Source organism: Clostridium sp. AF27-2AA, from assembly GCF_003478505.1.
Taxonomy (GTDB): domain Bacteria; phylum Bacillota; class Clostridia; order Lachnospirales; family Lachnospiraceae; genus Brotaphodocola.
The window spans coordinates 1-115343 of sequence record NZ_QUFI01000008.1 but is presented as its reverse complement, the minus strand read 5'-3'; the positions used below and the strand labels follow the sequence as shown (position 1 = coordinate 115343).

Sequence of the window (115343 nt, the reverse complement as noted above, 5' to 3'; positions counted from 1 at the left end):
GAAATGCTGTAGAAAATAGCAATATATTTACTGCGCAAATACCGCTCTGTGACTTCGCTCCAGTGCCAGCAGCAAAATGTTACCCAGCACGCCAATGGCCAGAATCTCTCCGATTCCTACAGTCACCATGGCATACGGGATCAGATCTGTAGAGCCGTACGCGTAGCGCAGTACCCACGGAATGATGATGGTGTTGGCAAGAATCGGCGGAACACATACCAGCCATTTGCTCTTCTTTCCAAGATAGTAAGATCCGACTGCTCCGATCAGAGTTGCCAGACTGCCGAATACTACGTCAAGAGGTGCTGCTCCGCAGAGCAAATTGGCGAGGAAACATCCGATGGTCACGCCTGGTACCGCGCTCGGCAAAAAGTACGGAAGCACACAAAGTGCCTCAGAAATCCGGAACTGGACCGGGCCGAATGCGATCGGTGCTACGATCATGGTCAGCGCCACATAGACAGCCGCAATGGCTGCTCCCTGGGTAATACGGCCAGTTGTTGATTGGTTACGCTGTTTGTTCATATTCAGTTCTCCTTTAGTTTTGTTTTACGAGTGGAAGGTCACGAACACTCGATTCATTTTCGCGCAGCAACGAGCCAGGCGAACATGCTTGCATGTACATCTGGCGACTGCCGCGGAAGGTATATATCGAAGATATATAGCCTTACGCCGGAAATCGGCGAGCCCTTTAAGACCTTGTTTTTGCGGGCTTTGCAACGGGTAAGAGTATAACATAGAGAAGCCAGGAACGCAAGATAGCATTTCTGGCTTCTCTGCATTTTAATCCTTTTTTCTTCCTACAGTTTCCGGTAATCCCCGATGAATCCCTCTCCATAGGTTTCTTTCGTCGGTGACACGATCACAAAGGCCCTCGGGTCATGCCGGTCAATGATCTCTTTGACCACATGAAACTGTTTGCGGTCCACCGCACAGGTCAGAGTCAGCCCCTCTTTTCCGCTGTATCCGCCAATGCTCTTATAAAACGTAGTACCGCGGTCCATGGTCTCCATGATTTCCCTTGCAATCTCCTCATTCTTTTCTGAGTGAATGGTGATCAGGCTTCCCTTATTCATACCATAGAGCAGTGTATCCACTGCCTGTGTCGTGCAGACAATGGAAATGATACCATACAGTGCCGCCTCAATCTCACCAAACACCAGAACCGAAGCTCCCACGATCACAAAGTCTACCAGCATAATGGCATAACCGGTCTGCATATAGGGGCAGAGCTTCTGCAAAAGCTTTGCCAGGATATCCCCGCCTCCTGTGGTAGAGTTTCGCATAAAGATCAGCGCCATGCCGACTCCCACGAAAATCCCGCCAAACCCGCAGGAGATCAGCCGGTCGCCCTCATACTGCCAGATTCCGGCCATAGATACCAGGTCCTGGATCACACTCATCCAGATAACGGTTCGGACGGTTTTAAGGGTCATGGAGCGGTCTAACAGGCACCAGGCGGCAATCATCAGCGGAATGTTGATCACCAGGCTCACCGCACCGATGGGCAGCGCAAACAGGTGATTTAACATCAATGCAATACCGGATACCCCGCCCGGCGCGATGCGGCTCGGCTCAATAAAACACCAGACGCCCACTGCCTGCAAAAACGCGCCCGCAAAATCAAACAGGGCATCGATTCCCAGTTCCTTCCATTTTTTCTTCGTCTTGTTTGTATCCATGGTTCTGTTCCTTTCCGCGCTGCACCATTCCAGATAAATCCCCGGTGCCGGAACGCTCCTGAATTTCCCAGATTCCGGCTGATTTTATAGAACAGCAAAAGAGGACCGACATCCGCGTCAGCCCTCTTCCTTTTGCATCAGCTGCGCGAATATAGTCTCTTTCACTATAATCCATGCAGCTGCATTTCTTTTCTTTGATTGATTGTTTTGTTACTGGTTTTTCTTTTTGTTTTCGGCAAACTCTGCTTTTACCTGATCTAGCAGGCCCTCTTTGGTAAGCAGGTCGTAGCAGGCTCCACCGATGGCCTTTGCGCCGTAGATCACGCAGTTGTGAGCGCTCTCGCTCTTACCTGCATCTACAAACTCCTGGGAGTGGGATGCCGTTCCCTCCGGAACGAATGCCACACGGATGCAGGAGCCCGGAATCTCGTACATTACGTTGCCGAAATCTGTGGAGCCGGTCTTCTCCCGGGGCGGTGCCAGCTGCGGTGCTCCCGCAAGCTCAGCATTGTCCATCAGAAGCTTGTTTAATGCCAGAACCGGAATCTTGTTGTAGAAGAAGGTTCCCTCCTCGATATCATAGGTTACACCTGCGATCAGGGCTGCACCCTTGATGATATCCTGGAAGCGCTCACTGACCTCTTCCAGCTCTTTTCTGGAGAAGGAACGAAGGGAGAACTCACCCTTTGCGGTAGCCGGAACCACGTTGGCCGGGCCTGGAAGCTCGGTCATGCAGTAATGCATACGCACATCATCCGGCACATGCTCACGCAGAAACTCAATGCCCTGGAATGCTGCAAGCATCGCATCAAAGGCGCTGCGGCCCTTCTCCGGTGCCAGTGCCGCATGGGCCCGGTGTCCGTGGAAGGTTACCTTGTAGCTCTTCTGAGCCAGGCACTTGATATCGGTGCAGGTGTTCGGACCGCCATGCATCATGAAAGCCACATCCAGCTCCTTAAAGCAGCCGTTCTGAATCATCTGAACCTTGCTGCCAAAGGTCTCCTCGGCCGGGGTTCCATATACTACAAGCTGGAACGGCTTATCCGTGTCCAGATTCTTTAATGCTACTGCGGCACCCAGACATCCCGGGCCCTGCATATGATGGCCGCAGCCGTGTCCCAGGTTGCGGAGCGCATCGTACTCACAGAGAATACCAAGAACCGGTCCGCCCTCGCCATGACTGTAGGTAGCGCGGAACGCGGTCTTAAAACCGCCCACACCCATCTCTACCTCAAACCCGTTTTTCTTCAGGTAATCGGTCAGAAGGCCGCTGGCAAATACCTCTTCGCCCTCGTACTCCGGATTATCAAAAATCTGGTCTGCCATGGAGCACAGCTCAGCGCGCTGCGCGTCAATGGCTTCAAACAGAGACTTTTTATCACTCATTTTCTTTACTCCTTATCAACATCTCTTACATCGGTCCGTAATTGATCAGCTGTGCAATGACAAGCATTACGGTTCCAACAACCAGCCAGATGGCAAACATCTTCCACATAAAACGCATCCAGCGGTCATACGGGATGTTGCAGGCACTGATGATACCCATCAGAGCGGTAGAGGTCGGCAGAATGTAGTTACAGAAGCCGTCACCAAAGTTGAATGCCAGAACCGCAGTCTGTCTGGTCACACCGATCAGGTCAGAAAGCGGAACCAGGATTGGCATAACGGCTGCTGCCTGTCCGGAACCAGAGGTCAGGAACACGTTGATGATGGTGTTCGCGATCAGCATAGCCGGTGCCTGAAGCAGGGTCGGTACGCTGCCAAGTCCGCCAGCCAGGCCATGCACAACGGTATCAATGATCTTACCGTCAGACATGATGGAGCTGATGGACTGTGCCAGACCGATGATGATCATAGCTGACATCATCTTCTTGCAGCCTTCCAGGAAGTTCTTGCAAATGGTATCCGAATCAAATCCGGAAATGATACCAACCACGATAGCCAGCCAGATGAACATCGCTGCCATCTCCGGCATATCCCAGCCAAACTTGATGCTTCCGTAAATAACTGCACCCAGAGAAACAACCAGGGCAATGATGCTTAATACCTTGCGGGCATCGATGGTGCCGAAATCTTCCAGACCACCGCCTGCGCGAAGCTCACTGTTCTGATCCAGATCATACATCGGGCTCTTGGTCGGGTCCTTTTTGATCTTTAACGCATAGCGAACCAGGAAGATATTGGTGATGACATAGTAAACCGCGAAACATACCCAGCGATATCCAATACCGGAATACAGCGGAAGCTCTGCGATTTTCTGCGCAACAACCGTGGTATTCGGATTTAAGGTACCGGTGGAGAATCCAATCGCGCCGCCAAGCAGGATGATGGCAGCACCGGTAATGGAGTCAAGTCCGATGGCCAATGCCAGCATTACCATAACCGGAGCAAAGGCGATGAACATGTTTACACCCTGGGTGGTGCAGATCAGACCAAACATCAGGGTCAGGATCGGAATGAACACATACAGGTTGTTGGAAAATTTCTTTGCCAGCTTTGCGATCACTGCCTGCAGTGCGCCGGACTGGGTCAGCATGTGGAACGCGCCGCCAGAGAATAAAATAACCAGCATGATATCCACACGTTTGATAAATGCTTTTACAATGTACATTGGGATCAGCAGCGGATTCACCGGAGTTCTCGCAATGTAGTTAAACTGGGGCGGATCAATGACCTTGATGCCATCCGCATTTTCCACGCGGACATACTCGCCGGCCGGAATGATCCAGGTTAAGAGCACAGCAGCGATGATAATAGAAAATACGATCACAAAGCTGTGCGGTACTCGAAACTTTTTCTTGGTACTCATACCAAAAGCCACCTCCTATTAAACTTTATTGTTTTAAAGTATAATAGTGATGGTGGCTTTTTACCATTTGGTTTTTCTTAAAACCGTTTTAAATTTTTTGAATTGTTTGTCATATTTGTGCAATTATTGTCCGTTTTCTATATCGGTTGTATCTTTGTATTTCCCCACCGCTTCCATGCCATACCGGCTTTGAATGGTCTTAACCAGAATATCCAGAAAATCCCGTTCACAGTTAGAAATCACATGGCCTTTCCGACGAATCAGCTCCAGGCTTGAGCGGTAAGCTTCATGATCCACAAAGAAATAACGCACATGCTCAAACTTCTGCATATCATGGATATATCCAAGGCGGTTAAATCCAATCCCAAGTCCAATATTCACCATGCTCATAATCACGTCAAAATGACCAATCTCGATCAGACGCCCGGGGCGGATACGAGCCTGCTGAAAGATGCGGTTCGCTGTCATACGCATACTCTGTCCTGTCACTGGAATAATAAATGTTTCCCGGTCCAGGTATCGCACATCCAAGTGCGGATATGGCTCATTCCCCACCTGATATGCATGCGCAATGGCCGGATGATGCTCCGGAAGAGCCAGAAGAACCCGTTCTCTGGCAATTTCCGTGCGAACCACATCCGTAATCTCCTCCGAACACACGGAAATCATGTAATCTACGGAGCCTTCCTGGAACATCTTCATCAGTTCTGCCTGATTTCCGTCCCGAAAGATCACTTCCACATCCGGATACTTTTCCATGAAACGCTGCAATACCTCTGGCACAATAGAAATAGCCCGGCGCTGCTGGATTCCAACGCGAATAGCCGGATGGCTCCTGTGCAGTTCATTCTCCACCAGTCCCTCGAATTCCGCCTTCAGTTCCAGCATTTTCTCTGCCCGCACCACATATTCTTCCCCAATGGATGTCAGCACAAAAGCCTTGCCTCTTCCCGTGCGCTCAAACAGACGAACGCCAAGATATTTTTCCAGATTGCTGATATAGACACTCAGCGCCGATGGAGAAATGAACAATTCCTCCGCTGCCCGGGAAAGGCTCTGGCAGCGCGCCAGGGTACATACATACTGCTGCTCCTTTAAGTTCATCTTGCTATCTCACCTTCTGTATTTTCTTCTGCTTCGCTGTGAGCAGAAGCTTCCTCCAGCTGCAGGCACATCTGTACTCCATTGTTTTCTCCCTTGTCCGGGTCTGTCTCGATCAGGCCGAACCGGTCAAACAGCGGATAGATATAAGATACCCCGCGGATGTCTCCCAGTGCTTTTGGCCGCTTCACATAGGGCTTTTCACCTTCCGAAAGGCTTTCCTTCATCTTCAGCACATTCTGGAACGCCATCCGGACTGAGCTCCAGGTGATGGACTTGCTGTTCTCCCGCCGGTCCACCCAGAGTTCCTTTGTAAGGCCGCCATGTTTTCCTTCCTTTAATGTGTAGGAATACGGAAGCCCGGACATGGTCCGAAGCGGCTCTCCCTGAAACGCCACGATGCACGCCCAGAGGTGTTCCTCTGAAAAATCTTCCAGAAGTTCTGCCACCGCCGTCTGTTTCTCATCCTGTTCCATGACTCCAAGCCCCTTTCCCAATCCGTTTTTTGTTACTGTTCACACACAATGTCAGTACCGTTTTTCTTATTCATGCGCTGCATGAACATCATTTTTACATATGAGTATAACACAGGATCCGACGAAAAAAAAGAAGCCTGTACGGCTTCAAACCTATGATATTGACTTCCCGGTGGAAAAAGCATACAGTTAAGGGCAGACGTTACAGTTCCTGCAATACACAAACCACAGCGGGTTTTCTGAGCGAAAGTTCCCGCAGAAAGAAGGTTTTCATGAATCCAAATATGACTCCGCTTCCATCAGGCTACACCCACGTCCAGCACACCTTTGAGCCGGTCTTCGATGAACACTCCCGCATTCTGATCCTCGGAAGCTTCCCTTCCGTAAAATCCCGGGAGAACCAGTTCTACTACGGTCATCCGCAGAACCGTTTCTGGAAGCTCATGGCTCAGCTTCTGGAGGTTCCAGTTCCCCAGTCCATAGACGAAAAAAAGACCATGCTTCTCACACATGGTCTTGCTCTCTGGGATGTCATCGCATCCTGTGATATCAAAGGATCCAGTGACAGCAGTATTAAAAATGCGGTTCCCGCAGACATCAGCCGGATTTTAAAAGCAGCCAATATCCAGACGATTATTGCCAACGGCGGCACCGCATTCCGGCTTTACAGACGCTACTGCGAACCGGTTACCGGGCGCCCGGCTGCGCTCTGTCCTTCCACCAGTCCCGCAAACGCGGCTTTTTCCCTGGAACGGCTGTCCGAATGCTGGAGTAAATTTATTATCTAGCCAGCTCGCCGTTCTCCATCCGCTGTTCCATGATCTTACGGAGTTCGTCTACACAGGCGCCCAGTGCCTTTCCGGTCTCGTCAATGGTCACGTCCGCATACTTTTCATAAAGCGGCACGCGCTCATTGTAGAGATCTAACAGGGTCATGCCGTCCTTTAAGACTACTCCGCGGTCTTTTAAGTCGCCAAGGCGCTGCTTTACATCCTCATAGCTCAGCTTTAAGTACACGACTGTGCTGATTTCATGCAGGTGTTCCATGGCCTTCGGGCCGTAGATCACGCTGCCGCCCGGAGCGATCACGGAACGCTCTGTCTCCAGCTCAGCGTTAATATCTTCCTCAACCTTTAAAAAGCCATCGGTACCGCGCTCCGCGATGATTTCTTTTAAGAGCTGACCCGTCTTTTCCTGAATCACGATATCCACATCTACAAATGAATAGCCAAGACGTTTTGCCAGCAGAACGCCGATGGTACTCTTACCGGATGCCGGCATGCCTACCAATGTAATGTTTGATTTCATTTTGCTTTCCTCCGTGTGTGCTTCGCTGTATCGGAACGTTTGCTTTTATTTTTGCTGTCTTTCCGTACCGAATATCCAAAGGTTCCGATCTTCTCTCCCAGTTCAAAATACGTTCCATGGGAGTAGCTGATCAGCTTTGCGTCATTTAAATGGAAGGTCCCCTTCTCATCCATGTAACGGTCATCCACCGTTACGCCCAGAATCTCCGCAATGAACATGTCATGGCTTCCAAGCTCCACCACCTGCTTCACTTTACACTCCAGGTTTAACGGACTCTCCGCAATGCCCGGTGCGCTGATATGTTGAGATGGAAGCGGTGTCAGCTTCATCTCCTGGAACTTATCTGTATCACGGCCGGATTTTACGCCGCAGTAGTCGGTGGCAAACACCAGATCCTTTGTCACCAGATTGACCACGAATTCGCCGGTCTCTTTGATGATGTCGTAAGAATAGCGCTCTTTCCGCACGGAAATAGAAAGCATAGCCGGGGCAGAGCAGACGGTTCCGGCCCAGGCTACCGTTATGATATTTGGCTTTTCACCGGGCCGTGCGCAGCTTACCATCACGGCCGGTACCGGGTACAGCATGTTGCCGCCCCGCCAGCTCTGTTTTCCCATATTTTTCTCCTCTTAGTTCTCGCAGGCAATCATGATGGACGGGATCAGCTGTTTCTTTCTGGATACCACACCCGGAAGTTCTACCACATTGGCCTCATCGTTCTCACCGGCCGCCTCCATATGAAATGCAGTACGAATCAGATCCTCAGCGCCTTCACCCTCGCAGAGCAGGGAGGTGGACTCGGTCAGGATATTAGTCAGCATAAAGAAGATCATATCCACGCCGTGCTCCTCATGTGGCTTCTTTAAGAACGGAAGCAGACGCTCTTTTAACTCTACCAGCTCATCTGCGTTCAGGGAGCTGATCTGGCCTACGCCGTAGCTGGCCTTGCCGGAGTTGAACAGCTTGAAATCCTGATAGAAAATCTCGTCATTGCTCTTACCGCGCAGGTTGCTGCCTGCAGAGAACATATCTGCCGCGTAACGGTCCATGTCAATCTCAGCGATCTTTGCCAGCTCGGTAGCTGCCATTTTATCAATCGGGGTGCAGGTCGGAGAGCGGAATAACAGGGTATCGGAGATGATCGCGCTGCACAGCATGCCTGCGGTAGCCTTATCAATCTCTACATTATTCTCATGGTACATCTGATATACGATGGTTGCAGTACATCCAACCGGCTGGTTGCGGAAAAATACCGGAGAAATGGTCTCAACCGTACCCAGCTTATGATGGTCAATGATTTCCTGAATGTCTGCGTTCTCAAGACCGTCTACCGCCTGGTTCTTCTCATTATGGTCTACCAGGATGATCTGCTTTCCCTTTGCGCCCAGTAAGTTTCTGCGGGAGATCATGCCCAGGTATTTGCCGTCCTTATCCAGAACCGGGAAATCACGGTGACGCTTGCTTGCCATAACCTCTTTCACATCATCGATGCAGTCGCTGTCCTCAAAGGTGATAAGGTCTTCGGTCTTCATGAAGTGACCAATCGGCATACTCTGGTTGATGAGACGTGCTGCAGTGTAAGCATCGTACGGAGTAGTCATAACGGTGCAGCCGTGCTCCTGAGCCAGCTTGCGGATGGTCATGGAAACTGCGGCGCCCTCACAGACAATGATGCAGTCTGCCTCCATCTCGATGGCACACAGCTGGGACTCGTAGCGGTTGCCCAGGATAACCAGATCATGCTCGGAAATGTAGTACTCCATCATGTCCGGGTTTGCTGCCGCAATCAGAACTTTACCCTGATCGAAGTAATCGTTCTCATCGCCCACAACCATAGCGCCCTCCAGAGTCTCCAGAATGTTCTTGTACTGGGTGTGCGCTTTGGACAGGATACTGCTGTCTAACACGTTCATGTAGGATTTGGTGATATCACCAACCGTGATCAGACCTTCCAGTACGCCTTTCTCACTGACTGCCGGCAGGGTTACAACATGAGCGTCCTGCATCAGGTTCCATGCCTTCTTTAAGGAAATGTTGCGTTCTACGCCCTTAGTCGCGCGAATCTCAATATCCTTAACCTGGGTTTTTACGCTCTCTACCAGCTGCGGAGCCTCTACGTTAAAGTAGTTCAGCACATACTGTGTCTCCTCGTTGACATGACCGGCACGGCCTGCCACATACTCTTTTCCGGTGATTTTGGATTTTAATGCTGCGTAGCAGATTGCGGAACAGATGGAATCGGTATCCGGATTCTTATGACCGATTACGATCGTCCGTCTTCTTCTCTCTTCTGACATAATGTCCTCCTCTTATTGGTGTTTATCGGAATCTCTTTTTTGCTATTTTCACAAAGAATTGCTTCCTGACGAAATGTAATTATAGATTTTGCACTATGTTTTACAGTTTGTTCATTCGTTGTTCATACTTTATTCACAACTTTTTCCTATACTAAAAACATCTTAAGAAACGGTTGTAACTTGATGAAACAGTCAAATTGCACATAGATTTTTCATAATTGCCCCGGTTGGACGAAAGTCCACCGGGGTCTCCTCATTTTATATGATTTTACGCGGTTTTGCAATAGTTTACCCGGAGCAATCACGCTCCGGGTATTTCTTTTTTCAATACATTTGCCTTTTAACCAAGTACGAGGCGGGCCGCACCATAGATTCCCGCGTCATTTCCCAGCTTCGCAAGTCCAATGATACCTTTATTCTGGGAAATCGGAGAATAATGCTGATAATACTTATCAATGATATCAATCAGGAACTGGCCTGCCTTTGATACACCACCGCCGATGACAAACATCTCCGGATCTACCGTCATGGCAATGCCGGCCAGGGCTGCACCCAGATAGCGTCCCACTGTCTCTACAACAGAAAGAGCCAGCTCATCTCCGGCCTTCGCTGCATCCAGAACATCCTTTGCGGTCACGGCGTCACCGTACTGGCGGAGCACAGACGGCGTCTCCTCTCCGGCCATGCGGCGTCTCGCCTCTCTGGCAATACCGGTCGCGCTTGCAATCTGCTCCACGCAGCCTACGCCGCCGCAATTGCAGTGTTCCCATTCCTCATCGCGAATATGAATATGGCCAATCTCACCGCCAAGGCCATGTTTTCCGGCAATGATCTTTTCATCAATGATGATGCCGCCGCCCACGCCGGTTCCCAGGGTTACCATGACAATATCGGTAAAGCCCATACCGCCGCCACGCCACATCTCGCCAAGAGCTGCCACGTTGGCATCATTTCCGCTCTTAACCGGAATATTGTCCAGCATGGCACTCAGTTCTTTCTGCGGGTTCACATCCCGCCATCCCAGGTTCACGCAGACCTCTACATAGCCGTCCGGCATGACCGGCCCCGGAATGCCAAGTCCTGCACCCAGAATATCCGAAAAATGAATCTCCTTTTCCGTGAGAACTTCCCGGATAGACGCTGCCACATCCTCTAAAATGTAGCGGCCGCCCTCTTCCTTTCTGGTGGGAACCTCCCACTTAAATAACAGAGTGCCATCTGTCTCAAATAAGCCGATCTTGACGGTGGTTCCCCCTACATCTATTCCAATGCATTTCTTTTTGCTTTCGTGCATGCCTTGCTCCTTCCCAAAACCCACATCGCCCGGCAGTTTTCTGCCGGGCGGTACGGACTATATTTTCACTTAAAACAATCTTACAGGCTGCGTGCTACCTCAGCAACGTGCTCTGCGGTAAATCCAAAGTGCTCAAAGAGCTGTGCAGCCGGACCGCTTGCGCCAAAACCGGTCATGGTCACGCATGCGCCGTCCAGGCCAACATACCTGCCCCAGCCGAAGTCGCTCAGCGCCTCTACAGCGACACGCTTGCGGACTGCCTTCGGAAGTACAGACTCCTTATACTCTGCGGACTGCTCCTCGAACAGATCCATACACGGCATGGATACAACACGTACCTTCTTGCCTTCTGCTGCCAGAATTGCTTTTGCCTTCACAGACAGCTCTACCTCAGAACCAGAAGCGATGAGGATCAGGTCCGGGGTTCCCTCGCAGTCATCGATGACATAGCCGCCCTTTAACGCGTCCTTGCAGCTGCCCGGCATCGGAGCCAGGTTCTGTCTGGAGAGTACCAGTGCGGTCGGAGTGGTCTTGGAAGTTACAGCGCTGTACCATGCAGCTGCAGTCTCGGTAGCGTCACACGGACGGAACACATGGAAATTCGGCATTGCGCGGAACATAGCCAGCTGCTCGATCGGCTCGTGGGTCGGTCCATCCTCGCCTACACCAATGCTGTCGTGAGTGAATACGAAGGTTAACGGCAGTTTCATCAGTGCGGACAGACGTGCCATTGGCTTGGTGTAATCACTGAATACGAAAAAGGTGGATACATAGGTACGCAGGCCGCCGTGCAGCATCATACCGTTTCCGATTGCGGTCATAGCCAGCTCACGAACACCGAAGTGCATGTTTCTGCCAGCGTAATCTGCTTTGGAAAAATCTCCTGCATCACTCATGTTGGTCTTGTTGGACGGAGCCAGGTCAGCAGAGCCTCCGATCAGATTCGGCATGCGGTCTTTTAACTTGTTGATGACCTTACCGGACAGGTTACGGGTTGCCTCAGCCTTCTCGCTGTTTGCCCAGAAGGAATCGTCCTCCATAAGTGCCTTTGCAAGCTCGTCCGTGTCTCCGTAATACTGGTTCCAGAGTGTTTCCATCTCTGGGTACTCCTGGCAGTATGCAGCGAACATCACATTCCATGCTGCCTCAACCTCTGCTTTCTCCTCTGCAGCTTTTGCGTAGTGGTCATAAACCTCCTGTGGTACGTAGAACGGCTCTTTGGACGGCCAGCCCAGGAAGTCCTTCATAGCCTCGATGTTCTCCTCACCCAAAGGCTCGCCATGAGCGCTTGCCTTACCCTGTTTTGCCGGGCAGCCATAACCGATCTGGGTATGAATGGTGATGAAGGACGGGCGGGTGGTATCTGCCTTTGCTTCCTCGATGGCTTTGCCGATCTCATCTAAGTTGTTGCCATCTGCAACGTCCAGAGTCTGGAAACCAAATGCAGCCATGCGCTCCTGTACATTCTCAGTGAAAGCGATGTCCGTGCTTCCCTCGATGGAGATGCGGTTGGAATCATATAATACGATGAGTTTGGAGAGGCCCAGGGTTCCTGCAAGGGAGAATGCCTCGGAAGAAATGCCCTCCATCATGCAGCCGTCACCGCCCAGCACATAGGTGTAATGGTCAACGACCGGATAGTTCTCTTTGTTGAAGATAGCTGCCAGATGTGCTTCGGCTGCTGCCATGCCAACTGCCATACCCATGCCGGCGCCTAACGGTCCGGTGGTAGCCTCAACACCAACCGTGTGGCCGTACTCCGGATGACCTGCGGTCTTGGAGCCTAACTGACGGAAGTTCATCAGGTCCTCTTTTGACAGATCGCCGTATCCGAATAAGTGAAGCAGGGAATATAATAGCATGGAGCCATGACCGCCGGATAAGATGAAACGGTCACGGTTTGCCCACTGCGGATCTGCCGGGTTGTGGTTCATGTGGTTCATCCAGAGCTCATATGCTGCCGGAGCACTGCCTAATGGGAGACCCGGATGACCGGATTTAGCTTTCTGGATCGCGTCTGCGGATAATACACGGATCGCGTTCACAGACATAGTATCGATAGTGTTCATTGGTGAGACCTCCTGGTATTATATAAATTTTTTGTATTGCCTACCACTTTAGTGCAGCTTCAGCTCACGCATCTGCTGCGGACCGGTTACCACCAGCGTACCGGGAAACCGTCCTTTTCTGATCCTCGAAACAGGGAAGTCAAAGGTTGCGTCAAACTTTTCTGTTCCGCTCATATTATAAATCCTGCAGGAATCTTCATTATACAGGATGATCAGATCTCCATCAAAATCCGCATGGGTATATTCAAAATTGAATTCCTTGCTGAGCACATGGGTTCCGTCTTTTTTGTAGACCTCCAGGCGGCTTCCGTACTCTCCATTGGTGTTGCGGACAATCGCTGCCGCGTATTCATCGGAATAAAATACGCTGTCGATACGTTCCTCAATGGTTCTCTGCTCCAGAAGCTCCGGTGATGCCAGGTTCCTGGATGAGAAAAAGGTCAGGGCCTTGCCGGAAAACGCGCAGGAATACGGATCACCCATGTAGGTTACACGGGGCACCATATCTCCCTGAAATTCATCATCAAAGCCGCCTACCAGACGGTTCGGAACATTCTTTCCGATCTCCGAAAAATCGTAGAATACCACTCGGTTTTTCAGCTCGCTTCCCTGCAGATATACGAAGGAACACATCAGCTGGGTTCCATCAGCTGACAGAGCAATATCAAGAGGATAGCCATCACCTGACATATTGGTCTTTACGGTAATATCCAGGGATGTACCGTCTTTCTTGAAAAATGTAATGTAGCTGGATGCGGAATCCTCCAGTACAGCCGCCGTAACTCCGGTACCGGACACTGCCACCTTACTGATGGGCAGTACCGTTGTAGCCTGCCCCTGTGTGCCGTCTGTGTTGCATATGTAAATGCTGTTCCCCTGCATATCCGCAATGGCGGCGTAATCCCCCTTTACAGAAATTACCGGAGAATTCATTTCGTAACTTTCCGTCCAGACCGTGCGTCCGCGGTTGTCCAGATAGGAAGCACCATCCTTGGTATATTTTAAAACATTCGTTCCAAAACTCTCATAGCCCACGAGACTTCCCTCGTTTAAGTCCACCTGCCATACCGTATCATAACCGGAATAGCGGTAATTGCGCTGGTAAAAGATCCAGGCTGCCACGCCGCCTCCTATCAGAAGCAGCACCAGGATCACTAGGGCCCACCGGTGACGTAAAACCCGGTTGTGGGACTTGCGCACCACAGCTTCACTGTCTTCTTCCGGATCAGCGTTCCATGCGGGCTGCTGCGGCCGGACGATCTGTCTGCGCAGCTTATCTTTCTTGCTTTCTCTGCTCATGGAGCCGAAATCATTCATCTCTTTTGTCTCCTAGCCTTTCCGTTACCTCTCGCAGTGAAGGATATATATTCAAGTATACATCATTTCGCAGGAAGATACAACTCCTGCCCCACGGAAATGTGATTCTCATCTGCCAGTCCGTTCCATGCGCAGATCTGCGGAATCTGGGCCATACTGTGGTAGCGTTCTATGCAGATTCCGTACAGAGTTTCCCCCTCCTGAACCACATATTTTACAGCATCAGACGGGATCTGTACCACGGCCGCCGCTGGAGCCGCATCCGCCGAAGCGCCTGCATTTCCGCCATGGGGTGTGCTGGTTTCAGAAGCATTCTGTGCCCCGGAAGCAGATGTTCCGGCATTTGTGTTTCCTGCTACATCCGCTCCAGCTTCCATTCCTGCGGCGTCATTTCCAGCCGCGTTCACATCAGTCCCAGTCCCCTGATCGATCACAATGTCCGCCAGAGTCGGATAAACCTCCCCCGGCACAGACTCCACTTCCAGATCCCCGTCTTCATCCTGTCCGGCAAAGGATCTCAGGCCCCCGGTCTTAACATCAGACGGCATCACCGAAGCGATCACCGCCTCCATATCCTTCATTTTCCGGTAATTTCCAAACATGACCAGGCCTCCTGCCAGAACAAGAACTGCCAGGACACTGCAGGTTCCGCCCAGAAGTCCAATGGCAGAGCGGGCATGTCCCACACTCTGCTTCCGCTCCTCCATCCGGTCACGGAAATCCTGGATCACCATATCCCTGGTCCCGCTTTCCACGCGCCTTGCGTCCTTTCTGGACACCATGTAATCCTGCATCATCTGGTTTCTTTCATAATAAATGCTGTAGCCCCTGAGTTTATAAAATCCGTCCTCCGAGGCCGTATAAATGGCCTCTTCCCCTTCCAGTCCGGAATTTAAGTACATCAGCTGGTTTTTTCCGGAAAAATACTGCCCGTGCTGCTTCCAGTAATCCAGCGGGCTTAAAGCGCACCCCGGTGCGCCGCACAAAAACCACCCCTGTACACTGCGGTGGGGAAACATCTGCTCCATCACCTGATACGCCTTTTTCCAGGCCTCCTCGGTAAATTCCACCTTTTCCCCTTCCCGGGTCACCTGCTCCATCTCCAGTGCTCCGTCAATGAACAGAAACGGAATTCCTTCTTCCGTGCGGATTTCCCCCAGAAGAAGGCCGACCCGCAGATCCTGTCCTCCGGCCGGATACAGTCTTTTCAGATATGTATTGACATAATCCTCGATATAAAGCTTTACCACCTGATCCCGCTCCCCGACCTGCCGGATATTTTTCGGCAGTTTCGGATACGGATTATAAAGTTCACCCATAATCTCACCCCACAGCATGATGTTTATAACCACAGACAAAGCGCAGCATCATTTTGTACCTGTCCGTGGCCCGTTTGCTGCATCATACCACGAAGTGCCCGTATAATTTGTCAGTTTGCGTCATGGAATCTATAAAACTCTTCGACAAAAATTGTGTGGTTCCGGAACCAGTGCCTGCCGCACGCTGTCGCAGATATAATCTGCCATCCGCATGACCACAGAGAGACGTACGCTCTGCAGCATCAGCGGATCACAGCTTCCGCAGCCTCCCACAATTCCGGTGATAAAGATATCTCCCACTGCCTGCAGCTCCTTGCAGACTCCAAGGCCCGGCCGAAGCGCGCCTTTTCCCAGAGTGACGCAGCCCACATGCTCACTCCTTCCCACCGACGCGTCCACCGCCACGATCACATGGTCCGGATAACAGCGGCGTACCATAAAAATGGCCTGTTCCAGGTTCATGGCATGAACCGGGCAGTCCAGGGTTCCCACTACCTGAACCCGCTCATTTTTCTGTCCCAGGTCCCGCAGTTTATGGCCGATCAGCGGACCCAGGCTGTCTCCGGTGGAACGGTCCGTTCCAATACAAAAGAGCAGGACCCCCCTTCGATTCTCCCTGCGCATGATCTCACCGATCATCTGCCGGAGCATGCCGGCGCAAAGCCCGGTGTCTTCCTGCTCTCCGGAGTCAAAATAGTAAATGTCCTGCTCTCTGATTCGTTTTTTCATGATCTCATCCCGCCTGCGCCATTTTGTTACTCCTATTATAGGCAGGCCGGACAACTTTTATTCGTATCAGTGTTTCCGCTCATCTTCCTGGTAAACACCGATGGCTTCACTAATATTGGAAGCCCGTCCCTGCTGCAGGATATTACTTAAATCCTGCAGCTTGAACGGATCCAGAAATTCTTTGCCCAGATGACTTCCATACTGGTCCGTGAGTGTAAGGCGGCGTGCCTTCACCTCCGCCGTAGTAAGCTGAAGCTGACGTTTTACGTCCTCATATTCATGCTCCAGTTCCGCGATCTTTTCCCGGTGTCCATGCTCGATTTCATCCTGTAAAATGTTCTTTGTGACGGTCTCAAATGTATTTAATGCCTCTTTTTTCTTTGCCGCCACCTCATTGAGTTCCTGTGTCAGCCGCGCAATCTCATCGTCATATTTCTCCAGATCATAAAGCGACTCGTTGCGGTCCTTGCGGATGGTGCCGGTGATGACTTTGATTTTTTTGTCATTGGCATGCATCTGGTCCAGGATGCGGCGGCCTTCCTTTAAGCATTCCGCGTACTGGAGCTTTGTGTGGTTGCCGATCCACATGTAGATTCCGCCCACGATCACGATATCCGCCACATAAATAAGTGCCAGATACAGGGTCTTATGCTGGGGCAGTGCTGCGTAAATCCCAAATGGCAGTACCAGGAAAAATAACGCGATAAAGATCAGAAGCCCCAGAAATTCCTTGGCCCACCGCGGCATATAAAGACTGTAGTAAAGACGGCTCCGGCACCAGGACGGTGCATGATGCTCCCGGAACTTTGCTTTCATATTGCCAAGCAGTTCTTTATTATACTCATGAAGCTCGGAGGTCTCCTCCGCAATACGCTCCTTCACGCCCTGGTTTCTGGCTTTTTCCCGCCTTGCACGGGCTTTCTTTAACAGATCCTGCGCTTTGCTGATCTCCGTGTCATAACTGGAATTCAGCTCCTCTCTCCTTTTTTTTACCGTAGTGCCTACAGCATCCGACATCTGCTTTTTTTCGGTATCCAGAGCCTTTTTCAGTCGATTCTCATCCTGCTTTAATTGTTCTTCCCGGTCTGCGGCCAACGACAGTTCCTCTACAGATTCCCTTGCTGCTGCCAGATAGTCCAGGCATTCCTGAATAGTCTGCGCCATATCTGTTTCCTCCTTCGCAAGCTTTTCCTTTGCAAAACAAAGCCCCATGTCCGGAATTTTGTTTTCTGCGAAAGCTTTCTCTTCGAAATATACTGTTTACAGTTTACTACATTCTGATTCGAACTACAAGCGAATGTAACAGGATCCGACAATCTAACGGATGCCGCTTTACAGAAAAGCCAAAATCCCTTATACTCGTAACTATTCAGAAACTTAACAAAAAGAAAACCCGGAATCATCAGGCTTATTTGCCCAGACCTCCGGATGCAGTCCGAAAGGAGAAATATATGTTCCGTATGTGGGGAAAGATCTGGAAGGATAACCACCTGGTCAAAGATACCGTAATCTGCCAGACTGATTACAGTATGTCCCGCACCAGTATGGTATTCCAGTCTCTGGATGATATCTGTTATGAATTTGATCTTGGGAAGCCAATCTGGCTCTCCTCCAACATCAATGACTTTAAACGCCACGCCAAAACAAGATTCACCAAAGACAGCTTTATTGAACAGATCGATTTTGATTATCTGGAGATTGAAGTAATCGAAGAATAAAAAGGAAAAAAGGGAGACGCTTCCGTCAAATGGAAACGCCTCTCCTTTTTTGTCAGATGGATGGATTGCCGCCGTCCGCATATTGCGCAAATGACAGCGTCTCAATCAGACTCCGGGCCATTTTCAGGCCAGATACTGCTTCAAAATATCTCCGATCAGCTCTACCTCCTCCGGTTTTAAATCCCTGATCCAGTTTTCATCACTTCCCCGGTTCTTCTCCCGGCTGGCCGCCATCTGCTCCAGTCCCCGCTTAATAAAGTCCGCATCCCGGATGCTCTCCTTGGCCGGAGTCTCCGGTGCGGGAGCCGCGGTTTTCACGGCAGCAGAAACGCGATTGCCATTTCTGCGGTTCTCCCTGCGGCCTCCGCTTGCAGCCTGGGCCGTCCGCGCAGTCTGCTGTTCTTCATCATCCTCCGGCTCTACCCGGCCCATGCGTCCGGCCCGGTCTACCAGACGGCTCACATTGCGCAGCGCGCCCCGGTCTCCCATGCCCTCCGTACGTCCGTTTTCCATGGAAAGATTCCGTGCCATTTTCGGTCCTACCACGTTGTCAATCTGATCCTGCAGGCTGATCAGCAGCTGCTCCTTTAAATCTCCTGCAATTCCGCCGTCAAACAGCATGGTCAGCATAGCCATGAGTACCGCTCCTCCGCCATATAAAACTACATAATAGGTATCCAGACGATACCAGTAAGAGAAAAAGGCTGCCGCGCCGCCAAGCAGCAAACAAAGCCACGTCCACCGCACGCTCATGCCGCTCCAGGCAGAAAGCCTGATTCCCATGGTTCTGAATTCATACAGCTGATGCTCCAGCCAGGCGCCACTGTCTACCAGTCCCTGATTCACACGATATGTATTCTCCGCTCTCTGCCGGAGTTCCTTTAAACTTTTGTTCTTGGTCAGTGAAAGGTCTTTGCTTTCCTTCAGCAATCTTTTGTAGGCGTGACGGGTGATCATCCGTGTCAAAATCCCCAGTACGCAAAGTGCTGCCAGCGCGTAGAGCGCACGGCCTGTTTCCAGTAATTGCAGCATAAAAACAGCTCCCCTTTCTTTTCCTTTTTCCAACTGCCACACGCGGCGTTTCAGGATCCGTCCCGCAGCGTGTGTGACAGTTGCCATGGTGTCTCGACAGGTATCATTATAACTGCCCAGTCACCGTTTGAAAAGTTCAGGGAGCTCAGAATCGTTCGTCAAGTTCTGCTAAAAAACGCGTGTTACCTTCAGGTATGACCGTAGCCTGGCATCTGCTCCGGCGTCCATAGGCCGCTTAGTATGCCAGAATCAGTGCGCGGGTCAGGTTCGTGCTGTGAATGATGGCCTGGCGCTCAAATTCCGGATAATCCATGGAGGCGCTGTCATCGGCCTTGTCGGAGATGGCACGCACGATCAGGAACGGGATCTTGTTTAAGTAAGCCGCCTGGGCAATGGCCGCGCCCTCCATCTCGGTGCAGGAGCCGTTAAAGGTCTCACTCAGCCACTCTTTCTTTTTCTTATCACAGATAAACTGATCTCCGGTCAGGACTCTGCCCTCATAAATGCTGATATCTGGATTTACCTCCTCACAGCACTTCTTTGCCAGACCGCGCAGGCGCTCATCTGCCTCAAAAGTCAGGGTTCCCAGCTGTGGAATCTCTCCTAACGGGTAACCAAAGTTGGTTGCGTCCACATCATGTTGGATCGCATCCGTGGAAAGCACCAGATCTCCAATGTTGATCTCTGCTTTCAGGGAACCTGCAATACCAGTATTGACCACACCATCCACTCCAAAACGGTCTGCCAGGATCTGTACGCACAGCGCTGCGCTGACCTTGCCGATTCCGGACTGAACCACAACCACCTCTTTTTCTCCGATAGTTCCCTTATAAAACTCCATGCCAGCCACGGTTACAATCTCCGGCTGCTTCATTTCCTGCTTCAACTGCTCCACTTCCGCCTTCATGGCACCGATAATTCCTAACATATATGATTTCCTCTGCTTTCTGTGATCTGTTGTCAATTTTCTCCTTACCAGTCTAACAAACCTTTTGCGGAAAGGCAACGGATTTTTCAGGGTTGACATTTTGCCCCCGGCGGGTACTATAGTAGTACAGATGTTTTTATGATTCAGACTTCTATCCAACCGGAGGTATATTATATGAAGAAAATCGTTCTGACCGGCGGCGGTACTGCCGGACACGTTACACCGAACCTGGCTCTGCTGCCATCTTTGCAGGAGCGCGGCTATGAGATTCATTACATCGGTTCCTACAACGGCATCGAGAAAAAACTGATTGAGGGTGCCGGCATTCCTTACGATGGCATCTCATCCGGCAAGCTGCGCCGTTACTTCGACATCAAAAACTTTTCCGATCCGTTCCGTGTCATCAAAGGCTATGCCGAGGCACGCGCGCTTTTAAAGAAATACCGCCCGGATGTAGTCTTCTCCAAAGGCGGATTTGTGTCCGTTCCGGTGGTTCTGGCCGCAAAACACTTTAAGATTCCGACCATCATCCATGAGTCCGACATGACTCCGGGACTGGCCAACAAGATCTGCATCCCGTCCGCTGCCAAGGTCTGCTGCAACTTCCCGGAGACCTTACAGTATCTGCCGGAAGACAAAGCTGTCCTCACCGGATCCCCCATCCGCCGGGAGCTGCTCCAGGGGGACCGCCTGACCGGTCTCAATTTCACCGGTCTTTCCGCTGCCAAACCGATTATTATGGTCATTGGCGGAAGCCTGGGTGCTGTTGCCGTCAACAACGCCGTCCGCGCACTGCTGCCAAAGCTTCTGCAGAAATATCAGGTGATACATATCTGCGGAAAAGGCCATCTGGACGACAGTCTCATCGGCCGTCCAGGATATGTACAGTATGAATATGTAGATGCTCCGCTGCGCCATCTGTTTGCCGCTGCCGACATCGTTCTGTCCCGCGCGGGCGCAAACTCCATCTGCGAGATCCTGGCACTTAGAAAACCGAACATCCTGATTCCGCTCTCCGCAGCAGCAAGCCGCGGCGACCAGATCTTAAACGCCCGGTCCTTTGAGAAACAGGGCTTCTCCACTGTTCTGGAGGAAGAAAATGTTACCAGTGACACCCTGTATGACGCTATTGAAAGCACCTACGAAAACCGCAGAAAGTTTGTGGATGCTATGGAAAAGAGCGAGCTGTCCGATGCAGTGAGCATCGTGATGGGACTGATCGCGTCCTATGCAGAGAAGGAAGAGGCTGATAAATAGTATTTGCAAAAATGGCTGTGAAAAATGAAACATTTTTCACAGCCCATTTTATGTTATATGTTCTTTACAGTCCTGCTTTTAAAGTCTCGGCAGTCTGTGCCAGCTCTTCCTGCTCCGGCTTGCCCGGTGCCCAGTTTACCATGTCCGGGCCGCCCTCGTAGCGCGGGATTACATGAACATGCAGATGGAACACGGTCTGACCTGCGCTGGTTCCGTTGTTCTGAACCACATTGAAGCCGCTTGCGCCAAGCTGGCTCTTCATGGATGTTCCAAGCTTTGCGGCTAACGGCAGAATCTTTGCCATAACTGCCTCATCTGCCTCGCAGAGATCTTTATAATGATTCTTCGGCAGGATCAGGGTGTGGCCATTTGAGGCTGGGCCTAAATCCAGAATTGCGCGGAAATCATCATCCTCATATACGGTTGCAGACGGGATTTCGCCGTTTGCGATTTTACAGAAAATACAGTTGTCATCTCTCATTATCGTTTCCTCCATTCGCTTTCACGCAGTGCTTGTTCAAAAACAAATAAAAAGCACTGCTCATTGCTATCACACATTATACCCCCCAAATATCTGCTCTGCAAGTGCGCTTTGGTTTGCGGTACAGAATGGCGGCCAGGATGATTCCGATCACCAGACCGGCCACATGGGCGGTGTTGTCCACGCCAGTGCTGGTAAAGCCCAGATACAGAGAAAATGCCGCCATGATCACCAGCTGCCGCGTGCTTAAATCCTCCAGCCGTCCCTTGTTCACGGCCACCACATAGATCAGTCCGCCAACTACGCCGAAAATCGCGCCGGACGCCCCGGCTCCTACCGACCAGTCCCCCACCAGAATTTCAAACAGTAGGGAAACTGCATTGGCTCCGACTCCGCAGATCAGATAAAAGATCAGATACTTCACCTTGCCCAGCGCCCGTTCCAGATTATCCCCAAGGACAAACAAAACCAGCATGTTATTCACAATATGGTTGATTCCAAAGTGCATAAACATAGAGGTCAGCAGCCGGTAATATTCATGCCCCCGCAGGACAAACGGACCATACATGGCCCCATGCTCCAGCATGAAATAGGCATCTTCTGTGGAACCGGTCAGCTCCAGATACAAAAAATACAGGATATTCAGGACGATCAGGGTGCCATTCACCCATGCCCGCGGCCGCCGCTGCGGCACCATATAATAAGGATTCTGATACTGGTTCATGTAAACTCCGTTCTTTTTACAATACTTTCTATGCTACAGTTCATCCATTATCTTACCGTATCCGCCCGGAAAAATCCATGTACAAAATCCATTGATTGTACAGTCTGCGCGTACTATAATCTTCTTAATCTTTTTGATGAGGAGGTCTTTCCATGTCTATCATTACCAATGTCCGTACCATCCGCCTGGAGCAGTTTCCGAACAGCATCTGGGTTGAAATTGAAACTGACGAAAATCTCACCGGCCTGGGGGAAGCCTGGCGCGGTACTGCTGCCATTGAAACCATCATCCACCATGATATCTGCCCGTGGCTGATCGGGCAGGATTCCAGAAATATTGAACTGATTTCCCGCACACTCTTAACTCCTTATGTAGGTTTCCACAGTGCCAGCGCGGAAATCCGGGCAGCCAGCGCCATTGATATTGCCCTCTGGGATCTGGCCGGAAAACGCCACGGCATCCCGGTTTATGAGGCCCTGGGCGGAGCATCCCGCTCTTCCATTCAGGTTTATAACACCTGCTCCGGCTACTCCTTCAATGCCAGCAGTAGTGCCTACAATTCCGGAACCAGCCGTCGCATGATCACCGACAAGGATGAGATGCGCGGGCCTTACGATGATCAGGTTGCGTTTACGCGCGATGCCGGTGCCCTGGCAAAGAGCCTCTTAAGCGAAGGCTATAAGATTATGAAGATCTGGCCATTTGACCCCTTTGCCGCAAAAACCCAGGGAAACTGGATCTCCGCAGAAGATCTGGAAGCGGGCCTGAAGCCGTTTCAGCTGATCCGCGATGCCGTCGGCAATAAAACGGAAATCATGTGCGAACTGCACAGCCTCTGGAGCACGCCTGCTGCCCTGCGCATCTGCAAAGCCCTGGAGCCCTACGATATCTTCTGGGCAGAGGATCCGCTCTGCAAGATGGATGACATCCAGCAGATCAAAGAACTCCGTTCCAAGACCCGAACGCCTATCTGCGGCAGCGAAACTCTGGCCGGAGCTGTCACCTTCCGCCAGATGTTCGCGGCCGGCGCCTTTGATTACGCCATGCTGGATCTTGGCTGGTGCGGCGGCCTGACCGAAGGCCGCAAGATTGCGGCTCTTGCGGAAAGCTACAACATTCCAATCGCGCCCCATGACTGCACCGGTCCGGTTCTTCTCTGGTCCGGCCTGCACCTTGCCTTAAACTCCCCGGCAGGCCTCTTCCAGGAAGTGGTCCGCGCCAACCTCGCAACCTGGTATCAGGATATTGTGGAAGCTCTTCCGGTTATTGAAAACGGGCATGCCAAACTTCCGAACGCCCCTGGAATCGGCGCTGTGCTCCGTCCAGAGGTGAAGAAACGGAAAGACGCTGTCATCCGGGAAACGGGAAGTCAGAATAAATAGAATAAAACAACAAAATCCCCATGGCATTTCTGTAAATCTGGAATTTCCAGACAGACTTCATGCCGTGGGGGTTTTTACGTGCTCTTATAATTCAATTTTCAAACTTATACTGCTCTATCCAGCCATTCTTTCACGACCTCTTCACTAATTTTCACAGCCTCGGCAATCTTATCTACCGACAAGCCCATTCCAACAAGAGAAATCGCGGTTTCCCTGGCTTTTTCCAGTGCTCCCAGCTCTATTCCTCTCTTTTCTCCAATTTCAATACCCTCACTGTAAATCTGCTCCATCTCCCTGCACATTCGTTCCACTCCCTTCTGCGTATGCTTTAATTCCCTCACCCGGTCTGCTAAAATACTGTTATACATTTTTCAGCATCTGCACAATGAAGATCATGCATCAGCCGTCCAAGTTCCGTATCATCCTGCCGCTTTGAATTTCATTTTAGCATCCACCCCTCCATTTCTCAAGCAGGGATTCTCCCATTATTCTGTCTGCCATGCGTTACACTTTCCACACATTCTTATTCAAATCTGTATCTCGCTCCCGCAATGCTGATCTCCACGCCATCCCATATTTCCATGATTTCGTTATTTTCCAACATATGGCCGCCGGCCATGGTGCCGTTTGTGGAATTTAAGTCCTGCACATAGTAGCGGTCTTCCTTCCGATCGATGCGAAGATGCAGGCGGCTGACAGTTTCCCGGCGAAGAACATAGTCTACCAGGTTTTCCTGTTTTCCAATGATAAACGGATAATAGGCAATGACGATGTCTTCTGTGCCTGGTTCCAGCGCGGTCAGGCGCTTCACCTGGGCAGCGGCTCCGTTCGTTTCTCCATTCAGCAGGATTGTGTCGCTGCTTTGAGCTGCCGCTGCGGCTTCCAACGGCTGCTGTCGGCCTGCCCGGCTGCCCGGGTCATACGCTGTTCCACCATTTCCCATTTCATACCTTACTCCGCTATTTTCTGTTCCACGCTCCTCTTTGTATTCTGCTCTGCCATATCCTTCCGGAGTTCCCCATTCTTCCGGAGAAGCGCCATCAAATGCGATGGTATCCCAGGGCATCTGCACAGCCCGCTCCAGCTCTCTCTGTTTCTCTTCTTTTCGTTCCTTTCTCCTCTGTTTCCACCTGCCAAGCAAACCAGCTGGTTCTTCCTGTGCGTCTGTCTGGATCTGCCTCCCGCGCACTGTTCCCAGCTGCCAGCCATTTTCCTGTCTGATTCTTTGCACATGATCTCCTTCTTCCAGTGATTTTTCCCCGTCAATGTTCCCGCCTGCTGACTGTAAAACTTGCAAATCGTCAGATCTTTGCCATTGGCTCGTTGTCCCGCTTTTATGATTCGGCCCGCTCACACTGCTTTTCTGCTGTGCCAGCCGCAGAATATCCGCCATTCCGTAATTTTCTTTTCTGGTTTCCTGATACAGGCCATAGGCCAGCACCACCGACTCTTTATCACGGTGATCCACTTTACCAAGCAGATACTCCAGAAACCGGCTGTAATCCTCCGGGAAATCACATTCCATTCCCGGCACCAGGCACAGCCAGACCTTCAGGCTTTCCGGATCCACATACAGATATTCCGGGTCCAGAAGCACGCTTTTTTCACTGAGCAGATACTGTTCCATATGATCCAGTGACCGGGCAATCCCAAACACCAGGGCCCGGATCTGCTCTGCCTGAATCGTCTGCCCTTCCAGAAGGCGGGACAACGGCTGTTTAGAAGTAATCTCGTAAAAGAAGCGAACCTCCTCATCCTTCTGCCGCACCTGAAACCGCAAAATCCCGTCAATCTGATTCTGCTCCAGCATCTTCTGCTCAAATGGCGGCTCTCCCTGCCCCTCTGAAGTTTCTGTCTCCACAATAAGATAATTCCGCTTCAGTTCTCTCTGATAACTGGTCTTCATGTCATATCCTCCGCCAGGCTCCACATCCTGAGCATTTTTTCCGGGCGAAAGACCGGCGCCGTAATCTCCAGCTCCCAGTTGTTTCCTTTCGCCTGCTCTTTTATCTGTTCCTCCTCCGCATGTTCTATCCGGTGCCGCTCCCGCTCCACAGTCTCATGCAGCGCAAAATTTCCCGCTGCTCTGGCGCTCCAGTTCATGGCCTGCCCCATCAGAATCATAAGCGTTGTCAGCACCACCACCATGACACCTGCCGCTTCTACAGTCATACTTGCCTGTAATTTCATCTTCCCTCCTGCTGAATGCACATTCGTGCCGACTCACAGGGCATGTGTTCTTGCAGTCCCCGACATCACCGCGTCCAGACACTCTCTGCATTCTACACTCCAAATGCCCGAAACTCCGTCATATACAACACCGCCGTCCAAATCCCCGGTATCACACCAAAGGGCAGCAGCGGAAGTTCTGTTTTTCCTCCCGCATCATTTCCTTTCAACCGGCTCCAGACATAATATCCAAGACCAAACAAACCGCAGCATAACACCGTTCCGCACAAAAACAGCAGGTTATGCCGCAGTCCAAGAAGCAGCCCGCTCACCAGGAAAAAGAAGCCGTCTCCGGCACCGATTCCACAGCCCAGCCAGGAAAGGGCCAGAAGCGCTGCTCCGGGTAATACTCCCGCCAGGTAAGGTCCCCAGGCATTCAGAAAAAACCAAAGTACCGTTTCTTCTGCCCCCGCTTCCTTTATAAATGCCAGACACAGCACGGACAGGGACTGACAGACCAGGGCCGCTGTTCCGGATAACCACAGAATTTCCGATGAAATCTGTTTTGTTCCAAAATCCTGCCAGGCTGCCGCCAGTAAAAACACAAGAAACACTCCCATACGCGCCATTTCTATTTTCATAATACTTCCCTCATCATATCATTCACTGCTCCGGCTCATCCTCCACAGTAAGAGCAGGCACCGAGATATTTAACTTCCTTCAGCTTTACCGCCCGCACATAGGCCATGATTGCCTTGCAGTCCTGCAATGTATGATACTTGCCTCCGCTTGACATAATGTAGACGGTACTCCCTTTTCCTGCCCCTTTCGCGCAGGCAGAGCAGGGATAATATTTGCTGCCGTCCGTGTTCCGCTTATCTGAAACACGCTCCCAGGATACGGCCGTCAGCTTATTGGAAAGATAATGACAATTCCGGTCTGGATGGTAGCGTGTACTGTTTTTCCCTACATAGACGATCCGCTCATCCTCATCCGCGTTTTCCGTGCCTTCCCCATACCGGCCTTCCCGTCCGATCCAGCAGCGCCTCCGGCTTCGCACGGTGCGATGAAGGGAGGAAAGTCCCAGTACTGGAAATGGAAAAGAAATATCATAATCCATCACCAGATCCAGTGTCTCTCCATCCTCCTTCACCGAGGAACCAAGCATACTGACATGGGATACGTTTGCGGTATCACAGTAAGCCAGCGCCCGGCTTCTGGCATAAAGCGGCGCGGCAATGGCTTCCGCGTTTTTGCTGAAGGCCTTCGCGGCCTCCCCCGCACCGGGAATCCCGTCCAGCTTTCCCTGTTCCACACTATCCAGGAGATAGGCATACTGGCTTAACTCTTCCCCCGCCGCCTCAAGCCCTGCCTGCAGCTTCCGCTCCGTTATCATGAGCTTTGCCGGAAGCATCAGGCAGACCGAAGCAAAGATCACAAGCGGCAGTACCAGTGCGGCCTCCAGAGTCAGGGATGCCCGAAGCAGCTTCGATACTCCGGCTTTGCCCCGATGCTTCCCATGCCTTTTTCTGCACCAGTGGCCTGGAAAGGAGATGAAAGGGAATGCCCTGCTGCCTGAAGGCGCTTTCTTTTGTTCCTGAGCTGAAAATCTGTTTCTTTCATAAAAGGGGCTTCGTACTTGGAGAGGTACATTTGTTTTATTTTTTTCATCTGCTCGTCTTTCCTCATAAACGCCATTGTTTTTCATCCAGCAGGACATTCCTTTTCACCTCCTTCCCACCTATAGTTCAGAAAATTTCAATATCTCCGCTCCGTCTTTACCGTCATCATCATCCCCTGCTCATGATTTCCCGTGAGATTTTCCACAAACGCAGGAGAAAAGAACAGGTGCTTTCCACAAACAGACCCAGAGATATACACCTGATACACACCGTTCCGCATCCGGAACCCGCTGTTTTCCTGTCCCAGATTTAACTCGATCACATCCATGATCCGATACTCCTGACAGACCAGGGGTTCCACAAACAGCAGGATTTTCAGCCAGGAAAGATAGGAAAGTCCCCGCTCTCCGCCTCCCGTATCCGGCTTTCCATCCCGGCCCAGTGCCAGAAGCTTCTCCACGCTGAGGGTCCAGTCTTCCGCCGCCTTAAACAGCATTACCTTCCGTCCGGCTAGCAATCCTTTGACGTCCATCAGCGCCTCCCCCAGCGCCCAGACGGACATCACAAAAAAGGTTGTCACCAGAATCAGCGGTGTAATGGAGCCTGCTCCGGTAATCACCGCCGCCAGTTCTCTGGCCTGTGCCCGCTTTGCGTTGTCCGACAGGATATGAATGAGATTCAGGCCAGACCGCACTGCCAGAAGATGGTGCACCGCATCACTTAAATTTTCCCGGTCACTTCCATTTCCATAAAGAAGATATTCCACCTCATAATCCAGGGTATGCTCCGCTATCTGTGCGTAATCTTCGGCTTTCTGCTGCCCCACTGCTGCCTGTACAGCATTTTCAGTCTCGACAATGCCCGTTTTCTGTTTTTGCACCTCACCCACAGTATCTGTCTGCATTGAGCAGAACTGAGAGAAAAACATCCCGCAGTATTCATTCACCAGAATATGGTCCGGCATGCTTCCGCTTCCGGCTCCCTCATCATATGTTTCCGCTTGAGAAGGCAGTGCAGCCAGCGCTGCTGTCTTTTCTGATACCTGACGCCCTTCCGGCACCAGAAGTCCCAGCATTCCCTCCTGATAAAGCTGCTCCACCTGTTTTAGCCAGCCTTCCTTTTCCTTATCCTGAATGCCGTGAACAAATGACAGCGGCAGGATCTGAATATTTTCCAGACCGATTCGCACCGGTCTCCAGAGACTTTCGTAATCCGGCTCGCTGTCTCCATCTTCATCGTCATCATCTTCCCACTCTTCAATTTCACGTTCTACTTCATAGGAAAGCTCAATCAATTCCTCCAGACGCTGGATCTGCTCCACCGACCGTGGCTCCAGAGCCCGGATTTCCTGCCTGCGTTTTCCATTCTCCGCAACATACGCTTCATATTCCTGAATTTCCTGTTCCAGGGCCGCAGTCATTTCCGTGCCAAGCCGGTCCACGCGGTTTTCCTGTTCCTGTCGGTCTTTCTGCAATGTTTCCGCCAGCTTGTCCGCCTCTTTTTCATACTGTTTCACAAGTCCCGGCATCTTCTTTAATTCCCCTATCATCTGTTCTGCTGCCCGTCGAAATCCTGCACCGTCATAGGATGAAAGAGCATTCAGCCCCTGCTGACGGTCATTTCTCTGATGGTCCAGATTCTCACTGATGGATTCTAAAACCCGCTCCAGCTTCCAGACATCCCGGGTTCTGGTACGATAGGTCTGTGCCATCTCGGTCACCGCCTCCGCCTCCCTCTCCTGTTTCCAGAGGCCTTCCACCGCATCTCCATCAAAATCCAGGTTCCAGATTCCGTACTTCATATAATCCAGGATTTCCTTCTCCAGATACGCACCGTGTCCATCCACAGCACGCACAATTTCCTCTGCCGAAACTTCTTCCAATGCCATCGGATACCAGTTATCCGTTTCCAGATACGGAAGCAGGAAACCGGCAAAATCCGCTTCGATCTCCTCCCCGGTCTCATACTCCGCAAACAGCAGCCGGTAGCGGTCCCAGAGTTCCCGGTGATACTGGCTGAATACAGAATCCATAGCAGAAGATGCCGCCATCTGCAGATACCATCTTGCGCCCGCCGTGCGGGCCGACTCCATCAGCACACACAGAAACGCGAAAAGCAGCATCAGGATTATACTGACAAACACGGTGATCTGACCGCCCGGATTTTGTTTTTTTCCACCTGCTTTTTCCATGTTTCAGAATTAATATACTTCCTTAGACTGGCTCTCAATCTCTTTAAAGATATTCTCCAGAAGCTTCGTAATCTGCGTTTTGAAGATGATCACCAGGCCAATCAGGACCACCAGAATCAAAACTACCTCGATGACTCCCACGCCCTCCTCCTGGCGCCAAAACGCATTCCACTCTGAAACCAGTTTATTTTCTTTCCACTTTTTCAGCATACTCATTGTCTCCCTGTCATTCATTCGATTCATCCTTATTTCCGGCACCTGTCTCTTTTTCGCAACCGGCGGCCTGCCAGACATCCCACACTATCCCATCGTTATCATTGCCGGAACCATGATAAAGATCATGACTACAAACAACAGCAGAAACAGCGGCACTAAAAGCTTTGTTCCCGCTTCCTCTCCCATTTTCCGGGCCAGGTTTTTGCGCAGTTCAAAGGCATCCTCCACTTCGGTGCGCAAAAGCTCCCGCAGATTCTTTGTTCCGGTTTTCCGGTTCTGTTCCAGAATGCTGCTCAGCTTCAGATAAGGCTGCAGGCGGCATCTTTGACCAAATTCCCGGTAAGCCGCTCCCTCTGCCGTTCCGTTTTCCATCTGGTAATAGGTCTGTCGCATTTCTTCGTAAGCCGGTCTTACCTGTTTTCCCGCCGCAGCCTCATAATCCTGCACCATGCGCCCCCAGGCATTGCGCACTGTCATTCCGGCTCCCACCAGCACCTGCAGCTTTGACACCAGCTCCGCATAGTCCAGAAGAAGCTGCTGCTCCCGCTTTTTCGCCTGTTCCCGCTGTTTTGACTCCTCCTGCATCAGCAAAAGCGCCGCCATCAAAACGCCCAGAAACGGGATGAGCACATAATTTGGTTTTTCCGCATTCCGGTAAGATAACGTTTTCCCCTGATACTCTGCCGGAAGTTCCAGATATTCCGCGTATTTCTGCTGCCTGTCCAGCCGGACCAGCTCCTCTGAAAACTGCTTCCTCTTCTGTTCTTCCGGTGTCAGGGACTCCGGTACCAGTGTCACCGGAAGTTCAAAATCTGCCCGGTATTCTCCTGCGGAAAGCTCTGCCTGCAGCACCACCTCCTGTGCTCTTTTGATTTCCGTATCCACCGTTCCGGCGGAAGATAAGAATTCCGGCTCCGAGGAATGCCAGCGTACCCGCACACCGTATTCACTTAAGTATGATGGCAGCTTCAGATCCTGGGATACTGCCTGAAGGCTCTCATTTTTTCCGCGTATCCGCTCTTCCATGCCTTCCATGACTTCGTAAAATACTGCGTCAGCTTCTTCTCTGGTATAAACCCTCGGACTGACTGTTACGGTAATCGTCTGCTCATCTTTCTCCAGACCGCTCACAATCAGTTTCTGCTCTTTTGTACTCCCGCCGTATGCCTCCCTCTTTACCTGCCCCCGGGCCAGATACGGCTCCGGATCTGGCTGAAACCAGGACAGATACGCCCAGAGCAAAACCCCGAACATCACACAGACCGCAGCCGCAGCCCGATTGTTTTTACCTGCTCTTTTTTTGCGCCTTTTTCCAAAGCTTCCTGCATCACACTGCTTATCCCGAGACATCTGTTCCCCCATTCATGCTACACCTCAATCTCCAGAATCCGCTCTGACAGCCAGAATGCGGTCAGATATAATCCCAGGCAAAGTGTCATAAACCCTCGGCCCATTCCGGTCCGATACATCTGGTCAAAGAAGCCCGGCGAAGTCCCTTCTACATAAAAGACAATGAAAAACGGAATCAGGTTCATGATCTTCTGCTCAAACTGGCGGGATGCCGTAAGCGTCATGATTTCTTCCTTCACCTGCATCTTGTCCCGGATTACTTCTGCTGTATGCCGCATGATGCTTCCCAGGTCTCCGCCCGTCCGCTTCCCGATGCCCAGCACCTCTGCCAGATTCTGCACATCCTCCAGTCCGCTTCGCCCTGCAAATTCCAGCAGAACCTGCTCTACATTTCGATTGGTCCGTATCTGCTGCACCATCCCGGAAAACTCCTGAACGATCAGCCCATCAGCCCCGTAAAGCAGCTTCAGTTCCTCCAGGCTCACCGCCATAGCATTCTCCATGGCATATCCTGCACTCAGCGATGCCGCCAGAATCTCCATAGCTTCCTTAAACTGCTGTGCCAGAAGAAGCTTTCTCTTTTTCAGGCGCTGCCTGCGCTCTCTCAGAACCAGAAACACACCGCTCACCGGAAGCATCAACTCAAACGCCGCCATACTCCGGTAAAACACATAGGAAAACAGTCCGCTTACCGCCATGCTTTTCCCAAGAACCAGAAGCATTTCTCTTATAGACAGCCGGTATTTGTCATAAGAAAGAATCCGGCCTGCCGAATTTCCGCGCCGGGATGCGTCTGCGTTCACTTTATATGGAGTAACCGGCCGCTTTGACCTTCTCTCTGTGCCGAAGGGAACCAACCTGGACGAGACTGCCGCAGACAGTTCCCTCTGCATACCCTTCCCATCTGCGGGTTTTTTCCTGTTCCTGATCCCTGCTGTCTGTTTCCGATGCTCCACATTCATCCGCATTCCCCCTCTCTTCAAACCGATACAATGGGTTTAATCGGATTTCTCCATCAGCGTACCCCAGTACTTCCGTGATTTCCAGCACCCGCCGGCTCCGGTCCCGCAGTCTTCCCAGATGCACCAGTATATCAATAGCCGAAGCAATCTGTCCCCGCACGGCGGCCAGCGGAATGTCTGCAGCCATAAGTGCCATGGTCTCCAGGCGCGAAAGCATATCTCCCGCACTGTTTCCATGACCGGTAGAAAGCCCGAAGTGTCCGGTATTGAGTGCCTGCAGCATATCCAGGCACTCTTTTCCACGCACCTCGCCGACGATCAGATAATTGGGCCGCATACGGAGTGATGCCCGGATCAGGTCGCTGATCTCCACCGCGCCTTCCCCTTCCACATTGGCTCCGCGGGTCTCCAGACGCACCAGATTCGGCACCTGGGTGATCTGCAGCTCTGCGGAATCTTCAATCGTAATAACCCGCTCCGTCTCGGGAATGTACGATGACAGGGCATTTAAAAATGTGGTCTTACCAGATCCGGTTCCGCCGCTGATAAAAATGTTGTAGCCGGACTTCACCAGCTTTCCCAGAAAGTCTGCCGCTTCCCTGGTCAGGGATCCATACTGGATCAGGCGCTCTATGGTGATGGGCTCCGGAAATTTCCGGATTGTCACCACCGGCCCGTCAAGGGCGATGGGCGGTAGCACAATGTGTACACGGGAACCATCTTCCACCAGCCTTGCGTCCGCAATCGGCCTGCTCACATTGACCACACGGTTGATCTTGCTGACGATCTGCTGAATCATGTCTTCCAGCTGCTCCACCCGCTCAAAGCTATGGTTCCATCGCTCCAGCCGCCCGCCCCGCTCAATGAAAATGTCATCCTTTCCATTCACCATGATTTCCGTAACTTCCGGATCATCCACCAGTTCCTGCAAAATATCCAGGCGGCGAAAGCTGTCAAACAGCCTGTTTTTCAATTCGATCCGCTGCCCCAGCGGCAGATACTGCCGTCCGGCCTGTCCCACAATGGCCTGGTCAATACAGTCGTACAGCTCTTCATCTCCGATCTGCTCAAAGCCGGAAAGTGTCTCCCGTACCTCTCCGCGAAGCTGCTCCAGAAGACTCTGTGCGCAAATACGTTCCCCACTCATCTCAGTTCCCTCACAAAATCTCCCAGATCACTCCACAAAAGCTGCTCCAGATAATTTTCCCGGGTCAGGGAATGAACTGGTTCCGGGAGATGCAAAAATCTCAGTTTTTCCCATATCGCGCTCCGCCCAGACCGCTTCAGATAATCTTTCCATTCCTCCAGCTTTGCGGTAGACACTGCATCATCTTTTACCGGTACATACACCACATCGCAGATGCCAAGAAGTTCCTCCGTGCCGCCACAAAACATACCGACATCCAGAATCAGTTCCTCATATGCTCCATCGGACGCAATCTTCTGGATCAGACCGGCAAATACTTCCTGATGGATTCCAGTCTTATCTTCCGCATAAGTGACCGGCGGAATATAATCCAGGCCTCCCCAGTTGTAGGTCACGCTGCCCAGCCGCACCGGACTGTACTCCCGCTGAATGTAATAGTAGAGCAGATCAGAAAGGCCTCCTGTATACACAGTTCCAGTCAGGGCTGAAAGACCAGAAAACTCCTCCAGGGTAATGTAAAGCACCTTTTCTTCCCGGGCCAGCACCTGACCCAGGGTAAAGGCAAAGCTGCTCTTTCCACACCGCCCAATTGGCGAATAGACGCCAATCATCCAGCTCCGCCTGCCGGTCACTGTCATAAGTGTCGGAATTTCCTGGGGCTGATACCAGGACATCACTTCCCGCAGGAGACTGTCCGAGGCCTGGTACTTGTACACCACCGCCTCGCCTTCTTTTGCTATGCCAGTCTCGCTAAGCCGCACCGTCTGCAATGCCTGAATTCCTTCTAGTTCTTTCTCCGCCACACTGTCACCGACCAATAGAAGGTCAATCTGTTCCCGTTTTGAAAATTCCCTCAGTTTTTCCAGGCTGGTAAACGCCACCACTTTAAATGGTACCTGCTCACGCTGGTTCGCAAACTCCGCAAACCGGTCAGCATACCGGGAGTCTACATCGTAGACTGCCATAATCTTTTTCATTTCATTCCCCCTTTTTCCCCCACTATAATGCTTTCATCCACCGCACCACGCCATAAATACAGACCCCCACCGCCAGACAGACCGCAAACGGAATATGATGCGGCGCATCCGCATGCTCCAGCGAATCATATGGCTGCAAACACCTTCCCTGCATCACTGCCCGGACATACTCCTGCAGATAGCAGAAGCGTTCCGCCGCCAGGCCAGGCTGTCTGAGCCTCCACAGACTCCAGACAGCGCCCGCCAGAAACCCAAGGGCCACCGCATAAAACCCGCTCTGAATTCCCAGATATCCGCCAATCACTGCCATCAGCTTGCCGTCCCCGGCCCCCATAACCCGAAAGCGGAACAGTAACATACCAAACAGCAGAAATGGCAGCGCCCCGGTAATAAATCCCATGCCCCACTCCATCACGCCCACAAATGCCAGCAGCATTAGGGCTTCATTGGACACGCGGCTCCATTTCTGGTCTGTCCACGCGCAAAAGCAAAGACCAGCAGTCAGAAACAAATATATACTTTCCTCTGTTATGCAATCTCACCTTCTTTTCCATCTGCCATAACCACAAATATTCCTCTGTTATGGCTGCTCCCAAAAAACTCATAAAAATGAAAACTCTGCCGAAACGGCGGATATCCAAAAGCCCCAGGCTTTTTGAAACAATAACTTTAGAAATCCAACGGCATGGTACGGAATGAAAAGCTCCTGCCTGATGAATTCCGCATCGGAATGATGCGTTGATTGTGGTCTTATCTTACCCATAATTTTCTCTGCCGTCAACGTCTGGCATCGGCATAAAGCGACAAGAATCGACAACGAGGAAACGGTTGGACATTGACAGGGCAAAATGCTATACTAAATACACTTGAAAGAAGAAAAGGAGTACCAGCACCATGAACGAATTATACGAAGCCATTGAAGCAAAGATCAAAGCATCCGGCTATCCGCGGGAAATCTCCGGCGAAGCTGTCTACAATGACATCTGTGACCAGATCGAAGGAAAAGAAAACGGAGATTACGTTCTCCTCTCTAAATTCGAGGAGGATGTGGTATTTGAATATCACATTACCATTTCAGATGACGAATTCAACTTAGGCATCCTCACCATGCGCACCCCGGAAGGTGTCTTTGAAACGGATTTCGATAAATAAAGGCTTGTCAGAAAGGGCTGCCGCAAAATTGTACCAGGAACGTGTCTGCTACAATTTTGCGGCAACTCTTTTTTTGCGCATTCTATAGGACATTTTGACGAAAAATGTTATTTTCGTCCCTTTGTTTTTGGTTGACGTGAACAATCAATCGTGATAGAATGAACTTAGTTCAATTTTTTAAACCAAAGGAGGTTTTTATGGCGGACTCCAAAGAACTACAGGAACTGTTTCACAGCTGCATGCCGCTGTTTATCGCCCTCGGAGATGAGGTCCGCTTAAACATCATCGAAGCATTGTGCATTGCCTCCCAGAACGGCCACACGGAAGGGCTGAACGTCAACGAGATCACCCGGCAGACCAATCTGTCCAGACCGGCCATCTCCCATCATTTGAAGATTATGAAAAGCTGCGGACTGGTAGAAGTCACCCAGTCCGGTACTTCCAATTACTACCGGCTTACCTTTCTGGACTGCACGAAGCAGCTGATGAAACTGGGGTACCTGGTTGAAGAGATCTTCAGCCAGGAATAAGAAGAAATACGTATAATTTTCCACCCATTCCAGATACTACACTCCAAAAGGAGTGCAAATTTATGAAAAACAACGGACTTTTCTTCACGCGAAACGACTGCAGACAGGCGGCCGCCCGTGAAAACATGAAACTGAAGGCAGAGATCCATCAGACGCAGCATAAGATGGAGTCCTTATTAAACCAGTTCGACCAGGTGACGGACCCGCCTCTGATCGACTGCTGTATTTACGAACTAAACGCGGTCTGGCTCCGCTATCAGTTTCTGCTCCGGCGTTTCAAGCTTCTGGAACAGCTGGATTTTTAGCCAAACGAAACTATGCAATCAGGAGGACTTGATATCTATGGCATCATGGTATGAAAAAGCAGTATTTTATCACATCTACCCGCTGGGTATGCTGGGGGCGCCATTCGCCAATACCGAAGACGCCGCGGCTGACCGCTTTCCGGAACTGGACAAATGGGTTGCCCACATGGAAGCCTTAGGCTGCACCGCACTTTACATCGGACCGCTCTTTGAGTCCTCCTCCCATGGCTACGATACCAGAGATTATAAGCTTGTGGACCGCAGGCTTGGCACCAATGAGGACTTCCGGCACTTCACAAAGCTCTGCCATGAAGCCGGAATCAAGGTGGTCGTAGACGGAGTATTCAACCACACCGGACGTGAATTTTTCGCATTTCGGGACATTCAGCAAAACCGTGAAGGTTCCCGCTACTGCGGCTGGTACAAAGGTGTGAACTTTGGCTGGAACAGCCCTTACAATGATGGCTTCGGCTACGAGGCATGGCAGGGACATTTCGAACTGCCCTGCCTGAATTTACAAAATCCGGAAGTAAAGCAGTATTTGTTCGATGTCATCCGCTTCTGGATCTCTGAATTTGATATTGATGGCATACGCTTAGACTGTGCCAACGTCATGGATTTCGGCTTCATGCAGGAGATGCGCACCCAGACCGCTTCCATGAAGCCGGATTTCTGGCTCATGGGCGAAGTCATCCACGGCGAATATGGCCGCTGGATGAACGATGGCATGCTCCATTCCGTCACCAACTACGAATTACATAAGAGCCTCTATTCCGGGCTCAATGACCATAATTTCTTTGAGATTGCCCACAATGTACGGAGACTGGAAGCCATTGGCACAAAGCTCTACACGTTCCTGGACAACCACGATGAAAACCGTATTGCCAGCAAACTAAACAAGAAGGCACATCTGCCGCTGGCATGGGCTCTGCTCTTTACCCTTCCGGGCATTCCTTCTATTTATTATGGCGGGGAATGGGGCCTGGAAGGCACAAGGACCCGTGAAAGTGATGCCGCCCTGCGGCCCTGCATCAGCCTGGAAGAAGGCGAGGCAAAACATGATGAACTCACCGGCCTGATCACGAAGCTGGCCGGAATTCATACAGAGCAGCCGGAATTCCACGGCGGGCGTTATCAGGAGCTGCTGCTCACCAACCGGCAGTATGCTTTCGCCAGACACGCCCAGGGCAGCATCTGCGTGACCGCGGCCAACAGTGATGACCAGGAAAGCTTTCTTTCCATTCCGGTTCCGCTGCGCGCATCCAAGGCAGAAAATCTGATAGATGGTTCCATCATTCCGATTGAGAACGGAAAAATAAACCTTACATTACCAGACAACAGCAGTGTTGTCTTAAAGATCAGGGAGGATTGACCTTATGGCAGTCAGAGATAAGAAAAAGCAGACCGAGACCGGCTTTATCACCGCCGGGGACCGTTACCTGTTCGGAGAAGGCACCCACTATGAGATTTACAATAAACTTGGTGCCCACCCAAAAATGTTCAATGGCAAAACCGGCTATTATTTCGCTGTATGGGCTCCCCATGCCGCATCCGTCAGTGTAGTTGGTGACTTTAATAACTGGGATCCGGATGCCTGCCCCATGCAGGTGCTTGAGACTTCCGGCATTTACGAACGTTTCATCCCGGACATCAAGCCAGGCGAACTCTACAAATTTGCCATTACCACCCAGACTGGCAAGGTGATTTTCAAGGCAGACCCCTTTGCCCAGTACGCGGAGTACCGGCCGGGAACCGCCTCCATCACCGCATTCAGTGATAACTTCCACTGGAATGACGCGGCCTGGGTTCAGAAACGCGAGAGCATCAACCCGTGCGAGGCAGCCATGAGTATCTACGAGGTGCACTTAGGTTCCTGGAAAAAGAAAAACCGACCGGAAAAAGACGGTTATTATACCTATAAGGAAGCTGCCGCCGAGCTGGCTGCCTATGTAAAGGAGATGGGTTACACCCATATCGAGCTGATGGGAATTGCGGAACATCCCTATGATGGTTCCTGGGGCTATCAGGTAACCGGCTACTATGCTCCCACCTCCCGCTATGGCACTCCAGAGGAATTCAAATATTTTGTGAACTATATGCACAAAAAGGGCATCGGCGTTATTCTGGACTGGGTTCCGGCCCATTTCCCGCGGGATGCCCACGGTCTGGCAGATTTTGACGGACAGCCGCTCTTCGAGTACGCAGATCCGCGTAAAGGCGAGCATCCAGACTGGGGTACCAAGGTCTTTGACTATGAAAAGCATGAGGTTTCCAATTTTCTGATTGCCAACGCCCTCTACTGGATCGAGCAGTTCCACATAGACGGTCTGCGCGTGGATGCCGTAGCTTCCATGCTTTATCTGGACTATGGACGCAAGGACGGTGAGTGGGTACCGAACCGCTATGGCGGCAACCAGAATCTGGAAGCCATCGAATTTTTCCGCCACTTAAACAGCATCGTGGCCCAGCGCGGGCATGGTGCCATGGTCATTGCCGAAGAATCAACCGCATGGCCACTTGTCACCCACGATCCAAAAGAGGGCGGCCTGGGCTTCACCTTCAAGTGGAACATGGGCTGGATGCATGATTTCCTGGAGTACATGAAGCTGGACCCGTACTTCCGCAAATTCAACCACCACAAGATGACCTTCGGCCTCACTTACTTTAACAGTGAAAACTTTATTCTGGTACTCTCCCACGATGAAGTTGTCCACTTAAAGTGCTCCATGATCAACAAGATGCCAGGCCTCTTCGGAGATAAATTCGCAAACCTGAAGGCCGGTTATACCTTCATGCTGGGACATCCGGGCAAAAAGCTTTTATTCATGGGCCAGGATTTCGGCCAGCTTCATGAGTGGGATGAAAAAGTCAGCCTGGACTGGCATCTGACAGAGGAAGACCTGCACAAGGATCTCCAGAACTATGTGCGCGACCTGTTACATATTTATCAGAAACACCCTGCGCTCTACGAGTCCGATGATGACTGGGATGGCTTTTCCTGGATTAATGCCAACGATGGTGACCGCAGCATTTACAGCTTTGTGCGCTACGCGAAGAATCACAAAAAGAGCCTGCTGTTTGTGTGCAACTTCACTCCGGTGGCACGGCCGGATTACCGGGTCGGTGTACCGAAACGCGGCAATTACACACTGATCCTGGACAATGAGCACGGTGCTTACAAAACTGGCGAGAAGGCTCCAGTCTTTAAAGCAGTCAAATCCGAGTGCGACGGGCAGCCATATTCCGTAGCGCTGCCGCTGTCGGCATACGGAACCGCAATCCTCCGGTTCTCATAATACGCAGGAACACACCCGTTTGAAAATAACAAAAACAGATTATGTATTTCGTTAAAAAATTATCAAAAAGTAGATGACATTCTTTCCATTTCGTAGTAAAATAGGAAACGACCTACCTGATGATCCGGTTATTAAAACTGACGGTAAGCATCAGCAACATAATATAAGGAAGGAGAGTTTCGTATGGCAAGAGAGTTAATTTCCAAAAACGCGACCAAAAGTGTCTATCGCGATGGCGATAAAGCGGTAAAAGTTTTCTGCAAGGGCTTCCCGAAGGCAGAGGTTTTAAATGAAGCTTTGATCAGCGCACGAGTTGAGGCCATTGGCGGCATCAACATTCCGTCTATCCAGGCAGTTTCTGTCGAAGAGGACGGCTGTTGGTCCATCACCCGGGACTACATCGAAGGTAAGACACTCACAGAGCTTATGAAGGAAAATCCGGATAAGCGCGACGAATATCTGAATCAGATGGTTGAACTGCAGCTGATGATTCATTCCAAGACCTGTCCATTACTGAACAAGTTAAAAGACAAAATGGCGCGGCAGATCTCTGAGATGGAAGAATTAGATTCTGTCAACCGTTACGATCTTCTTACCCGCCTTGACAGCACTCCAAAACACTCCAAGCTGTGTCACGGAGATTTTCAGCCGGACAATATCATTGTGAAGGAAGACGGCACCATGTATGTCGTTGACTGGGTTCACGCAACCCAGGGCAACGCCAGCGCAGACGTAGCCAGAACATATCTTCTGTTCTGCCTGACCGATCAGGCAGCGGCAGAAAAATACATGGATCTGTTCTGCGAAAAGACCAGTACCGCCAAACGCTATGTACAGCAGTGGCTGCCTCTGGTAGCTGCAGCACAGCTCACAAAGAAACGTCCGGAAGAAAAGGAACTGCTTCAGAGCTGGCTGAATGTATGTGATTATCAGTAGGTCAAACGGTTCCTGTTTGCACTATATATGAACAGGAACCAAAAAGAAGAGGGTCTTGCCGATTGCGGTAAGGCCCTTTTTGATATATACTAAAAGACGTACCGCTTCTGTGATAAACGCCGGAAGCAGCACACAGCCACTATACCATAGCATACCTGCCAAAGGAGGACAACCATGCAGACTATTTTAGTGTGTGACGACGACAAAGAGATCGTCGATGCGATAGATATTTACCTAACCGGAGAGGGCTTTCACATCTTAAAAGCCTATGACGGTTACGATGCCTTAAAAATTCTGGAAACGGAACATGCGGACCTCATGATCATCGATGTCATGATGCCGGGGCTTGACGGCATCCGCACCACCTTAAAGGTGCGCGAGACCAGCAGCATCCCGATCATCATCCTCTCCGCTAAATCTGAAGATTCCGACAAGATCCTGGGTTTAAACATCGGTGCGGATGATTACCTGTCCAAGCCGTTTAACCCGCTGGAGCTGGTGGCCCGGGTCAAATCCCAGCTGCGCCGCTACACCCAGCTTGGCAACTTAAGCCAGGGCAGCAACGAAAATGTGTACAAATGCGGCGGCCTTACCATCAACGATGACACCAAAGAAGTGTTTGTCGATGACGAGCCCATCAAGCTGACTCCCATTGAGTACAACATCCTGCTGCTGCTTACCAAAAACGCCGGCAAGGTTTTCTCCATCGATGAGATCTACAAACAGATCTGGAATGAGGAAGCCATCGGTGCCGACAACACCGTTGCCGTACATATCCGCCACATCCGGGAGAAAATCGAGATCAACCCGCGAGAGCCGCGCTACTTAAAGGTGGTCTGGGGTGTTGGCTATAAGATTGAGAAACAGTAGGAGCCGCCCATGAGACTGAAAGATTATTCCATGCGGATCAAAAAGAACATTGCCGTGTTCCTGCACATTTTGTTTTTGTTTATGGCGGTGCTTTCCATCAGCGTCATGTACTTAAATACCAATGTCGGCTCCGGCCTCTCCTGGATCCTGGACCGCCAATACGATGACTCCGCTGCCTTCCGCCAACAGTTCCAGGAAGATCTGGACCATGTATTCAAATACGTTGCCTACCGGGATGTCTTCGAGACGGACGGCAATCTGGATCTTTCCAAAGAAATGTTTGCCGTCAGCCGCGACAACGGCCCGGAGATCACCTACACGCTGGAGGAAGTCCTGCGCTACGCCAAGAGCCAGGGGTTCTATTTAAACGACCAGTTTGAGGTAGTCAATGACCTCTTTATCTATGACGATGCTTCCACAGCAAAGGACCAGCTGGTATACTGGCGCGCTTACGATCCGAATGCCACCTTAAAGGAACCGGGCGATGCGTTCTCCTCCCTGCTGGATCTGTCCCGGGAGGTATTAAACTGCTTAAGTGAATATTATATTGTAAACTATCGTCTGCTGTCGAATCCATCCAACTTCCGATTCCGGATCGATTATCTGGATGATGAGACTGTAGTCTCAGAGTATTCCAACGCAGGAGATTTGACCGATGCCCAGTTAAAGTCCCTGGGCCGTTACTGCTCTGTGGACAGCAGTTCCATTCTCATTGACAGCAATCTGGATGAACTGCCCAAAAATGTCATGGCCCAGCTTGAGCAGCTGAACGCAAATGATGCAGACCGGTATCACATGACAGTTGCTGTAAATACCCAATACGATGCAGACGATGTATACGCCCGGCAGGCCGCCGATTACCGCCATCTGCGCAGCCGCTTCGTCGAGGCCATGTTCAGCCTGACTATCGGCATCATTGGCTGCCTGGTGACACTGTACTACCTGATCCTGGTATCCGGTTACCGCACAGAAGACCGTACTAGTCCGTACCTGCATGGCTTTGACATGATCACCACCGAAAGCGGGATCCTGCTGACAGCAGTCAGCACCATGTTCATGCTATTTCTGGGAGAGAAGATTGGTTATCCGCTGATCCATCTTGTTGCCCGGACTGAAGACTGGGGCTTTGCCGAGCGGATGATGCGGGCCATGATCATCTACGGCTGCTGTATGACCGGCGCATTCAGCATGCTGCGGCGCTACAAGAGCCGCCAGCTGGGGACAAACAGTATGCTTCACCATTTCCTCAAAAATCTGAACCTGTATTTTGCAGACCATACCTACTCCCGGCGGCTCTTCTGCCTGTTTACTGCCTTTCTTGCAGCACAGGCCATCGGCATCAGCCTGATCGCTGTATGTGTCTGCTTACGGTCCCATATGTCCGCAAAGATTATCGGCATCATCACGCTCCTCCTGTTGGTCGGTCTGGATTACAAGACCTTTCACCGACTGTTCCTGCAGTCCCAGCAGGAAGACCAGATTGCAGATGCCATCACAAAAATTGCGGGCGGTGACACCAGCTATCAGATGAATCTGGCCGGTCTGGAGGGAAAGGAACTGAGAGTCGGCAACATGATCAACAGCATCGGAACCGGACTGGAGCGTGCCCTGCAGGAGCAGGTCAAGAGCGAGCGCTTAAAAGCTGACCTGATCACCAACGTATCCCACGATATCAAGACCCCGCTCACTTCTATTATTAACTATGTAGACCTGCTGAAGAGGGAACAGATTCCGGGGGAACGCGCCCAAGAATACTTAAAAGTCCTGGATCAGAAATCCCAGCGCTTAAAGAATCTGACCGAAGACCTGGTGGAAGCCTCCAAGGCAAGCTCCGGAAACGTCAAGCTGGAGATGACCACTCTGGACATTGTAGAAATGATCTGGCAGACCAACGGCGAATTTGAAGAAAAATTTGCTACCCGAAGTCTGGAGCTGGTGTCCACACTGCCGGAAAGCAGCATTCTCATCGAGGCAGATGGCCGCCACCTCTGGCGTGTCCTCGAAAATGTCTACAACAACGCGTTCAAATACGCCATGGAACACACCCGGGTCTACACCGACCTGGAACTGAAAGACGACAAAGTTTACTTTACGATTAAAAACATATCCGCAAACCCGTTAAACGTACAGGGCGAGGAGCTTACTGAGCGATTCGTCCGCGGAGACGTCTCCCGCACCACCGAAGGAAGCGGCCTCGGCCTCTCCATTGCCCAGAGCCTCACAAAGCTCCAGGGCGGAACCTTCGAGATCTTAATTGATGGAGATCTGTTCAAGGTGCGCGTGGGCTTTGGGGTGAAAAAAACAGACCAGACGGCATGAGCTATCTGAGTTCAAAAAAGACGCAGGTCACATATTTTGTGACTTGCGTCTTTCTTGTATTTACGCTTCTATATACTCTTACGCATTCTTTACCTGCGCGTTCTTCACACCCTTCTTCTGAAACAGTTCCTTCCCGGATGTGTACACAATGATGATACCCAGTACCATTAACAGGATCGCAATGATCAGCTGTAAGCCTTCTACCATGAAGACTGCGGTACCTGCACCGAAAGCATGTACCAGGGCGATGGTTCTCTCAACCAGTGCGGTAAAGGTAACGCACAGCATGATGATGAGCGGTGGGAACAGGGTTTTGTTCTCTCTTCCGGTTACCTTTAAGAATACACACAGGGTGATGAGTACCAGAGCACTTAACAGCTGGTTTGCACTGCCGAACAGCGGCCAGATGTTGGAATAACCAATCTTGGTTAAGATAAAGCCACAGGCCAGGGTTACCACAGTGGAAAAGTACTTATTGCAAAGAAGCTTTCTCCAGCCCTCTGCATGCTCCATATCATCAGCAGAGAACAGTTCCTGGAAGGACATACGTCCGATACGTGCCACGGAATCCAGGCTGGTTAAAGCCAGGGCAGATACACACATGGTCATAAAGCACTGTGCTACATAAACCGGGATACCAAACATCTCCAGGAAACCTGCAACACCTGCAGAGAAGATCTGGAACGGAGTTCCGGTTGCTGCGGTACCATCTGCTGCAGCTGCCGCACCGGCTACACATAATGCCAGAACAGCCAGCAGGCTCTCTAATACCATGGCGCCATAACCAACCTTCAGCATATCCTTCTCATTGGAAACCGTCTTGGAAGAGGTTCCGGAAGATACCAGGCTGTGGAATCCGGAAACCGCGCCGCACGCTACGGTTACAAACAGGATCGGGAACATATCGCCCATCTTGGCATTCTTAAATCCGGTGTAAGCCGGAAGGTTCATGGTCGGATGCGCAACCACCAGGCCAACAACTGCGCCGATGATCATGCCTGCAAACATGAAGGTGGTCATGAAATCACGCGGCTGCATTAAGAGCCACATCGGCATAACCGCTGCCAGGAAGATGTAAGCAAAGGTCAGATAAGACCAGGTGTCTTTACCAGCTACAACCGGGAATGCCATACCGATTGCAAAAGCAGCAACGGTACATGCCAGTCCGGCTAAAGTTTCTTTCCAACCGGTCAGATGAAGATGCTTCTGCAGCACACCAAATACCATGGCGAATACAATGAACATCAGGGAGATGGAACCTGCCGCACCGTTGGTCTGTGCCGCCGGGGAAAGGGAGGCTACGCCATCCGTTACGGTGTAAGCATTAAAGGTACCTGCAACCATATCGGCAAATGCTGCGATAACGATCAGGGTAAATAACCAGCAGAACAGAAGGAACAGCTTCCGTCCGGTCTTGCCGATGTATTTCTCGATCAGAAGTCCCATGGACTTACCTTCATTCTTGACACTGGCATACAGTGCGCCGAAGTCGGTTACTGCACCGAAGAAGATGCCGCCAAGGATAACCCACAGAAGCACCGGAACCCATCCGAATGCAGCTGCCTGAATGGCACCGGTGACAGGGCCTGCGCCTGCGATGGAGGAAAACTGATGTGCGAAAACGGTCCAGCCATCGGTCGGCACGTAATCCTGTCCATCCTCTAAAGCAACCGCCGGAGTCTTTGCCTTCGGGTCGATCCCCCATTTATTGGCAAGCCAGCGGCCGTAAAACGTGTATCCGCAGAACAGACACACAGCTGCGATTAATACTATAACAAGTGTATTCATAATGATCTCTCCTCTCAAAACTATAACGCGGAAAAAAGAAAAACCTCCGTCCTCCCGCAGAATTTTCCGCAGGAAGACGAAGGCATATATGCTAATCATAAAATACGCGCTCCGCGTTACCACTTCCCTTGCTGACATTCCATCAGCCTCTCTGACCATATCCTCCGTCTCTCAGTCCGGATGAATACGAGCCCTGTTAACGGTGGGTTTCCGTACTGTCTTACTGTCTGCTTTCACCTGGTATCACCAGCGTTACTTTTCGCATTTCAGACAATCTGCTTGCAGGGGATAACTCTGTTGCCGCGCTGCTTCCTCACACCAGCCGGAAGCTCTCTGAAAACGCATCTGACAAAAAAGCCTTGTCCTGTTCAACGCATTTGGATGTGAATCTTTGAATATCTGCCATTATAGTACCATTATTTCATTTGTCAATTATTTTTTCGAAAAGTTTTTGATTTGGTACAATTTGAAAGTTTTCACTCCCAATTTTCATCCAACAGAAAATCACGGATGTTTCGATGCTTAATTCCATTACGGCTCATATCAAATTCATCCATGGAAACCACATATTTGGGGAAATTGTCCCGTATCGTATCATATACCCCAAACTCCCGCTGTATCGTTTCTTCCGATGCAAGCAAATAAGTCACCTGAATGTAGAGTTTCTCCCCTCGCTTATCACAGACAAAATCTATTTCCTTATCCTGATTTTTGCCGACCGTAACATGATATCCGCGGCGGAGCAGTTCCAGATATACAATGTTTTCAAGCGTCAGATTAATATCCTTTGCATTTCCTCCAAACACCGCTTCCCGGATTCCATGATCCGCAATATAATACTTTTCATTGGAAGCAAGAATCTGCTTGCCTTGCACTTCCTCACGCTTCACTTGATAAAACAGATAAGCATCACAGCAATACCGGATATAATTCAGAATCGTCTCCGGCGCAACCGTCCGCTGTTCACTCTTAAGAAACTTTGCAAGAGACGATGCCGAAAATGTATTTCCGACATTGGCCATTACATAGGCCATGATCCGCTCCAGTAAATCCACATCCCGGATTTTATTCCGCTTTACAATATCCTTCAGCTGCACAGAGTTAAACAAATCCTGCAAGTATTGTCTGGACGGCTCATCCGCATAACGAATGTTGGCCAGATATGGCATTCCTCCGTACAAAATATATTGCTGAAAGCTTTTCTGAACCGTTTCCTCCGGAAAAACAGAATGATAAAGTTCCAGAAATTCAGCAAATGAAAATGGATAAACAATAAATTCCACATAACGCCCAGCTAGATAAGTAGCCAGTTCTCCAGAAAGGAGTTTTGCGTTAGAACCTGTAATATAAATATCGCAATCCAACGCAACACGGAACGAATTGATACACTTTTCCCAGTCCTTTACTTCCTGAATCTCATCAAAAAACAGATAAATTTTTCTATCTATCCCGGCTGAACGGCTGCTGATCTCATCGTACAATGCTTTCGCAGTCTGCAGATGCGTATATCTCATATCCTCAAAATTAATAGAAATAAACTGAGATGAACTCACCCCGGAATCTATCAGCTCCTGTTTAATCAGTTCCAGCATTACCGACTTTCCGGAACGGCGGATACCTGTCATGACTTTAATTAGGTCCGTTCCGATAAACGGTCGTATGCGTTTCATATACATTTCGCGTTTCACCATAAATATTATGCCTCCTTTCCTGTCCCTGATAATAGTATAGCACATTTATAATTGATAAATTCATATAAAAATATGATTTTATAAGTTATAACTGATAAAATATCAAATTTCATTTATTTCATCAGTTATATCTTTCAAATGGTTGTATGCACAAAAAGCCGGAAAACCATCTCTGATTTTCCGGCTCAACTCCATTGCCTCAAATGATTCTGTTTTAGAAAATTCTCCATCCGCAGATAAAATTGTTTGCCCACCAGGAGCTTAAGGAACGATGAACGACTTTACCGTTACCGGAGGACGCATCAATAACCGTTCCGCCGCCTGCCACGATTCCTACATGGCCGCTTACAACGATGATATCACCAGCACGCAGATTAGAGAAGCTGCTGATCCTGGTGTATCTTCCCGCGTTTCTCCAGCCGGAGGATGTCATGTAGCTCTGACGCACGCCGACCTGGTTTAAGCACCAGTACACGAAACCGGAACAGTCAAAGGAGTTCGGTCCCTTGGAGCCCCATACATACGGACAGCCAAGCTTGGAGCTTGCCACCGCCAGAAGCGCACTCGCGCCGCCGCTGGCACCACCGGTATTCGGAACAGCAGTGCTGCCGGAGCTTCCCTTCTTGCCGCCGTTACCGGAATTATTTTTACTGTTATTTTTGCTGTTGTTTTTACTGGTATTCGTCTTCGGCTGGGCCGGTGCTTTCTTCGCATCTCCGCCGGTCAGCTTTGCCATGGTCATGACACCGACTGTACCATCCGCACTCAGTCCATTCGTGCGCTGGAACAGCTTGACCGCATCCTCGGTCACCTCACCATAGTAGCCGGTCACATTGGCAGATTTCAGATAACCCAGCTTACTGAGCAGGTTCTGCACCCGCTGGATGTTATCACCGCTGTCGCCAAGGGCCAGACCGTTCGGAACCGCGTCAGAACTGTTTAACGCCACACGGGTAGCCGGTCCCAGATAACCATCTACAATCTGGTCATTGCGGGACTGGAACTGTTTGACTGCAATGATCGTATCATTTCCATAGCTGCCATCCGGCTCGGTGGTCATATAGCCCAGCTCCTTCAAACGCTTCTGGGCTGCCAGAACCAGATCACTCTTCTCACCGTAAGCCAGCATATTTGCCTTCACATCCTCACTGTAGAGAAGGTTCATGGTTTTTCTTCCGACCTTGCCATCCTGCTCCAGGCCGTTCACGCTCTGCATCTTCATAACCGCCGTTTCGGTATCATCTCCAAAGCTGCCTGTCACCTCGCTGTCGCTGGCCAGATAGCCAAGCTCATACAGACGGCTCTGGATACGGGTAATATCGGTACCCTCATCACCCTTCTGGGCTGCGTAATACTTGGCATCCGGGGAAAGAATCGCCTCCAGGGTATCCGGACCGATGATACCGTCCTGTGCCAGTTTGTTCTGGCGCTGATAGATCTTGACCGCACTCTGGGTCACTTCCCCGTAATAATCCGTCGGTTCATCGTTATCCATAAAGCCTAAGTCCATCAGTCGCTGCTGTAGCTTTAAGACGATCGGATGCTTCTCACCGATACGCAGATAATCCGGGATCGGCTCACTGTACTCTGCGTCCACGCCCTCAACAGACGGAAGCAGCGGACCATCCGGAGAAAGGACCATGACCGTCTCATCCGCAGCGGTCTGCGGCAGGGTCTCCTCCATCAGGACCAGATTCTCCTCGGTGCTCTCACTCTCTGCCTGGTTTGCGGTCTGGGATGTACCGCAGCCTGCCAGCATGCTCATAGCCAGAAGTGCCGCGCCAAAGCACTGCACTCTTCTTTTCCAGCTTCTATGTGTATTTATGGTTGTCAAAATTCTGACCTCACTTCCTGTGTTAAATGTCAAAGGGGTTCCCATTCCGAACCCCCAGTTGACCTATATTTTATCACAGTTCACAATTTCTGTGAAGCCTTAACCTGTTTTTGAGCGTTTAATTACCTTCAGCCTCGTAAACTCTTCCCTGTCCTTCTCCTCCAGCGCATTCCCAATCGTTGTTACCAGGTTCTGGTATGTCGGGATCGTGATATTCTTGAGCGCGTTCGCTCTCTTCTGGGTCTTTCTGATGCTGGAGGCCAGGCGGTAGGCCGAGTTTTCCACCATGGAAAGCTTTGTGGTCAGCTCCTTCACCTTCTCAAAGTGCATCCGGGCCTCGTCCAGCGCCGGACTGGTGCTTAAGAACGCATAGCCCGGTGTCAGAGGCACCGGCTCATGCTGCACCAGCGGGATCTCCGTTCCCATGATGCTGCGGGTCTTGATGCGGATCGTATCGTCCACCGGAATCGTCCCGGCAATATCCTGGATAAAGCCGATTCCCAGCTCGATATTGGCCTTCTGCAGGGCTTTGTAAGCTTCTGTAAAGGTCGTGTCGATCTCTGCCTGGATGTCCTTCGCCTGGTCGATGAGTCCCATCAGTTCCCGCAGGAGGATGTTCCGCTTCTTGTCCATCAGTTCATAGCCCTGACTGGCCAGCGCAAGGGAGTTCTTCGCTAAAATAAGGTTTCCCTTTGTCGGGAAAGTATTCAGATTCATACGGATCCCTCCTTACTCTGCATCCACCAGATCCCCGTTCTCATCCAGCTTTGTTGCCTTATAATACTGCGCAAGAATCTTCGTATCGATCCGGTCCAGCTCCTCCTTCGGAAGCAGGCCCAGAAGCTGCCAGCCAATATTCAGCGTGGTGATGATGTTCCGGTTGTCATGCGGATCCTGTCCCACAAAACGATGCTCAAACTCCCGGCCGAATACCAGATATTTTTTATCCAGCGGTGACAGCTCATCCTCACCTATAACCGATGCCAGCGCTCTTGCGTCTCCTACTTTCGCGTAACAGGAGAACAGCTGGTTTGCCACTGCCTGGTGATCTGCCCGGGTGTAGCCCTCACCGATACCATCCTTCATCAGACGGGACAGGCTCGGCAGCACGTTAATCGGCGGGTAAACCGACTGGCCATTTAATTCCCGGTCCAGAACAATCTGCCCCTCGGTAATGTAACCGGTCAGGTCCGGGATCGGATGGGTGATGTCATCGTTTGGCATGGTCAGAATCGGGATTTGGGTCACGGAACCATTCACGCCCCTGACAATGCCTGCGCGCTCATAAAGCGCCGCCAGCTCACTGTACAGATATCCCGGGAAACCCTTTCGGGACGGGATCTCACCCTTGGAGGAGGATACCTCACGCATAGCCTCCGCAAAGGATGTCATATCCGTTAAAATGACCAGAATGTGCATGTTCTTCTCAAAGGCCAGATACTCAGCCAGCGTCAGCGCGCACTTTGGCGTGATCAGACGCTCCACCACCGGGTCATTGGCCAGATTCATGAACATGGCCACATGAGAGGAAACGCCGCTCTCCTCAAAGGTACGGCGGAAAAACTCTGCTACATCGTGCTTCACGCCCATGGCCGCAAAGACAATCGCAAACTGTTCATCCGAATCATCTCCCAGGGATGCCTGCCGCACGATCTGTGCTGCCAGCTGATCGTGGGGAAGTCCGTTGCCAGAAAAGATCGGCAGCTTCTGTCCCCGGATCAGGGTCATCAGTCCATCAATGGCTGAAATACCGGTACGGATATAGTTTCGCGGATACTCACGGGTCACCGGGTTTAACGGCTTGCCGTTTACATCCAGCATCTTTTCCGGCAGGATCTCACCCAGTCCGTCAATCGGCACACCAATGCCGTTCATGGTACGCCCCAGCATCTCCGTAGATACGCCAAGCTCCATCGGATGGCCCGTCAGGCGGGTGTGTACATTTTTTAAGCCCATGCCCTCGGTACCCTCAAATACCTGGATCACAGCCTTGTCCTCATACACCTCAATAATGCGGCCCAGTTTGCGTTTCTTTCCGTCCACGGTCATTTCCACAATCTCATCGTAGGCTGCGCCGGAAATGCCCTCCAGCACCACCATAGGGCCGTTGATCGCACTTAAACCCAAATATTCAATTGCCATTTCACAGCCCTCCTATGCGTTCCGTTCCATGACGCCCTCATAAAAGGCATCAATCTTCTTTTTATAATCATCCAGCAATGCCAGGTTATCGTTTGGCACATCATACTTGATGGCAATGACCTGGTCAAAAATCGGATCCTCCTTCAGTACCGACATCGGCATGCCCATAGAAATCAGAGACCGGGACTTCCGGTACAGGTACAGGATAATCTCCATCATCTTAAACTGCTTCTCCATGGGAACGCAGGTATCGTCCTTGTGGAAAGCATTCTGCTGCAGAAATCCAACACGGATTACCTTTGCAATCTCCAGGATCAGCTTCTGGTCGTCCGGCAGCACATCGCCGCCGATCAGCTTGACGATCTCCATCAGGCTGCTCTCCTGGGACAGCAGGTAGACAATCTGATTGCGGTAATCCACAAACTTTTTGTCCACGTTTTCCGTATACCAGGAACCCAAGTCATTTAAGTATTCTGAGTAGCTGGTCAGCCAGGAAATAGCCGGGAAATGTCTCGCGTAGGCCAGGTTCTTGTCCAGTCCCCAGAAGCAGCGAACAAAACGCTTCGTATTCTGTGTCACCGGTTCGGAGAAGTCGCCGCCCTGGGGCGATACCGCGCCGATGATAGTCACACTGCCCTCGGTACCATTTAAATTCTGCATCATGCCGGCCCGCTCATAAAAGGCTGACAGCTTGGAGGCCAGATAAGCCGGGAAACCTTCCTCTGCTGGCATCTCCTCCAGACGTCCGGACAGCTCCCGCAGCGCCTCCGCCCAACGGGAGGTGGAATCCGCCATGATGGCAACATGGTAACCCATGTCCCGATAATACTCTGCCAGCGTCAGGCCGGAATACAGGCTTGCCTCACGGGCCGCCACCGGCATGTTGGAGGTGTTGGCAATCAGCGTGGTGCGGTCCATCAGCGGATTGCCCGTCTTCGGATCGATCAGTTCAGAAAATTCCTCCAGAACCTGGGTCATCTCATTTCCACGCTCGCCGCAGCCGATGTAAATGATGATGTTCGCGTCAGACCATTTTGCGATCTGGTGCTGGGTCATGGTCTTTCCGGTACCGAAACCTCCCGGGATTGCCGCCGTGCCGCCCTTTGCCAGCGGAAACAGGGTATCCAGAATACGCTGACCGGTTACCAGCGGCTTTGTGGCCGGGAACCGCTTTGCCGTCGGTCTCGCCACACGAATGGGCCATTTCTGGGTCATGGTCAGTGTTTCTTCGCTTCCATCCAAATGCTGGATCGTTACCAGCGGATCGCTGATGGTATACTCGCCATCCTCCGCGACATCCAGCACATACCCCTCCTTGTCCGGCGGAACCATCACCTTATGCAGGATAGCCGGAGTCTCCGGCACCTCCGCAATGATCGTGCCCCCATAAACCCGGTCGCCCTTCTTCACGGTCATGTGGGTCTGCCATTTCTTTTCCGTATCCAGGGCACTGACATTCACACCGCGGCTGATGTAGGCACCTCCGGTCTTCGCGATCTCACTCAACGGCCGCTCGATACCATCAAAAATATTGGTCAGAATGCCAGGGGCCAGGGTAACGGATACCGGTGCTCCGGTTCCCGTCACAAGCTCGCCTGGCCGGATTCCGGCCGTCTCCTCATATACCTGGATGATGGTGTCCCCAGCCTTTAAGCCAATGACCTCCCCCACCAGATTGTCATGGCCTACATAGACCATCTCATTCATGGTAAAGCCCGGATCGCCCTTGACATGGACGATCGGGCCGTTGATTCCGCTGATCACACCCGTCTTAGACATGGTCCCTTCCTCCTTCTGTCAGGCTCAGATCGAAGTGGAACTTCTCTCTGGCTTCCTCCAGCTTGGTCTGGAATGAATTATCAATGAGGATGTGCCGCGCTGGAATGACCGCGCGGGTTCCCCCGGTAAAGGAATACTCACTGATGCGAAGCTCTGCGTTGCCGTTGTGGAGAGCAAGACGGTTTAACTTGTCCTCATCCACCGGATCCAGGTAAATGATCATCTGGTCATTTCCGGCAAACTCCACAGCCTGTTTTACCTGCCGCTCCAGTAATTTCTGATAATCCTGAGTCTCCAGATAATTTGCCAGCATATCGCGAAGCTCTACAAACAGCTTATCCTTTAACTCTTCCTGCTTCATGCCCAGGGTCCGGCGGATCTCAATCTGGCCCACTGCCAGCTGCTTGTTGATCTCGCGCTCAATCTTCTCTGTTTCCTGCGAAAGCTGCAGCTTCTCCCGTCTCCGGGTATCTGCCTTATGTTCCTCAAATGTCTTTTCCAGCGCCGTCATATATTCATCCAGCATCCGCCCGCTGCGGACTCTGGCATCCTCCATGCAGGTGTCCAGAAAATGCTGTAATTTTTCCTCGGTGGTCAAGTTGGTCACCTTCCTTTACAATTTCAATCCGATTGCTTCATTTACATAGGCCGTGATAAAGTCCGGCTTGCGGCCGGTTCCATGACGGTCCGGAATCTCCACAAACAGCGGCTGTCGGTGATTTAACTTCACATCATTTACCAGATCCGGGAATTCCCGCCCGAATTTTTCCGTCAGCAGTACGATTCCGATGGTTTTGTCGGCCAGGACCTTATCAAGCTCCGCCTTCAGTTCCTCTTTTTCGTGCACCACCGCACCCTCCACACCGGCCAGACGCATGCCGGTCCAGGTGTCAATGTTGTCACTGATGAGATACATCTTCATACCTTACAGGGAACCAAGGATCATGAAGGAAATGATCAGTCCGTACAGGCAGACACCTTCGGCAAGACCTACGAAGATGAGGGATTTACCAAGAATGGAGCCGTCCTCGCTGATGGCTCCCAGCGCTGCGGATGCTGCCGCGGATACGGCAATGCCGCCGCCCAGACAGCTCATGCCGGTGGAAAGTGCTGCGGCCAGATAGCCCCAGCCAGCCGCGCTGTTCACGGCCTTGGCGGTCTCCTCTGCCGCGAAAGCATGACCGGTAAACATGAGACCTGCTGCCACGCCAATAGTGGCTATAAACAGGAAGACGTTCACGCCGATGGCGGTTTTATAACGTCCCTTTGTCTTCTCGCCTGCCGCAAACGCGCCAAACGGAACTGCAATGCTTAAAAGCAGGGCTGCTGCCAGTGTGATTTTTGCTAATACTGTCATGATTGGATTCTCCTTTTTTGTTCTACAATCTTTCTTTTGCTTTCTGCCCGGACATTTCACGTTTTCCAGGCGTTTTCGTTCTATCAGTTCTGTTTTCCATACGGTTTGAACTCTCGTCCGGTTCCCCGGTAGAAGCGGCTGAACAGCTCATAATACTCCAGACGGAGTACCTGAATGCCCACGATCAGTCCCTCCATGCCGCACACAAACAGGTTGCCAAGCACAACCACCAGCCAGTTGGGCGTTCCCGCCTCGGCACCGGCCAGCATCAGAACCACTTCCATCATGGCCGCGTGGCTCACCGCGAAGGCACCCACTCGAACGAAGGAAAGAGTGTTGGAAAAGTAGCTCAAACATACTTCAAACAGTTCAAACACACCCTGCACAAAGAACATGCCCTTTTCCTCCGGCATGATCTTCGCGTGCTTCTCTGCCAGTGCCGTAAGCGGCTCCTTAAAGAAGATCACCAGAAGCGGGATTACAAACATCACGACTAAAACTGCGGTGGCCGGAAGCACATGACCGCTCATATACAGGATAATGGTCACAGCCAGGGCACCGTAAAATACGATGCCTGCAATGCCGTTGGTATCAAAAAATGCTTTTTCTGTGTCATGGCTTCTCAGACTGTTAATGACATTGAGTACCATAGTCATCAGAACGATTCCCATGCCCATGGCGATCGCCACGATAAATACCGTATTCAGGTTTCCTACAAAAGGAAGATTTGTCATTGCCGTCTTCGGACGCAGCCACAGCGGCTTGATGATATTCTCAAAGCCAAATACGCTGCCGAAGAGGAAACCAAATATGGTGGAGAAGAAACCACAGCAGGAAATGATGGCTGCCAGATTCATCTTCTTTGCCCGGTATAACAGGTAACCGCCAAGCATCAGGCACAGGCCCTGCCCAGCATCACCGAACATAAAGCCAAACAAAAATGCGTACGTCAGGCCCAGAATGATAGTTGGGTCAATTTCCTCATAAGAGGGAAGTCCGTACATGCGGATAAACATTTCAAATGGCCTGAACAGGCCCGGATTCTTTAATTTGGTCGGAGGTCTGCTGATGATGTTGTCATGATCCTCTTCCACAAAGCAGAACGTCTTGTCATCCTGTTCCAGTTCCTTTCGAAAGGCCTTTGCATCCGTCTCACTCATCCAGCCACAAAGAATATAAAAGGTGTGATCCTTGTCCTTCGTGCAGGCCGCAAGCTTACGCACATCGAAGTTCTTCGAGTAAGTCTCCAGTTTCTGGTACGCCGCCCGCAGATCCTCTGTATGCGCTTCCAGTGCGCCGCGGATTTCTTCATCTACATGCCGCATCTTTTCATCCAGGTCCGCAAGCTGATGCTCCAGCTCATGGGTAGCATCCACCGGCGTTCCCTCGTATTCGTCCGGAAGGAAAAACCGCTCAAAATGCAGGGACGCGTAAATCGCATCGGTCTTATCGCAGAGCGGCTCCGGCACAAAATACACCAGCCACACATAATCTGCGTCTTCCTGACATTTATGAACCACAGTATCGATGGTATCGTACACATAATCCATGAACTTATTGTAGTATTCGTGGGTCATGCGCCCGAACCGGAATTTGATGTACTGAAAATGCATGATGTCTTTCAGGTCATAGTTCAGGTCCGCAAACGGGATTACCCGGTCCATAGACTCCTCTATGCTATGCACCTGCGTTTCCAGTGCGTCTTTTTCTGTCCGAAGAATTTTAATCTGTTCATCCAGACTGTGGATAGTGTTCACGGCATCCTCCACAGAAAGCCCGGTCTGGTTGGCCTGCCGTATCGACATTTCCTGGCTTTCAGCCCGCTTCGAAGCTCCGGCGGCTTTGCCCTCCTGTACATCATGAACATCCACAACTCCCTGAATCTCCTCCATCAGCGCTGCTGCCGTCTGCAGCTCCGCTTTATAAGGATTGATTTCCAGATACGGCCGCAGATTCACTACCGTTTTCAGCTCCGACAGGGCGTTTTCCAGCTGGATCTCATACTTCGAGAGATACCGTTCCACCACCCGGTCAATATCATCCTTCGGACCTGTGATACTTAAAAACTTCATTTTCTCTATCACAAGTAACTCCTCCTGTCTGCAATGGCTTAACGCTCACTGTGTCAAACCACTGCTTCATTTCTACTGTTTTGCCAGCAGCCCCATGATTTCCGATGCCGGAAGTCCATACCGGATTCCCTCAAGCGCCGTAACGATCTTTCGCATCTCCAGTTCTTTCCGGTACAGATAGGAATCCAGTACCGCCGGAGAATGCGGATAGCGGTGCCCGGTTCTGCCATAAATCCGGTTTAACATTTGATTCGACAAAAGCTGAATATCCGGCATTTGTCCGGTCTGAAGCTCTTCCTGCTTTCCATAGGGCGTCTCCCTTAACACCGCAAAAAATTTCGCGTCATCCTCCGCCTCCACCAGCAGCTTTACCTTATCTGCCCGCAGCCGGTAATGAACCGGGATTAGCAGCGCATAAATTTCAGCCTGGGACAAACGGTAAAAACTTCGCGCCCGGCAGATCCACTGGATATTTAACAGATCCAGACGGCTTCCAAAACAATCATCCAGGATTTTCCGCTCCGTCTTGCTTAAGAGTTTATTCCGCAGCTTCCACAGCAACTGGAAGTAGAAGAGATCCAGTTTCAGTTCGCAGTCAAACAATCCCGTCTGCCCCTTTTCCTGCATCTGACTTAACAGTTTTCCATAAACTGTTCCTTCCAGTGCCTCCGTAAACTCTGAAAAATTCTTTGCCCTGCAAAGTGTTTCCAGATCCAGCTCTGAATGCTTTTCAAAAAATCCCTGAAACATGGACAGATCCGTCTGGCCCTCCCGTCCTCCAAGCATGTGCCGCAAAAGCTTTTTGATTACTTCTACTTCATAATGCTTAAAATAAAGGTCCAGAAATTTTCGCTGTTTCATACTGGAGAAGCGGTATAATCTGGTAAAATCCTGGTATTCCGACTGGGTAAGAATCTGCTCAATATATCCGCGATGCAGCTTTGTATCATCCAGGCCATCAAAAACTTCCGCGTAAGCCGGCTGTTCTTTCAGGTAATCTGCCGCGCTCCGCACATCTTCCTGCTCTGCCAGTTCCCGAAACTGCTCCGGTTTCAGCAGGCGACTCTCCATAGCCCGCACTTTTGTCGTTATCCCGCTGTAGGCCAAAAGCCCCATACGATCACTCCTTTACCAGTTCCTGAAACAGCTTCTTCACATAAGATTCGTGATGAAGCTCATAATTCTTTTCCATCTGCGCAAGCTGTCGTTCCGCTTCCGCCTTCTGTTCAGACAATTCAGCGTTCATCCGTTTTTCCATCTCCTGGCGAAGACTCTGCACCTTTTTTTCAGTCTCTTCATCTGCGGTCTGATCAAACTGCCTCGTTTTTTCTTCCATTTCGGCAGCAAAGGCTTTCTTGCGCGCGGCAGCATCATCCATGACCGTCACCGCCGCTTTCTCAATCTCCGATATCCGTTTGATTACGGTATCCATTGTTGTCCTCCTTGTCCATCTGGTAAGCGTATGCCTTAACCATTCCACCATAAGCATGAAATTATACAGCATATAGCTTTCAGCTAACATCATACTCCCGTTGACCACTAAAAGTCATGGTCAAAAATGAAAGAATAATAATTTTTTAACGATCTTTTTTTGTCACAATGACGAAATGCACTTACACACATATAGAAAATTTAAGAATATTCACGAAAGGTCCGAAGCAGGAAATCATGGCTTTTATCAGTACCGTTCTGGCTGATTTTATTTCTCTCGTAGCGGAGCCAATACAGCAGAAGCCGGTTATCCCGGCATTCCGCGGAGCATAAATATGGGTATACGTGTCCGGCTATGCAGCGACTGGTGTTTGAGGTAGTCGGACATCTTGTCCGACTATCCGCAAACATCTGTCAGCTGCATCGTCCGAACACAATACCCATATTTTGCGCAGCGGTATGCCGGAATTACCGGCTTCGGACTTATATTGGTATTGTTTTTTAATTATTATTCGGTTGTCAGATACTGACTGGCCACATAGGCCTCCTGGCCATTGTAGAGAATCACGGCCCAGTCATCATCGTGGGCACGTACATATTCGACGGTTACGCCCGCGTTCAGCTGGCCAATGCGCTCAGAAGAGGTACTCGGCTCTGGCCGCACATTCAGTACATCTGTGGTGCGGTATACCGGACCACTGCTTTCTGTTTCTTCCTGTGCCGCTTCTGTAGACTCCATGGTCTCCACCGCAGTCGGACCTTCAGTCTCTTTTGTCCCGCTTTCCGGTTTCGCAAGCTTGACCACCAGGATCAGCAGTACAATACAGAGCACCGGGACCAGAAGTTTTAACAGAGTATATAACGAAAAGGAGGAACTCTGGCTGCCGGCGCGTTTCCGGCTCCTGGCTGCCGCAGAACTGCTGCCACGATTTCCACCGTAGCTGCCGCCCGCGCGGTTTCCACTGTAATTACTGCCTGTGCGGTTCCCCTGGGATGCTCCTGCGCCATTCTCCCGGTTTCCACCGGCGCGGTTCTGGCTGCTGCCCTGTACCGCCGGTCTCGTCAGCGGCTTCCTTCCCTTTTTGACATTGCGGTAATCATCCGCAAAGGTATAAACCTCCTGAGAGAGCATATGATATGCCTGATTTGCGCTGTATGCGTTCGCATCTCCCTCATGAGCCGCTTTGTTGCCAATCATGCGGATCTTATGGTAGTGCTCACAGGTGGCTTTGGATATCCACCGGTTTTCATAGAGCATATCAATCATACCCTTTAAATCGCTTTCATCCATGATACCGGCCTGATCTGCCAGGTTCTTCACCATAAATTCCAGAGTCTGCCGCGCCTTGATCATAGACGCATTGTATTCTCTCTGAACGATCAGCCGCTCGGTATCCTTTACTCCCTGCTGGATCTTATCCCAGCTGCTGTTTCCACCCAATGCCATAAAGATCCTCCTTTGTATCACTTTTTTGTTATCGTTCCTGTGCCGTGCAGACAGCAACCATTTTTCTTCTACAATTATACTATAATCTTCCAAATTGCGCACGCAAAAAAGCATGTTTTTTCGTATTGTAAGGGAACTGTAAGGTGACTTTTCTCGACCCTAGGCAAACTGCGCTCCATATGCTATAATATTTCCATTATGAAGAACTACATTGTATTTGATCTAGAATGGAATCAGAGTGCCAATGGAAAAGAGCGCTCCGTTCCGCATTTTCCCTTTGAAATTATTGAGATCGGCGCGGTAAAGCTGAATGAAAACTTTCAGATGACCGGTGAGTTTCACCGCCTCGTCCGTCCGCAGGTGTACACCCAGATGCACCATGCCATCTCCGAGGTGACCCATATGAATATGAAGGAACTGCGAAACAGCGGGGAACTTTTCCCGAATGCCGCAACCGAATTTCTTGCCTGGTGCGGCGAGGATGCCGTGTTTTGCACCTGGGGCAACATGGATCTCTTAGAACTGCAGCGGAACATGGATTACTACCACATGGAGAATCCTTTTTCCAAACCGCTTCTCTACTACGATGTGCAGAAGCTCTACGGCCTTTTCTGCCGTGAGAACGCAAGAATCTCCCTTGACTCTGCCGTAGAAGAACAAAATCTCATGGAAGAACGTCCTTTCCACCGCGCCTTAGATGACGCTTACTACACCGGAAAACTCCTCACTATGCTGGGACAAACCCCTGGACCGGATGCTATCCTGCCGTTCTGGTCGGTGGACTATTACCGGCTTCCATCCGACAAAAAAGAAGAAATCCGCATGACCTTCCCCGGATATTCCAAGTATGTCTCCCGCATCTTTGACTCCAAGGAAGATGCCATGGCAGATAAGGGCGTTACTGAGATGATGTGCTACCGCTGCGGCCGTATGCTCCGCAAAAAGATCCGCTGGTTCACACCGAACCAGAAAACCTACTTCGCCCTGGCCTGCTGCCCGGATCACGGCTACTTAAAGGGAAAGATCCGCATGAAAAAAGTAGAGGATGAATCTGTATTTGTAGTCAAGACCCTGAAGCTGACCGATGAAGAAGGTGCCCAGTCCATCATCCAGCGAAAAGAGGATGTCCGCAAAAAACGTGCGGAACGCAACCGCATGAAACGTAAACAAAAACAGGCTGGCAAAAAAGCCGCCAGTGCTTCTTCCAGCGCAGCACCTTCAGGCACGGGGTATTCCGCTTCCGGCCGCCGCAGACGAAAATCAAATTCTTCCGGAATATAAAAAGACGTGTGAAAGATGAACCATCATGTTTCACACGTCTTTTTTATTCTAAATCATGCAGCCTGATTTTCTAACTTCTACTTGATGACAATACGCCCCTGGCCTGCCGGGTTCGCATACTCTGCGCCTACATTTCCGCCCAGATGCGTATTGATGTAGTCAGACAACACATCCACATCGGTCATTACCTCATCCTTCAGAATCTTTGCATCTTTAAACATGGTCATGCCGTCGCCCGCAGACTTGAGCATATAGTTGTGGGAAGCTAGCGTATAGGTCCGGTTCAGATCAAGTGGTTGTCCATTTACCTGGATGTCTGTTACACGATACGCACCGGATACCCCAAGGAAATTCCCCTTGTCATCCAGTTTTACACTGGACAAAACGGTGCTGTCAATCGTGTATGTCACGCCAGATACCTGTAAAAAGCCGCCGCTCTCCTGCGGATAATTCTTTGATGCCATCTCTAAGGCATCTTTCAGCTGCTGCCCGGTAACTTCAATCAGACAGGCCATATTTCCGTACGGGAACACTGCAAGTGTATTTTCATACGTGATATTTCCGGCTGCTATAAAGCTGCGGATTCCGCCGCCGTTACTCAGGCCAATCTCTGCTCCAAGCTCATAACGATAAGCATCCGCAGTCAGATCTCCAAGGTTTGTCTCTGCATTACGGACTGCACGCTCTCCGGTCTCCAGATTCTTATCCGTCAGATCCACATCGGTATGGCCAAGCACAGTCTTCAGGCTTTCCTGGTAAATAGCCTGAATGGACTTAATATAGGAATCCGTCTGTGCATCTACTGCTTTTCCATCTTCCGTTACACGCACGCTTCCCGGAATCGTCAGCTTCATGCCTGCATAAAGCAGATTCTTGTTGCGGATCTTATCGCGGTTTGCATCGTAGATTTCTTTCCAGCGGGATGCTGAGCCAAGCTGGCTTTTCGCAATCCTGCTCAGGCTGTCACCTGTTTTTACAGAATACGAAGATGTGGTGTCCTTTGCGGGAACCTTGTCCACAAGCTCTGTTGTGATCGTGCCGTCCGCCTTAATTGTCAGCTTTCCGATATTTTTGAGCTTTGTTCCGGTCTGGGTCAGGGGAATCTGCTTTCCATCCTTATTCGCAATGGTCTTGTTCGGAACCGTCTCATGAGAATGACCATCAATGACTGCGTCAATTCCGTTTGTGTGCGCGATCACCGCATCGGATGACCAGCGCTCTGTTGTTCCATTTTCACCAAGATGGCCCACAAGAATCACGTAAGCTGCCCCGTCATTTCTCGCTGCGTCAACGGAAGACTGAATCTTTGCGTACAGGCTCTCGCCGCTCTCATCCTCGCAGAATCCATACACATAGGTTCCATTTTCATTCTGGAAATAGGATGGTGTCGATTTCGTGAAGCTCTCCGGCGTGCTTGCTCCCACAAGCGCAACCTTCACATCACCGAATGTGAACATTTTATAAGGAGCAAATACGGTATTTCCTGTTCTCAGATCCACAAAGTTACTGGAATAATATCCGCAGTCCAGCTTGCCCGCAAGCTCCAGAAAACGGTTCATTCCGTAATCAAACTCGTGGTTGCCCGGAATCGCGAAATCATAGCCGACCTGGTTCATGATATCGACCAGATAGCCGCCCTCTGACAACGTGCCGATCGGCGCTCCCTGAATTGCGTCGCCGGCATCTGCCAGAATCACATACGGGGTCTGCTGCTGCATCTGCTTCTTGTAGAGCGCAAGACCTGCATAGCCAATGTTGTCGTCTACGCCACAGTGAACATCATTTGTGTAAAGCACAATAATGTCGTTGTCCTGCGCGAACGCCGTGATCGACATTCCGGCAGCCAGACTCAGCACCATGGCCAGAGTGAGCAGCCAGCTAAGCAGTTTTGAGCTTCTTTTCTTTGTCATGCTCTTTTCTTCCTCCTTTTTCACACATGTTTTAAATTGTCATGCTACTGCATTTATTATAGCAATTTATCCTGAAAGTGGAAAGTTGTTTTCGAAAAACACAAAAAACTTCCGTGCCCATCACTCGTGGTCACGGAAGTTCTTATTGTCTAAAAATGATTTGTGTTTTTTGGGCCGCTTATGCGGTTTGGTCTGTTTCAGGGCGGAATCAGAACGCTTCTGCTGAAGCATCATATCAAACTCGGATGTAGTCATGCCAATATCCTGCAGGCGCTGTCTGCGCCGCTCATATCGCTCGGAACGTTCTTCCTCTTCCCGCTTTTCAATGCGGTATTTCGCCGTAAGAAGCCCAGAACCGATGATAGCCGCTACCGCCGCGACACCTATAATGATCCAGAACGCCGGCGGGATGTTTAAATGAATCCCGGGCCTGCGGGCACTGGAAAGTGTTTTCTTTTCCGCGCTTTCCGAAGATGTCAGCGGATCCGTCTGAGCCAGGGCCAAAGGATCCTGATTGAAAGAAGATTCTCCATCCAACGCGCCGGACTGAGCTGCATCTGAGCCATACTCCGCACCGGAATCCTGTGCAGAACCGCCAGATTCTATGGAAGCAGTCTGGACTTTCGCGCCTGACATTTCATCAGAAGCAGCTGCCACTTCCACATTTTCTGCCTGTGCACTCACCGCAGCATCCGAATCCTCACCTGCCACCTTGTGCAATAGATAGCTGGCACCAATCTGCCGGTCATTATACTGGTAGGTGATGCGTGCCACCGCCGCCGGCGGCGCGGATTCCGGCAGTTCATAACTGATGGCAGACTGGGCATCGGAAATGTCCGCTGTCTTCGGCAGTGTCACATAACAGTCCTTTTGCATATGCAGTACCGAAAGATCCGCAGCCGGGAGTCCGGCAATGGTCATGTCGTTGGAAACCGAGGAATATGTGCCATCCGCCTCCGCAATATTCACCGACTGGAAATTGGAAAATCCAAAATCCAGAAGCGCCTTCGTATCACTGTAGTGAGTCTGATGTCCGTTTAAGATGACCGTGATCAGCTTCATGCCGTTTTTCTCCGCACAGGTCACCAGCGTGTTGCCTGCCAGCATGGTATAACCGGTCTTGCCGCCAATAACTCCGGGATAATACTGCGGCGCATTCTTTTTTAACATCCGGTGGCCTGGATACACCCGGAAACCGTCCGGATTATGTCTGGTCGGTGGAAGATCATAGTACAAACTGGAATCAATGGTTACAAAGGTCTCATTCTGAAAGGCTGCCTGCGCGATCAGGGCCATATCGTAAGCCGAGGTATAGTGCTGTGGGTCATTTAAACCGCTGGGATTGTTGAAATGGCTCTCCTGACAGCCCAGTTCCTTCGCCTTCGCATTCATCAGCACCGCAAAGTTCTGCACAGAGCCAGCCGTATGCTCCGCCAGGGCATTCGCCACCTCATTGGCTGACTTTAACAACATGGCATACAGGCAGTCCCGCACGGTCATCTTATCTCCCACATCTAACCCTGCGCTGCTGCTTCCCTGCTCCACGTTGTAGATGGCATCGTGAGAAAAGGTAACAATATCATCCAGGTTGCAGTGCTCAATGACAATGAGCGCCGTCAGGATCTTGGTAATGCTGGCCGGATAGTAAACGGAATGCAGATTTTTTCCATAGATCACAGCGCCGGAGCGGGCGTCCATCAGGACAGCCCCCTCTGCTTCCACCGAGACATTGGACGGCCATTCCGGGGCCGCATATGCCAGGGTGGCCTGTGTGCCTGTGATCAGTACAATACACAAAAGCAGGGTCAGAATTCGTTTCATTTCTATATCTCCTGAAAAAGCCGGGCCGGGGCTTTGTGAGCTCCCGGATCCGGCATCAATTTATTTTTTTTCTCGTGACTGCGTCACTCGATCTCCTCGCCGTTCGCCACAACCGTGCAAGCACGTTTTTGGCTCTCTTGCGCTCGTCTTATAATACAGGATAATGAGACAAATTGCAAATACTGCGAGAACCGATACGCCGTAAGTTGCGGCAATGCGCGCGGCTGTATCCATAAAGAATGGTTCCGGAACAATGTTGATCAGAAGATCTGTGTCCGGATTCAACATCCATAAGTCATTGTTGAAGAAGATATGATGGAAAATGATAAAATATTTATTGAAGTCTGTGGCTATGATGCCCGCCAGTACTGCCAGCACCGCAAAAAACAGCGCCGCCCCCGCGCAGATCATCTTCGGCAGCACCCGGCGGATATCTGCTTTCAGAACCAGCAGCAACGCCACACAAATCACGATCAGCCCAATACTGATGCGTCGCAGGGCAAGTCCTCCCAGAAACAATCCCCTTACATCCTCCATATGGGCAATTTCCCGGTCATTGAAGAACTCTCTTGGCTGCCCATTCACAATGGTCGGAACATGAAGATCTTCCCGGTTGCCACGCAGATAAGCCATCATCTCGTCCGTTACATCAAGCAGATCACTCATTTCCATGTGAACATCGTTTAAAACACCGTATTTCGCATATTCTTTTTCGTAATAGCCCGGAGTCCAGTAGGTGACAGCTTCAATCGAAGTGATAAGCAGAATGATCATCAGCGCAAAGCCGCACAGGATTCCCAGCAGGTTGTGAAGGATTTTCATCGTAATGGGGTCCTTTCTGAAATTCGTTTCGTATAAAATAAATCTATATAACAAAAAACACCGACCCCGCAGCTCTCTGTCTGCAAAATCAGTGCCTTTACAGTGCGCCTTCAGGGACTCGAACCCTGGACAAATAGATTAAGAGTCTACTGCTCTACCAACTGAGCTAAAGGCGCTTATTTAATTTTTTCTGTCCCGCTTGTGTGTTGCTGTATCAGCGGCACGGTCATTATTCTATCGCATGTCCCATCAAAAGTCAACACTTTTTTTTAATTTTTTTCAAGTTTTTTTTCAGCTGACTTTTGATGGGGAGAAAATCCTTATTTTATGCGGGTTTTGCGCAAATTGAAATTACTTGATCAGGGCTTCCAGCTCTGCTTTACTCTGAACACCAATGCGTTTTTCCACTGCTTCTCCGTTCTTAAACAGGATCAGAGTTGGAATAGACATAACCTTATATGCACGGGCAAGCTCCGGAGCAAAATCTACGTTCAGTTTACCAACAATCACATCATCCTGCTCGTTTGCCAGCTCCTCAACAGCCGGAGCCATCATCTTGCACGGTCCGCACCAGTCTGCGTAGAAATCTACCAGTACCGGCTTTTCAGATTTTAATACCTCAGCTTCAAAGTTCTCAGATGTAAATTTCTTTTCCATAAGTTACAATTCTCCTTTTCTTCCAGCCTGCCCCGGCCTTCTGCGTACGGGAATCTTTCCGCCAGACCACCGCTTCAGAATCGCGCTGTCAGCATTTTTTACAGCGGTTCAGTTCCTTTTCCACTTCTTTAAAGCATTTGCACCACTTTAAAAGGCGGCGGTTTAAGGATTCCTTGTCGCAGGTAGCACAGCGCAGGCATCGGACAATTTTTTGTTTCAGTGTCATATACATCACCAGATCCGTTTTCTTACCGGTAGTATATGCAGATGAACCGTTTTCACGCACCTAACGGCTTGCGATGAGTTTGCAGATGGGATTTCCCATGGCGGAAAATTTGGTTTCATACTCGGTCATGACGTTGCCCTCAGCCATATCGCTGTGGTGCAGATCACGGGTAAACGCTTCAATGTTCCAGCCTGCCTCCGGAATTGCCTCCAGAGAGTAAGTAAACAGATCCTGATTATCCGTCTTAAATTCCACGCGTCCGTCCTTCGCCAGTACCTGGTCATACACCTTCATGAAATCCGGTGAAGTCAGGCGGCGCTTTGCATGGCGGTCTTTTGGCCACGGATCAGAGAAGTTTAAGTAAATCTTCTCCACCTCGCCCGGCGCAAAGATCTCGCCCAGCTCTTTCGCGTCCACACACATGAAATATATATTGGAAATCTCAAGCTCTTCCCGCTTCTGAAGCGCCCGCAGCAGCACGCTGGAGTAACGCTCAATGCCGATGAAATTCGTCTCCGGATATTTCTGGGCCAGCTCCATAATAAACTTTCCCTTTCCCATTCCGACCTCGATCTGAATCGGGTTTGTATTGCCAAACAGCTCGCAGAAATGACCGCGGTGTTCTTTCGGCTTCTGAATGACGAAAGGACTGGTCTCAATGGCTTCCTCTGCGCCCCGGATGTGGCGTAATCTCATAGTTTTTTCCTCCGTTTGTCTGTTACTGATCCTATGACTGAACCGTTACACTACTTCCAGATTGTACGGGCAGTCATTTGCGGGTACCGTCCTGCGGCACCTGCCTTCATTCTATCATCGTGCCAGACAGTTTGCAAGGAGAAGCCGCCGGGATGACTAACCAAAAGCTTTCATTAGAACGCCTGATTCAGAATCTTTCCGTCAATGGAAATAGTCACAACCTGCCACGGAATGAATTTACCGCTGTTCTGAATCGCAGTCATAGCTGCATGCTGCAGTCCGCCACAGCACGGAACCTCCATGCGGACAATGGTCACGCTCTGAATATCGTTCTCCTTAATGATCTCAGCGAGTTTTTCGCTGTAGTCCACATCATCTAACTTCGGGCAGCCGATCAGGGCCACTTTGCCTTTCAGGAATTCCTGATGAAAGTTTGCGTAGGCGTAAGCAGTGCAGTCTGCGGCAATGAGCAGGCGTGCCTTGTTAAAGTACGGTGTGCGGACCGGAGCCAGCTTGATCTGTACGGGCCAGTTAGTCAGCTGGGACTGTAAATGGAACAAAGCGGCCGGTGCTTCATTCTGCGCTGCGTCAGTTTCCTCATGGCTGATCTGCTGGGAGCGGCTTCCCGGGCAGCCGGTAAAAACTGGTGTCTCTTCATGGACGATCTGGCGGGCACGGCTTCCCGAACAGCCAGTAAATACCGGAGTTTCCTTCACTGCACTGCTATGCTGATCTGCACTGTGACCGGCAGTCTGACCAGCCTCCTGCTTTCTGCGCTCCATGTGTGCCTTTACCGCCGCCTCATCATAAGCCGCTGCCTCACGCTCCACAAAGGTGATAGCCCCGGTCGGACAGGTTGGCAAACAGTCGCCCAGGCCGTCGCAGTAATCATCCCGCAGAAGCTGCGCTTTTCCGTCTACGATGCCGATGGCTCCCTCATGGCAGGCATTGGCACAGATGCCGCAGCCGTTGCATTTTTCCTGATCAATGTGAATCACTCTTCGAATCATAAAACTCGTCCTCCTGATAAAAATGAATATGTGAATGTTCTTTTTCGTGGTTCCTTGATTGTACAGGCAGATTATACTATAATGAATCTGATAAATATGTTGTTTTAACAACGTTTTAAGAAAGGCAGAATTATGGATTATCAGTTTCTCTCCCGGACGGCACTGTTTCAGGGCAGCGAACCGGATAAGGTAAAAGAAATGATGAAATGCTTTTACGCAAGAGAAAAACATTACCGCAAAGGCGAGATCGTCTTATATATGGGAGATCTGGTGAAGGATCTGGGTCTTGTACTGTCAGGCAGTGTGACCATTGAGCGGGATGACCTGTTGGGAAACCGCAGCATTTTTGGCCATGCCGGAGCAGGACAGATCTTTGCGGAAACCTATGCCTGCGTCCCCGAAGAACCGCTCATGGTGAATGTGGTAGCTGACGAGGACACCAGCATCCTGTTTCTGGACATTGGCCGGGTGCTGACCACCTGCCGGACCACCTGCACCCACCACAGCATGCTGATCCAGAACCTGCTTCTGGCATCCGCCCGCAAGAATCTTGGCCTTTCCGAGCGGATCATGCATACATCACCCAAGTCCATCCGAGGACGGCTGCTTTCCTACTTTTCAGCCCAGGCCGCCAGACAGGGCAGCGTAAATTTTTCCATTCCATTTAACCGGCAGCAGCTGGCGGATTATCTGGAGGTGGACCGGAGCGCACTGTCGGCGGAACTTGGCAAAATGAAAAAAGAGGGACTTCTGGATTTCTGGAAAAACCAGTTTGTGTTAAAAACGGAGGAGAACAAATGACGAAAAAATTATATTATGCAGACAGCCATCAGGACAGCTGTCACGCAACGGTACTGTCCTGTACATGGAATGAGAAAAAACAGTGCTATGAAGTAGTTCTCGACCAGACCGTATTCTTCCCGGAGGGCGGCGGCCAGTATGCCGACACCGGCGTTCTGGGCGGCATGAAGGTGCTGGATGTCCAGGAAAAAGGTGACCTGATCATCCACTACACCGATGGAGAACTTCAGCCCGACACAGAAGTGGATGGCGCGATCAACTATGAAGAGCGTTTCTCCAAAATGCAACAGCACACCGGCGAGCATATCGTTTCCGGCATCGTGCACCGCACCTTCGGATATGATAATGTCGGCTTCCATCTGGGCCAGGAACTGGTAACCATGGATTTCAACGGCACATTTACACCAGAGCAGCTTCAGCAGGTGGAATATGAGGCCAATGAAGCAGTTGTGAAGAACCTTCCGATCGTGGTAACCTATCCATCCAAAGAAGAACTGGACCAGCTGGATTACCGCAGCAAAAAAGAACTGACCGGTCAGGTTCGCATTGTGGAAATTCCGGGATACGATGTCTGCGCCTGCTGCGCTCCCCATGTAAAACTGACCGGTGAAGTGGGTATCATCCGCCTGATCGATGCCGTGAAATACAAGGGCGGCACCCGTGTGACCATGGTATGCGGCTTCCGCGCCCTGAAAGATTACCGGATGAAGGAAGATAATGTCCGGGAAATCTCCCGCCTGCTCTCCGCTAAGCCAGAAGAAAGTGCTCTGGCCGTACACCGTCTTCAGGACGAGGCTCGCATGTGGAAAGAAAAACTTGTCCGCGTCCAGAGCCACACAATGGAACGAATTCTGGACAACCTGTCCGGGGATGTGGAAAACTATTTTCTTTTCGAAGAAGATGTGGATAAGAATGTAGCCCGCCGCTTCGTTGACGAAGGAAAGGGCAAATGCCACGGCATCTGCGGAATCTTTCTTGGAAACGCTGCCGATGGATACCGCTATATCCTTGGCAGCGAATCCGTGGATTTAAAAGCATTTTCCAAAGGCTTTCATGAAACGCTGGGAGGCAAAGGCGGCGGCAAATCCGAGATGATCCAGGGAACCGTGAGCGGATCGGAGGAAATGATCCGAAGCTATATGGAATCCGCTTTCAAATAAGGATCATCAAAAATAACCCTGGAGGACTTTATGAACAGTCTGGAAATACAGTATTTTCTTACCATTGTTAAATATGGCAGCTTTACCGAGGCTGCCCAGGCACTTTCTGTCAGCCAGCCTGCCATCAGTAAACAGATCCGGCAGCTGGAGGCAGAGCTGGGCTGCAGCTTGTTTACCCGCTCTGGTCGTACCCTCTCGCTGACTGAAGCAGGCCAGGCTTATCACGCCTACTTTCAGCAGTGCCGCTTTCAGCTAGACCTTTTAAAAAACCGGCTGGAAGAACCGAAAAAAGACGGAAAACCTACCATCCGGATTGCATATCCGGAGGATGTGGATCCGTCTTATTTCCGTGATAAAATCCAGAATGCCGCTGCTGCCATGAGAACACCGGTCCGGCTGGAATTTTCGTGTTACCCGGAAGCAGAACTCACAAACCTGCTAACCGATGGAAAAATTGACCTGATTCTGACTGGCACACGCCCGGATGAAGCGGGCCAGCCACTGTCCGGGCACCCATTTTTCGAGGTTCCACAGGTTCTGCTTTACGCATCAACCCGCCCCGAAGCCCCGGATATTTCCGACTTTCGAAATGACACCTTCCTCGTTTCCGAAGCCGATGCCGCCCTGAAAAGCAGCCAGAACCTCTACCCGCTTTTCCAGGACCTCGGTTTTGCACCAAAAATCCGTTTTGCAGCCAATTTATCCACAATCCTGGACCTGACTGCACAGGATGAAGGGGTATATCTCACCCATGCCTGGTGCCGCGCCTGCAAAAAACCGGATTATCAGATGCTCACGCTGCCATCTACAAAAAAATTTTATCTGGCCTGTCGGGAAACCACTCAAAAAACAGAAGTTCATGAGCTGTTTTGCCGACTCAGCCATACGCTGTAATCCTGTCTCCGGCATTTACAGAATCTGCTGCACGATCTGCAGCGCGTAGCACGCAAAGGCCAGCAGCACCGTCGGCACAATGAATTTTAACCCCTTCACGAACTCATCGCACCGGTGATGCAGCTTTTCCAGATTTCCATTCACCGTCTCCCGGTACAGTTCAATAAGGCGCAGTCTTGCCGCTTCCTCCTCCATCTCTTCGAAATGCTCTTTCTGCATAATCTCCGGGTCCATCCGGGAAATCTGCTCCGGCTGCAGAAGCCGCATGAAAAACACCAGCACATAAGCGTAAGCTCCCATCACCGCGATGCAGCTTAAAATATACAGCGCCGACACAAACATCTGCAGCCCATTCCCAGGCTTCCCAAGCTTGGAAATGCCATTAAACAGCCCCGTGATAAACACAAACAGGAAACCGCAGAATGTAATAGTGATATATACCTTGTTGTCCAACTTATTGCTGCGGTCAAACTGATTCTCGTATTCCGTCATCAGACTGGTGAGTTCCAGCTGACTGCCAGTATGTTCCACCTTATTCATACAACCACTCACTTTCCATCCTTGTTATAGTGTATATTTTGTTCCTCGTCCATTTCCAGTTACCCGAACATAACCCTTTTCTTTCAAATGTTCAATTAATCGCAATGTTTTTGATTTTTTCATACCTGTACGTTTTGCAATTTCACTGCTGGACAATTGACCACCCTGCCCCAGTTCATTTATAATTTTTCGTTCATCACTCGTTACCTGATACTGGCTGTTGAGTACAGGCAATACCACACTGATTACATTATCTGTAACTTCAAACTTCGGTTTTATCAATGCATTTCTGTACGAATACTGAATACGCCGGATACCTGTCCCAAACATCTCTATATACTGCAGTCTGAAAAACAAATTTCCTAAAATTGGATTTCTCAAACAGGAAATCTCTCCATTTAAATACTCGTCCGCTGTAATTCCTTTCGGCAGTCCACCTGGTGATTTAATCTCAATTCTGTCTTTAAACATGAGAATACGAATATGAGCTGGAATACTCCAGTCCCGATGAACCAAAGCATTTGCAATTGCTTCACGATAAGCCGTTTCCGGAATCAGGTCTACTTTTTTTCGTTCTATCTCGTTTATTTCTTCATACTGATAATACCGTTTTATCATATTAACAGCTGCATCATATTGTTTCAGTATCGACATATGCGAAAATGTTTCCCTGTCCATAATTTCATTAATAGAACTTCCGAAACGCGCCATATCAATTCCATAAAATCTATTCTCATCCGAAAGCAATGCCGCCGCATTATTGTATTCCCTGTTCTTTGTAAAAAAGCCAAGTGTACGCAGCACATCTTCTGAAACCACCTGAATTTCCAGCTTTTCTATCAATTTTTTGCTCAATTCTTCAAATCTCAAAGTCTGTTTTTCCGATGGCAATTCCTCAAAATATAGATTACTGCCCTCCAAAACCAGACTTTTTAATTCAGCCTGATCTACTTCAACGGATGTGGTATCACTTCTTCTATACGCTTTACCTTTATATAAATACGGTTTATATGCTCCTTCCCGAACAGTAAGACAAATTATATTCTTTGAGGTATCAACTCTCATTTCAAATTTTGGTTTGGGCGAAATACTGTCATTGATTCGATTTTCTATATCGATACACACCGTTTCTGGATGTTCAATACCACATACAGATCCATCATCATTTATTCCAAACCAGATTTCGCCATCTCCAAAATTACTGTACGCACTGACTGTTTTTAAAAATGTGTTTGTAATTGTAGATTTAAATTCCAGATTCTTTTTTTCTTTCACAATAATCACCCTGTTCGTTTTTCTTTATCATATCACAAATGAAGCGCAAATGAAACGTAAAATTTTACGTTTCATTTGCGCTTCATCTTTTGTCTATTTACAATCCATCTCCCGTGCGCACACACCCAGAAACTCCTCCAGCAGCTCCTGCGCCGAGGCGTAACCGCCCGCGGCATACTTCGCAATGGCGCTGTACCACGCTTCCACCATATCCGGCGTCACTTCGCCCTGGTTGATGATGCTCGTTTTTGCCACATCTTCATTAATCACATTCCGGTAAATTTCTGGCACCTCACTTTTTACAGCTACAGACGGGATTCCCTTTACCGACGCCATCTGATTGATTTCCTTTTCTGTAGCGAGGAAACGAAGGAACTCCACCGCGTAATCTGTGTGAGGCCCCGATGCGCTGGCCGCAAAGCCAAACCAGGGTTCCTGATAACAGTATGCTCCGTCCTCCCCAAGCGGCGGATAGATGAACGCATAGGAAAATGGCGCTTTCTGGAATGCCTCAGATTTGGACTCACGCTTTTTCATGCCGCTGACCTTCTCCGTGTTGCACATCCAGAATGGCACATCTCCCTCAAAGAAACGCAGGATTGCCTGATCATAATTGTCCTCCGGATATTCCACATTGACTGCGGCATCCGTATACCCTTTTGCAACCAGTTCGTCCACCAGCTCAACAGCAGGAGAAAGCGCCGCCCCGGCAGCTTCCTCATCCCCTGCCTTCAGTGCCTCGTACACGGGCTGTCCCTCGCAGAGGCTGGAAAATACCATGCCCGCCGTCAGATCCGCGTAGATCTTATCCGCTGGCCCCTGAACCGGCGTATAACCCTTCGCTTTCAGTGCCGCAAGAACCGCCTCAAACTCTGACCGGTTCTGTGGAACAGATAATCCTTCTTTCTCCAGAAGCGTGGTATTTACCACCAGTCCGTAAATATTCTGACCCATGGGAACCGAAAGCTGATGCCCGTCTATGCAGGAATCTCCCAGCATCCGGCTGTCTATCGCGCTAAGATCCACATCTTCCCCTGACAGATCCACACAGCGCCCTGCAAGCGTTCCATCCTTTTTTTGAAGAAACTCCGCGGATGTATTCCGGAAACGAGAGGGACTTCATGGTGGAAGACTGGATCACATAATCTCCCCGCTTCGTCATAATACCAACCTCAGCAGACTGATACTCTGCCGGAAACACCCAGGTTTTTTTTAACACCTCTGCCGGAATAGCCCGCAGCATCAGATAATCCTTCGTTCCGTTCCCGCTCTTTAACGTGATTCTGATACCAACACTGACTGCCGGAGCAAGCGTCTCCTCCAGCTGATACCGGCCAACCATCTGAAACTGGGACGCAGTTCCATTGTAAGCTTCCATCATGGAATCCGCCACGGCCTGCTCCCACTCCGTCAGCTCGCCCTGATACTGATGATAAGTATCAATCTGTTCTTTTCCTGGCGGATAACTGGCCGTCCAGGCATCAAAGGTGTCCATATCCACGATGTGGATGAACCGCGCCGGATTTGTGTTGATGTTTCTCAGAAACTCCAGCGCCTCCGGCAATGTCATCTGCTGTTCATTGATATACGCCGCCCAGTTTTCCACATATCCGCGTTCACTGTCCAGATAATTCTGGGAAACGGACTTCATGGATTCCACCGTCGAGATAAAATCCAGCGCCTTTGTTTCTACCTGGGAAGCGCGTACATTGTTTGCGTAGATCACGGAGCCCGCGACAGCAGCCGTGATCAGAAAAACATTGCAGAGCACCAGGATTATTTTATATAGTTTTGCTTTACGGCCGCTGTTCAACCCCCATCCCCCCTGTCAATCACGTGAAAACCGATTGCCACACTTCGGACAAAACTCAAAATCTTCTGCTGTCTCATACCCGCAGTAGCTGCAGCGCCGGTATCCGTATCCACGGCTTCCCTGATTCACCAGCGTCAGATGCTGCGGCAAAATCTCCACCTGCTCCCCGCGCGCAATGGCCTTTCCCATTTCCGGATCCAGCTCGTACAGCGTATTGCAGCAGCTCATCTGCACGTAATAATGCCGGTTCCATTTGAAGCATGGGATAAAAAACAATGACAGTACCGTATAAGTCATGAAAACCTGATACCGCCCGTACTTTCCGCATACACCGCAAATAACCATCTGCGTAAAATCAAGCTGCTTTCTTCCGTCTGTAATTCCCATCATAAAAAACATAATGTCACACTTTCTTTTCTCATCATGATGTAGTTATTATAGCTGTTCCCTTCCCACAAATGCAATCTCATTTTCGGTATTTTATCATATGTACATTTCCGTCCGCCTGTTTTATAATACATCAGGTTTCATCATTGACTACATTATGATTTCAAAACGATACATACAAGGAGACTCTCATGCAAAAAAACGAAGTAAAAGATCTGACCGTCGGATCTCCCATGAAACTGATCTTAAGTTTTGCGATTCCAATGCTTTTTGGATTCCTCTTTCAGCAGTTTTACAACATGGTGGATACCATCATTGTCGGCAAATGCCTGGGCGTGTCCGCACTGGCGGCAGTCGGCTCCACGGGATCCATCAACTTTATGATCATCGGCTTCTGCACCGGTGCCTGCAGCGGATTTGCAATTCCGGTCGCCCAGAAATTCGGTGCCGGAGATTATGACGGCATGCGCAAGTTTGTAGCGAACGCCGGATGGCTGTCCGCAGTGTTTGCGGCAGTCATGACCACCATTGTTGGCTTCCTGTGTATGCGCATCTTGCAGTGTATGAACACACCGGAAGACATCATTCATGGCGCTTATGATTACATTTTTGTGATTTTCCTGGGGATTCCTGTCACATACCTTTACAATATGCTTGCAGGCATTATCCGAAGCCTGGGCGACAGCAAAACTCCGGTCTACTTTCTGCTGCTTTCCTCCCTTATGAACATTGCCCTGGATTTCTTCACGATCCTTGTGCTGGGTATGGGAGTCCGCGGACCGGCACTGGCCACCGTCATCTCTCAGGGAATCTCCGCCGTGCTCTGCCTGATCTATATGATCCGTCATTATCCGATTCTTCATATGAAACAGGGGGAATGGCAGCCAGATGGCAGAATGCTTTGTGCCCTCTGCGGCATGGGAATCCCGATGGGGCTTCAGTATTCCATCACCGCTATCGGAAGTGTTGTGCTCCAGACAGCGGTAAACTCTCTGGGTTCCATGGCCGTAGCTGCAGTCTCAACCGGGAGCAAAGTCAGCATGTTCTTCTGCTGTCCGTTTGACGCGCTGGGCGGCACCATGGCAACCTACGCTGGTCAAAACGTTGGTGCAAAGAAATTGAACCGCGTAAAAGAGGGCCTGAAGGCAGCAAGCCTGATTGGAATCATTTATTCCCTGATTGCCTTCATGGTCCTGCTCTTTGGCGGCAGATACATTGCCCTTCTCTTTATGGACGCAGATCAGACAGAGATCATTGGCCGTGTAGCCACATTCCTGATTGGAAACAGCATGTTCTACATTCCATTAACCTTTGTCAACGTTGTCCGTTTCACCATCCAGGGAATGGGCTTTTCTACCTTTGCGATCCTCGCCGGAGTCTGCGAAATGGCAGCAAGATCCCTGGTTGGATTCTGCCTGGTTCCGGTGTTCGGATTTCTTCCGGCCTGCTTTGCCAGCCCCCTCGCGTGGATCTTTGCGGATGCATTTCTGATCCCGGCATTTTTCCACTGCATGAAAAAACTGAAGGTGCTGTTTGGGGAAACAACCAGATAAATTATCAAAAAATGGCGAGTCAGTTTGCTGCTGACCCGCCATTTTTCCAAATCCACCTTATGCTTTTAAGATCAAGAGTGCCAGTGGAGTCAGCAGCGGAATTGTGGCCGCAGACAGCACTGTAGTGATCATAAAGCCTTCTGTGGCATAGAATACGTCCTTTCCATACCGCTCCGCAAACATGATGGTCATGGCACCGGCCGGACATGCCATTGCGATAAACACGGTAAATGCCACCGTAAAATCAACCCTCATAAAAAACAGAATCCCAAGACCGATAAGCGGAGATAACACCAGTTTCAAAAAACTGATCCAGTACAAACGGATATTTTTCAGACTTTTCCGCACATCTCCCTGCGCCAGATTTGCCCCGGCAATGATCATAGCCAGCGGCGTATTCATGCTTCCGATCATTCGGACCGGCTCAGAGAGCGGCGTTGGGAGCCGGATCTGGAAAATAAAAAAGATCAGGCCAAACACCACCGCCACAATCGTTGGCGTAAAAAGATTCTTCCAGACATCCCGCAGTCTTCCCCGGTCTCCCATCAGCCAGACGCCATGGGTCCAGAACAGGACATTGAAAACCGTAACGTAAGCCGTCATATAAAAAACGCCCTCAGCCCCCAGAATTCCATTGATCAGTGGAATCCCAATAAATCCGCAATTAGAATAAATCGCAGTCATTTTTTCGATCTGCTGCCGTGCCGGATCCCCCTTCATGAAAATCTCAGCCAGGATGATACAGACCAGAAATGTCACAAACGAGACAAACAGGGTCTGCAGCAACCCGTAAAACAGCCTGGGTTCAAAGTCCATCTGATACGATTGAAAAACCAAAAGCGGTGACACCAGCATTAAAAGGACATTCGAAAAACTTTTTGTTGAAGCTTTATCTATCAGTCCTGTCTTATATGCCAGCACACCGCAAAGCAGAATCACCGCCATCTCTATAATTTTTTCTAACACAATCCCAGCCATCTGACCCTCCTCCTTCTGTATACCCCATCTGTTTCTATTATGACTGAAAACGAAAAAAGCAGCAATGACTTTCTTCATCATTGCTGCTAAAAATAACTGTTCCCAGCGGGAATCGAACCCACAATTAGCGCTTAGGAGTAGACCCGATACGATGAAACCAAGTGCAACACAGTGCAAGAAAATCCTTGGAAATACAAGGCTTTTCACAGTTTCAAATCCTATCTAGTATTACGCTTCATAAGCATTTTCATAGGGATTTTACACCGTCCAATTGGCTCGAAATTAGCAAGGCTTTCGATTTTCGGTGGACGTTGCAAGTGCAAGCAAATTCCTCTATGTAACTTCTCGTGATACGAAATGATAGGAAATCCTATTCATTCTCGTGCGGAGGCGCTGATGTCTTTAGACACCATCTTAGTCTGTTTAATATATCATTTCAAAATAGATTTTTCAACCAGCATTATTAAGAATTTCAAAGGTTTTTTCAGACTCAATGATTCTATGTAATTTAGACCCGCCGAAGCAGGTCTTTTTTTATTTCAGCATAATCTCTCTATCCTCAGCGCCGAGCATATAAGCACCCTTGGCAAAAGCATCCCTTGCCAGAAGCTCTGCTACATCAACCCTATCGAACAGCATCCATATTTCTTTCTCTTTCGGAGTCAGTTCATGGCTATGGTCAAACAAATGCTCAAGTCCCAATCCTTCAAGCAATGCCGACTTTGCTGCTTTGTATTCCTCAGCTCTGCCAACATATTCGTCGTTCCTTTCCTTGGAAAATGCCTCGATATTGTCAGCTCTCAGATGCTCGTAATACTCGTCCATAAAGATTCTATCCATACTCGTTGACCTCCATAACAAAAAAATAAGGGCAGACCCTTTTACAGCTATTGTAGCTATGTAAAAGGATCTGCCCTTGCAGTTACTATAATGTTTTTGCCAGCGACTTCAGGAGTGCTGCCATTTCCGGATTTTGCAGAAGCTTCAGAAGAAGTTCTTTATCATCAGCGGAGCTTTCCGTTGCGGCTGGTTGAACCGGCTCAGGCGTTGCCTGTCTGCCTGAGTAGAACGCAGCTTCCATTCTTTCAGCGTTCAGTCTGCGGTCATCGTCGATGATATGAGAGTAAACATCCGCTACCATCTTGACCTGTGCATGACCGGAATCGCCTTGAACGGATTTCATATCGCCGCCGTTCAGCTTCAGCTTGTAAGTGATACTGGAATGTCGGAGACTATGGAAAACCACTTTCGGCAGTCCCTTCTCCTCAATCAGCTTATTGAAAGCACGGTTGATAACCTGCCCCTCAATCGGCTTGCCATTGGAAGAACAGAAAACCAGATTGAAGTCTACGAACTCGTCACCGAAAAGGTCTTTCAGTTCTTCGATGTCAGCCTTTCGCTGTACCAACATTTCCGCTACGGTTTTCGGTAAGAACACCTTGCGGACACTTGTTTTGGTCTTAGGAGTTTTGAGAACCAATGCGGTATGCGTACTGGCGAAGGTCGGCGGGAACTTGAACATGATGTCCTTACCGTCCAGATCTGCCATCGCTTCACGATTTACTCTCTGCAACTCCTTTTCAACGAAGATGCTTGCCTGACCAAGTTCAATACTGGTGGGGGAAATGTCAATACAGTCCCAAGTAAGCCCCAGAAGCTCGCCCATTCGCAAGGAACAGGAGAAGGCAAGGTTAATGGCCAGACGAAGAATATCATCGTCACAGGCTTCCAGAGCCTTCTGGAGCACTTCTGCTGTCCAGATGTCCCTGGTCTTGTGTTCTTCCTTCGGCAGTGTAGCGTGCTCCACAGGGTTTCTGGTCATCAATTCCCACTTGACCGCCTGATTGAAAGCATTTCGCAATGTCTTGTGAACCTCTCGGACAGTATGCGGAGTCAGATATTCTGTACGGGCTTTTACATACTTAGAAGAAACCGCTTTGACAGAAAGCAAATCTCGGTAATACTTGTCCATGATTCTCGGCGTGACATCCTCCAGCTTCATATCACCGATGAGGGGACGAATATAGTTTGCAATCAGGCTCTTTCTGCTTTCATAGGTAGACATCGCCCAGGTGTTCACACCATAGATTGACATATACTCATCCAAAAGATCGTTGACGGTTTTAGCAGAAGGGGGAATAAAGGTTCCGGACTCCTGCTCATATTCAACCTGCAACTTCCTTTTCTTTGCTTCAGCATTCGTTTCAAAGGTTTCCCACTTCTGACGCTTGTTGCCGTTCTCATCGGTGTATGTATAAACCACAGAATACTTCTTTTTTCTCTTAACGATAGATGCCATGTAATCATCTCCTTTCCTGTCTATCTTCCGCTAACTGGTAGCGGGTCTGATTCTGATACCACTTCATAAAGCTCTCTTTTGTAGCTCGGTTATGCCTGCCCACTCGAATCAGCTCGAAGCTTCCCTTGGCGGCAATGCTGTAGATATTCTGGCGATTGGTGTCAAGCATTCTTGCAATCTCTGGCAGACCGTAGGTGGATGCCATAATATCTGCATCAAGTTCCTGATCCTCTACCGTGCGGTAATCGGTTTGAGAAGCATACCATCTTTCAAAGCTCTCCTTGGTCACTCTGCGCTTGCCCAGGACATCGACCACATCAAAATGCCCTTTGGCAACCAGTTCGTAAGCAGTCGCTTCTTTCAGCCCAAGGCGCTGTCCAAGCTCCTCCATTGAATATGTAGTTTTCTTCAGTTCCTCACCGGGAGGGGTTCCATCGACCTTCTGGTATTTGAACTGATTGGCATACCATTCTTCAAAGCTGTCGATCATCACCCTCATGGTGTTGCCGACAAGAATGGTTTTGAAGTAATTCTTCTTAATGAGCCAGTATGACTCCGTTTTTCCAAGACCAAGCATCCTGCCCATTTCCGGAACAGACATACTCGTGCGTTTTCTCATTTCCGCCATCGTACAACCTCCTATGTAAAAAATGTAGCCATGTGTTTCTTGTCATGGCTACATTTTATCGAACTCTCAATATGTTTTGAAGTTTGTCGCCGGGTTGTACGACACCCTTGACAAATCTTACATTTGATGATCCAACCACTCATCAAAACTCTTTTTGGAGATTCTGATGCTGCCGCCAATGCGGACACTATGAAAAACCTTCTTTTTCACAAGGTTGTATGCACTGGTTCTGCTGATGCCCAGAATATCCTGAATCTCATCAACCGTATAGGTTCTCTTATCAAACTGAACTGTGTTAGCAGCTATCGCTTCTTCGGTGCGCTGATTCATGGCAGCGATTCTTTCTTCAAACATTTATGTTCACTCCTTCGTTTTCTTTGCTTTATGTTTTGTGGAACGCTTTTTCAGCTGCTCCATTGCCAGGCTGACGGATAAGGCTTTCTCAATCGCTACCATTTCACGGGGCGTTACCTTACCTAAGTAATTATCAATCCTGCTCTTATCAATGGTGCGAATCTGTTCCAGCTGAACAACGGACGCTTCTTTGAATGCAGGATTGTCGTAAATAACAAAGTGCGTCGGCATATTCGCTTTCTTATGGATTCTGGTGGTGACCGTTGCCACAATCAATGTGGGAGCGTGTTTATTACCGGTATCGTTCTGAATGACGATAACCGGACGGATGCCGCCTTGTTCCGACCCAACTACCGGGTCCAGATTGGCGCAATAAATATCACCACGGCAATATACCCAATTTTCTTTCATCATTTGCCATGACCTCCTTTCGTTGGGTATGTAATAACTGACTGCCTGAAATGAATCAGGCAGTCAGTCCAAAAGTCTATGTGTCCCATATTTGCCACGCACCCCTGAGAAAGAGGGCTTACGCCCTCAGGGAATCACCGAACGACTGATTGCGAATCAGTTCCATAGGAATCTAACCTCTGCCGGGTTCTCCGCCAGCTCCGTAGAGAAGTATCTTTAATCCTGTTGCTTTCATGGCCGTATTGGGAGCAACCCAATATTTACAAGCCAGTATTGATCGCTGGCATCGGGAGAGAGACAACTGCTTAATTTATAGAAGAAAGTCGTTCTGTTTCTCTGTCCGATACGTCACGGCGTACCGCTGATGTGGCTGATGCTCTCGCACCGGCAACAGGAACGTATTCGATGACTGTGTATTCAGTTTTCAAGGATCAAGCAGCCGATTTTCTTTGGCTGTATCTAAATTGTACCTGTTCCTCATGCAAGTTTTTATTGCCTCGTAGGTATAGTTTTGAGGTTATTCACGACCTAAAAATATGTAATCAAGGGTTGTATCAAAGCGCACGACCAATTCGATTGCCAAATCAATAGAGATGCCTCTGTTGCCGGTTTCAATTCGTGCAATGGTGTTTGCGGCAACGCCCAACTGCTCCGCAAGCTGTTCCTGTGTAAGCCCATGTTTCTTTCTCAATGCTTTAATTCTTTTTCCGCTTTCAACCAAGTCGTAATACATTTTCGTTCCTCCGTGTTTTTGAATTTGTGAAGTTGCAAAATCAAAAACGGAGGGAGGAGATCGTGACTGGTTCTCAATGCCCTTTGCCATCTGCCTGTCCTCCTTGCAGGCATAAAAAAAGAGCCGGAGTACATTACTCCAAGCTCTCGTTCATGCCTTTGTGTTAAAATGAAGGAAGATAGGCTGGTATAAAAAAAGCCCCGTACCCATTACAGGCACGAGGCGTAACTCTCTCTATTCAATTTTATGCCGCTATCTCCCAGCATAGCCATTCTAACACTGGACAAGTCGGACTTTCAGTATGGAAACCGTCGTATTTTCATCGGATTTTAGTCGGACTAAAATCCTGTCTTAGCACTCACAATAACACAATGCTTCTTCCTCCCTGGCACTTTCCAGGAAATCTTTCAATTTAGGAATGGCTGTTCCCCAAAGTGACAGACCAAATAACAGTATCGCTTCTTTCTTTCGGTCATAATAGCTGCTGCGTTCCATATTCAGAACCTCCAGCATTTCTGATTCTTTGTACTTGAAGCGATTGAGATATGCCTTTGAGATAATCTCACAGTACAGAGCGCCTTTATCCGGATATTCTCTGATTTTCAGCATCGCCATATCTACCAGTTCAATGATCCACTTTGTCTCGAATAAGCTTCGAATACGTTCTTCAAATCGTTCTCTCGCTTCATCCGGAGCAAAGTTCTCCAGATAAATCAATGCTCCATCTAAGCTGTCACCGTAAGTACAAATAAGGGTATCACATACATCATTCGCACGATCAATAGTAGACCAGCACACCTCTCGATATATGGATAAAATCAGCTTTGCTCTTTCATACAGAACCTTTTCGTCAATGTTCTGCATCCGGCAAAGCATTCGAATATTGCTTAATACCTGTGTATTATATCTGCTCATTCAGAATCTCCTTTCAGCCTAATCCATAAAATAAGAATTCCTTTCTAACTCCTGTCACTTGGCTAAAGGGAAACAAATACCATGGGACAAGAATGACTATAACTTCCGATATTTGATTAAAATAACAGAAGCAAAATCGGAAGTTCTTGACTTTATAAAAGTTCCGATATATAATTAAGTGGAACTAATACTTCTGTTCTGATTCTCATTATAGCATTTTCCAGAAGTTTGTCAACAAATAATCGGAAGTTACGAATAAATATTTTTTGAAAGGAAGGACAGTACCATGACATTTGGAGAAAAAATTAAAGAAGCTCGTTTGGCTATGAACCTATCTCAAACGGAGCTTGCCCAGATGACCGGCATTTCCGAAAGATCCCTTTACACCTATGAGCAGCTCGGAACACTCCCCAGAAAAAGCAACATCAGAAAACTTGCTGAAGCGCTGCATATCTCTGTGTCCTATCTTTTGGATGAATCTGAAACGGACAGCCAGAGCCATATAGATCAGGATATGTTTATTTTAGAGGCAAAGGAAAACTTCGGTTCAAAGGGAGCAAAAGAAGCTCAGGAAGTGCTGGGTCGTGTAAATTCTCTGTTTGCCGGTGGAGAATTGGACGAGGACGCAAAAGATGTATTCTTCCAGGCGATTATGTCAGTTTATATGGACTCTAAGAAAACAGCACGGGAAAAGTACACTCCGAAGAAATACAGAAAGCATAAAGATAAAGAGTAAAATCCTCAAGCACAGAATATGTTTTCTGTGTGCGATTCGGAGGTGAAGCAAATGAAAACGGCAGAGCATATCATTGAAACTGTCGATAAGCTTGTGCGAAAATATCACACCAGAGACCCTTACGAACTATGTCAGCTGTTAGGTATCAAAATCCACTATTACGATTTACAGAAGAAATTGAAGGGCTTCTTCTATTACCAGTCCAGACAGAAGAATATCGTGATAGATCACAATGTGAACGGCATCCTGGAACGTATCTTAGTCGCACATGAATTAGGACACGCTGTCCTGCATACAAAAATCGCCATGATGCACGGCTTTCAAGAAATGGAAGTTTTTGATGATAGATCAATCGAAGAAAATGAAGCAAACTTTTTTGCGGCGGAGCTTCTGTTAGAAGATGGGGAAGTTCTGGAATGCCTTTCGGAACACACATTTTTTGAAACGGCTAAAATGCTCTATGTACCGGCAGCATTATTAGACTACAAATTCAGCCTGCTCCACGAAAAAGGAGAGCTGGTAAATTCGATGTATATTCGTAAAGCAGATTTCCTGAAAGAAGATCTTCATGCCTACGATAACGACATTAGTTATGGCGATATATGAATATCTATTTTTATATCTTTACAGAAAAAGTCCACCAGTACGATGCGCAGTGCATCATGACTGGTGGACTTTTTGTTTCTTAAAGGATCAGTATATTGTATTGCAACAAAAGAAACCCACAGCAGTTCACTCAGAACCGTCAATGGGCTTCTTTTTCATTATATCAATCAAGCTCCGCTTTTTTTATCATCTCTTGCTGGTCAATCAAGACATCAATCATCTTTCCTACGGTTATCAATGTTGTTACATTACACTTTTTCAGTTTTGCAGCAATCTCATCATCGATGATGCTGTCGCATTTTGCATATGGGGTATCCAGCAAAAAATAGTCAAAGTTCTTTTCCAAGACGAATGCCAGTTTTAGAAGCATTGCCAAAGAAACTTTCGTCTGTCCAACTTCAACATGGCTCATATGATTGTTCGAGCAACCAACCAACGCACCCAAGTCTGCTTGGCTGTATCCCTTCTCCTGGCGAGCAGCTTTAATGCGCTGACCGATTTTTATATAGTCAACTTCCGGTTGCATTTCAATCACCTCCATGCTGTGTATGATTCTGCTATACATTATAAAATGTACCAAAAATCTCAACAACCAACATTGGGTGCAAGTTGCATTTATAAATGCAATATGATAAAATTTTATAGGCAGATTGCATTAAATGATAGAATGAAAAGAACCCCAAGACGACAATATGAGCTATCTTGAGGTTCTTTAAAATAAAAAATTCGTAGAGTACATTACTCCACGAATCGCATTCTTCTCTGTTTTTTTTAATTTACATCTCTATTTTACAAGTTGTCGCACTGTTTGTCAATATGTTAGGGACATAAAACACGAGGTTTTGCGCAAAAATCCGTCTTAGGAAGTTCCAAAGTCACAATTTGCCGTCAGAATTATAGTCATATTGAAGGAGGTGTACCTTATGGCACGAAAAGGAGAAAATATTTACAAAAGGAAAGACGGCAGATGGGAAGGAAGATACATTAAGTCCCGATCTTCTACAGGCAAAGCCAATTACGGTTATGTTTATGCAAAATCATATCGAGAAGTCAAAGCAAAACTTATCAGTCAAAGTTCGTGCACGAGTAATTCTGTCACTGTCGATCCAGAAATTAGCTCAGATCAATTTGAACAGGTTGCTATGGAATGGTTTCAAGCTATATGTCCTAAAGTGAAAGAATCTACAAGCAACAAATATAGGAATCTTCTCAACTCGTATATACTTCCTGTGTTCGGAAGCAAACAATTGCGTGATATAACACACGAGTTTATTGAAACGCAGTGTAATTTTTTCCTTGTTTCTGGTGGATTAAAGGAGAATGGACTTTCCTCTAAAACTGTTTCAGATATTTTATCTCTAATTCGAAATATCTTACAATTTGCCACCCGAAACGGGAAAGCCATTTCTTGTGACGCACGATCTATACAGATAAAACGTCAAACGAAGGAAATGAGAGTTTTGAGTCGTGCTGAACAGGAAAAATTATGCCAATACTTGTATTCTAATCTTGATTCCTGCAATATTGGTATATTAGTATGTTTATTCACTGGTCTCAGAGTAGGTGAAATTTGTGCGTTGCGATGGGAAGATGTTTCATTCTCAGATTACACAATCCATGTGCATCAAACGCTCCAGAGAATCCAAGATAGAACCAACAGTGAATGCAAGACAAGGATTGTTGTTACCACACCCAAAAGTGCTTGCTCCATCCGTACTATTCCAGTACCCCATGGCTTAATGACTATTCTTACAGCACACAAAGCTTCTTCTACTGGCTACATTCTAACCAATAGCGATCAGAATCCATTAGAACCAAGAACCATGCAAAATCATTTCAAGAAGGTATTGAAAAACAGCGGAATCAACTCCGCAAATTATCACTCGTTACGTCATACATTTGCTACAAGGTGCATAGAGCTTGGATTCGATGTAAAAAGTCTCAGCGAGATATTGGGTCATGCCAGCGTGAATATTACAATGAATCGCTATGTACACCCATCCATGGATTTAAAAAAAGAAAATATGCAACGGCTTTCTGATTTATTAGCCGTCAAATAAATTGTCAACACCGTCAAATAATGCTGAGTTTTCAGTGTTTGGCGGTGTTTTTTCGTGGAGTAATGTACTCTACGAAAGAGTATACCCAGGAGGAGATTTATTGATTCAATTTGTAGGGCGAGATGCTTATAAGCAGTTTTGGAATTTTAGTAAAGATGAGAAAGAGAACTTGGCCACTCAATTGGCGATTGAGTTACCCGCACTCAGAGGAAAAGTTGGTGCATCACAAGAAGAAATTGCTTCGGCTGTTGGTATTTCACGACAAACTTATAGTGCCTACGAAAATCGGACACGCCCAATTCCATGGAGTTTATATCTAGCACTATTGTTTTATTTTGATTACATTCCAAGTACACATTATATGATTCGCCAGCTTGAATTATTCCCAAATGAATTAGACGAATGTTGGTTAGCTGGTAGAGTTTTTATTGAGGAAGAAAAATGAGCGAATAGTCACAGCAAATAAAAAGGGATATTACATGAACAAAAATATAAAATATTCTCAAAACTTTTTAACGAGTGAAAAAGTACTCAACCAAATAATAAAACAATTGAATTTAAAAGAAACCGATACCGTTTACGAAATTGGAACAGGTAAAGGGCATTTAACGACGAAACTGGCTAAAATAAGTAAACAGGTAACGTCTATTGAATTAGACAGTCATCTATTCAACTTATCGTCAGAAAAATTAAAACTGAATACTCGTGTCACTTTAATTCACCAAGATATTCTACAGTTTCAATTCCCTAACAAACAGAGGTATAAAATTGTTGGGAGTATTCCTTACCATTTAAGCACACAAATTATTAAAAAAGTGGTTTTTGAAAGCCATGCGTCTGACATCTATCTGATTGTTGAAGAAGGATTCTACAAGCGTACCTTGGATATTCACCGAACACTAGGGTTGCTCTTGCACACTCAAGTCTCGATTCAGCAATTGCTTAAGCTGCCAGCGGAATGCTTTCATCCTAAACCAAAAGTAAACAGTGTCTTAATAAAACTTACCCGCCATACCACAGATGTTCCAGATAAATATTGGAAGCTATATACGTACTTTGTTTCAAAATGGGTCAATCGAGAATATCGTCAACTGTTTACTAAAAATCAGTTTCATCAAGCAATGAAACACGCCAAAGTAAACAATTTAAGTACCGTTACTTATGAGCAAGTATTGTCTATTTTTAATAGTTATCTATTATTTAACGGGAGGAAATAATTAAACTATGTTTTGAACCATGAATTAAATAAAAATGACTCTCAATTATTGGAAGTCAATTTATTAAACCAATTAAAGCTTGCAAAACGTGTAAATCTTTTTGATTATTCTTTAGAAGAATTACAAGCCGTTCATGAGTATTGGCGGTCAATGAATCGTTACTCAAAACAAGTTTTGAATAAAGAGAAAGTGGCTTAATATGGCAAATATAGTCAATTTTACTGACAAACAGTTTGAGAATCGCTTAAATGATAATTTAGAAGAATTGGTTCAAGTAAAAAAGCGGTTGAATCGCCAACCGCTTTTTTACTTGGTGGGCAATCAGGGTCAGGGAAAACCAGTTTGCGAAGAAGATGATTGAGCAGGCAGGAACAAAGTGATAAATTCAAATTGTGAGGGAAAATACAGATGAATCAAGGAAGAATTATTGTGATTACAGGCTCACCGGGGACAGGAAAAACAACAACTGCGTCAATTGTCGCAAAGGAATCAGATATGGATAAATCAGTGCATATGCACACCGATGACTTTTTTCATTACTTAAGCAAAGGCGCAATACCACCACATTTGCCAGAATCCAACAAGCAAAATCTGGTTGTCATTGAAGCCTTTTTAGAAGCTGCAAAGCGATATGCTCGTGGCGGATATGATGTAATTGTAGATGGGATTGTCGGGCCATGGTTTTTGGAGCCATGGAAAGCTCTTGCCCAAGAAGATTACGAGGTACACTATATTGTATTAAGAGCGAGTAAAAAAGAAACTATGAAGCGAGCTGTGGAACGCTCAAAATTAGATAGAAAAACAAATATTGAATTAGTGGAAACAATGTGGGAGCAATTTTCCGGTTTGGGGATATATGAATCAAATGTCATAGACACAACTACATTCACAATTAAAGATACGGTTTCCGCAATAAAAGAAAGAGTTGCATGTGGGACGTCTTTACTATCTTAGACATTCCCATTTGTCAGGAAGATAGCAAAGCCAGCCGAGCCAGTCAACGGTCAAGATGAACGGCGCATTTCATGCGCCGCCGTTGACAGTCACGCCCGTCTTTGCTAAAAAGTAATCAAGGCGGGAAAGCCCTAAAATGGCTTCCCGCCCATTTCAATTTTTAGAAAAGAAACGCTCCAAAATCAGAAAGAGAGCGTCCAAGCACTTTGAGGGATTGGCCGCCTTGTCCACCCATTCAGCGGGACAGCGGGCGGAGGTCAAGGCCGGGTGTAAACCCGTTCATTTCAGCTTAGAAACCCTTCATAAAACGGGCTTATTTAGCGATATAAGGCTTTATAATAGAGAAGGAGTGAAACTTCTATTCAAGTTTAGAAACGCCTTCCATTAGTCCGAAAGAGACCTTAGAAAGAGAATTAAATCGTAAAGTATCAGGGAAAGAAATTCAACCGACTTTGGAGAGAATAGAGCAAAAAATGGTTCAAAATCAACACCAAGAAACCCCTGAATTTAAAGCAATTCAACAAAAATTGGAAAGCTTGCAGCTACCTACACCACCAATACCCAAAACACCTAAACTTCCAGGACTTTAAACCTTAAAAAAGGAAAAGAGTAGTTACCAAAAAACGGTAACTACTCTTTTTTTATAAAAACCTTTCCTCATGTTTGAAAAGCTGATCGAGAAATAAAGCACACAACGGTATTCTTTCTTTTTTCAGTTGGTACATTTTGCAGTCTGTAACGTGTCATTTACTGTTTGTTACCTTAACATATCCAGTCGAAAACACAAGGGTATATAAACGAGCAAGCTCGCCCTTGTGTTTTCTTTGTGTCTATGTTGCGTTCTCGTCACAGCAAACGACACGAACACACTGGCGAAAATGAACCAACAAAACGAAAAAAGAAAGGAGCGTATACTTCACAGACGGTGTTAAGGATACTTACCAGATGAAACCGTACATTGCACCGACCGCTGCTGAGTTGGAACAATTTCTTTCCTCTCTAAATTAAATCTTGCCGAAGCAGTGATGTGTCAGACTTTCCTGACACATCGCCGCTTTGCACTTCACAAAATCCGCTGCCAGGAGGTGATGAAATGAGTATGGTAAATGCTGACTCCGTTCAGCTATTCGCAATGCTGAAAAAAATGCAGGATTCCATTTCCTCCATCGAAACTACCAAAAAATCTGTAAAGATGAAATATGAACAGTTAGGTGCTGGATGGCAAGATAAAAAATACAACGAGTTGGGCGTGGTTGTAAGAGACTGCAACAAGGCTCTCAATGACATATTGGTAATTATGCTTCAAGCAGAAAAATATGTGGCTTTACTCGCCAAGAGCCTTAGTGAATACGAAAGTGTTCAACTAGGATCTACAAATGGAATATCTGCAAGCACACCTCAGACCAGTAGTTTTGCTGTTACACCATCAAGTGCAGATACAACCACCTTTGAGTCAAATACCTTTGGTTCTAATCTTGCATTTGTTCAAGACAGACTATCAGCTGAACGATATTTTTCCCGTGGAAATCACTATGAAGAATATCGAGATTATTGGGAGAACGGGAACTATACCTTTTCTCGAAATGAAAATCCAGAACTCGTATACGTTAGAGCAAGGGATATTGAAGGAGTTTATCTCAGTGACCGAGAACTTGGGAACCCGGAAGGATTTTGGACACGGAATGGTCGAGAGGGATGGTCGAGAGAAAACATTCTAAGGCGAGCTTCGCACATCCAAGATGTTCGTCAAAATACTGAGTCAGGAATGTCTTTGGATGAGCTTTCACAAAACCCAGTGTTAGATGATACCATTCGTAGCTATTACAATAATCCTGTCCAGGTTGCGCAGGTAGGTTCTTATTATGTATTTCAGAGTGATGGGCGACATCGAACACTTGCAGCTCAATCGCTTGATACATATATCCCGGTTTTAGTAACAGGTAGCTACACTCGAAATGATTAACAAATGAGGAGGTGAGTGTTTGAGCAACGTAAATGCTGATGCAACTCAATTACTGACAATACTGAAAAATATGCGGACCTCCATTTCTTCTATCGAAACTACAAGAAGTTCTGTGAAGATGAAATATCAGCAATTGGGAATTGGATGGAATGACAAGAAGTACGATGAGCTGGGAACTATCGTAAAAGATTGCAACAAAGCCCTGAATGATATTTTACAGATTATGCTTCAGGCCGAAAAATACGTTGCTTCACTTGCCAAAAGTGTACAAGAATATGATAATGTTAATTTGGACACTCCTTCTGCACGAAATTCTTTCCTCCAGGGTCTGCAAACACCTAATGTTGGTAATTCGTCTTATCAGTATTGCCTTGGCGTGCTAACCCAAGGTAGCACACCAGACGGATATATCGCTGTTATATCACAACGCCATGAAAATGCAGAGCAGAATGTCAGAGAAGTGTTTGACCATTTCGCTGGTAAACTGATGATACAAGATTCTGAATATCCACCGGATCAGACAGCACATTACTCACCGGGAAATTATATAGGGCATTCACGAGGAGTCTACTACAATGCAGCTTCTGATATGACAAATCCAAGAGGTGCAGGAACAACTTATTTCCACGAGCTTGCTCACATGATCGACCATGCTTCGTGCAACTATCGGAGCAATCTATCCAATACTCCAGAATTTGCTGAGGCACTGGTTGAGGACGGACAAAGAATCCTGAGCTTATATAACAATCTTCCAGTGGAAAAGCAAACTGCTTTTCTGACCCGTATTAGGCAGGATTCAGCTCACTCCTTCTCGGACTTAATTGATGCGACAACAAATGGTCAATTGCACGGAAATTATGGTCACTCAAGGAACTATTGGACGAGACCGGGCAATCTACAAGCAGAAGCCTTTGCCCACTTTTTTGAAGCGTCTATGGGAGACCAAGGCAAATTAGAGCTATTAGCAAATTTCTTTCCTACAGCGTTTGGTATTTTTTCTTCAATGATTGATTCTATTAGACCAGATAATCATGTTAGGGTCTTGAGCAGAGAAAGGTAGGTGCATACAATGGACAAAAACAAGAGCGTTGCAGATTTTATGAATAGCTTCCTTAATACACCTGAACCGAAAATTGATAATGAGTATTATGAAATCGAAGAACAGTATTTTCGGCAATTCGGTCATGGTGTCCCAAGGGAAATGTTGCCTGATAGCATTTCAACGGAACAAATTAAACAAGCCATGAAAAAATGCATTCTTTCCAAAAAGGATAATCTCTTTGAACTATTAGGCATCATTATCAACGATAATTATTTATATTAAGAAAAGGAACGACGACATGGATGAAGACAACATTATAACTTTGAATGATGAGAATGGGAACGAAGTTGAATTTGAATTTCTTGACTTAATACCGTATCGCCAGAACGAATATGTTGTCCTGCTTCCTATTGGAGATTCGGATGGGCAAGTTGTTATTTTGCAGCTGAAAGAAATTGACGATGAAACAGAAGAATATGTTGGTGTTGAAAACGAATTTGTGTTAGAGACTGTCTTTGCTCTGTTCAAAGAGCGAAACAAAGATTTCTTTACATTTGAGTAATTAAACAATGCAAGCTCAAACCAACAACACGATAAAAGGGGGGTGCATTATGGATATTTGGCATCGTGTAGGCAGAATTGTTCGCTTCTCAAACTTAGGAACTCTTCTGTTCTTTACTCTTAATATTCTGCTGATTGTTGCTGTGTTCGGTTCGTCAGGAAGCATTGTTGAACTGATTTGTATTTACTTTTTCACAGTAGCTATCAGCTTATCCCCATTAGGCGAAATGTGCCTGGCTGCCTTCGCAGGAGCAAGCGATATAAAAAGAGTAGATATAAAACTTCGAGTTGTCCCGCTGGTTCAATATGTTTTAGATAAAGCAAAAGAGAACACATCATACTGTCCTAAAAAAGTGAAAGTGAAGATTATCCATGATCCTGCTCCAAATGCATTTGCTCTAGGTAGGCAAACACTATGCATAACTGACGGATTGCTTTTACTCTCCGATGATATGATACTTGGAATTCTCGCCCATGAGATCGGACATCTCTCATACGGACATACTGTTATCCAATTATTGATTGGCGGGGGCAATATATTTATATCCGGGTGCCTCCTGTTAATCAAAATATCCTACTGGATTTTTTCTGCAATCATGGGGCTGTTCGCAATATGCTCTCGTAGTGGTGTAATGGGTATAATTACCGCAGTTTTCGCAGGAATATCAACAGCACTTTCTTGGTTATGGGTAAAGTTCTGTATGCTTTTTCTGATGTGGTCTATGAGACAAAATGAGTATCTGGCTGATGAATTTGCTTATAAAATTGGTTTTGGTCTTGAATTAGCGACGGTATTAGACCAACATATCTCAGATGTTCCGCATGATGGTTTTCTCAGTGCAATATACTCAACTCATCCATGCAACGATGATAGGGTTGCAGCATTGCAAAATTTAGGTGTACCCTATTCTCGATACTAAATTCATAATCTCACAAATTGGCAAGCAGTGTAAACCTGTACAGGTTCACTCATTTTCTCGATTTTCCCTTCGGTGCAATCTTCGCAAATTTGCTTGTTGGGGAAGCATCCCCAATCCCCTTTGAACATCATCTGCCGATGATGGCTACACGATTTTCAATCGTTTCTCAAAGAACAGTAGAATAAAAATTTGCCCATGGTTGAAAGCACCGAAATCGAAAAGCAAAAAAGCAGCCACGATCCGCACCCTTTGGGGAGTGCAGACCGTGGCTTTTTGCTTTAACGGAAGTTCTTCTTTTCCTCTTTCTCTTTCTCTTTTTCCTGCTCTTTCTGCCTGTCGATATTCAAAATCGTTTCAACCGTCCGTTTGGCAATCAGCAGTTCTTCTTTCTCTTTTCTGATCTGACGGTACTCAGCGTAGTCCTGCTTTTTCTGGACTGCCAGCTGATGAAACTCCTCATACAATGATTGCATGGACGGGAGCTTTGTAATCTGCAATTCATCAAAGGCTTGCTTCGCCGCTTTATGAATTGTGATTTCCTGACGGTGTTCTTCAAAGAATTTTTTGCTATATCCAGACTTGCGGTACTCGATATAAATTTGCCTTGTGTTGCGATAATTTTTGATGTGCTGCTGCAACGCCTGAACCTCAACCATACGTTTCTCTGCGACCTTGATAGAATCAGAAAGCGCATCGAACCGGGCAGACAGATTTTCAATATGAGCAGTCAGATCGTCGTAGTTGCCCAAGCCTTTTTCTTTCAGTAGGATTACCGTTCGGGCAGCTTCTTTTCGGTTGAACTTCTTCGCCCACTTTTCATAACCGACCGTCTTGCCCTCGGCCATCTTTGCCTGAATATCAATCAGCATCTGGAACTGCTTCGGGGCAGGAGCCTTGGCAGAGCCGCCTTTTGATTTGTGCAGGTTCTTGCCGGAGATAACCGCTTGAATTTCCTCTTTGCTATATCCTTCGCCCAGGGAACGCAGCCGAATGAAACGCTTCTGATTCTCGCCCTTGAACGCAGGCTGCTTTCCATCCTTGAACTCAAATCCCATGTCAGCCAGAGCCTGAACAAAGCCATCAAAGCTCTTTGGTTTCTGCTTCAGCACCGCATCAATCGCATCACATAATTCGTCACGCTGGGTACGCTTCTTGGGATAAACAGTTCTTTTCTGGCGCTCCCGATACGGCTTCGGTGTAATAATGGACAGCCCGTGTTCCAGGCAAACCATATCACTGAGTCTTTGCACCGCCAGACCGGAAAGAAAGAAGTTTTTGAATTTCCGTGTGGCATCCAGCGAGGTCGAATTATAAATGATATGATTGTGAATGTGGGATTTGTCGATGTGGGTCGCAACGATGAAAGCGTGTTTTCCCTTTGTCCATCGCATCGCTGTTTCATAGCCGACTTGGTTCGCTTCTTCCGGGGTGATTTCTCCCGGCTTAAAGGACTGGCGTATCTGGTATGCGATGATATTGTTCTTCTGCTGTCTGCCGGTAATATGCTGATACTGCCGTTTGGAAAGCAGAAATTCCTCATCTGCTGTCTTTGGATCACACTCATAGGAACTGATAAATTCGCCATCATTGGTTTTTGCGGCATTTTGTGAGTAGTCGGTTCTGTCTGCCAAACATTGAGCGACCGTCTTTCCCTTATTCACATGGAGTGCAATCAATCTTGTCGCTGCCATTCCCATCACTTCCTTCCCAAAAAGAAAAAGCCACCGGTCGGTGACTTTTCTCTGATATTATCTTATGACCTGATAAATGCTCCCAGACTTTCTCCAATATTCTCGACTTTCATAACAGCCCAGACGAGCAAGAACACCGCTGCTATTGTCGCAATTCCAAGAACCACAAGAATAAGCAGGGACTGCCACAAAGCCTTTACAATGCAGTAAATCGCAGATCCGCCAATGACCAAGAGCAATAAACCAATTACATAGGACACAACATTTGTAAGCAGATTTCCAAGAATGCAAATCACTTTTACAACGAACAGCACCGGCAGTGCCAATATCTTCAATACCAGCTTCATAGGCTCAACCCCTTTCTTTTAATTATATTGTACAAGGGTATCTGCCATAACGCAATGATGTCAACCCTTATGTAAAAGCCGCAGCCGAAACTGCGACTTCCCAACAAGTTGTCGGATTACTGGATTGAGGACAGGCGAACAAGAACTTCTCTCATGTCCGTCCAGATCTCCTCCAGCCGTTTTTGCAAATCCTCAATGTCAGCACGATAGATGCTGCCTGTTTCGTTCGCTCGCTTTGCGTACTGGTTCAGGTTGTTGGAGCAGATTCGCAGGAGCGAAACCAGGGCTTTCACATCCTGCAAATCCAGTCTGATACAGTAACCATCCAGAGCCATTTTCCGCAGATAGGCTCCCATGCTGCGGATGCCAAGCTCGTCCATCTTCTCATGGATTCGCTCGACCTCCTCCTTGGATGCAAGGAAATGAACATCCTGATCTCGCTTTGCCATTACAACACCTCCTCACGGGTTTCAGAGTATTTTGCAGGCGGGATATGCTCCGCTTTGGATTTCAGATCAGCCAACACAGAAGGACGCTCTGACTCGCTTCTTTCGTCACGATTTTCCACAGAGTCCTCCATATTCAGGGCTGCATCCAGTTCTGCCAGTCGCTGACTTTTGGCTGTCAGCTCTGCTTCCTGCGGGAACGGTTTTCCAACCTCCGCCTTGGCTGCTTCCTGCTGATTGTAGAGATTATTCAACTGCTCATTGGCTCGTTCTAAGCGCTCAAGGATGCCTGCAAGGGCATTGTCCAGTCGGGTGATATTTCCTCGTGCGTCCGTTCCAAGGGCTACTCTGTGGCTCACAGCGCCCTTCAGGGTCACATCGAACTCGTTCCGGAAACTGTCAAACGAAAGCTCCATCTGAAAGCCACGGTAACTGCCAAGAGGAACCGGATCGGCACTTTTCGTGTCCTTACAAGCCGCAAGGAGGATTTCACCGGCATCTGCCTTTTCGGTGTAGGCTTTGCCCATGATTTCCATGCCGCAAAAGCCATCGGCAATCTGCGGGTGTGCTTCCACGGTTTTAATATCAGCTTCAAAGCCATGAATATAGCCTGTCTGCTTTTCAATCTCAGCCGGGAAGTATTTCAGAAGCTTATCTTCCATACGGTACTGCTGGCTCTGGTGGTCAGCTTTCAGCACCTTCAGCCTTGCCACATCAATGTCCAAGTCCATCTTTTCCTTGATAAGCGGATTGCCGGCACACAGCGCCTTGATCTCCGCATAGGACAGCGCCTGCTCATCCACATCGTCACAGGAGCGAACCGGTGATTTGGAGGTCATAATCTGAGAAATAAACTTCTGCTTGTTTTCCAAGGTCTGATACAGGTAGGCATCGAAGGTTCCCTCGGTCACATACTGATACACCTGAACCTCTTTGTTCCGGTTGCCCTGACGGATGATACGACCGTTTCTCTGGGTCATATCAGACGGACGCCAACCCACATCCAAGTGGTGAACTGCCACCAATTTGTCCTGGACGTTGGTTCCTGCACCCATCTTTTGCGTACTGCCAAGAAGCACTCGCACCTGCCCGGTACGAACCTTGGCAAAGAGGTCTTTTTTCTTTGCCTCGGTATCTGCATCATGGATAAAGGCAACTTCTTCCGCAGGCACACCGTTTGCAATCAGCTTGGTTTTGACATCATCATAGACATTGAAGGTTCCATCATTTTTCGGTGTGCTAAGGTCGCAGAACACCAACTGGGTCAATTTGTCAGCCTGACCGTCCTGCCAGATACGCAGGATATTTCCCACGCAGGCATTGAGCTTGCTGTCAGGGTCATCGGGTAACAGGGTGTTCATTAGCCGCTGATCCAGTCCCAATTTTCGTCCGTCGCTGGTAATCTTGAGCATATTATCGACGGACGGGTCTACAATACCGGCATGAACATCTGCTGCTCTCTCTGAAAGGGAAGCCACCATATCCTTCTGGTACTCAGAGGGCTGAACCACAACCGTTTCAAACTTTGCTTCGGGAACAGGGAGATGCAACTGGTCAGAGGTCTTGATGTCGGCAACCTCCTTGAACATATTCATCAGTTCAGGCAGGTTGAAGAACTTCGCAAATCGGGTTCTGGCACGATAGCCGGTTCCCTCCGGTGCAAGCTCAATCGCAGTTGTTGTTTCTCCGAAGGTCGATGCCCAGGAATCAAAATGGGTCAGGTTCTTTTGCTGGAGCGTACTGTACTGGAGATAGCGCATGACCGTATAAAGCTCGGTCATCGAGTTACTTACTGGAGTACCGGTTGCAAAGATCACACCACGCCCGCCGGTCAGCTCATCCATATAGCGGCACTTCATAAACATATCCGAAGATTTCTGGGCTTCGGAGGTGGACAGACCTGCCACATTTCGCATTTTTGTGTAGAGGAACAAATTCTTGAACGCATGGCTTTCGTCCACAAACAGCCGGTCTACACCCAACTGCTCAAAGGTAATGACATCATCTTTCTTGTCAGCGGCAAGGAGCTTGTCCAGTCTGGCTTCCAATGATTTTCGTGTTTTCTCCATCTGCTTGATCGTGAAGTTTTCGCCACGCTGCCATTTCAGCTCCGCAATCGCACCCTCGATCTCATCAATCTGCTCCCGCAGCTGCCGTTCCTGTCGTTCGGCAGAAAGCGGGATTTTTTCAAACTGGCTGTGACCGATGATGACTGCATCATAGTCACCCGTTGCGATACGAGCGCAGAACTTCTTACGGTTTGCTGTTTCAAAATCCTTCTTGGTGGCAACAAGGAGCTTGGCACTCGGATAGAGGTGCAGGAACTCGTTTGCCCACTGTAAGGTCAAGTGATTCGGCACAACGAACAGGGATTTCTGGCTCAATCCAAGCCGTTTACTCTCCATAGCCGATGCAGCCATCTCGAAGGTCTTGCCCGCACCAACTTCGTGTGCAAGCAGCGTATTTCCACCATATAGCACATGAGCGATAGCATTTCTCTGGTGTTCACGGAGGGTAATATCCGGGTTCATGCCGCCGAAACGGATATGAGAGCCATCATACTCACGAGGTCTGGTGGAGTTAAAAAGTTCGTTGTACTTGGTGGAAAGGGTTTCTCGTCTGTGCGGATCTCTCCAAATCCAATCTCGGAACGCATCCTTGATTGCCTGCTGTTTCTGCTGTGCCAGGGTAGTTTCTTTTTTATTGAGGACACGCTTCTGCTTACCATCTGCATCTTCAATCGTATCATAGATACGAATATCCTTCAGATTCAGCGTTTCCTCCAGAATCCGATATGCGTTGGCTCGCTCTGTACCGTAGGTGACATACGCCGCCACATCGTTGTAGTTGGGAGAACTCTTACCGTTGATGCGCCACTCTGCGGTCAGCTCGGAGAACTTGACCTCAATGGAACGGCGCAAGTAATACGGCGTTTCAAAGGTTTCCTCCATGAACTGCTGAATATAATCGGCATCAATCCATGTTGCACCCAAACGCACATCAATCTCGGACGCATCCAAGTCCTTCGGCTGTGCTTTCTGCAAGGCTTCCACATTGATGTGGAAGGAAGAATCCCTGTCTGCCGCCATCTGTGCGACACGCAGCTTGCTTCTTACATCACCGGAAAGGTAATCATCGGCAGTCTGCCATCCAACTTCCACAGCATCGGGAGCCATCGGGTCTTTGAAGATCACCCCTCGAAGCTCTGCCTGAATCGCATCGTATTCTCCAGGTGTTCCAAGCAGCTGTGCCATAAACGGCAAATCCACCTTGCCACGCTCACCGATAGAGATTGCCAGAGCTTCGGACGGCGTATCCACGCTCGTCACTCTGCGTTCCGGCTTGATGGTTCGCTTGGTGAACATATCCGCCTTGCTTTTCAGATTGCCGTCCTCATCCACATTTTCCAGAGAACACAGGAGATAGTAGGAGGAATCGTCAGCAAATGCCTGACCATTGGCTCGATTATTGATAAGCCCGTTCTTTGCGGCAAACGCATCGTAGGCATCATTCAGTTCTGCCTGTTTCTGAGTAATCATTTCATCCGGGTAATCCTCAAGCTGATATTCGATCAGCTCGTTGACGATACCACGAAGTTCCACCATGCCCATCACACGGTCTTTTGCTTTCTCATTCAGGTCTACACGGCGCATCAGGGAGTTTTCACGGAAGTACACATTGCCATCCACCACGGTATAAGAGAAATTCTTTACATCCGGGGTTGCAGGAATGGTTTCGATTTCCTTACCCTTGTCAGCTTCGGGAAGCTCCACAGCCTGATAGGTTCCTTGGATGTGGGAAACTGCTTCTTTCAGAAGTTCGGACAGTTCCATGCCCTCAATGGGACGCACTGTAATGTCCATGCCGTAGGCGGTACTTTCTTCCACCGTATCGCCCAGAACCATTTCAGGATGAGCGACAAAGTAGCTGTTCATGGTGTGTCCTTCTTCGGTGCGGTCAAGGTTTACCCATTCCGGTACAATGTCAATCGGATGGTCACGCTTTTGCAGGAACAGGATGTCGGACACGACTTCCGTGCCTGCGTTTTTCTTAAAGGCATCGTTTGGCAGACGGATTGCACCAAGCAGTTCCGCCCTCTGCGCCATATATCGCCTTGCGTCAGAGTTCTTGGAATCCATGGTGTAACGGCTTGTCACAAAAGCGACCACACCACCGGGACGAACCTGATCCAAAGCCTTGGCAAAGAAATAGTTGTGAATGGAGAATCCCAGCTTGTCATACGGCTTGTCGGACACTTTGTAGTTGCCGAAAGGGACATTACCCACAGCCAGATCGTAAAAGTCTCGGCGGTCTGTCGTTTCAAAACCGGCTACTTTGATTTCTGCGTTGGGATAGAGCTTCTGAGCAATTCTGCCGGTGATGGAATCCAGTTCCACACCATACAAACGGCTGCTCTGCATTTCAGGAGGGAGCATACCAAAGAAGTTGCCGATACCCATAGCAGGCTCCAGAATATTTCCTGTTTCAAAGCCCATCTGTCCGACCGCATCGTAGATGGAGCGAATGACCGTAGGGCTGGTGTAATGTGCGTTCAGGGTGGAAGCTCTTGCCGCAGCATATTCATCTTCGGAAAGCAGGTTTTTCAGTGTCTGATACTCCTTCGCCCAATTTCCCTTGTCCGGGTCAAAGGCATCTGCCAGACCGCCCCAACCGACATAATTCGACAAAATCTCCTGTTCTTCGGTAGTGGCGTTCCTGTTCTCGCTTTCCAGTTTGAACAGAGTTTCAATGGCTGCGATGTTTCTTGCGAATTTCTGCTTCGGTCCACCTTCACCGATGTTGTCATCCGTGATGTGGAAGTTCACCGCAGGAACAGGTGGGATTTCTCTGGTGGTGATGGACTGCTCAAGCTGAGCGATAATGTCCATGACTTCGGCATTCTGCCATCCGTCCACCTGGGCATAATCCTGAATGATGGTGTCCTTTCCATCTACGCACTGTACGAAGTCCAGACTACCCGGCAGATCTCTGGTATTCATTGCACCCAGGGCTTTTCTCTGCGTGTCAGGAAGTGCATAGTAGGCTCGCAGGGCATCATCAAAGGAACTGTATTCCTTGATGTCCAGCGCACCCCGCTTCTGAATGTCCTCGGCAACATAAAAATGATCGATGAAGTGTTCCGGTTCCTGCTGTTCGGGTTCCGCACTGGCTCTGACCTGTGCGTGTGCCTTTTCGTCAGGGTAGTCCCCATAGATACGGATGCACTTATGCTCCTGCTGATCGTAAACGGCAGCACCATCGTACTTGAATCCGTCATCCTCCATGGTTCCGTCCACATAGCCCTGGGCAGCTTTTTCCGCTTCTTCCAGAGTGTAGTAGTCCAGTTTATCATCGAAGCCGTTTTCAAAGTGATGGTAGGCGGCAACCAGATAGCGGGGAGCCATGCGCTCCTCGTAGCTGTTAATCATCTCAGGTGTCAGCCATTCTGGTTTGTCGGGAATCATTTCATACAGCTCACGCATCTTGGCAATCTGTGCATGGCGGTTGCCTGCCCACAGATGCTTTTCGCTGTGCTGTCCTGCACCAAGGAAGTATTCGCAGTCCATACGCAGACGGTCTAACAGCTGATACTCAGGGGTGTAGTCCCTCGGTTCGGTTTTGCCCAGAAAATCCTCTGTAACGGGCTTTTCTTCGGTTTGGGCATCAACCCTTACCGCATGGTTTCTTTCGTCCTGAGAGAGCATACGCTCGAAATTCTCACGATTCTCGGCACGGAAGATGGGATAAGCAAGCGTAGGGTCACGCAGCTGAACTTCTCTGTCCGTGATCTGCTCCACACGGAAAGCTGTATCGTCCAGATATACCGTGTCACCGACCTGATAATTCCATTTCGGTTCCTCGGAAGCAGATGCTTCCACAACTTCGGCAGGCTCTGCCACAGGCGCTTCTGGCTGAACCGACTCCATCGCAGCTACGGACTGACGAACTTCCTCCAAATAGTCATTGGCAAGCCATTCGTCCGTGAAGTATTCCGTAACGCCTTCCGGGTCTACATAGTAGTCATCGGTCTGATTATCCCAGATCGCATACTCGCCATCCTCGGTATCAATCACTGCGAAACGGTCATAAACATCTTCCAACGGATCAGTTTTAGCTTCTTCGATAGCCTGTCGTTCCGCTTCTTCCTCCGGGCTGAGGTAGCGTCCCTTTCGTATCAGACCGTCGATTCTCTGCACCACCTGCGCCCAGGACATCTGCAATTTATCGCAACCGCTCTTGGTGTAAGCAACACCCTTGGCATCGTGATCCTGACCGCTGTGCGTTGCACCAGAGCAGGCATGGGAATGACCACCGGTTCCGTATTCATGCTTCAGGAAGTCCATCTTTTCCTTGGCAGAATGATTCTCCTGCCAGTAGTTATAAATACGGGCTTTACCACCGGAAAAGCCGCTTCCACGGGTCAAGTCTGCATTGACTTCATCATCCGTAATGAACTGGCGGACAAGGGGCATCTGCATCATATCGGTCTGATACTCACGCAAAGGCATATTCAACTCATACAGCTGTTTCTGAATGAGATTCAGCTTGTGATAGTGAAAACGAAGCAGATCGGGATTTTCCGCAAGGGTTTTTCTAAATTCCGAATACTGCTGTACCAAGGTTGCGTGGAAACGAGGGTCATCCAACTTTTCAGCCAAGTCTGCGGTTTCGTCAGGGAAACCACGAAACGGTTCCTGATGAAGAATTGCCAGATAGTTGCTGGAACGGGCTTCTTCACTCAAATCGTGATAAAGATGCCACAGGGATTCTGCCAACTTCTGACGCTCATATCCGGATGCTTCTACCAGTTCCACATTAGTTGCGAACCGACCATTTTCAAGCAGTTCTCCAATGCGCTCGGCAACCGTTTCCCAAGAAACGATCTGCGCTCTGGGGCTGTCAATGGCAGAGGAACCTTTGGCAAGGTGGATACCGTCCTCGGCATACCACGCACAGATATTCCCGCTATCTTCTTTCAGACCATAGCCGCCGTGATAGACCTGCTTTAAGGTCTGAACGATTTCTTCCAACGGCTTCTGCTTCATATATTCCAGCGCTACGACTTTTCGGGCTTCATCGGTATTGCTACCAAGCAGAAGGAAGTGGTCGATTTCTTCCTGGGCAAAAGAAAAAGCAGAGGGCGTAAAGCTCTCTGCTCGGTCGATAAAACTGATTTGTTCATTTTCGGAGAGGAAAAGGTTCAGACTCAGCTGTTGATAAGCTCCGTCATCACGACTTCCTCCGCCTGTGCTTTCAGGCTGTTCATGTGCTGCACCCACGCCATCTGCTGCGTTTCCTTGTCCGGTGCGGGGCTGTCCTTCAGGTACTGCTCCATCAGAAACTCCACTCTGGCTTTCGCTGTTTCCTCGATCTCCCACAGGTGCGGGAACAGGCTCTCCGTCAGAATCATGTCGTTCAGGAGCATCGGATTGTTCTGTTCCAAAAATGCTCGACGCATCCTGCCGTACTTGCCCAGAGGTTTCTCTCCCTCGTTCTCCAACTGAAGGTTCGGAATCTGATAATCTCCGGCCTGTCTGTAAGTCATCTCGCTCATAATCTGTACTCCTTTCGGTAGCTTTAATCTGCTCATGTTCTCCAATCGCTTTTTCGATTTCCTGAAACATCCTTGTGCTGATGGCATTCACCGCAGTACCAAGGGCATTTACCGTCTGTCTGGTGTTAAAATCAAACACCTTCTGGAAATCCTCATGCTCGAAGTAGTTGTCGGGACTTTCCACGAACCGGCAATACATCGTATAGGATACGCTGTTTGCCACCGCATTTTTGAAAGCTACTTCGATGTTGAGTTCATCATACTCCTCAAGGAAGCTGTTGGCAACGATGTCGAGGAACTGCTTTTTGTAATCGTCCCAATACTCAGCCGCCAGTGCGGATGCAATATCTTCAAGCTGTGCTTCCAGTACCCCGTCAGCGGCAACACCGAAGGTACGCTCCATCGCTTCCATGACATAGGAGCGGTTTTCAGGCGTCACCTCCCACGGTTTCAGTTCCGGGGAAGAACGGCGAACGCCGGTATCCGCCACATCAAACACATAGCGCAGATACGGTTTATCCCTGTTCATCACAAACAGAGCAATGCCGGTAGAGCCACGCTTTACATATCTGCGGTAATTTTCAGCGTTCCAGTCCTCATAGGGCTTGCAAAAGGTCGCATTGGGGCGCTGAGCATAAATCATCACCTGTTCCGGATAGGTGAACTCATAGTTGCGGGACATCGTTCTCAAAAACGAAGTCCAGTTATCTGTGTTCGAGGTGATTTTCCCAATCGTTTCTTTTGCTAATCCGGAATAAAATCGCTCTTTTGCGTTCATTGTATCCCTCCAATCCTATCAATCCGGATAAAGGTTCAGCTTCTCAAAGGCGGCATCGTCCATGGCTGAAACTTTACGGAGAACCGAGTCTGCCAAAGCAAAAAGCTCTGACTCGTCCTCCGAAAGCTGTTCCTTCATCAGTGTCAGTGCTTCACACAGCCCTGACCTTGTGCCAGGGCTGTAAAGCATCATCATGTTCCGCTCATCCTGTGTGAAATCCATCATTCAATCTCCCTTTCCGGGTGGCTCTTGGGCGGCTTATGGGAAACATCCGGCACGGGCTTTTCCTTTAACTGCTCCAACACCGAAGGACGTTCCTCTAATCCGGACGCTTTTCCGTTATTGATGATACCGTCAATCATCCCATAATCATCTTCCATTGCCATCTCTGCGTTTTTCAGGTAGTTTTCGGACTTCATAAAGTTTTCCAGCTTCTGAAACCCAACAGAATCTACATAGTGAAAGGATACCTCACCGACTACCTTTAAGGCTACGATGTCGCTGACCGACATACTGTGACCACGGAAATCATCCGGGTGGTCAATATTGAACTTTACATACAAATCTTCCAGCTGCCGATTCACATCCTCGGACATAGAAATGGAGCCATGATAGACCACCTCGTAACGGTCAATCTCAGGCTCCATTTCTTTCTTCTGAAGGTAGCTGTAATTTGCAAACATGAGCGGGATATTATCGTCTACATCTTCCCGCAGCTGAAGAATCGCATAGGAATCCGTGGGGCTTTCCAGAAAAGCAACCATTCTGTCATCCGGGGTGGTATTTCCGTGAACATCATCCCATTTTTCGTTTTTCATATCCGTGTCCTCCTTATCGTTCAGGCTCTTTGCGTTTGGGAGAGGGACTGGCAGGCGCAGCTTTTTCTGCGGCCTGTGCCAGTTTTTCCATGACCGACTCACGCTTCGGAGAGTCGAGCTTATCCAGCTGACTTTTCAGCACTTTGGCAACCTCAACCGCAGTTTCCTCACGGGCTTCTTCAATGGCTGTATTCAGGAACTCACGATACGGAGCCGTATTACCAGCGGCAAGATCTGCCTTGATTTCTTGGATATGCGCCTGCACATCATCGACCTGATCCATATATTCATAGGGGTCGAAGTTCTCTGCAAAACGGTCGAGCTTAAAAGCAAGCTCAGCGATAGGGTCATTGACCACCACCGCCTGTCTGCCGACTTCAAAAGCCTGCTCCATGACATCCTCATAGAACATTGCCCGCAGTTCCCGGCGCTCCAGCCCGAAGGATTCCAGAATATCCCGGCGGACTTCGAGCATGGACAGTTCAGGGTTATCAACCTGACCGCCATCAATCTCGTTGTAGTTTTCATCCAACAGGGTGTAGTCGTAACCATCTTCGCAGGTCTGCACCGCAAGGATTCTATCCTTTCCGACCTTCCATGCGGCTTCATCGCCCATAATCTCAGGCTCCGGCATATAGCTTGCGCCGTTGCGCTCCATAATTTCTGCAAACTGGCAGATATGAAACACATTGTATCCGATCTGCGTATGATACTCGTCAATGAAGGTGCAGGGCTTCACAACCATTTCATCCGGGTAGTGAATCTGCACACAGCTGCCATCGGGGATATGAAACAAATCCTTATAATGGCTGTCGATAAATCGGATTTCCTTACCATCCGGGTTGTACTCATTTGTCATTTGCGCTTTCCTCCATTTTCAAATTCCATACTGAACTTCGTTTTGCCATCATCTGATACCTCCATAAAGACGGTGGCATCAAAGGTGTTGCCCGTTCTTTCGGACTTGCAATTCTTGAGCTTTACCTTGCCGGAACCAAGCAATTTCTGCGCCGTGGCAGAAGTCATGCTCTTGCCGATGCTCGCAAAGTAGCGATTGTTTTTCCAGAGGGCAAATTTGCAAGCTCTGTTGGAACAGAAAAATGCCTTGGCTTTGTCCTCTACAGCACTGCCGCAGAGCGGGCATTTGCCGATAGAATTGGCTTCTTTCGACATCATAACCTCGGAATCACGGATTACTTCATAGTTCTGAATCAGACCGGCAATCACATCTTTGATCTCGTCCATAAAGTCCTCGCTGGCATATTCGCCTTTCTCAATGAGCAACAATTTTTCTTCCCAATCCGCCGTCATGGATGGGGACTGAATCTGTTCCGGCATGACTGTTACCAGAGCCGTACCCTTGTGGGTCGGAATCAGGTGTTTGGTTTTCTTATCACCCTTACGCTCCAGAAAACCGATGCGAACCAGCTTCTCAATGATACCGGCACGGGTCGCAGGCGTTCCCAAACCTTTGCGCTCCACCTCATCAGGCATTTCGTCCGCACCGGCAGTTTCCATAGCAGAAAGCAGAGTATCCTCGGTAAAGTGTTTAGGGGGAGATGTTTTCCCTTCCTTGATTTCCGTGCCGCTGACGGTCATTTCGTCACCAACGGAAACAGAAGGGAGTGTCTGCACGTTTTCGTCGGATTTTGTCGAATCATTTTTCTGAACCAGAGCTTTCCATCCATCCTGCACAACAGTTTTGCCTTTGGTGGAAAACACGGTACCGCCACAGTCCAGCTCAATAACTGTCTCTGCGTATCGGTGCGGATCGCCAACAGCTACGCACAACCGATTCGAGATCAGTTGCAAAATTGCAAGTTCACCCTTGGGAAGTTCGCTCAGATTGCATTTCTGCAATTCTCTGGTCGGAATGATGGCATGGTGATCTGTGACCTTTTTGTTATTCACAACCTGCTCTGCATGAACTGGTATGTTATCCACATCCTCCACGGGGAATGTGTGGAAAGCCAGCTTTACGAGGTCGGTCAGGCTATGTGCCATATCTTCCGTCAGAAACCTGCTGTCGGTACGGGGATAAGTGACCAGTTTCTTTTCATAGAGGTTCTGCGTGTAGTCCAAGGTCTGCTGTGCCGTGTAGCCAAGCACACGGTTGGCTTCTCTCTGTAAACTGGTCAGGTCATAGAGCGCAGGCGGCTTTTCTGTTTTCTCCTTACATTCAGCTTTCTGAACGATTGCCACCGAACAGCTTTGTTTGACAGCTTCGGCTGCTGCCTTGGTTTTGAAGCGTTCGCTTGCAGCCGTAAAACCATCCAATCCAATCTGAACTGTGTAGAACAGTTCAGGCTTGAATGCGGAAATGGCAGCTTCTCGCATAACAGCCATAGCAAGGGTAGGGGTCATAACACGACCAACATTCAGGGTCTGCCCGTAAAGGGTCGAAAAAAGTCGAGTAGCGTTAATACCAACAATCCAGTCGGCTCGTTCTCGACACAGTGCTGCTTCATACAAAGCATCATATTCCGTTCCAGACCTGAGATTTTCAAAGCCCTCCTTGATTGCTACATCTTCCATCGAGGAAATCCAAAGCCGCTCAAACGGCTTTCTGCACCCGGCTTTGTGGTACACCAACCGAAAGATCAGCTCGCCCTCACGACCGGCATCTGTTGCACACACAAGACTCGCAACATCTTCTCTGGCCATGAGCTTTTTCAGAATCCCAAACTGTTTTTTCGTACCGGCAGAAACCTCATACTGCCAGTCCATCGGGAAGATAGGAAGGTCTGCATAAGCCCATTTGCTGTACTTCGCATCATAGACTTCCGGCTGTGCCAGCTCCACCAAATGCCCTACACACCAGCTGACCACATATCCGTTTCCCTCTAAGTAGCCATCCTCACGCTTGGCAGCACCTAACACTTTGGCAATACTCTGTGCAACCGAAGGCTTTTCAGCCAAAACTAATTTCATTTGCATCTGCTCCTTTCACAAAAAAATAAGCAGCCACACACCGTAGTGCATGACTGCTATGTAAAAAGTTCGGAAAGGATTTTTGCAACCTGATACAATTTTCTGTTCTACAATCTCCGTCATAATAAAAATATCTCCATCATTTCAAAAGAGAATGACGGAGATATTTCACCTTGCTTATTCTTGTAGCAACCAATCGGCTATATCGTGAATTTCGATTCCTTCATAGCTATATTGGGGATGTTTGGTTCTGGCAATAATCATTTTCGGATAAGCGTCTCGAATCTGAAGCAGAGGAGAGCATTCTCTCTCAAATGTTTCCTGCCCGGAAATGTTGTCGCTGACCTGAATATAAATCTTTTCGCTACCTCTCTGAGCAACAAAGTCGATTTCCTTTTGATAGAGCTTGCCGACATAGACATCATATCCACGGCGAAGAAGCTCGATACAAACAACGTTTTCATATACTCTGCCATAGTCTATATTTCTGCTTCCCAGTATTGCATATCGAATACCGCTGTCACACAAATAGAACTTTTCAGAGCTTTCAAGGTATTTCTTACCTCGGATGTCATATCTCTTAATATCATAAAATACAAAAGCATTGCACAAATACTTAATGTACTTGCCGACGGTTACATGATTGGTTGGAGTCTCATTTGCTGTCAGTAGCTGACTGACCTTATTCGGAGAAGTCAGGTTGCTGATATTATCCATAAGGAACTCGCTCAGACGTTGTAAAACCAAAGTGTCCGGGAGAGTATATTTCTGTACCAAATCCCTTGTAACAATCGTTTCGTAGACCTCTTTGATATAGTTTGTTCTGTCTTTTTCGGTTCTATAAGCATAGGAACCTGCTAAACCGCCCTTGATAGCGTACTCATCAAAGAGCTTATCTTTGTCACTAATATCATCATAATACTGGCAATATTCCTGGAAGCTGAAAGGAAACACATGAATTTCAATATAGCGTCCGGTAAACAGAGTTGCCAGATCTGCACTCAACAGGAAAGCATTAGAGCCTGTTACATAGATGTCGTATTTTCCCTTAGAGTACAGGCTATTGATTGCCAACTCAAACTTGGGACACATCTGAACCTCGTCTACAAACAGGTAGTTCGTTTTTCCTTCCTGATAATGTTCTTCCACATAGGCGTGTAAGGCATGGTATTCCTTGATTTCTTCATACGCCAAATCCATGAAGTCGATGAAGATAATATTGATGTTTTCAAAATTGCTTTTCAGATACGCAATATACGCCTGCATCAATTTGGACTTACCAGATCGACGAATGCCCGTGATGATCTTGATGTCAGGAGTACCATTCAGTTCAATGATTCTATCGAGATATTTTGCTCTCGTGATTGTTTTCATATAGTCACCCGCTTTCAAAAATTGAAATTTTTTCATTTCTCGAAACCGCTTCGCTGTACTTATTATACTGTCTGCTAATAGTATATGCAAGATGTCACTTTCAAAAACGCAAATTTTTTTATTTTTTGAAAGCGGAAACTATGTAAAGGCAACCCGAAGGCTGCCCCAGGCATCAAGCCTATCCTGTTTACACAGGTTCATTATCATCTTCATCGACGGAGCTATCTTCATCGTCGTCCTCAAACTCCGGATCGTACCCATAGTCCTCGTCATCGTCCACATAATCAGCATCTGGGTCAGGCTTTGCCGCTTCCTGTGCCTTCTTCTTTTCCTGGACTTTCTTAAATACGAAGAATCCACCACCACAGGCAAGCACAATCAGAGTAAGAATCGCCGGGAGCATATTTGTGGATTTCGGCTTTTCCTCCGGTGTCGGTTCTGTAATTTCAGGAACTGTTTCAACTACTTCCGGCTTTGTTTCCTCAACCGGCTTGGTGAACTCTGCAACTTCTTCCTCGTCCATCAGCTTGAGCAGGTCGGCTTCATCCACCTGATTCAGAAAATGCACGGTTTCCTCGCCCTTATCATCACGGTCAATGATGATATAGAAGTAGTTTCCGTTTTTGGTTACAGCGGTAATGAACTGCTTTCCGCTTTTCGTAGGCGAGCCAGCGTCATCAACCAAAGTCAGATTGCCGTCGGGAGTAAGCGGTAGCATCGGCTCCTCCGGCTCTGTTTCGGGAACTTTTTCTTCGACCGCAGGTTCTTCAGTCGCTACGCTTTCATCTACATAGGCAAATGCCGTTGTAGAAAACACGCCAAAACACATTGCACACGCCAGCAATGCGGCTCCAATTTTCTTAAATCTCATTCTGCGTTTCCTCCTCATTCATAGTATTGATCGTATCAGGCTTCGGAGCCATATCCGCAGCAAACATACGGAGCAGCTCGGAAAGCTGTTCGGGATTCAGGTTCGCAGCATGAACCATCTCATGGATTTCGGAATTTTCCTCCTCACGGTATCTGCGTTCCAGGTCTTTCACCTTAGCATCCCATTCTGCCCGTTTCTTACGGGCTTTTTCAAGGTCTGCACCTATTCTGTCTAACTTGGCACTCAATCGCCATCCCTCCTTTAGTTTCTGATTCTGCCGAAGCAGTAAAAATGCTGTTGCCAGTAATTCGATTCGATAGAAGCGTAGGAAATGGGGTTTCCGCAGTGGATCATCATACCATTGCCAACATAGATACCAACGTGTGATGCACCGGAGGTATCATAAGTGCCTTGGAAGAAAATCAAATCTCCCGGTTTGGCAGAGCTTTTCGGGATAATGTCGCATACGCCCATCAAACCGTTTGCGGTCAAACGACCAACACTCCAACCGTTTCCGCAGTGATTGATTACATAGGAAACAAATCCGGAGCAGTCAAAGGAGGTAGACGGGCTGCTGCCGCCCCACACATACGGGTATCCCAGATATTTTTCAGCTTCCCGAATCATATTGGCAAATCTTGTGTCTGTCAGCGCTTCGCCCGGAATATCATAATCGGTGTACTCGCCGCCAGGGGTGGCGTAAATGTCATTTCCGAAAATATCCGGTCTGTTGCCCCTTGTCTGAAGCAAAATTCTATATCGCTCCATATCATCTTCCGACAAGCCGGAATTTGAAATCACACTGTTCAAGCCCTTATTTCTGAGCTTCACATTCAGAATATAATATTCGTAATCTTCTTCCTCTGTTGTTGTCTCTCCCGTTTCGGGATCAGTAGAAGATGTTGTTCGTGTACGAATCTCTACTACTTCCGTCAGGGTCAGCTCATATTGTTGCTCAAATAGCCATTGCAGGGTAGCCTGCACCTCATCTCTGGTGTAATCCTCAAACTTCACCGTCAAATACGCCGCCAGCTCATAAGGATTGTGGTTGATTTCATCAAGGTCATACCGGTACTCGTCATATCCGCTATGAGTACGCTCGATATTATTGATTTTATTGCGGAGCGCAGCTTCCAAAGCCTTGTAATCATTGTCCGCACCAATAATATCTTCCTCTTTTGCAGTAAAAGAAGTTCCCAGAATGATCTGTGTGCCGCCTTGGAACATAGCCGAACAAGACGAGAACATCCCTGAGAGTATCATAAAAAGCAGTCCGGCAATCAAAACAAACAGAATCGTTTTAGAGTGTGTGGTGCAGAACTCCGTTACTCTTTCTGTGATGTTCTTGGCTCCCTGAGCTGCTTTGCCCGTTGCCTTGCCTGCACCCTTAGATGCAGAAGCCGTTGTCGAAGCGGTATTCTTACCGGCTTTGGCGGCAGCATATTCTTTCTTGATTGCCCTTTTCTGTTGCCAACGGGAAAAGGGATTGGAACCGGCATCGGGGTTGTCCTTTTTGAACTTCTCATACAGGGCATTTACATTTGCTTTATCTGACTTCTCAACCAGCTTTTCCGCCTTGTCGTAGGCTTTCAGCTTGTGACTGTAAACGGCATGATCGACGGTATAGACAGTGGATTCAACAGCCTTGGTCGTTTCCTGCACAGCCTGAACGCCGATATTATCATCCTCATATTCTGACACCGCCCGATGTGCTTTGGATGTGAGCGTGACTGCGGCACCACGGCTTGCCATGTGCTTTGCCACAGATGGGCGCTCGATTTCCGTAAACTCCGCTTTTTCAAAACGGAGCTTTGCTTTACGGGAACCGGCTGCATCTGTTTCCAGCTTTAGCTTCGGCTTTGCCTTTTTAGAAGCCAATTTGTCTGCCGCTTTTTCAGCCCTATCAACCGCCTTATCTGCACGGTCGGCAGCTTTCTTCACATGAGAATCTGCAAGGTCATCTTCGGTAAAACGGAGTCGTGTAGGTCTTTTCGCCATACATTACGCCTCCTTTTCCTGTGCCACCTCGTTTAACTTCGTGGTCATAATGCGATACAGTTCCAGATCTGTCGGGAATCGGTCAATGAACGGCAGAATCACATTGCCATAGAACAGAAGTCCTTCGCCCTCACCGGAGTTGGTTACATAGGACAGCTGATGCGGCGAAATGTTCAACCGCTGTGCCAGAATACTTCGGTCATCGCTTGCCTGATTCAGCATATAGATGAAATCAGAGTTTTCGAGGATGTTGGCAATCTCCGGGGAACGAAGCAGGTCTTTGACATTCTGAGTAATACCGGTCGGCAAGCCGCCCCATTTACGGAATCGCTTCCAGATTTCTACGGAATAGGTTGCCGTCTGTTCTTCCTTCAGAAGCAGATGGAACTCGTCAATATAATATCTGGTCGATTTACCGGCAGAACGGTTGGCAGTTACACGCCCCCAGACCTGATCCTGAACGATCAGCATACCGATTTTTTTCAGCTGATTGCCCAGCTCCTTAATGTCGAAGCACACCAGACGATTCTGAATATCCACATTGGTTCTGTTGTTAAACAGTTTCAGAGAACCCTTAACATAGATTTCCAAGGCGGTCGCTACATGGTGGGCTTCCTTTTCGTCCTGTTTCAGAAGGGCATCATACAAATCCTCAAGGATCGGCATATTCTCAGGGGCAGGATTGTCGAAATATCTCTGGTAAATCTGATGCACACAACGGTCGATAACCGTCTTTTCGATAGGCTGCAAGCCATCCTTACTGCCCATAATCAACTCACAGAGGGACAGGATAAAATCAGCTTTCAGTGCTACCGGGTTGTCATCCTCAGAGTAGTTCAGGTTGATGTCCATAGGGTTGATATAGTTGGTACTGGAGGAGCTGATTTTTACCACCTGACCATTGAACTTGTGAACCAGAGCCGCATATTCCGCTTCGGGGTCGCAGATGATAATATCGTCATCCGTAACCAGGAACGCATTGGTGATTTCACGCTTTGCGGAAAAGGATTTACCGGAACCGGGAGTACCCAGAATCAGTCCGTTGGGGTTCTTGAGCTTCTTTCTGTCCACCATGATAAGGTTGTTCGACAGAGCATTCAGCCCGTAATAGAGCGTTTCTCCACCATTCTGGAACAGCTCCTGCGTGGTGAAAGGCACAAAAATAGCCGTGGAACTGGTAGTCAGGCCACGACGAATCTCAATCAGGTTTTGTGCCAAAGGCAGGCTGCTCATCAGTCCGGATTCCTGCTGAAAATCCAAACGACGCAGATTGCAGTTATGCTTCTGGGCGATGCTCTGTGCCTGGAACACATTGTTCTCCAGTTCCTGCTCGGTGCGCCCGGTGTTCAGCACCAGAAATGTCACCATGAACATTCGCTCATTCTGGCTCTGCAATTCTTTCAGAAGTGACTTCGCATCTTTACCATAGGTAGCAAGGTCAGATGGGATAATGTCCATGTCATAGCCAGAACGCACAGCCTTTTTCTGTTCCTCGATTTTGGAACGGTCAAGCTCGGTGATGATTCTCTTGATGGTCTTAATCGCCGCAGTCTGGTCAACCGACTGGATGTGCATGGTCACGATCTGCGTGGATTCCATATCCAGAAAATCCGCCAGCATACGATCAGACAGGTCTGATGCCGTAATTGCCAGATAAGACATCGAACCGAAGATACTGCCCATCTGGAAGGTGCGGTTGGTCTTAAAGGCAAACGCCGTCGGAGCAATGAAGTCCTTTACGGACAGCCCGGATTCCACAAGATACTTCCAATCGAAGAAGAACTTATCATTATCACCCATGTGGAACATAGAGTGCATCAGATGCAGCCGCTCTTTGCCGTTCATGGTAGTGGCAATGACACCCAAACGCCGAAAGTTATTGAGCAGATCGTTTTCGATATGGTTGAGTCTCGGCTTTGCCTGCCGCATGGATTCGGCTTCAATGCCGAATGTCAGGTACTTGGTTTTGGTCAAGCCGTTGTTGCCCTGCGCCAACTGCTTTTTCAGCATCTGGCTATACTCGGCACGGACGGGATTGAAGCTGTCCTTCTTGAACGGGATACGGATACTCTTTTCAAAGCTTTCAGCATCGGTACTCAGGTTCATAAAGGAAAGCTCAAAGTGAATGGAGCTGTCAAAGAAATTCAGGAAACTGCACCACTCATCGAAGATGGCAGTCTTATCTTCCTGCTGTGCCAGCTGATAGTTGATGTCCTGAAACTGAATGGTCTTGGTGTAATAACTGTCAGTGACACGGCAGATGCCATCCGGGAACATTCTCTGAAAGGGAATGGACTGCTGTGCAGTCTGCGGAATACCGTTGTCCTTCTTTGCCCGTTCCACAACAGCTTTAATTTCTCGCTGCTGCTTCCGATTCAGATTTGCAGGCATTTTGATGTTTCTTGCCTGTGGCTTCTTTTTGAAAAACAATTCGTTCAACCTCCTTTTCCAGTTTGTACTGACGCATCAAAGCGTCATAATAGTTGTCCGTCTGATAAGGGCGAACCTTGGGACGAACGAATTTGGTCTGAATGAAGTGTTCTACAACCACTTCCAACGGCTGACTATCCTTTTCATACATTGCCAGAAAGAACAACGGTAACATGACGATCATCATGGACAGTGCTGCAAGGCTCACATTTCCGGTTGCTTTGACCAGAAAGAAAATCGGCACTCCGATGAGCGCCGCCGCACCAAAGCAAAGTAACTGCCGTTTCGTCAGATTGAAGAACACTTTTGTTTTTACCCTCGTCAGGTCACGAGGTACGGGAATATACGCTGCCAAACAATTTCCTCCTTCCCTTAGTGAGCGCTGAATACACCCTTCGCAAGCGAACCAGTCTTAAACAGGGTGAAGCACAAAAGGACGGTGTAGCCCATAACACCCCAGATAGAACCGATGATGTCATCACTGAATGCGATAGACTGAATCAGCACCGCATAAATGCCCACGCAGATCATAATCAGGAATCCCTGGAATCCGATTGCAAACAGCGAACGCAGATAATTCTGTCCGATATTGCTCTGTTCTCTGTTTCCAAAAGTGGAAAGCGGAATCGGGGCAAGGCTGACCATCAGATAAATTTCAATCATTCGACCGTAGACGATCACAAAGATGATGATTGCCAAAGCGGACATCGTGACCTGCACGATAAAGGATTGCAGGAACAAGCCGAGCAAAGGACCCAAATCCATTGCCATCAGCGTTTCTTCCATTGTTTCCAATGCCGAAGCATCTATGGCAGTATTTCCGGATATGATACCGGCGCTTGCGTTTATAACGTGCTGTGTCACATCAAACACAGCCATCGTGATATTGAATGTGTTTGTGATTAACATGACCGCAACAAAAGTCTTGAACACCCATTTGAAGAAGATCCAGGTTTCAAAATTTGCCAGATTGTTGTGGTCAATAATCATCTGAATTAGCTCATAACAGGCAATGAAGGTCAGAATCAAGCCTGCGATTGGGATAATCACTGACTCGGAGATGTTTCGTACCATGGCAAAGACACCCGGCGAAAAATTCGCCGGGGTCATGCCAACGGAGGTTGCTATCTCGCCAACCTGGTTGTTGACGGACTCAAACATCCCCGACAGATTTCCCATAATAGCTGAAACGAGCATTTCTTTCAGCCAGTCTGTGATCTGTTGGAGTATGCTGTCCAAAGGCGATTACCTCCTTGTTTTGTGATTAACCGAACAGTCCGGAGAGCAGAGGTACAAGGGTGGTGCCGATGAGGGCAACACCGCCGCCAGCCATGAGCTGTTTTATCCCCAATTAGGTGTAAAACTCTGCTCGATG

111 protein-coding genes, 1 tRNA gene and 4 pseudogenes (1 of these 116 running past the window's edge) are annotated in these 115343 nt (G+C 48.7%); 33 read left to right on the top strand and 83 right to left on the bottom strand.

Annotated elements, in window-relative coordinates:
* Positions 1-12: the 3' portion of a hypothetical protein gene (locus tag DWY84_RS06585; protein WP_118531882.1), read on the top strand. It extends 537 nt beyond the left edge of the window; 12 of the gene's 549 nt are visible here — the last part of the coding sequence; the start codon falls outside the window, past its left edge; it ends in the stop codon at positions 10-12.
* Positions 13-27: 15 nt separating this feature from the next.
* Here the strand turns inward: DWY84_RS06585 and DWY84_RS06580 are convergent, their stop codons facing one another.
* The 6 genes from DWY84_RS06580 to DWY84_RS06555 all read right to left on the bottom strand — a co-directional run bounded on the left by DWY84_RS06580 (position 28) and on the right by DWY84_RS06555 (position 6068).
* Positions 28-525 carry a QueT transporter family protein gene (locus DWY84_RS06580; protein WP_118531880.1) on the bottom strand — a complete coding sequence of 166 codons (498 nt, stop codon included), beginning with the start codon at positions 523-525 and terminating at the stop codon, positions 28-30.
* A gap of 275 nt (positions 526-800) precedes the next feature.
* Positions 801-1682 carry a YitT family protein gene (locus tag DWY84_RS06575; protein ID WP_118531878.1) on the bottom strand — a complete coding sequence of 294 codons (882 nt, stop codon included), beginning with the start codon at positions 1680-1682 and terminating at the stop codon, positions 801-803.
* A 210-nt stretch (positions 1683-1892) separates the two neighbouring features.
* The gene (locus tag DWY84_RS06570) at positions 1893-3068 is read right to left on the bottom strand and encodes a M20 family metallopeptidase (RefSeq protein WP_118531876.1); all 1176 of its coding nucleotides are present in this window, start codon (positions 3066-3068) and stop codon (positions 1893-1895) included.
* 25 nt (positions 3069-3093) lie between these two features.
* A complete protein-coding gene (locus DWY84_RS06565; protein WP_118531874.1) occupies positions 3094-4491 on the bottom strand; it encodes a Na+/H+ antiporter NhaC family protein in 1398 nt (465 codons plus the stop codon).
* Between the two features lie 123 nt (positions 4492-4614).
* Positions 4615-5595, bottom strand: coding sequence for a LysR family transcriptional regulator (locus tag DWY84_RS06560; RefSeq protein WP_118531872.1), 981 nt, complete (start codon positions 5593-5595; stop codon positions 4615-4617).
* Positions 5592-6068 (bottom strand): hypothetical protein, encoded by a 477-nt coding sequence (locus tag DWY84_RS06555; RefSeq protein WP_178716511.1) that lies wholly within the window; start codon positions 6066-6068, stop codon positions 5592-5594. Before DWY84_RS06555 ends, DWY84_RS06560 begins: the two co-directional genes overlap by 4 nt.
* Before the next feature lie 272 nt (positions 6069-6340).
* On the opposite strand from DWY84_RS06555, the gene DWY84_RS06550 reads away from it, so the two are divergent.
* Positions 6341-6856: a DNA-deoxyinosine glycosylase gene (locus DWY84_RS06550; RefSeq protein WP_243024778.1), complete on the top strand. Its 516-nt coding sequence runs from the start codon at positions 6341-6343 to the stop codon at positions 6854-6856.
* Here DWY84_RS06550 and DWY84_RS06545 read toward each other — a convergent pair.
* The 9 genes from DWY84_RS06545 to DWY84_RS06505 all read right to left on the bottom strand — a co-directional run bounded on the left by DWY84_RS06545 (position 6849) and on the right by DWY84_RS06505 (position 17565).
* On the bottom strand, positions 6849-7376 hold the full coding sequence (locus tag DWY84_RS06545) for a shikimate kinase (protein WP_118531868.1): 528 nt from the start codon (positions 7374-7376) through the stop codon (positions 6849-6851). The two genes, DWY84_RS06550 and DWY84_RS06545, sit on opposite strands and share 8 nt — an antisense overlap.
* Positions 7373-7993, bottom strand: a complete 621-nt coding sequence (locus DWY84_RS06540) for a flavin reductase family protein (RefSeq protein WP_118531866.1) — start codon at positions 7991-7993, stop codon at positions 7373-7375. Before DWY84_RS06540 ends, DWY84_RS06545 begins: the two co-directional genes overlap by 4 nt.
* A gap of 12 nt (positions 7994-8005) precedes the next feature.
* A complete protein-coding gene (locus DWY84_RS06535; protein WP_118531864.1) occupies positions 8006-9673 on the bottom strand; it encodes a putative manganese-dependent inorganic diphosphatase in 1668 nt (555 codons plus the stop codon).
* A 340-nt stretch (positions 9674-10013) separates the two neighbouring features.
* Positions 10014-10967, bottom strand: a complete 954-nt coding sequence (locus tag DWY84_RS06530; RefSeq protein ID WP_118531862.1) for an ROK family glucokinase — start codon at positions 10965-10967, stop codon at positions 10014-10016.
* A gap of 80 nt (positions 10968-11047) precedes the next feature.
* Positions 11048-13036, bottom strand: a complete 1989-nt coding sequence (gene tkt, locus DWY84_RS06525) for a transketolase (RefSeq protein ID WP_118531860.1) — start codon at positions 13034-13036, stop codon at positions 11048-11050.
* Between the two features lie 48 nt (positions 13037-13084).
* Positions 13085-14353: a DUF5711 family protein gene (locus tag DWY84_RS06520; RefSeq protein ID WP_118531858.1), complete on the bottom strand. Its 1269-nt coding sequence runs from the start codon at positions 14351-14353 to the stop codon at positions 13085-13087.
* Positions 14354-14415: 62 nt separating this feature from the next.
* Complete coding sequence (locus tag DWY84_RS06515; RefSeq protein ID WP_118531856.1) at positions 14416-15672, bottom strand: LysM domain-containing protein; 1257 nt, start codon at positions 15670-15672, stop codon at positions 14416-14418.
* Positions 15673-15801: 129 nt separating this feature from the next.
* The gene (gene yyaC, locus DWY84_RS06510; protein ID WP_118531854.1) at positions 15802-16401 is read right to left on the bottom strand and encodes a spore protease YyaC; all 600 of its coding nucleotides are present in this window, start codon (positions 16399-16401) and stop codon (positions 15802-15804) included.
* A 66-nt stretch (positions 16402-16467) separates the two neighbouring features.
* A complete protein-coding gene (locus DWY84_RS06505; protein ID WP_118531893.1) occupies positions 16468-17565 on the bottom strand; it encodes a hypothetical protein in 1098 nt (365 codons plus the stop codon).
* 287 nt (positions 17566-17852) lie between these two features.
* Between DWY84_RS06505 and DWY84_RS06500 the strand changes: the two genes are divergently transcribed.
* Complete coding sequence (locus DWY84_RS06500; protein ID WP_118531852.1) at positions 17853-18119, top strand: hypothetical protein; 267 nt, start codon at positions 17853-17855, stop codon at positions 18117-18119.
* A 123-nt stretch (positions 18120-18242) separates the two neighbouring features.
* Here the strand turns inward: DWY84_RS06500 and DWY84_RS06495 are convergent, their stop codons facing one another.
* On the bottom strand, positions 18243-19151 hold the full coding sequence (locus tag DWY84_RS06495; protein ID WP_118531850.1) for a hypothetical protein: 909 nt from the start codon (positions 19149-19151) through the stop codon (positions 18243-18245).
* A 235-nt stretch (positions 19152-19386) separates the two neighbouring features.
* A complete protein-coding gene (locus tag DWY84_RS06490; RefSeq protein WP_118531848.1) occupies positions 19387-20079 on the bottom strand; it encodes a 5'-methylthioadenosine/adenosylhomocysteine nucleosidase in 693 nt (230 codons plus the stop codon).
* Between the two features lie 174 nt (positions 20080-20253).
* On the opposite strand from DWY84_RS06490, the gene DWY84_RS06485 reads away from it, so the two are divergent.
* Entirely contained in the window at positions 20254-21336 is a 1083-nt protein-coding gene (locus tag DWY84_RS06485) for an undecaprenyldiphospho-muramoylpentapeptide beta-N-acetylglucosaminyltransferase (protein WP_118531846.1), read from the top strand.
* Between the two features lie 64 nt (positions 21337-21400).
* Here the strand turns inward: DWY84_RS06485 and DWY84_RS06480 are convergent, their stop codons facing one another.
* Both DWY84_RS06480 and DWY84_RS06475 read right to left on the bottom strand, forming a co-directional pair.
* A complete protein-coding gene (locus DWY84_RS06480) occupies positions 21401-21817 on the bottom strand; it encodes an HIT family protein (protein ID WP_118531844.1) in 417 nt (138 codons plus the stop codon).
* A 76-nt stretch (positions 21818-21893) separates the two neighbouring features.
* Positions 21894-22541 carry a rhomboid family intramembrane serine protease gene (locus DWY84_RS06475; RefSeq protein ID WP_243024777.1) on the bottom strand — a complete coding sequence of 216 codons (648 nt, stop codon included), beginning with the start codon at positions 22539-22541 and terminating at the stop codon, positions 21894-21896.
* A 152-nt stretch (positions 22542-22693) separates the two neighbouring features.
* Here DWY84_RS06475 and DWY84_RS06470 point away from each other — a divergent pair, with 152 nt between their 5' ends.
* The gene (locus DWY84_RS06470; protein ID WP_118531842.1) at positions 22694-23923 is read left to right on the top strand and encodes a mandelate racemase/muconate lactonizing enzyme family protein; all 1230 of its coding nucleotides are present in this window, start codon (positions 22694-22696) and stop codon (positions 23921-23923) included.
* A 104-nt stretch (positions 23924-24027) separates the two neighbouring features.
* On the opposite strand, the gene DWY84_RS06465 is transcribed toward DWY84_RS06470, so the two are convergent.
* The 13 genes from DWY84_RS06465 to DWY84_RS06410 all read right to left on the bottom strand — a co-directional run bounded on the left by DWY84_RS06465 (position 24028) and on the right by DWY84_RS06410 (position 35068).
* Positions 24028-24291, bottom strand: coding sequence for a hypothetical protein (locus tag DWY84_RS06465; RefSeq protein ID WP_118531840.1), 264 nt, complete (start codon positions 24289-24291; stop codon positions 24028-24030).
* A 155-nt stretch (positions 24292-24446) separates the two neighbouring features.
* Positions 24447-25829: a DUF6382 domain-containing protein gene (locus DWY84_RS06460; RefSeq protein WP_118531838.1), complete on the bottom strand. Its 1383-nt coding sequence runs from the start codon at positions 25827-25829 to the stop codon at positions 24447-24449.
* On the bottom strand, positions 25826-26113 hold the full coding sequence (locus tag DWY84_RS06455) for a hypothetical protein (RefSeq protein ID WP_118531836.1): 288 nt from the start codon (positions 26111-26113) through the stop codon (positions 25826-25828). Before DWY84_RS06455 ends, DWY84_RS06460 begins: the two co-directional genes overlap by 4 nt.
* Before the next feature lie 92 nt (positions 26114-26205).
* Positions 26206-26733: a prepilin peptidase gene (locus DWY84_RS06450; RefSeq protein WP_118531835.1), complete on the bottom strand. Its 528-nt coding sequence runs from the start codon at positions 26731-26733 to the stop codon at positions 26206-26208.
* 35 nt (positions 26734-26768) lie between these two features.
* Complete coding sequence (locus DWY84_RS06445; RefSeq protein ID WP_147354287.1) at positions 26769-27530, bottom strand: hypothetical protein; 762 nt, start codon at positions 27528-27530, stop codon at positions 26769-26771.
* Positions 27531-27559: 29 nt separating this feature from the next.
* Positions 27560-27763, bottom strand: a complete 204-nt coding sequence (locus DWY84_RS17235) for a hypothetical protein (RefSeq protein ID WP_147354286.1) — start codon at positions 27761-27763, stop codon at positions 27560-27562.
* 87 nt (positions 27764-27850) lie between these two features.
* A complete protein-coding gene (locus tag DWY84_RS06440; protein ID WP_147354285.1) occupies positions 27851-29857 on the bottom strand; it encodes a DUF5702 domain-containing protein in 2007 nt (668 codons plus the stop codon).
* A 57-nt stretch (positions 29858-29914) separates the two neighbouring features.
* Positions 29915-30115: a Flp1 family type IVb pilin gene (locus DWY84_RS06435; RefSeq protein WP_118531829.1), complete on the bottom strand. Its 201-nt coding sequence runs from the start codon at positions 30113-30115 to the stop codon at positions 29915-29917.
* 90 nt (positions 30116-30205) lie between these two features.
* A complete protein-coding gene (locus tag DWY84_RS06430) occupies positions 30206-31483 on the bottom strand; it encodes an immunoglobulin-like domain-containing protein (RefSeq protein ID WP_118531827.1) in 1278 nt (425 codons plus the stop codon).
* A 5-nt stretch (positions 31484-31488) separates the two neighbouring features.
* Positions 31489-32274 carry a type II secretion system F family protein gene (locus DWY84_RS06425; RefSeq protein ID WP_243024776.1) on the bottom strand — a complete coding sequence of 262 codons (786 nt, stop codon included), beginning with the start codon at positions 32272-32274 and terminating at the stop codon, positions 31489-31491.
* A gap of 1 nt (position 32275) precedes the next feature.
* Positions 32276-33580, bottom strand: coding sequence for a CpaF family protein (locus DWY84_RS06420; protein WP_118531823.1), 1305 nt, complete (start codon positions 33578-33580; stop codon positions 32276-32278).
* A complete protein-coding gene (locus tag DWY84_RS06415) occupies positions 33577-34557 on the bottom strand; it encodes a ParA family protein (RefSeq protein WP_118531821.1) in 981 nt (326 codons plus the stop codon). The genes DWY84_RS06420 and DWY84_RS06415 overlap by 4 nt, the downstream gene beginning before the upstream one ends.
* Before the next feature lie 22 nt (positions 34558-34579).
* Positions 34580-35068 (bottom strand): A24 family peptidase, encoded by a 489-nt coding sequence (locus DWY84_RS06410; RefSeq protein WP_178716507.1) that lies wholly within the window; start codon positions 35066-35068, stop codon positions 34580-34582.
* 383 nt (positions 35069-35451) lie between these two features.
* On the opposite strand from DWY84_RS06410, the gene DWY84_RS06405 reads away from it, so the two are divergent.
* From DWY84_RS06405 to DWY84_RS06370, 8 genes are all read left to right on the top strand, one after another.
* A complete protein-coding gene (locus tag DWY84_RS06405) occupies positions 35452-35709 on the top strand; it encodes a hypothetical protein (RefSeq protein WP_118531817.1) in 258 nt (85 codons plus the stop codon).
* 197 nt (positions 35710-35906) lie between these two features.
* Entirely contained in the window at positions 35907-36239 is a 333-nt protein-coding gene (locus DWY84_RS06400) for a metalloregulator ArsR/SmtB family transcription factor (protein ID WP_118531815.1), read from the top strand.
* Between the two features lie 62 nt (positions 36240-36301).
* Positions 36302-36544: a DUF2508 family protein gene (locus DWY84_RS06395; protein ID WP_118531813.1), complete on the top strand. Its 243-nt coding sequence runs from the start codon at positions 36302-36304 to the stop codon at positions 36542-36544.
* A gap of 37 nt (positions 36545-36581) precedes the next feature.
* Positions 36582-37916 (top strand): alpha-amylase family glycosyl hydrolase, encoded by a 1335-nt coding sequence (locus DWY84_RS06390; protein ID WP_118531811.1) that lies wholly within the window; start codon positions 36582-36584, stop codon positions 37914-37916.
* 4 nt (positions 37917-37920) lie between these two features.
* Positions 37921-39840, top strand: coding sequence for a 1,4-alpha-glucan branching protein GlgB (gene glgB / locus DWY84_RS06385; protein WP_118531809.1), 1920 nt, complete (start codon positions 37921-37923; stop codon positions 39838-39840).
* 183 nt (positions 39841-40023) lie between these two features.
* Entirely contained in the window at positions 40024-40776 is a 753-nt protein-coding gene (locus tag DWY84_RS06380) for an aminoglycoside phosphotransferase family protein (RefSeq protein ID WP_118531807.1), read from the top strand.
* Between the two features lie 174 nt (positions 40777-40950).
* Positions 40951-41646 (top strand): response regulator transcription factor, encoded by a 696-nt coding sequence (locus DWY84_RS06375; protein ID WP_118531805.1) that lies wholly within the window; start codon positions 40951-40953, stop codon positions 41644-41646.
* A gap of 9 nt (positions 41647-41655) precedes the next feature.
* Entirely contained in the window at positions 41656-43965 is a 2310-nt protein-coding gene (locus tag DWY84_RS06370; protein ID WP_118531803.1) for a HAMP domain-containing sensor histidine kinase, read from the top strand.
* Between the two features lie 78 nt (positions 43966-44043).
* Here the strand turns inward: DWY84_RS06370 and DWY84_RS06365 are convergent, their stop codons facing one another.
* The 13 genes from DWY84_RS06365 to DWY84_RS06305 all read right to left on the bottom strand — a co-directional run bounded on the left by DWY84_RS06365 (position 44044) and on the right by DWY84_RS06305 (position 59506).
* A complete protein-coding gene (locus DWY84_RS06365; RefSeq protein ID WP_118531801.1) occupies positions 44044-45753 on the bottom strand; it encodes a carbon starvation CstA family protein in 1710 nt (569 codons plus the stop codon).
* A 476-nt stretch (positions 45754-46229) separates the two neighbouring features.
* The gene (locus DWY84_RS06360; RefSeq protein WP_118531799.1) at positions 46230-47444 is read right to left on the bottom strand and encodes an ATP-binding protein; all 1215 of its coding nucleotides are present in this window, start codon (positions 47442-47444) and stop codon (positions 46230-46232) included.
* Positions 47445-47658: 214 nt separating this feature from the next.
* Complete coding sequence (locus tag DWY84_RS06355) at positions 47659-49278, bottom strand: peptidoglycan-binding protein (protein ID WP_347560777.1); 1620 nt, start codon at positions 49276-49278, stop codon at positions 47659-47661.
* 99 nt (positions 49279-49377) lie between these two features.
* On the bottom strand, positions 49378-49995 hold the full coding sequence (locus DWY84_RS06350; protein WP_118531795.1) for a V-type ATP synthase subunit D: 618 nt from the start codon (positions 49993-49995) through the stop codon (positions 49378-49380).
* 12 nt (positions 49996-50007) lie between these two features.
* On the bottom strand, positions 50008-51420 hold the full coding sequence (locus DWY84_RS06345) for a V-type ATP synthase subunit B (protein ID WP_118531793.1): 1413 nt from the start codon (positions 51418-51420) through the stop codon (positions 50008-50010).
* 12 nt (positions 51421-51432) lie between these two features.
* Complete coding sequence (locus DWY84_RS06340; RefSeq protein ID WP_118531791.1) at positions 51433-53199, bottom strand: V-type ATP synthase subunit A; 1767 nt, start codon at positions 53197-53199, stop codon at positions 51433-51435.
* Positions 53192-53797 (bottom strand): V-type ATP synthase subunit E, encoded by a 606-nt coding sequence (locus DWY84_RS06335; RefSeq protein ID WP_118531789.1) that lies wholly within the window; start codon positions 53795-53797, stop codon positions 53192-53194. The genes DWY84_RS06340 and DWY84_RS06335 overlap by 8 nt, the downstream gene beginning before the upstream one ends.
* Positions 53798-53812: 15 nt before the next feature.
* Positions 53813-54121 carry a V-type ATP synthase subunit F gene (locus tag DWY84_RS06330; protein WP_118531787.1) on the bottom strand — a complete coding sequence of 103 codons (309 nt, stop codon included), beginning with the start codon at positions 54119-54121 and terminating at the stop codon, positions 53813-53815.
* A gap of 3 nt (positions 54122-54124) precedes the next feature.
* Positions 54125-54556, bottom strand: a complete 432-nt coding sequence (locus DWY84_RS06325) for an ATP synthase subunit C (RefSeq protein ID WP_118531785.1) — start codon at positions 54554-54556, stop codon at positions 54125-54127.
* Positions 54557-54639: 83 nt separating this feature from the next.
* Positions 54640-56640 (bottom strand): V-type ATPase 116kDa subunit family protein, encoded by a 2001-nt coding sequence (locus DWY84_RS06320; RefSeq protein ID WP_118531783.1) that lies wholly within the window; start codon positions 56638-56640, stop codon positions 54640-54642.
* Positions 56641-56700: 60 nt separating this feature from the next.
* Entirely contained in the window at positions 56701-57744 is a 1044-nt protein-coding gene (locus tag DWY84_RS06315) for a V-type ATPase subunit (protein WP_118531781.1), read from the bottom strand.
* Positions 57745-57748: 4 nt separating this feature from the next.
* Positions 57749-58060 (bottom strand): ATPase, encoded by a 312-nt coding sequence (locus tag DWY84_RS06310; RefSeq protein WP_118531779.1) that lies wholly within the window; start codon positions 58058-58060, stop codon positions 57749-57751.
* A 507-nt stretch (positions 58061-58567) separates the two neighbouring features.
* The gene (locus DWY84_RS06305) at positions 58568-59506 is read right to left on the bottom strand and encodes an SH3 domain-containing protein (protein ID WP_118531777.1); all 939 of its coding nucleotides are present in this window, start codon (positions 59504-59506) and stop codon (positions 58568-58570) included.
* A gap of 198 nt (positions 59507-59704) precedes the next feature.
* On the opposite strand from DWY84_RS06305, the gene DWY84_RS06300 reads away from it, so the two are divergent.
* Complete coding sequence (locus DWY84_RS06300) at positions 59705-60787, top strand: 3'-5' exonuclease (protein WP_118531775.1); 1083 nt, start codon at positions 59705-59707, stop codon at positions 60785-60787.
* Between the two features lie 77 nt (positions 60788-60864).
* Here the strand turns inward: DWY84_RS06300 and DWY84_RS06295 are convergent, their stop codons facing one another.
* The 7 genes from DWY84_RS06295 to DWY84_RS06260 form a co-directional block, all read right to left on the bottom strand.
* Entirely contained in the window at positions 60865-62697 is a 1833-nt protein-coding gene (locus DWY84_RS06295; protein WP_118531773.1) for a bifunctional UDP-sugar hydrolase/5'-nucleotidase, read from the bottom strand.
* Between the two features lie 120 nt (positions 62698-62817).
* Positions 62818-64518 (bottom strand): D-alanyl-D-alanine carboxypeptidase family protein, encoded by a 1701-nt coding sequence (locus tag DWY84_RS06290; protein WP_118531771.1) that lies wholly within the window; start codon positions 64516-64518, stop codon positions 62818-62820.
* A 60-nt stretch (positions 64519-64578) separates the two neighbouring features.
* Positions 64579-65340 carry a TIGR01906 family membrane protein gene (locus DWY84_RS06285; RefSeq protein WP_118531769.1) on the bottom strand — a complete coding sequence of 254 codons (762 nt, stop codon included), beginning with the start codon at positions 65338-65340 and terminating at the stop codon, positions 64579-64581.
* 103 nt (positions 65341-65443) lie between these two features.
* Positions 65444-65516, bottom strand: a tRNA-Lys gene (locus tag DWY84_RS06280).
* A 175-nt stretch (positions 65517-65691) separates the two neighbouring features.
* Positions 65692-65997: a thioredoxin gene (gene trxA, locus DWY84_RS06275; protein WP_118531767.1), complete on the bottom strand. Its 306-nt coding sequence runs from the start codon at positions 65995-65997 to the stop codon at positions 65692-65694.
* A gap of 286 nt (positions 65998-66283) precedes the next feature.
* Positions 66284-66919, bottom strand: coding sequence for a tRNA (guanosine(46)-N7)-methyltransferase TrmB (gene trmB / locus DWY84_RS06265; RefSeq protein ID WP_118531763.1), 636 nt, complete (start codon positions 66917-66919; stop codon positions 66284-66286).
* Between the two features lie 173 nt (positions 66920-67092).
* Positions 67093-67929, bottom strand: coding sequence for a 4Fe-4S binding protein (locus tag DWY84_RS06260; RefSeq protein WP_118531761.1), 837 nt, complete (start codon positions 67927-67929; stop codon positions 67093-67095).
* Positions 67930-68061: 132 nt separating this feature from the next.
* Between DWY84_RS06260 and DWY84_RS06255 the strand changes: the two genes are divergently transcribed.
* Genes DWY84_RS06255 through DWY84_RS06245 form a run of 3 tightly spaced genes read left to right on the top strand, consistent with a single transcriptional unit; the run spans position 68062 to position 70784 of the window.
* Positions 68062-68730, top strand: a complete 669-nt coding sequence (locus tag DWY84_RS06255) for a Crp/Fnr family transcriptional regulator (RefSeq protein ID WP_118531759.1) — start codon at positions 68062-68064, stop codon at positions 68728-68730.
* Positions 68727-69890 carry an alanine--tRNA ligase-related protein gene (locus tag DWY84_RS06250; protein WP_118531757.1) on the top strand — a complete coding sequence of 388 codons (1164 nt, stop codon included), beginning with the start codon at positions 68727-68729 and terminating at the stop codon, positions 69888-69890. The genes DWY84_RS06255 and DWY84_RS06250 overlap by 4 nt, the downstream gene beginning before the upstream one ends.
* A 30-nt stretch (positions 69891-69920) precedes the next feature.
* On the top strand, positions 69921-70784 hold the full coding sequence (locus DWY84_RS06245) for a LysR family transcriptional regulator (RefSeq protein ID WP_118531755.1): 864 nt from the start codon (positions 69921-69923) through the stop codon (positions 70782-70784).
* 15 nt (positions 70785-70799) lie between these two features.
* On the opposite strand, the gene DWY84_RS06240 is transcribed toward DWY84_RS06245, so the two are convergent.
* From DWY84_RS06240 to DWY84_RS06220, 5 genes are all read right to left on the bottom strand, one after another.
* On the bottom strand, positions 70800-71324 hold the full coding sequence (locus tag DWY84_RS06240) for a hypothetical protein (RefSeq protein ID WP_118531753.1): 525 nt from the start codon (positions 71322-71324) through the stop codon (positions 70800-70802).
* Positions 71325-71348: 24 nt separating this feature from the next.
* Positions 71349-72599 carry an ATP-binding protein gene (locus tag DWY84_RS06235; protein ID WP_118531891.1) on the bottom strand — a complete coding sequence of 417 codons (1251 nt, stop codon included), beginning with the start codon at positions 72597-72599 and terminating at the stop codon, positions 71349-71351.
* 93 nt (positions 72600-72692) lie between these two features.
* Positions 72693-73646: an ABC transporter substrate-binding protein gene (locus DWY84_RS06230; protein ID WP_147354284.1), complete on the bottom strand. Its 954-nt coding sequence runs from the start codon at positions 73644-73646 to the stop codon at positions 72693-72695.
* Complete coding sequence (locus tag DWY84_RS06225) at positions 73615-74412, bottom strand: hypothetical protein (RefSeq protein ID WP_118531749.1); 798 nt, start codon at positions 74410-74412, stop codon at positions 73615-73617. The genes DWY84_RS06230 and DWY84_RS06225 overlap by 32 nt, the downstream gene beginning before the upstream one ends.
* 15 nt (positions 74413-74427) lie before the next feature.
* On the bottom strand, positions 74428-74811 hold the full coding sequence (locus tag DWY84_RS06220) for a zinc ribbon domain-containing protein (RefSeq protein WP_118531748.1): 384 nt from the start codon (positions 74809-74811) through the stop codon (positions 74428-74430).
* A 179-nt stretch (positions 74812-74990) separates the two neighbouring features.
* Between DWY84_RS06220 and DWY84_RS06215 the strand changes: the two genes are divergently transcribed.
* On the top strand, positions 74991-76352 hold the full coding sequence (locus tag DWY84_RS06215; protein WP_118531746.1) for an MATE family efflux transporter: 1362 nt from the start codon (positions 74991-74993) through the stop codon (positions 76350-76352).
* A 57-nt stretch (positions 76353-76409) separates the two neighbouring features.
* Here DWY84_RS06215 and DWY84_RS06210 read toward each other — a convergent pair whose 3' ends face one another.
* From DWY84_RS06210 to DWY84_RS06175, 8 genes are all read right to left on the bottom strand, one after another.
* Complete coding sequence (locus DWY84_RS06210) at positions 76410-77330, bottom strand: AEC family transporter (RefSeq protein WP_178716325.1); 921 nt, start codon at positions 77328-77330, stop codon at positions 76410-76412.
* A 534-nt stretch (positions 77331-77864) separates the two neighbouring features.
* Positions 77865-78170, bottom strand: coding sequence for a hypothetical protein (locus DWY84_RS06205; protein ID WP_002304425.1), 306 nt, complete (start codon positions 78168-78170; stop codon positions 77865-77867).
* A gap of 85 nt (positions 78171-78255) precedes the next feature.
* On the bottom strand, positions 78256-79629 hold the full coding sequence (locus tag DWY84_RS06200; protein WP_002304423.1) for a site-specific integrase: 1374 nt from the start codon (positions 79627-79629) through the stop codon (positions 78256-78258).
* A 4-nt stretch (positions 79630-79633) separates the two neighbouring features.
* Positions 79634-80257 (bottom strand): helix-turn-helix domain-containing protein, encoded by a 624-nt coding sequence (locus DWY84_RS06195; RefSeq protein WP_110437433.1) that lies wholly within the window; start codon positions 80255-80257, stop codon positions 79634-79636.
* 117 nt (positions 80258-80374) lie between these two features.
* Positions 80375-80611 (bottom strand): helix-turn-helix domain-containing protein, encoded by a 237-nt coding sequence (locus DWY84_RS06190; protein WP_110437432.1) that lies wholly within the window; start codon positions 80609-80611, stop codon positions 80375-80377.
* 6 nt (positions 80612-80617) lie between these two features.
* A complete protein-coding gene (locus DWY84_RS06185) occupies positions 80618-81025 on the bottom strand; it encodes a type II toxin-antitoxin system PemK/MazF family toxin (RefSeq protein WP_110437431.1) in 408 nt (135 codons plus the stop codon).
* Positions 81026-81539: 514 nt separating this feature from the next.
* Positions 81540-81845 carry a helix-turn-helix transcriptional regulator gene (locus DWY84_RS06180; RefSeq protein WP_181966891.1) on the bottom strand — a complete coding sequence of 102 codons (306 nt, stop codon included), beginning with the start codon at positions 81843-81845 and terminating at the stop codon, positions 81540-81542.
* A 261-nt stretch (positions 81846-82106) separates the two neighbouring features.
* A complete protein-coding gene (locus DWY84_RS06175) occupies positions 82107-82670 on the bottom strand; it encodes a hypothetical protein (RefSeq protein ID WP_110437430.1) in 564 nt (187 codons plus the stop codon).
* Positions 82671-82956: 286 nt separating this feature from the next.
* Between DWY84_RS06175 and DWY84_RS06170 the strand changes: the two genes are divergently transcribed.
* Both DWY84_RS06170 and DWY84_RS06165 read left to right on the top strand, forming a co-directional pair.
* Positions 82957-83406 (top strand): helix-turn-helix transcriptional regulator, encoded by a 450-nt coding sequence (locus tag DWY84_RS06170; RefSeq protein WP_002304411.1) that lies wholly within the window; start codon positions 82957-82959, stop codon positions 83404-83406.
* Positions 83407-83457: 51 nt separating this feature from the next.
* Positions 83458-84012, top strand: a complete 555-nt coding sequence (locus DWY84_RS06165; protein WP_110437429.1) for an ImmA/IrrE family metallo-endopeptidase — start codon at positions 83458-83460, stop codon at positions 84010-84012.
* Between the two features lie 163 nt (positions 84013-84175).
* Here DWY84_RS06165 and DWY84_RS06160 read toward each other — a convergent pair whose 3' ends face one another.
* Positions 84176-84538, bottom strand: coding sequence for a helix-turn-helix transcriptional regulator (locus tag DWY84_RS06160; RefSeq protein WP_233503293.1), 363 nt, complete (start codon positions 84536-84538; stop codon positions 84176-84178).
* A 397-nt stretch (positions 84539-84935) separates the two neighbouring features.
* On the opposite strand from DWY84_RS06160, the gene DWY84_RS06155 reads away from it, so the two are divergent.
* From DWY84_RS06155 to DWY84_RS06090, 12 genes and pseudogenes are all read left to right on the top strand, one after another.
* On the top strand, positions 84936-86072 hold the full coding sequence (locus tag DWY84_RS06155; RefSeq protein ID WP_110437427.1) for a site-specific integrase: 1137 nt from the start codon (positions 84936-84938) through the stop codon (positions 86070-86072).
* Positions 86073-86172: 100 nt separating this feature from the next.
* A complete protein-coding gene (locus DWY84_RS06150) occupies positions 86173-86517 on the top strand; it encodes a helix-turn-helix transcriptional regulator (RefSeq protein WP_198957774.1) in 345 nt (114 codons plus the stop codon).
* Positions 86518-86521: 4 nt separating this feature from the next.
* Complete coding sequence (erm(B), locus tag DWY84_RS06145; RefSeq protein WP_279220316.1) at positions 86522-87289, top strand: 23S rRNA (adenine(2058)-N(6))-methyltransferase Erm(B); 768 nt, start codon at positions 86522-86524, stop codon at positions 87287-87289.
* A pseudogene (locus DWY84_RS06140) lies at positions 87290-87487 on the top strand (antitoxin); the annotation flags it as partial.
* A gap of 1 nt (position 87488) precedes the next feature.
* Positions 87489-87637: pseudogene (locus DWY84_RS18050) on the top strand (zeta toxin family protein); the annotation flags it as partial.
* Positions 87638-87697: 60 nt separating this feature from the next.
* Complete coding sequence (locus DWY84_RS06130; RefSeq protein ID WP_002304402.1) at positions 87698-88243, top strand: AAA family ATPase; 546 nt, start codon at positions 87698-87700, stop codon at positions 88241-88243.
* A gap of 286 nt (positions 88244-88529) precedes the next feature.
* Positions 88530-88833, top strand: a pseudogene (locus DWY84_RS18045) (toxin zeta); the annotation flags it as partial.
* Between the two features lie 503 nt (positions 88834-89336).
* Entirely contained in the window at positions 89337-90206 is an 870-nt protein-coding gene (locus DWY84_RS06110; protein WP_002578944.1) for a hypothetical protein, read from the top strand.
* 19 nt (positions 90207-90225) lie between these two features.
* Positions 90226-91266 carry a hypothetical protein gene (locus tag DWY84_RS06105; protein ID WP_002304399.1) on the top strand — a complete coding sequence of 347 codons (1041 nt, stop codon included), beginning with the start codon at positions 90226-90228 and terminating at the stop codon, positions 91264-91266.
* Between the two features lie 9 nt (positions 91267-91275).
* Positions 91276-91530: a hypothetical protein gene (locus DWY84_RS06100; protein ID WP_002588965.1), complete on the top strand. Its 255-nt coding sequence runs from the start codon at positions 91276-91278 to the stop codon at positions 91528-91530.
* Between the two features lie 16 nt (positions 91531-91546).
* Positions 91547-91810, top strand: coding sequence for a DUF1292 domain-containing protein (locus DWY84_RS06095; RefSeq protein WP_002304397.1), 264 nt, complete (start codon positions 91547-91549; stop codon positions 91808-91810).
* A gap of 49 nt (positions 91811-91859) precedes the next feature.
* Positions 91860-92729, top strand: coding sequence for a zinc metalloprotease HtpX (locus DWY84_RS06090; RefSeq protein ID WP_002588966.1), 870 nt, complete (start codon positions 91860-91862; stop codon positions 92727-92729).
* Between the two features lie 278 nt (positions 92730-93007).
* On the opposite strand, the gene DWY84_RS06085 is transcribed toward DWY84_RS06090, so the two are convergent.
* From DWY84_RS06085 to DWY84_RS17715, 5 genes are all read right to left on the bottom strand, one after another.
* The gene (locus DWY84_RS06085; protein ID WP_002578945.1) at positions 93008-94420 is read right to left on the bottom strand and encodes a relaxase/mobilization nuclease domain-containing protein; all 1413 of its coding nucleotides are present in this window, start codon (positions 94418-94420) and stop codon (positions 93008-93010) included.
* A 62-nt stretch (positions 94421-94482) separates the two neighbouring features.
* Positions 94483-94767: a hypothetical protein gene (locus DWY84_RS06080; RefSeq protein ID WP_002578946.1), complete on the bottom strand. Its 285-nt coding sequence runs from the start codon at positions 94765-94767 to the stop codon at positions 94483-94485.
* Between the two features lie 116 nt (positions 94768-94883).
* Entirely contained in the window at positions 94884-95216 is a 333-nt protein-coding gene (gene mobC / locus DWY84_RS06075; RefSeq protein ID WP_002578947.1) for a plasmid mobilization relaxosome protein MobC, read from the bottom strand.
* Complete coding sequence (locus DWY84_RS06070) at positions 95216-100918, bottom strand: LPD11 domain-containing protein (protein WP_223385287.1); 5703 nt, start codon at positions 100916-100918, stop codon at positions 95216-95218. The genes mobC and DWY84_RS06070 overlap by 1 nt, the downstream gene beginning before the upstream one ends.
* 1502 nt (positions 100919-102420) lie before the next feature.
* The gene (locus DWY84_RS17715; protein WP_118199520.1) at positions 102421-102759 is read right to left on the bottom strand and encodes a TnpV protein; all 339 of its coding nucleotides are present in this window, start codon (positions 102757-102759) and stop codon (positions 102421-102423) included.
* Positions 102760-102922: 163 nt separating this feature from the next.
* On the opposite strand from DWY84_RS17715, the gene DWY84_RS17710 reads away from it, so the two are divergent.
* Entirely contained in the window at positions 102923-103516 is a 594-nt protein-coding gene (locus DWY84_RS17710) for a hypothetical protein (protein WP_021386789.1), read from the top strand.
* Positions 103517-103564: 48 nt separating this feature from the next.
* Here DWY84_RS17710 and DWY84_RS06065 read toward each other — a convergent pair whose 3' ends face one another.
* The 12 genes and pseudogenes from DWY84_RS06065 to DWY84_RS06010 form a co-directional block, all read right to left on the bottom strand.
* Complete coding sequence (locus DWY84_RS06065) at positions 103565-103771, bottom strand: transposon-transfer assisting family protein (protein ID WP_002578948.1); 207 nt, start codon at positions 103769-103771, stop codon at positions 103565-103567.
* On the bottom strand, positions 103768-104364 hold the full coding sequence (locus DWY84_RS06060) for a YodL domain-containing protein (protein ID WP_002304389.1): 597 nt from the start codon (positions 104362-104364) through the stop codon (positions 103768-103770). Before DWY84_RS06060 ends, DWY84_RS06065 begins: the two co-directional genes overlap by 4 nt.
* Before the next feature lie 13 nt (positions 104365-104377).
* Positions 104378-105223, bottom strand: a complete 846-nt coding sequence (locus tag DWY84_RS06055; protein ID WP_002304387.1) for an LPD16 domain-containing protein — start codon at positions 105221-105223, stop codon at positions 104378-104380.
* On the bottom strand, positions 105220-107295 hold the full coding sequence (locus DWY84_RS06050) for a DNA topoisomerase 3 (protein ID WP_002578949.1): 2076 nt from the start codon (positions 107293-107295) through the stop codon (positions 105220-105222). The genes DWY84_RS06055 and DWY84_RS06050 overlap by 4 nt, the downstream gene beginning before the upstream one ends.
* Before the next feature lie 177 nt (positions 107296-107472).
* A complete protein-coding gene (locus DWY84_RS06045; protein ID WP_117458726.1) occupies positions 107473-108705 on the bottom strand; it encodes an ATP-binding protein in 1233 nt (410 codons plus the stop codon).
* 151 nt (positions 108706-108856) lie between these two features.
* Positions 108857-109540 carry a DUF4366 domain-containing protein gene (locus tag DWY84_RS06040; RefSeq protein ID WP_002578950.1) on the bottom strand — a complete coding sequence of 228 codons (684 nt, stop codon included), beginning with the start codon at positions 109538-109540 and terminating at the stop codon, positions 108857-108859.
* Entirely contained in the window at positions 109530-109787 is a 258-nt protein-coding gene (locus DWY84_RS06035; protein WP_002304378.1) for a DUF4315 family protein, read from the bottom strand. Before DWY84_RS06035 ends, DWY84_RS06040 begins: the two co-directional genes overlap by 11 nt.
* A 14-nt stretch (positions 109788-109801) precedes the next feature.
* A complete protein-coding gene (locus DWY84_RS06030) occupies positions 109802-111538 on the bottom strand; it encodes a C40 family peptidase (RefSeq protein ID WP_002304377.1) in 1737 nt (578 codons plus the stop codon).
* Positions 111539-111541: 3 nt separating this feature from the next.
* Positions 111542-113929, bottom strand: a complete 2388-nt coding sequence (locus DWY84_RS06025; protein WP_002588967.1) for a VirB4-like conjugal transfer ATPase, CD1110 family — start codon at positions 113927-113929, stop codon at positions 111542-111544.
* Entirely contained in the window at positions 113889-114323 is a 435-nt protein-coding gene (locus tag DWY84_RS06020) for a PrgI family protein (RefSeq protein WP_002304375.1), read from the bottom strand. The genes DWY84_RS06025 and DWY84_RS06020 overlap by 41 nt, the downstream gene beginning before the upstream one ends.
* 17 nt (positions 114324-114340) lie before the next feature.
* A complete protein-coding gene (locus DWY84_RS06015; protein ID WP_002304374.1) occupies positions 114341-115207 on the bottom strand; it encodes a VirB6/TrbL-like conjugal transfer protein, CD1112 family in 867 nt (288 codons plus the stop codon).
* Positions 115208-115232: 25 nt separating this feature from the next.
* Positions 115233-115316 (bottom strand): annotated as a pseudogene (locus DWY84_RS06010) (Maff2 family protein); the annotation flags it as partial.
* Positions 115317-115343: the final 27 nt, after the last annotated feature.

Bases quoted from the DNA above. Each gene is read 5' to 3' on its own strand.
- DWY84_RS06395 (WP_118531813.1), top strand. From the start codon at position 36,302: ATGAAAAACAACGGACTTTTCTTCACGCGAAACGACTGCAGACAGGCG.
- DWY84_RS06165 (WP_110437429.1), top strand. From the start codon at position 83,458: ATGAAAACGGCAGAGCATATCATTGAAACTGTCGATAAGCTTGTGCGA.
- DWY84_RS06185 (WP_110437431.1), bottom strand. From the start codon at position 81,025: ATGATGAAAGAAAATTGGGTATATTGCCGTGGTGATATTTATTGCGCC.
- mobC (WP_002578947.1), bottom strand. From the start codon at position 95,216: ATGGCAAAGCGAGATCAGGATGTTCATTTCCTTGCATCCAAGGAGGAG.
- DWY84_RS06460 (WP_118531838.1), bottom strand. From the start codon at position 25,829: ATGAAGACCAGTTATCAGAGAGAACTGAAGCGGAATTATCTTATTGTG.
- DWY84_RS06485 (WP_118531846.1), top strand. From the start codon at position 20,254: ATGAAGAAAATCGTTCTGACCGGCGGCGGTACTGCCGGACACGTTACA.
- DWY84_RS06210 (WP_178716325.1), bottom strand. From the start codon at position 77,330: ATGGCTGGGATTGTGTTAGAAAAAATTATAGAGATGGCGGTGATTCTG.
- DWY84_RS06255 (WP_118531759.1), top strand. From the start codon at position 68,062: ATGGATTATCAGTTTCTCTCCCGGACGGCACTGTTTCAGGGCAGCGAA.
- DWY84_RS06160 (WP_233503293.1), bottom strand. From the start codon at position 84,538: ATGCAACCGGAAGTTGACTATATAAAAATCGGTCAGCGCATTAAAGCT.
- DWY84_RS06550 (WP_243024778.1), top strand. From the start codon at position 6,341: ATGAATCCAAATATGACTCCGCTTCCATCAGGCTACACCCACGTCCAG.
- DWY84_RS06565 (WP_118531874.1), bottom strand. From the start codon at position 4,491: ATGAGTACCAAGAAAAAGTTTCGAGTACCGCACAGCTTTGTGATCGTA.
- DWY84_RS06490 (WP_118531848.1), bottom strand. From the start codon at position 20,079: ATGTTAGGAATTATCGGTGCCATGAAGGCGGAAGTGGAGCAGTTGAAG.
- DWY84_RS06310 (WP_118531779.1), bottom strand. From the start codon at position 58,060: ATGGATACCGTAATCAAACGGATATCGGAGATTGAGAAAGCGGCGGTG.
- DWY84_RS06365 (WP_118531801.1), bottom strand. From the start codon at position 45,753: ATGAATACACTTGTTATAGTATTAATCGCAGCTGTGTGTCTGTTCTGC.
- DWY84_RS06390 (WP_118531811.1), top strand. From the start codon at position 36,582: ATGGCATCATGGTATGAAAAAGCAGTATTTTATCACATCTACCCGCTG.
- DWY84_RS06535 (WP_118531864.1), bottom strand. From the start codon at position 9,673: ATGTCAGAAGAGAGAAGAAGACGGACGATCGTAATCGGTCATAAGAAT.
- DWY84_RS06155 (WP_110437427.1), top strand. From the start codon at position 84,936: ATGGCACGAAAAGGAGAAAATATTTACAAAAGGAAAGACGGCAGATGG.
- DWY84_RS06435 (WP_118531829.1), bottom strand. From the start codon at position 30,115: ATGCTGAAAAAGTGGAAAGAAAATAAACTGGTTTCAGAGTGGAATGCG.
- DWY84_RS06205 (WP_002304425.1), bottom strand. From the start codon at position 78,170: ATGGATAGAATCTTTATGGACGAGTATTACGAGCATCTGAGAGCTGAC.
- DWY84_RS06200 (WP_002304423.1), bottom strand. From the start codon at position 79,629: ATGGCATCTATCGTTAAGAGAAAAAAGAAGTATTCTGTGGTTTATACA.
- DWY84_RS06305 (WP_118531777.1), bottom strand. From the start codon at position 59,506: ATGGCATTGGGTGGAAACAGCAGCTGGGATAAGATCCAGCAGGGAGTA.
- DWY84_RS06065 (WP_002578948.1), bottom strand. From the start codon at position 103,771: ATGATGGATTTCACACAGGATGAGCGGAACATGATGATGCTTTACAGC.
- DWY84_RS17235 (WP_147354286.1), bottom strand. From the start codon at position 27,763: ATGAAAAAAATAAAACAAATGTACCTCTCCAAGTACGAAGCCCCTTTT.
- DWY84_RS06500 (WP_118531852.1), top strand. From the start codon at position 17,853: ATGTTCCGTATGTGGGGAAAGATCTGGAAGGATAACCACCTGGTCAAA.
- DWY84_RS06575 (WP_118531878.1), bottom strand. From the start codon at position 1,682: ATGGATACAAACAAGACGAAGAAAAAATGGAAGGAACTGGGAATCGAT.
- DWY84_RS06220 (WP_118531748.1), bottom strand. From the start codon at position 74,811: ATGTTTTTTATGATGGGAATTACAGACGGAAGAAAGCAGCTTGATTTT.
- DWY84_RS06380 (WP_118531807.1), top strand. From the start codon at position 40,024: ATGGCAAGAGAGTTAATTTCCAAAAACGCGACCAAAAGTGTCTATCGC.
- DWY84_RS06110 (WP_002578944.1), top strand. From the start codon at position 89,337: ATGAGTATGGTAAATGCTGACTCCGTTCAGCTATTCGCAATGCTGAAA.
- DWY84_RS06470 (WP_118531842.1), top strand. From the start codon at position 22,694: ATGTCTATCATTACCAATGTCCGTACCATCCGCCTGGAGCAGTTTCCG.
- DWY84_RS06050 (WP_002578949.1), bottom strand. From the start codon at position 107,295: ATGAAATTAGTTTTGGCTGAAAAGCCTTCGGTTGCACAGAGTATTGCC.
- DWY84_RS06345 (WP_118531793.1), bottom strand. From the start codon at position 51,420: ATGGCAATTGAATATTTGGGTTTAAGTGCGATCAACGGCCCTATGGTG.
- DWY84_RS06130 (WP_002304402.1), top strand. From the start codon at position 87,698: ATGAATCAAGGAAGAATTATTGTGATTACAGGCTCACCGGGGACAGGA.
- DWY84_RS06545 (WP_118531868.1), bottom strand. From the start codon at position 7,376: ATGAAATCAAACATTACATTGGTAGGCATGCCGGCATCCGGTAAGAGT.
- DWY84_RS06340 (WP_118531791.1), bottom strand. From the start codon at position 53,199: ATGTCTAAGACGGGTGTGATCAGCGGAATCAACGGCCCGATCGTCCAT.
- glgB (WP_118531809.1), top strand. From the start codon at position 37,921: ATGGCAGTCAGAGATAAGAAAAAGCAGACCGAGACCGGCTTTATCACC.
- DWY84_RS06300 (WP_118531775.1), top strand. From the start codon at position 59,705: ATGAAGAACTACATTGTATTTGATCTAGAATGGAATCAGAGTGCCAAT.
- DWY84_RS06215 (WP_118531746.1), top strand. From the start codon at position 74,991: ATGCAAAAAAACGAAGTAAAAGATCTGACCGTCGGATCTCCCATGAAA.
- DWY84_RS06175 (WP_110437430.1), bottom strand. From the start codon at position 82,670: ATGAGCAGATATAATACACAGGTATTAAGCAATATTCGAATGCTTTGC.
- DWY84_RS06090 (WP_002588966.1), top strand. From the start codon at position 91,860: ATGGATATTTGGCATCGTGTAGGCAGAATTGTTCGCTTCTCAAACTTA.
- DWY84_RS06560 (WP_118531872.1), bottom strand. From the start codon at position 5,595: ATGAACTTAAAGGAGCAGCAGTATGTATGTACCCTGGCGCGCTGCCAG.
- DWY84_RS06045 (WP_117458726.1), bottom strand. From the start codon at position 108,705: ATGAAAAAATTTCAATTTTTGAAAGCGGGTGACTATATGAAAACAATC.
- DWY84_RS06250 (WP_118531757.1), top strand. From the start codon at position 68,727: ATGACGAAAAAATTATATTATGCAGACAGCCATCAGGACAGCTGTCAC.
- DWY84_RS06430 (WP_118531827.1), bottom strand. From the start codon at position 31,483: ATGGGGGAACAGATGTCTCGGGATAAGCAGTGTGATGCAGGAAGCTTT.
- DWY84_RS06480 (WP_118531844.1), bottom strand. From the start codon at position 21,817: ATGAGAGATGACAACTGTATTTTCTGTAAAATCGCAAACGGCGAAATC.
- DWY84_RS06360 (WP_118531799.1), bottom strand. From the start codon at position 47,444: ATGGTGAAACGCGAAATGTATATGAAACGCATACGACCGTTTATCGGA.
- DWY84_RS06330 (WP_118531787.1), bottom strand. From the start codon at position 54,121: ATGAAGATGTATCTCATCAGTGACAACATTGACACCTGGACCGGCATG.
- DWY84_RS06290 (WP_118531771.1), bottom strand. From the start codon at position 64,518: ATGAAACGAATTCTGACCCTGCTTTTGTGTATTGTACTGATCACAGGC.
- DWY84_RS06370 (WP_118531803.1), top strand. From the start codon at position 41,656: ATGAGACTGAAAGATTATTCCATGCGGATCAAAAAGAACATTGCCGTG.
- trmB (WP_118531763.1), bottom strand. From the start codon at position 66,919: ATGAGATTACGCCACATCCGGGGCGCAGAGGAAGCCATTGAGACCAGT.
- DWY84_RS06025 (WP_002588967.1), bottom strand. From the start codon at position 113,929: ATGCCTGCAAATCTGAATCGGAAGCAGCAGCGAGAAATTAAAGCTGTT.
- DWY84_RS06415 (WP_118531821.1), bottom strand. From the start codon at position 34,557: ATGAAAAAGATTATGGCAGTCTACGATGTAGACTCCCGGTATGCTGAC.
- DWY84_RS06375 (WP_118531805.1), top strand. From the start codon at position 40,951: ATGCAGACTATTTTAGTGTGTGACGACGACAAAGAGATCGTCGATGCG.
- DWY84_RS06475 (WP_243024777.1), bottom strand. From the start codon at position 22,541: ATGAACCAGTATCAGAATCCTTATTATATGGTGCCGCAGCGGCGGCCG.
- DWY84_RS17710 (WP_021386789.1), top strand. From the start codon at position 102,923: ATGCTCGAAGTAGTTGTCGGGACTTTCCACGAACCGGCAATACATCGT.
- DWY84_RS06055 (WP_002304387.1), bottom strand. From the start codon at position 105,223: ATGACAAATGAGTACAACCCGGATGGTAAGGAAATCCGATTTATCGAC.
- DWY84_RS06515 (WP_118531856.1), bottom strand. From the start codon at position 15,672: ATGGGTGAACTTTATAATCCGTATCCGAAACTGCCGAAAAATATCCGG.
- DWY84_RS06170 (WP_002304411.1), top strand. From the start codon at position 82,957: ATGACATTTGGAGAAAAAATTAAAGAAGCTCGTTTGGCTATGAACCTA.
- DWY84_RS06570 (WP_118531876.1), bottom strand. From the start codon at position 3,068: ATGAGTGATAAAAAGTCTCTGTTTGAAGCCATTGACGCGCAGCGCGCT.
- DWY84_RS17715 (WP_118199520.1), bottom strand. From the start codon at position 102,759: ATGACTTACAGACAGGCCGGAGATTATCAGATTCCGAACCTTCAGTTG.
- DWY84_RS06555 (WP_178716511.1), bottom strand. From the start codon at position 6,068: ATGGAACAGGATGAGAAACAGACGGCGGTGGCAGAACTTCTGGAAGAT.
- DWY84_RS06350 (WP_118531795.1), bottom strand. From the start codon at position 49,995: ATGAATCTGAATACTTTCCCGACAAAGGGAAACCTTATTTTAGCGAAG.
- yyaC (WP_118531854.1), bottom strand. From the start codon at position 16,401: ATGAAAAAACGAATCAGAGAGCAGGACATTTACTATTTTGACTCCGGA.
- DWY84_RS06450 (WP_118531835.1), bottom strand. From the start codon at position 26,733: ATGAAAATAGAAATGGCGCGTATGGGAGTGTTTCTTGTGTTTTTACTG.
- DWY84_RS06040 (WP_002578950.1), bottom strand. From the start codon at position 109,540: ATGAGATTTAAGAAAATTGGAGCCGCATTGCTGGCGTGTGCAATGTGT.
- DWY84_RS06070 (WP_223385287.1), bottom strand. From the start codon at position 100,918: ATGCTCTCTCAGGACGAAAGAAACCATGCGGTAAGGGTTGATGCCCAA.
- DWY84_RS06530 (WP_118531862.1), bottom strand. From the start codon at position 10,967: ATGCACGAAAGCAAAAAGAAATGCATTGGAATAGATGTAGGGGGAACC.
- DWY84_RS06405 (WP_118531817.1), top strand. From the start codon at position 35,452: ATGAACGAATTATACGAAGCCATTGAAGCAAAGATCAAAGCATCCGGC.
- DWY84_RS06520 (WP_118531858.1), bottom strand. From the start codon at position 14,353: ATGAATGATTTCGGCTCCATGAGCAGAGAAAGCAAGAAAGATAAGCTG.
- DWY84_RS06080 (WP_002578946.1), bottom strand. From the start codon at position 94,767: ATGAAGCTGGTATTGAAGATATTGGCACTGCCGGTGCTGTTCGTTGTA.
- DWY84_RS06030 (WP_002304377.1), bottom strand. From the start codon at position 111,538: ATGGCGAAAAGACCTACACGACTCCGTTTTACCGAAGATGACCTTGCA.
- DWY84_RS06100 (WP_002588965.1), top strand. From the start codon at position 91,276: ATGGACAAAAACAAGAGCGTTGCAGATTTTATGAATAGCTTCCTTAAT.
- DWY84_RS06325 (WP_118531785.1), bottom strand. From the start codon at position 54,556: ATGACAGTATTAGCAAAAATCACACTGGCAGCAGCCCTGCTTTTAAGC.
- DWY84_RS06190 (WP_110437432.1), bottom strand. From the start codon at position 80,611: ATGTTTGAAGAAAGAATCGCTGCCATGAATCAGCGCACCGAAGAAGCG.
- DWY84_RS06240 (WP_118531753.1), bottom strand. From the start codon at position 71,324: ATGAATAAGGTGGAACATACTGGCAGTCAGCTGGAACTCACCAGTCTG.
- tkt (WP_118531860.1), bottom strand. From the start codon at position 13,036: ATGAACACTATCGATACTATGTCTGTGAACGCGATCCGTGTATTATCC.
- DWY84_RS06420 (WP_118531823.1), bottom strand. From the start codon at position 33,580: ATGAGTGGGGAACGTATTTGCGCACAGAGTCTTCTGGAGCAGCTTCGC.
- DWY84_RS06260 (WP_118531761.1), bottom strand. From the start codon at position 67,929: ATGATTCGAAGAGTGATTCACATTGATCAGGAAAAATGCAACGGCTGC.
- DWY84_RS06400 (WP_118531815.1), top strand. From the start codon at position 35,907: ATGGCGGACTCCAAAGAACTACAGGAACTGTTTCACAGCTGCATGCCG.
- DWY84_RS06295 (WP_118531773.1), bottom strand. From the start codon at position 62,697: ATGACAAAGAAAAGAAGCTCAAAACTGCTTAGCTGGCTGCTCACTCTG.
- DWY84_RS06495 (WP_118531850.1), bottom strand. From the start codon at position 19,151: ATGCTGCAATTACTGGAAACAGGCCGTGCGCTCTACGCGCTGGCAGCA.
- DWY84_RS06085 (WP_002578945.1), bottom strand. From the start codon at position 94,420: ATGGCAGCGACAAGATTGATTGCACTCCATGTGAATAAGGGAAAGACG.
- DWY84_RS06060 (WP_002304389.1), bottom strand. From the start codon at position 104,364: ATGAAAAACGAAAAATGGGATGATGTTCACGGAAATACCACCCCGGAT.
- DWY84_RS06540 (WP_118531866.1), bottom strand. From the start codon at position 7,993: ATGGGAAAACAGAGCTGGCGGGGCGGCAACATGCTGTACCCGGTACCG.
- DWY84_RS06465 (WP_118531840.1), bottom strand. From the start codon at position 24,291: ATGTATAACAGTATTTTAGCAGACCGGGTGAGGGAATTAAAGCATACG.
- trxA (WP_118531767.1), bottom strand. From the start codon at position 65,997: ATGGAAAAGAAATTTACATCTGAGAACTTTGAAGCTGAGGTATTAAAA.
- DWY84_RS06505 (WP_118531893.1), bottom strand. From the start codon at position 17,565: ATGGCGCAGACTATTCAGGAATGCCTGGACTATCTGGCAGCAGCAAGG.
- DWY84_RS06285 (WP_118531769.1), bottom strand. From the start codon at position 65,340: ATGAAAATCCTTCACAACCTGCTGGGAATCCTGTGCGGCTTTGCGCTG.
- DWY84_RS06315 (WP_118531781.1), bottom strand. From the start codon at position 57,744: ATGGGGCTTTTGGCCTACAGCGGGATAACGACAAAAGTGCGGGCTATG.
- DWY84_RS06580 (WP_118531880.1), bottom strand. From the start codon at position 525: ATGAACAAACAGCGTAACCAATCAACAACTGGCCGTATTACCCAGGGA.
- DWY84_RS06195 (WP_110437433.1), bottom strand. From the start codon at position 80,257: ATGGCGGAAATGAGAAAACGCACGAGTATGTCTGTTCCGGAAATGGGC.
- DWY84_RS06455 (WP_118531836.1), bottom strand. From the start codon at position 26,113: ATGAAATTACAGGCAAGTATGACTGTAGAAGCGGCAGGTGTCATGGTG.
- DWY84_RS06245 (WP_118531755.1), top strand. From the start codon at position 69,921: ATGAACAGTCTGGAAATACAGTATTTTCTTACCATTGTTAAATATGGC.
- DWY84_RS06095 (WP_002304397.1), top strand. From the start codon at position 91,547: ATGGATGAAGACAACATTATAACTTTGAATGATGAGAATGGGAACGAA.
- DWY84_RS06180 (WP_181966891.1), bottom strand. From the start codon at position 81,845: ATGGCAAAGGGCATTGAGAACCAGTCACGATCTCCTCCCTCCGTTTTT.